This is a genomic window from Bacteroides sp. MSSM.1001136sp1_RTP21357st2_D2_RTP21359_211015, assembly GCF_040913205.1.
Classification (GTDB): domain Bacteria; phylum Bacteroidota; class Bacteroidia; order Bacteroidales; family Bacteroidaceae; genus Bacteroides; species Bacteroides ovatus.
Map to the genome: position 1 here is coordinate 1 of NZ_JBDFVF010000021.1, position 115,343 is coordinate 115,343.

Sequence of the window (115,343 nt, forward strand, 5' to 3'; positions counted from 1 at the left end):
TTGTTTATAATATACTTCACCGATCTGTCTGTATAAAAGCCCTTTGTAATAAGATTCATCGGTATCTGTCAGTTTCTTTTCTATTTTGAGAAAAAGACGTAATGCTCCCGGTTTATCACCTGTGCGTAATTTAATTCTTCCCCAATAATATAGAGTTTTACACTGGTGACGTAAATCTTTGGGGTAATGTTTATAATATTGCCAAGCCTGGCGGATCAATGAATCGTCAGTAACTTTCATTTGTTTTTTTTCCAAAGCTTCGGAATAGAGCAATGCATATCTGGCCTGTTCAGCCCGGTTGCCTTCTGGTTTGAGTTTTTGTAGTATTGCTAATGCACTATCCGGGTTGTTCTGCATTAGCTTTTCAGCCTCACTAAGGCGAGGGGTCTGTTCCCTGTTATAACAACCTGTAAAATAGAGAATAGCTGATAGTCCAATTATAATCTTACATTTCATATTGCGAATATAATAATGTGTTTTATTTTTTGCATGGGCGATTAGGAATATTTTACCAATATAAATTATTCTTTAACTTATATGATTATCGCTCGCTATTTATATATATTTTTTATTGGGCCTAACAATATATAATTGCTTATTAGCATATTATATAATATGTATAATCGTAATAGTACAAAATAGCAGTAAGTTATTGCTATTCAGAGTAAAAGTATCAGTTCACTCGTTGTTGTTAAAAAATAAACTTGACTACCCTAAAGGTGTAAGTGTAAGTGCTTTTTTGAATTTTATCAAGGGTGTTAGATATGTGTTAGATTATTAATTGAACCATTTTTGCAAACTACTGATTATAAGTAAAATAAAAATCAATGTATTAGATTTATTCTTTTGTCCTACAACTAAAAAGCTCTGCAATCTTTTTACTTTTGCATTCGAAAAAAATAAAACAATAGATTATGAAGAAAATTGCTATTTTATTAGTTTTTACTTTGGGAACATTTATTGTAAATGCCCAATCAGTTGTAGAAGGAACAAAGTTTATGGACAATTGGTCTGTAGGAGTGAATGCAGGAGCAGTTACCCCTCTCACTCACGCCTCTTTCTTTAAAGGGATGCGTCCCGGTTTCGGAGTTGGAATATCCAAACAATTAACTCCTAGTTTTCGGTTTGGAATTTCAGGGAATGGGATATATCAATACAACTCCGAGTAAAACAGCTTTTGATGTTTTAGATGTCAGCTTGTTAAGTAAAATTAACTTAATAAATCTATTTGCAAGCTATCGGGGCAAACCTCGTTTGTTTGAGATAGAAGCTATTGCCGGAATGGGGTGGTTGCATTATTATGTAAATGGTAAAGGAGATGACAATTCATGGTCTACCCGTCTCGGATTGAATCTTAATTTCAACCTCGGTGAAACAAAAGCATGGACATTGGGAATTAAGCCCGCTATCGTATATGATATGCAAGGTGATTTTAATCAGGCAAAGAGTTGTTTCAATGCAAACAATGCAACATTTGAACTGACTGCCGGATTGACTTATCACTTCAAGATGAGTACTGGGAATCATTACTTTACTAAAGTAAAAGTCTACAATCAGAGCGAAATTGATGATTTGAATGTTGCTATTAATGCACTTCGCGAACAGGTGGGCAGTCGTGACAGAGAACTAAACAATGCTAACCAAAGAATTAGCGGTTTGCATAAAGAGTTGGAAGAATGTCGTACAAAGGTCGTTCCCATTGAAACAGTAGTCAAGACTGCCCGCGTTCCGGAATCTATCATTACTTTCAGACAAGGTCGCTCATCAGTGGATGCATCACAGCTACCGAATGTGGAACGTGTAGCCTCCTACATGAAGAAATATCCCGATTCAAAAGTCATTATTAAAGGGTACGCTTCTCCAGAAGGCAATGTTGAGATCAACGCAAAAATTGCTACCGCACGTGCAGAAGCTGTAAAAACAATCCTTGTTAATAAATACAAGATTAATACGTCTCGTATTACTGCCGAAGATCAGGGAGTAGGTGACATGTTTACCGAACCGGATTGGAACCGTGTAAGTGTATGTACTATCGAAGATTGATGTAATAAGAATATTTGGAGTTGTTGAAGGTAAATAAAAAAGGAAGCCCGAAATCTGAGGGCACTGAAAAAGTTCTTTTTCTCCGTTAGCTCCTCTTCTTATGAATTGGCTCCAAAGTTGCATGGCGTATGATAAATTTCATTTGCATGCAACTTTTCCTTATATTGGTAGTGAGTAATCGTCTATTGGTATACATGCACGCTGGCAACGACACTCTCAAAGGAGACTTTGAAAGAATGCAACTTCAGTCCGCTTTTCCCATCTGCTCCGACTACGGCTCGGAGGCTATCGTCCTTCTGATCTTTGACCAAAAGAACTTCTTGGTCTTTGATTTTTTTGCTCATATTACTATGTATTTAATGACGTCAGTAGCGGTTTACAGACAAAAGTAAACAAAAAAAAGTGAGTGCTAGAGATTGTAAATAAGTGAGTATTTGTAGCTTTGATATGATTAGGAGTAGCATATTGAAAGTTATAAATTTCATTTGCTGAATTACCATAAATGGGGAATGGTAAGTAAAAAAATCATCATTTTAAGGTATTGCAACCGAAAAAATATGTGACTAATTTTGCGTTATAAAATAAAGAATTATGTTCTGACCTATGCAAACAACGAAGGATTATATACGTAAGCTATTGCTGGAAACAGCGCAGAAAGCTTTTTTCGAAAAGGGCTTCAAGTCGGTGTCTATGCGTGAGATTTCTAAGTTGTCGGGCATTGGTCTGAGCAATATATACAATTACTATCCCTGTAAGGACGATTTACTGGTTGATGTGTTGCGTCCTCTTTTGGCTGCTATGTACAGGATGCTGGAAGATCACAACCGACCGGAGAATTTCTCCCTTGACATATTTATCTCAGATGAATATCATCGTGCATCTTTGCAGGAGCTTATGGGCATTATAACTCGTTACCGAAGTGAATTAAATTTGCTGTTTTTCTCTACGCAGCATTCTCGCCTCAAAGATTATTTGGAAGAGTGGATTGAGAAGAGTGCCACAATAGGGATGGAATATATGGAAAAGATGAGAAGACTCCATCCGGAACTACATACCGATATTTCTCCGTTCTTCATGCACTTCACCTGCTCTTGGTGGATTAATATGATGAAAGAGGTGGTGCAACATAAGGAACTTTCCTGCGAAGAGATAGAGTGTTTCATCAGTGAGTATATTCGCTTTAGCACGGGAGGATGGAAGAAACTCATGAATGTAAAGAATGAAAGATGAAGGCAGAACTATTGAAACATCCTGTCTGTCAAGAGATAACTAATCAAAACATCCGTTTCTCGTCTTGTCTGCAATGCAAGCCTTGCGGAAATGATTGTACGATTGTAAACAATCGAATCTCTTTTGTATTTGATTCCGAGACAATAGGCATCAGCTACCTTCTGCTCGACTCCACACCTATAGCCTGCATGGACAGATGCTGCAATCTTGTCAGGCAGCGTTTCGTTTGATGCAGGAGTTGGAACGCCGAGTCATTCCAGAAGAATCACTAAATAATAATCAGCATATGAGTATCATCAACATCATCAGCAACGACGAATTAACACTCGTACAAGGAGTCAACGGGCTTTTCTTCTGCGAGGAGTCATGGGTTACGCAAAGCAGGGCAGTCTCCCGTATCGGAAAGGTTTTGCCCAAAGAAATTATTGGGACGAAAGATCAAAGTACCAACATCGTACATCCGCAGACTGACCGAACTAAACTTAGTTGCCAAAAGCATGAAACGTCTTATTTCTAAATCTAACTGTTTCTCCTACCGAGCGAGCCGCCTGCAAAGAGCGGCTCGCTTTGCTTCTGAACAAAACAAACTTTTGTTCTCTTTTGACGCACTAACTTCCAATCCATCATAGCCATGTCTCAACCAGTACTTATAGCATTTTTCCTAACATCGTTTGCCGGTATATCCACAGGGATAGGCAGTGCGATTGCATTTTTTGCTAAGCGCACCAATACTTCATTCCTTTCTCTTTCATTGGGATTTTCAACAGCAGTAATGATTTATATGTCTTTCGCCAATCTGTTTGCCTCTTCTTTGCAGACTCTTGCCAATATACATGGCAAGGACGACGGAACTCTTCATTCCACACTTTCTTTTTTCGGGGGAATCGTATTGATTCTACTTATTGATAAGCTAATTCCTCACTACGAAAATCCACACGAAATGCATCGGGTGGAAGAAATGAGCTTAAAGGAAGAACGAAAGACTGAAATAAAGCCTCAATTATTACGCGTCGATGTAGTGACAGCCTTGGTGCTGGCAATACACAATTTCCCGGAAGGTATGGTTACGTTTCTTGCAGCATTGAAGGATATAAACATTGCTATACCTATTGCCTGTGCCATCGCCATACATAATATACCCGAAGGCATTTCCGTCTCCGTTCCGATCTATTATGCTACAGGTAATCGTAAACGGGCCCTTTGGCTTTCATTTCTATCGGGATTGGCCGAGCCGGTAGGAGCCGTCATCGGCTATCTTATCTTGGCACCATTCCTCAATGACCATGTTTTCGGCGTTATTTTCGGGATGATTGCCGGTATCATGGTATTTATCTCGCTTGATGAGTTACTACCCGCTGCCGAAGAATACGGTAAGCACCATCATACTATCTATGGTTTGGTAGCAGGCATGGCGGTTATGGCACTCAACCTGCTGATGTTGTGTTAGCAAGACTAAGTAATATAAAAAACATAAGTAAAAAAAAGAAAGAATATGAACACTTCTCACTCCTGCCGTTGTCACGTGCATGATGCCCACAAAGAGCATTCTTGTGTCCACGCACATTGTCACCATTATCATATGTAGCCCCAAAGTGGAAAGCTATTTCTCGTCACGCTGCTGAATGTGTTGAAATGAATGAACTTACCAATAACAAACGATATGAAAATAGAAAGAATCAATGACTGGTTTGCCCGTCAGGGCAGATGGATGGTACAAAAACGATGGCTTGTACTAAGCTTGTTTATCCTCGTCTTCGCCATAGGATTTACAGGGTTAAGATATTTCAAGGTGAGTGCTTCGTGGGAAAACTACTTCCTCGAAGACGACCCGATGCTTGTCAAGACCAAAGAATTCAAGGATATATTCGGCAATGACAATTTTGCCGCCGTACTGACCCAATGCGACAATTCGTTTATGAAAGAGAACTTAGAGCTCATCCGCGAACTCACGAACGAAATGATGGATAGCATTTCATACGCCGACAAAATCACTTCGCTCACTGACATCGAATTTATGGTAGGGAATGAAGAAGGAATGACTATCGAGCAGATAGTGCCTGACCTTATTCCCACTGATGCGGCAAGTCTGGAAACGATACGTCGCAAAGCCTATATGAAGCCACATATTGCCGAGCGGCTTGTCTCCAAAGATGGTACGCTCTCGTGGATTATTCTCAAGTTGCGTACCTTTCCTAAAGATTCAGTGTGGAATAAAGGTAAGAATGCCGTTTCTCCTGAAGTGCTAACGGGGAATGAGCTGGAGCATATCATCACTAAAGACAAATACCAAAAGCTCCATCCCAAAGGCACAGGCTTGCCCTACGTTACCGCCATGAAGATGAAATGGATTGGCAAAGAGATGCCCCGTGTGATGGGCATTGCCGCACTCGTTTCCATTCTTATTTTGTTACTCATAACACGCTCCCTACGGGGCGTTGTCGTTCCACTTATCACGGCGGCAGGCCCAATTGTGATTGTGTATGGACTGTTGGGATATGTCGGCATGACGATAGACAGCGGTATGATGATGATACCTATGCTGTTGGCGTTTGCCGTCTCGATAGCCTATAACATACATATCTTTTCCTATTTCAAACGGCAATTCCTTCTACACGGAGAACGTCGACGAGCCGTAGAAGAGACCGTGGGTGAAATGGGCTGGCCTGTGTTGTTCAGTGCACTCACCACCTTTGCCGCCCTGCTGTCGTTTCTCGCTATTCCGATGCAGCCCATGCGGTTCATTGGTATCGCTACCTCCTCGTGCGTGATGCTGGCTTTCTTCATTGCCATTACACTGATGCCCGTGCTGTTGAGTTTTGGCAAGAACGGCAAACCTCATCCCAAAGTGCAGGAAACCGGCGGACGGTGGCTCGACCATCAACTGGGGCGTTTGGGAGAAAGCGTACTCCGGCATGGCACATTGATCCTATGGATTGCAGGGCTGCTTACCGCAGCACTCATTTATCAATTCACCAAGATAGAGACCGCCTTTGACATAGAACGCACCATGGGACGTAAAATAGCCTATGTAAACAATCTGCTGGAAGTAGGTGAAAGCGAACTGGGATCCATCTACACCTACGACGTCATGATAGACCTGCCCGAAGACGGCTTGACAAAATCGCCGGCAATGCTTGTACGCTTAGACTCTCTGGCACAAAAGGCCGAAGGCTATAAGCTAACCAAGCGAACGACTACAGTGCTGAATATCCTAAAAGACCTGAATCAAACCCTGCACGAAGGAGATGCGGCTTATTATCGTATTCCGACGAATCCGGAAGAGGTGGCACAACTGCTGCTCCTTTACGAGAATGCAGGCGGTAGCGAAGCGGAATATTGGATCGATTACGACTATCGACGTTTGCGCCTGATGGTGGAGATCAGCAGTTTTGACTCCGGCGAGGTAGAACGAGAGTTGAACGATATTGCAGCCAATGCCGCCAGGCTCTTCCCCGAAGCTTCTGTCACTACAGTGGGTAGTATTCCGCAATTTACCGTGATGATGCAGTACGTGGCTCGCGGGCAGATGGTTTCATTTGCCATCTCTCTCCTTATTATCGGCATCCTAATGATGTTGGTCTTTGGCAGTGTACGCATCGGGCTTATCGGTTTGATACCCAATATCACTCCGGCTTTGGTGGTCGGCGGACTGATGGGATGGCTGGGCTACCCGTTGGATATGATGACCGCAACCATTATGCCGATGATCCTCGGTTTGGCTGTCGACGACACCATTCACTTCATCAACCACGGGCATTTGGAGTTCGACCGTCGAGGTAATTATCGGGATGCCATTCTCCGCTCGTTCCGTACGATCGGGACACCAATCATTCTGACCAGTGTCGTGATATGTGCGAACTTCGCTATTTACATGACTTCCGAAGGCCTCTCTTTTATACACATGGGTCTGCTCTCCGTAGCGGGTATCGTATCGGCACTCGTGGCCGACCTCTGCGTTACACCCGTGTTATTCCAAAAGTTCCGGTTATTCGGGAAAGAGATAGAAACCAATGAAACAATCAATTAATATGAATACATTAAAGAAACTTCAATTTTACATGGGCAAACGCAAGGTGCTTATGCCCATAGCCCTGACACTGTCGGGATTAAGCGGTCTGCTCTCGCTTATGCCATTCATCTTCATTTGGCTTATCGTACGCTCGCTACTATTGACTGGCAGCGTTGCCTCAGGAATCCCTATCAACGTCTATGCATGGTGGGCGGTAGGCACAGCCGTTGCCGGCCTTGTCATTTACTTTGCCGGGCTGATGCTTTTGCACTTAGCGGCGTTCCGGGTAGAAACCAATATGCGACGTACGGCTATGAGAAAAATCATGCAGATGCCGCTTGGCTTCTTCGACCGGAATACCAGCGGACAGATGCGTAAGATTATTGATGAAAATGCTTCTGAAACCCACACGTTTGTCGCACATCTCTTGCCCGACCTGGCGGGGAGTTTTATAGCCCCGCTGTCGGTTATAATATTGATCTTCGTCTTCAACTGGCAACTTGGTCTGGCGTGCCTGATCCCCCTCACGGCGGCTGTCTTCATCATGACACGGATGAATACAACTGCTCAGAAGGCGTTCCAAAATGAATACCTCGGAGCACAAGAGCATATGAGCAGCGAAGCGGTGGAATACGTACGTGGTATTTCGGTGGTGAAAGTGTTCCAGCAAACGATATTCTCTTTCAAACGTTTTTACGACAGCATCATCGCCTACCGGGATTTAGTTACCAAATACACGCTGGGTTGGCAAAAGCCGATGTCACTCTACACGGTGGCCATCAATAGCTTTGCTTTCCTACTTGTCCCCGTAGTCATATTGCTTATCGGCAACAAAAGCGAAAACATTGCCCCCATCATCACCGATATGTTCCTGTATGTGCTGATTACTCCGGTGATAGCAACCAATGTGATGAAAGTGATGTATCTGCAACAAGATATGTTTCTGGCAGATCAAGCCATAAGCCGGGTGGAAAACCTGACGAGTAGCGAACCACTCCCAATAGCCGAAAATCCGGAGAAAATCACCGCTTGCGATGTGACATTCGAGAACGTTTCGTTTGCCTATCCCAATGCCGGTCAAAATGCCGTAGACGGTATCAGCTTCCACCTCCCCGAAGGGAAGACTTTTGCCCTTGTGGGGCAATCGGGAGGAGGGAAGACCACCATTGCCCAACTCATTCCCCGCTTTTGGGACGTATCAGCAGGTAGTGTGACGATTGGCGGAATAAATGTGAAAAACATTGCCAAAGACAACCTGATGAACCACATCGCTTTCGTCTTCCAGAATACAAAACTCTTCAAGACCTCTTTGCTGGAGAACATCAAATACGGTAATCCGGCAGCGAGTGATGAAGCCGTGCAACGTGCCATAGACCTTTCCCAAAGTCGGGAGATCATCGACCGGCTACCCAACGGATTGAACACGAAGATAGGAGTAGATGGAACATTCCTTTCGGGAGGGGAACAGCAACGCATTGTCTTGGCCCGGGCCATCTTGAAAGATGCGCCGATTGTTGTCCTGGACGAAGCAACAGCTTTTGCCGACCCCGAAAACGAACACCTGATACAAAAAGCCCTGCACGAGCTGAGAAAAGGAAAGACAGTGTTGATGATCGCCCATCATCTGACTAGCGTACAGGATGCCGACAAGATACTGGTGATAGCACAAGGCAAGATTGCCGAAGAAGGCACACACAGCGAGTTGATAGCCCGAAACGGCATCTATAACAGCATGTGGAATGAATATCAACGAACCGTGACATGGACGGTATAAACCTCAGGAGACAACATTATGAATATTAGTAAATATTTTCAACACAGATCCACCTTATCGGAAGACGGGGCAAAGACCTTTATAAAAGGGGTTATAGCTTCTCTTTTTCTCAACCTGGCACTGATGCTGCCGGTAATCTTCATCTTTCTGTTCATCACCGATTACCTGCACCCTGTTATCCAAGCCGGGAACAGCACGACGCACGGGCTCTGGTACTACGTGCTGACGGCTCTCTGTTTTATGACGGTACTCTTTGTGATTGCGATGATACAGTACAAGAGCACCTACACGAAAATCTATACCGAGAGTGCCAACCGTCGTATTGGCATTGCCGAGAAGCTGCGTAAATTGCCTTTGGCTTTCTTCGGAGAAAAGAATCTTTCGGATCTCACCGCTACGATGATGGAGGATTGTAACATGTTGGAAACCCTCTTCTCTCACACAGTTCCACAACTCTTCGCCTCTGTCATCAGCATTATCTTGATTGCCACCGGGATGTTCTTCTACAACTGGCAACTGGCCCTTGCTCTCTTTGGGGTCGTACCGGTAGCGACAACGGTCATCTTCTTAGGAAAAAGGCTTATGGATAAAGCTAATAAGGAGTACTATCACGTAAGGCGTGATACGACCGAGCAGATACAGGAAGGGCTTGAAGCGGCGCAGGAGATTAAATCGTACAACGGAGAGGCAGCCTATTGCGACCGTTTAGACAAACAGCTCGAGATATATGAAGCCACTCTGCAGCGAGGCGAATTTCTCGGAGCGGGGCTTGTGGGCAGTGCACAGTCTATCCTGAAACTTGGTTTGGCAAGCGTTATCATTGCGGGAGCTTATTTACTTGGTTTGGGCAGCATCGACATGTTCACTTACTTGGTCTTCCTGCTCGTTGTAGCCAGCATCTACAACCCCATCATGGACGTGTTCAACCATATGGCGACACTGATACTACTCGATGTGCGTATCGACCGCATACGTGAGATGAACGACATGCCCGCACAGCAAGGCGATGAGGATTGCACGGTAGAGGGTTACGACATCTGTTTTGACAAGGTCGATTTTGCTTACGAGACAAGCAAGCAGGTGCTGCGCAACGTCTCTTTCACTGCCAAGCAAGGCAAAGTAACGGCACTTGTGGGACCTTCGGGGGGAGGCAAAAGCACTTCGGCAAAATTAGCTGCCCGCTTTTGGGATATTCATGGCGGAAAGATCACACTTGGCGGACGGGACATCTCAAAAATAGATCCCGAAATGCTCTTGAAAAACTATGCCGTAGTCTTTCAGGACGTGTTGCTTTTCAACGCTTCCGTCATGGACAACATCAAAATCGGGAAGAAAGACGCTACCGAGGAAGAGGTGAAAGCGGTAGCACGTCTTGCCCGTTGCGATGAGTTCATCGCCCGGCTGCCCAACGGTTACGACACCTTGATAGGCGAAAACGGAGAATCGCTATCGGGAGGCGAACGCCAACGCATATCCATTGCCCGTGCGCTTCTCAAAGATGCTCCTGTCATCCTCTTGGACGAAGCAACGGCAAGTCTGGACGTAGAGAACGAAACGTTGATACAGGCCGGTATATCGGAGTTGATCAAGAACAAGACCGTCGTCATCATCGCACACCGTATGCGCACCGTTGCCAACGCTCATCATATCGTGGTGCTGAAAGACGGAACCGTCGCAGAACAAGGAGCACCCGACGAACTGCTTGCCCGAAACGGCGAATTTGCCCGCATGGTAGCACGGCAGAAGGAGACCGGAATATAAATCGAATCAATCAGAATCAATTATAAAGAAAAAGGACAAATGAAGAGATCAATCGCAGTAGTAGCCATGCTTGTGGTGGGGTTCGCTGCCACAACATGCGCACAAACGGGCAGAGAGATTGCCCAAAAGGTAAAAGACCGTCCCGACGGCGATACCCGTCGGTCTGAAATGGTTATGACGTTAATCAACAAACGCGGAGCGGTGCGCGAACGCAAGCTCATTTCCTACTCCATCGATGTGGGCAAAGAAAAGAAAGACCGCAAGAGCATCATGTTCTTCCAATATCCCGGCGATGTAAAGGGGACGGGCTTCTTGACGTGGGATTATGATGAGCTAAACAAGGACGATGACAAATGGCTCTATCTGCCCGCCATAAAGAAAACGCGCCGTATCAGCGGTTCGTCTGCCAAGCAAGACTACTTTATGGGTAGCGACTTTACCTACGACGACATGGGCAGCCGCAACGTGGACGAGGATACGCACACGCTCCTGGGCGAAGAAACCGTCGACGGACAGAAGTGCTGGAAACTGGAATCCTTGCCTAAGGACAAGCGTGATATTTACTCCAGGAAAACGGCCCTGATACGTCAGGACTGTCTGATACCTGTCAGGGTGGAATATTACGACAAGATGGGCAAGCTGCACCGTCGTCTCGAGATGTCGGATATTGCCAAGGTAGAGGGCTTCTGGGTAGCCCGGAAGATGCACATGACCAACGTGCAAACCGAGCATCAGACGGTTCTCGAAATCAAGAATCCGACGTACAACATTCCCATGGAGGAGAGCAAGTTTAACGTGACCACGTTAGAGAAAGGCAGGTTCTGATGAAAGCGTTCAATCGTCTTTCCGCGGGGCTTTGCCTCTCGGTCTTTCTGTTTTGCCCCGTGCATGGAGTTTGGGGACAAGGAGCGGGCGAATCGTCGTGGCAGCTCAAAGGCCTTGTCGACACCTACCACGCCTTCCGCTCCGAAAAGCCGAACGATTGGATGTCTTCCCGTACCCGACTCAGGGGCGAGGTCGGCAAAAACTTCGCAGGCTCTTCGCTCTTCGTCTCGTTCAACGCTACCTACAACGCCTTGCTGAAAGAGCGCACCGGCTTTGAACTGCGGGAAGCATACCTTGACCATCGGCAGGAGCACTGGGGCTTTCGTCTCGGGCGACAACTTGTCATCTGGGGTGCGGCCGACGGCGTACGTATCACCGACCTCGTCTCACCCATGGATATGACCGAGTTCTTGGCGCAAGACTACGACGACATCCGCATGCCCGTCAATGCCCTGCGGTTCTTCGTCTTCAACGACAAGATAAAGCTCGAACTGCTTGCCGTTCCCACTTTCGAAGGATACAAGCTGCCCACCGATGCCGCCAATCCGTGGAGCGTGTTGCCTAAAGAAACACCCCGGTCCCTTGTCTGGGACGCGGAGGGAAGCCGCCCCGAGCTACGCCTCTCCAACGTAGAATACGGGGGCAGGCTCTCTTTCGCCCTGCCGGGGGTAGACTTCTCGCTTGCCGCGCTGCATACGTGGAACAAGATGCCCGTCATCGAGTACAAACCATCGGGCTCCCAACTTACGGTTTCGCCCCGATACTACCGCATGGGATTCGTCGGAGGCGATGTCTCAAAGCCCTTGGGACAGTTCGTGCTGCGCGGCGAAGCGGCCTTCAACCTCGGGAAGCATTTCAGCTACATACAGCAAGCCGCCTCCACCCCTCAAAAAGGATTCAACACCATCAATTGGTTGGTGGGGGCCGACTGGTATGCCCCTCATGAATGGACAGTGATGGCTCAGTTCTCTTCCGAGAGTATTTTCAAGTACGAAAGCTACGTCGCACAGCCCCGCCATAATTCGCTCCTTACGCTCTGCGTGTCGAAGAAGTTACTGGACAGCAACTTACAGCTTTCCGACTTCACCTATTTCGACCTCAACCACAAGGGCTGGTTCAGCCGTTTCACGGCTGACTATGCCCTGAACGACCACATCCACCTCTTGGCAGGCTACGACTGGTTCGGAGGAAGCGAGGGTATGTTCGGCCCGTATAAGCACAATTCGGAAGTATGGGCAAAGGCTAAATACTGCTTTTGAGATCCACACCATTTTAATAACCATAAACAAAATTTGAAAAGATTATGAAGAAGACATACGACAGCAGTTAAAGAGAATGCGGACTTAAGCAATCGGAATCGTTTAAGTTAAACGGTGAAAGACGTTCCAATGGAGCGATCAAAGCCGTTTACTGAAGCTGTTTAAGTAGAACAGCAAAATTATTCAAAGTATAACCATCAAAAACATCAAAAGTCATGTTACTATACAACGTAAAAAAAGAAGAGATGCGCATCGGTAAACACAAGGGCAAAACCATGTATTACGCCTCTCCCATTGCACAAGACAAGATTACCACCAAGCAGCTAGAGGATCGGATTGTCAATGCCACAGCCCTGAGCCGTGCCGACGTGCGGTCAGCCATCACCGCCTTGGCGAAAATCGTACGTGAAGAGATGCTCAGCGGCAGAACCGTTGACCTGGCCAACCTCGGGTCATTTAAGGTTGTATCCAACGGGAAACGCGTGGAAACGGAAAAAGCCGTTACCGCCGAAACTCTCAAAACACCACGCATTCAGTTTTTTCCCAAACTCGAAATGCGCAATCAGGCAAAAAACGTACAGCATGTGGTGATACGTGAAAGCGAGGCCGGATCGGCTAAACCGAGTCCGAATCCCGGAGATTTGCCCGAAGCACCCGATTCTGCTCTTTAATATTCATAACAAGAAACAATGAAGCAGCAAGTATTATTTTTCTTTTTCACGCTGATGCTCACAGGTATCAGCGTGTCCGCCCAAACAGGTGGAGGACGGATTGCAGGCGTGGTCATCGACAATGCAGGCGAAGAACCACTGCCCGGCGCAACCATCTTCATCGAAGAGCTGAAAAAGGGCATTGTGACAGACGGGCATGGCGAGTTCTTACTTTCCGATGTTCCCGCAGCCACTTATACGCTTACTGTAAGGTTTATAGGCTACCACACGCAAACCCGCAAGCTCACGGTGGGTAAAGAGAGAGGGAAAAAAATCATCATCCGCCTGAAAGCCGAAGCAAAATCGTTGGACGAGGTGGTAGTGATGGGTAAGAGCGAAGCCCGTAAGTTACGGGAGCAGGCCATGCCCATATCCGTTATCAGCATGAACCAGATACAAGGAACGGTTAACAATGTACAAGACATTCTGGCAAAAACTGCCGGAATCACCGTGCGTGCCACGGGTGGAACGGGCAGTACCTCTCGCATATCGGTGCGCGGACTGGAAGGCAAACGCATCGGGCTTTTCATTGACGGGAATCCGATGAACGACAATTCCGATTTTATCGACATCAATGATATTCCGGTCGAAATGATCGACCGCATCGAGATATACAAAGGAGTTGTCCCTGCCAAGTTCGGAGGTTCTGCCGTAGGTGGTGCGGTCAATATTGTCACCAAAGAGTATCCGCCTAAATATTTGGACGTGAACTATTCTTACGGCAGTTTCAATACGCACAATGCATCCGTTGTGAGCAAGATGAACATTGCCCCAAAAGGAATCGAGTTCGGGCTGGGAGGTTTTTATACCTATGCCGACAACGACTACAAGATGAAGTCTCCTTTTCAAGAGGGGCTTACTATAACCCGCGATCACGACAAGTTTAAAAAAACAGTCATCGGCGGTAGCTTTAAGGCACGGAAGTGGTGGTTTGACTTGGTGGAGTTTGAACCCGTTTTCATACATACTTACAAAGATATACAGGGGATAGAATCGAACATCCGGCATGCACACAGCCATTCCAACGCCTTTATTTTCGCCAATAAGATGGAGAAAGAAAACTTCCTCTTAGACGGCCTGGACTTGGACTGGCAGCTGGGGTATATCTATACCGACTATCATTTTGCCGATACCGCCTCGCACCGCACACATTGGGATGGAACGCATTATCCGGCAGTTTCCGAATTCGGCGGCGAAATCGGCAAATGGGCTTCATTATTGACGAATGAAAAGCATCAATTGCAGCACAAATTGAATCTCAACTATCTTGTCAATGAGAACCATTCGGTAAACTTCAACTCTTTGCTGAAATACGCTCATGCCAACCCTCGTGATGGGATGAAGGACAAGGTCATAGGTTATCGTACCGACTTTCCAAGCAATATGTTCAGTTGGGTGGCAGGCTTGAATTACGACTATCGCACCTCGAACGATAAGTTCCTTAACTCTTTCAACGTCAAGTATTACTACTACTCGATGAAAACGCGGATGGCAAGTGTCCTGGTAAAGACAGCAGAGGATATAGACACACACAAGAATGATTTCGGCATCAGCAATGCACTTCGCTACCGCATCACACCCAGTCTGATGGCAAAAGCTTCGTTCGGATATGATGTAAGGCTTCCATCGGAAGAGGAACTGTTGGGTGATGGATACGTGATAGCTCCTGCCGGCAATCTCACTCCCGAACGCAATATAAGTGTCAACATAGGAATGTTATTCGATTTAACTGGAAAAGCCTCCTCTAACTTACAGATTGAACTGAACGGATACTATATGCATCTCAAAGACATGATTCGCTTTACGGGCGGATTCTTGCAGTCGCAGTATCAGAACTTCGGCGAGATGCGGACTCTTGGTATGGAAGCAGAGGTGAAAGCCGACATGACACGGTGGCTCTATGGCTATGTGAACGCCACTTACCAAGATCTGCGAGATGTGCGTAAGTATGAACAAAATACAACTGTTGCCAACCCTACCAAAGGTAGCCGTATGCCCAATATACCCTATCTGATGGCAAACGCAGGATTGGAGTTTCACAAAGAAAATCTGTTCGGAGGCAGCGGGATGAATACGCGCATATTCACCGATGCTTCATTTGTGGAAGAATATCTGTACGACTTCGAACAAAGCCAATTCCAGCAGCATCGCATACCTCGAGCCCTCTCGTGCAATATAGGCTTTGAGCAAAGCTTTGGCAATGGGCGCTACTTCATTATGGGAAAAATAAACAACCTGACCGATACAAAAATGATCAGCGAGTTTAACCGTCCTTTACCCGGACGTAGCTTCACTATCAGATTCAGATACGTATTTAAGTAACAAATTAACAATCATTAAACAAAAAAAGAAATGAAAAAGAATGTATTTTTTGTAGCAGCGATATTCGCTGCATTGTGCCTTAACTCATGTGACAAGAATGATCCGGACAATCCTATTGCAGGAGGTTCGGGAAAGATTCTCCTAACAACAGCCCTACCCAATGCAACAGGTATGGATGGAACGGTTTATATGCAACTCATTGATGAGCCTGTATTAGGCAAGACGATGGCTACCAATAACAACAATGGTATAAATGTTCCCTTTGGCAGTTCTTATCCTATGATAATAGGTCAGGAAGTCTATGTCTTCCCAAGCTATCATTTGACAATGGACAAAAACGAACTGATTAAATACCGTCGCACGAATGGAATTTTACAAAGAGAGGGAAGCTTGCAATTGCCTGCCAATAACAGTGCCAACAATCTTGTCAAACTATCTTCCACAAAAGCCTATCTATCGCTTGCCGGACTAGGACTGATTTACATATTTAATCCCGAAACGATGCAGAAGACAGGAGAGATCAACCTGACCTCTTTGGGTATTCAAGATAATAATCCGGACATCGGAATCATGATTGAGCGTGACGGATATGTGTTTGCTGGTCTAAGCCAGATGGTGGGAGGTTGGACAAGCCCTGAGAATTACAAACAAGCAGATGTAGCCGTCATTGACACCAAGACGGACAAGTTGGTCAAGATGATTTCAGAGAAAACCAGTGGTTTTTCTCAAGCCACACGTCCGATCGACCCCAAGTCTTTATTCATGGATGAAAAAGGCGATATATACATTTCTTGTCTCGGGAACTTCGGAATGGTGGCAGGTCATAAGGCCGGCATACTTCGGATTAAGAAAGGAGAAACAGACTTTGATCCAACATACCATTGGACGATAACCGGAGCTTCTATCGAAGGAGAAGAGAAAGTAGCTGGTTTTGCCGCTTCAATTTGTTATGCAGCCAATGGCAAAGCCTACGGATACATTGATATTCCCGGTTATTACAAACCAGGAGAAACGGGACATGGCGCTATAGCGAGCCGAGCTGTAGTCTTTGATTTATACAATCAGAAGATGAAGAAAATAGAAGGATTGGATTTGTCCAATGGCTATGGCGTGTTAGTGTCTAAATATAAAGACGGTTTGGCAATCGCCAATGCTTCAACGACAACAAAAGGCATCTATTATCTCAATCCTCAGACAGATAAGATTAATCCTATTCCTATGATAACCACCATAGGAAATCCCATGGCTATAGAGTGGTTCGGCAACTAAACTTATAACGCGAGTTCGGGATAGCCTCCTTCCAAAAATAAAGAGGGTGTCCGACTGATGAAGTGACCCCAAAAATTTGGACTGGTTAAACACTATCCAGTTATAGAAAGAGTTCGGTATTGTACTGGACTCTTTCCTTTTAACCGGGACTTAATTCTTTTATTATTATAATAATCTATATATCCTTCCAAAGCCTTTGTGAAGTCTTCCGGAGACTCGAACTTTTCAGCGTATAGAAGTTCAGATTTCATAATTCTGAAAAAATTCTCCATCATAGAGTTGTCCAGACAGTTTCCCTTTCTCGACATACTTTGAATTATATGATGCTCTTCAAGCCTTTTCCGATATCCGAAGTGTTGGTATTGCTAACCTTGATCAGAATGAAGTACGAGTCCGTCAAGGTTATCACACTTATCAAATGCTTTATCGAGCATGTCATATACTTGTTCAAGATGAAGTGCACCCTCTTACATTTTATTTTTTTAGGAATATCCCCAAATAACTTGATGTCTGCTTTAACGATAGAACCTGTTAGGTGTTTGCAGCGGACATCACCATAACCCATTGCCATTACCACTACTTCTTGCAGTTGTTGTGAGCCCTCTCTTAAGTTGATGAAAAACTTCCGCTAATTGTTTACCGGAACTTCTTGTGTTTGATAACCAATGAATGAAATGACCAAGGTTTCTTCGGAAGATACATTGGCTAATGCAGTCGGTGATACAACCGTTGCTTGTACCTTTTACGAAGACTGACGCACCGGTAACCAGACCGAAATCATCATTCACGGTACCGGAAATGCTTAGCTAGAAATAGCTTGTGAGCTGATTCTATTTTAAAATATAAATGTTAGTTTTATGTTAGATAATTCCGGATACTTTAATCTTAAGAATTTGATTATAATACATATATAAATTTATTTGTTAGATTTAAAGTTTTTTTTTATAACTGTAAAATACAGATTTAGCCTTATATTTACAATATGATATTATTGATTTTATCTAGTAAAAAAGCTTTTGCATTATAAGGACATTCAATTCTTCTTCCAGAATTGTAGTATATGTTTTATAATCATACCAATAAGATAAAAAAGATAATGGTCAAAATAAAGCTCTCAAAACAAAATACTTGTTGTTCAATTATCTTATAATAGTAAAAATGAATTTGTTGATTCCGCAAAAGAGTTTGTATCAGATGTTGAGGTTTCAACAATATTAAATATTACTTTTATTTATAGTAACTAATTTGCATTAATATGAGAAAGGTATTTATTCTTTTGTTTATTTCTTTAGCATTGTTATCCTGTCAAAAAGAGGAAAACAATAGAAAAACAGAGTATCAAGTATTAACAAGTAAGGACGCATCCAAACCGTTTAGCTGTCTTGGAGAGAAACGTATTATTACGATTACGATTATAAAAAAAACATTAATAGATGATGTTTTAAGTTCAGAGGTTCCGATTATTCCCAGGGATGTTTCGGTAGAATTTGATAAAACTCTTTTTTCTGATATAGAAACAAAAGTGGAGGGCGATCAGGTAGTATTAAATATAACCTCAAATATTAATAAAGAAGATAAAATTTTGAATGCTGATTTACAGATTTCTTACTCTACTATTAATGGCATAAAAGTAGAAAAAATTCCACTAATTATAGATAAAGGAAAGTTGACATTTGTGTATAAAATCCATTCGGAACAGAATCCTTTTATTCTACCAGCTGAAGGTGGTAGATTTGAGTCACCTTTTACTTGTAAAAAACAGACATATTTGAATGGCCAGTTTATAGAGGAAACTTATTCATCATTAAACGGATTGAGATTTAAAACGATAAGTAGTGGTAATGTCTGGTTCCTTACAGTCAGAAAAGACGGAGAAAAAATTGGTTTTTACAAATTTTCTTTTGTGGGAGAAGGACCATATAACCAAAAAACAGATCCAGAGTGCTATTTTAACATATATACCCATGATGCAGATTTAATTACAGATAATCCTACAGAAATATTCAGACAAGATTTTATACAACCCCAGACCCCGGGTGAGGATTATTATAAACCTTCCCGGTCCTCTTATAAACATGGCACTTTTGACTTTTAACGTATTCAGTATTAACCTTAATTATATTAATTATAAAACAGTATACACGTTTGTTGATTTTGACAATTATGTTTTTAACTTCATATTTCGATGACAGAGAAGTAATGAAACAAGAATCTTCGCCACCATCTTTAGTAAAAAAAACTCGGCTTATCGTAACTAGTGTATATTCACTACTTTCTATATACTAATGCACTTCTTAATGTAGGTTATGTAGTAATTCATTATTTGAAAGCTGATAAAATATTTTTTTTTGAATATTTTATCAGCTTTGTATATTGCATAATATGATATAAATGAGATTTATTTTTGCTGCCTCTTGGCACGCAGCATTTCTGCCGCCTTCATTTCCGTCCAACGCTCGAAGTCCTCCACCTCTTTCCTTATTTTCCGTATCAGTTTCCTGTCCCTGTTCCACTCGAAGCAGTTCTCCAGTATGTCAAGCACCTTAGCGTCCATTCCCCCGTCACAGACAGCTTCCCCAACAAAACCCGTTAAATCATTGTGTTAATATATATTTCATGTATCTTTGCGGCATAGATATCTGTTGTGAAACAGGAATCTGCTTATATTATTCTTGCTTGTGACAAGCCGGAATCTTATAACTTAGTACAAAATAAAAAAATAAAAGAGGAGAGCTTCCGTTCTATGGAGCTCCTCTCACTTTTTATCTCTAGTGCCCGACTGCCTTTTATCTTTCTACTTTCCCAAAAGGAGTATCCTTCCCGCCAGCATACAGCACAGCGAAAACAGTATAGCCACTAAATTCTTCTCATTTGTGCAACCCCTTCTGTATTCATCTTCCAACCTTGTATATCGCTACCGAGATAGAAAATGGACAGATGCACAGCTGGTACGTCAATTATCAATACCAATATATACCAGTTCATACGTTCTCCCCAATAAAAAGATCCCCTAATTTATTTCTAGTTCACAGTCCAAATTTATACTTTCCTGTAAAATACAGGATATAGTCAAGTCTTCAAAGTTTTTCCCCTAAAGACACAGAAATATTACAAAAATCAATTATCACATTATATCTTATTTCTGATGATACAAAAGGAGATGGCAATCTATTTTTTAATTCTTTAGATGACATAAAGAATGCCTTTAAAATTAATTATTCAGAATCTAATTTGGGACTTCCTATTTTTTGTAAGGGATATTACAAAAAACAATTCCGTTTTTACTTTAACTATAAGTTCTGGTAGGGACCATCCAAACATGTTACCAGACCAACAAGACCAAGGGGAAGAGTTTAGAAGGATGTATTACAGCTACTAAAGATGATAAATGCCAAAACCAAATTCATTGCAATTGGAATTGGGGTAACAGTTATTTTTTATTTTTAGTTCAATCAAGCCGGGAAGAATGATTAATAATAAAAGAATCAAGTCTTTAAAGGAAGATATCAATAAATAACTCTTGCAACATGCAGTTTCTTTCTGGCTGAATTTGCGACTCTGGAGCTATATTCTGAGGAACGGTTTGGCGGCGGAATATGCCGTTAAACCGTCCGGTTTTCGTTAAACGAAAACACAACTTGCTGTCCCCTCTACGGGGACAACGTTTTTAAGTAGAACTGTAGATTGCCCCGACTGGTGCCTCCCTCCCGATGGCAACCTCTTCCGATTTCGGTCTGCTTCTTCAGGAAAGTTGGCGTTTTTTACCAATATTCCGGAGGCGGAATAGGCTGTGCTTCCTGTAATAGTAGAGCATTCTACGATTATCCGACACATCAGATAGCTTCTTTTTCGTGATAATTGAATATTCAGAGAACTGAATATTTTGATAATCGGATAATCCGAATACTATTATATCTGTAGTCTCTTGGAATGTTACACAGTGACAACTGAATAATTGGCGTTTTGGATATTGGGATAATTGGGTATTTGAATATTGCTATATTCTGATATTTGGATATTCAGATAATGGGTAAACAATTATAAAAGACTACATTTATAAAAAGCTACAATTATAAAAGGCTATTATTATACATTCCCCATCAGAGAGAAAGTTCCTTGAGCCTGCTGCCGTCCAGCCGATGAACGGATACCGTACCGTCACAGTAAATAGCGAATGTAGGCATGTTCCCATCCTTCGGGAAAGTGATGGAGCCGGTATTGCAGACCACTGTATGCTCTTTCCGTTCAAGTTTCCACCGGTGGGTGTGACCATAAAAAAGACAATCGAACCTTCCCTTCGGCAGTCTGTCCTCATTGTAGATATGTCCGTGGGTGAGAAAGAAACGTTTTCCATTATCCACCAACAGGGTGTAATCGGACAGGATGGGAAAGTCCAGCAGCATCTGGTCCACCTCCGAATCACAGTTTCCACGGATGGCGACAATCTCACCGGCCATCGCATTGAGACGTTCTGCGATCCCTTTCGGGTCAAGTCCTTGAGGTATCCCGTTCCGGGGACCATAATTCAGGATATCTCCCAAAATACAAAGCATTCCGCATTGTTGCTCCCGATAAAATGCCAGCACTTGTTCCAGTGCCGGTAACGAGCCATGTATGTCGGACACAATCAGGTATTTCATCATAATCTATTCGTTATCGGTTAAGTTTTCGCAGCACAAAAATAAGCATAATTATCTAATCTCCCTAACCGGGGAAACGATGAGAAAAAAGACAGGTTCCCTGAACTGTAGATTGCTGTATTGCTGTCCTTGTAGATTGCTGCAATGTTATAATCGGATACATAAAATAAGGGTATTTAGCCTTAGCTAAACTAAGCTAACAGTCTGACAATAAGGATTCTAATACTATGATATGTGGGTTTATTATGCTACCTTAGTGGTATAATAATAAAGGATAAAAAGCTATGAACGAACAAGTTAGAAATATCTTAGAACAGAGTACCACCAAGACGAGCAAGATTGAGCAGCTGCTCCGTCTGGGCCTGACGCGCAGGGAAATTGCCGATTTGGTGACACGCGGCAACTATGGTTTTGTATATAATGTTGAGAAGAAAATGCTTGAAAGAGAAGGTGGAGTCTTGCTGAACAGGGCAGCAACCACCCTGATGGATTACACCTTCACCCACAAGTTCGGTATTGAGATTGAAGCCTATAACTGTAATATGGAAAGACTGGCACGCGAATTGAGGGAGGCCGGCATCCATGTTGCCGTTGAGGGTTATAATCACACGACCAGGGATCATTGGAAGCTGGTGACGGACAGCAGCCTGCAGGGAAATAATACTTTCGAGCTGGTCAGCCCGATATTGGTGGGTGAGAATGGCCTGAAAGAGCTGGAAACGGTATGCTGGGTGCTTGACATCTGTAATGCAAAAGTGAATGACAGTTGCGGGTTCCATGTCCATATGGATGCGGCTAGTTTCAATCTGGACACCTGGAAGAATCTGGCTTTGACCTACAAGCATCTCGAACACCTGATTGATGCCTTTATGCCAAGGACACGCCGGAACAATACCTACTGCAAAACCCTCTCCGGTGTTTCCGACGAGAGAATCAAATCGGTAAGGACGATAGACGGCCTGCGGGAGGTCTTTAATAATGACCGGTACCACAAGGTCAATTTTGAGGCTTATTCCAGGCACCGGACCGTTGAGTTCCGCCAGCATTCCGGTACGACTAATTTCACAAAGATGGAGAATTGGATCCGGTTCTTGAACGGATTGATTACCTTTGCGAAAAGATCCAGCCTTCCCAGCCGGATGACACTGGAGGGGTTACCCTTCCTGGACGGGAAACAGAAATTATTTTTTAAACTTAGAACTAAAAAGTTAGCGGTATGATACAGACTTATCATTTGCTGGATGGCGGTCAGATAACCGCCTCCAGCCCGGAAGAGTTCGTCCGGCTGCTCCGTGAGGGGAGCCGGTTCGACTATGATTGCACGGATCAGGAGTATATGGAGAACTTTGCCCGGCGTTACGGGGAGCTGCATGGCGTGTCAGTTGCCACCGATACCCCTGAACATTTCCTGACGGACTTGCAAGCCGCCGGTTATGTCCGGTAACCGGTATCGCTCCTTTATTATTAGTCCCTGCTTCAAAGATGAGGCAGGGATTTTTCTTTTTTCATTGCAACCTTTCCTGTCTGCCTGACGGCATTTCCTCCTGTCAATTCCTGACTATCCATGACTATCCGTGACAGGGTATTTCATCTTTTCCCGGCATTCCTTTCTTTTGCAGTGTAGAACGATATACAATTATAAGCATTACAGTTTTACAGCATTATATTTTTATCTGATTATATAAAGAAAGCGTATGAAAAAAGAACCGTTATTAATTGCCTTTGCCAGCCAGAAAGGAGGAGTCGGAAAGTCTGCCTTCACAGTTCTGGTGGCTAGTATCCTTCACTACCAGAAAGGTCTGAAGGTGGGTGTCGTGGATTGCGACTCCCCCCAGCACAGCATCTCCCGGATGCGTGACCGGGACATAGAAAGCGTGCAGGAAAGTGATTTTCTCAAAGTGGCCCTCTACCGGCAGCATGAACAAATCCGGAAACGTTCCTATCCGGTAATCAAAAGCAATCCGGAGAAAGCTATAGAAGACCTGTACCGCTACATCGAAGAGCAGGATGCCGTCTTTGATGTCGTACTGTTCGACCTTCCGGGAACCCTCCGCAGCGAAGGGGTTGTCCATACCATTTCCGCAATAGATTACATTTTCATCCCCCTAAAGGCAGATAATGTCGTCATGCAGAGTTCCCTCCAGTTTGCCGAGGTGGTGGAGGAAGAACTGATTGCCAGGCACAACTGTAACCTGAAAGGCATCTATCTTTTCTGGAACATGGTCGACAAGCGTGAACGGACAGAAAGCTACGAGTCCTGGAACCGCGTCATACAAAAAGCGGAGTTACGCCTGCTGGAGTCACGGATACCGGATACCAAACGCTATAACAAGGAGCTGAGCTCCCTGAAGAACAGTATCTTCCGTTCCACACTGTTCCCTCCCGACAACCGCCAGATAAAAGGTTCGGGCCTCTGTGAACTGATAGATGAGTTATGTGCCGTAACACATCTGGATACCACCCATACCTTATAATAAGGGGAATTATGGACAGCGGAAAAAAGAGATTTGCCCCCCGGAGCATTGACGAGAAGGCCATATTGGATATTGTCGCCAGGAAAGGGACGATACGACCGGACTCCCCTGCAACGAGTGCATCCCCGAAGCCGGAGGATACGGTAGAGGAGATTGCCGGGAGTAGCGAAGCTCCGGTCTTTACCACCGGGGAAATCGACGCTTACAGGGCGTCCTTCCTGAATACGGTCAGAACCAAATCCCGTAAATCATTGCATATCGATGCCGGCCTGCATCGCCGCATCTCGTCCCTGGTATGGGCGGTAGGACGTGGCGAAGTGACCGTAGCCGGTTTTGTAAACCAGGTGCTGGCACATCATTTCGAAGAGAACGGCGGATTGATAAATGCCGTGCTGGAGAAGTATTACCAATCACTAAAATCATAAGGACATGGAATACCTTTTTATTATCCTGTTCATTTATGCCTCTTACCTGAGTATTGAAAAGTATGTGCATACAGGCAGCATTTTCACATGGAGAGGCAGAAAGGACAGGAAGGAACGTCGGGCTACGCCTGTCACCATCCATCCGGCAGCTTCCTCATCCGAGACGGAAATAATAGGCAAAAGCCGATACCAAATACGACAATCACTGACAATAGATGACAATAGCGGACAGCCTGAATCAGGCATAGAAAAGAGTGATACCTTTACTCCCGAAAAGAAAACAGAGCCGGTTCTCCGAGTGCGCGAACCCCTTGATAAGAATACGAAATTCCCGGAAGTCCCGGCTCCTTTTCAAAAACTGAATTATCCTGAAATTGATTATATGCGGGAGGCCTCTCCTTCTTCCGGTGAAGAAAAAGAGGAGATTCCCGAACGCTACGAGATTACAGGATACGTACAGCGGAGCAATCCCCACCGGGCAACCGGTGTCACCTTTGACGATATGGATATGATTGAGAAAGCAATGGCATCGGACGAACTTACGGAAGCGGAACAGGAACAGGCCCGGCAGACTTTCCAAAAGCTGGAAGGCACGAACATGGAAAGGGTACTGCAGGCGAGCGTCCTGGGAAGCAGCGATAAACTGAAACGCTATATGCGCTTGTATGTGGACCGGGGCGAGCCCCATTTATTGACAGGAAAGAATAGGGACGACATTCTCCGGGAATTTGATATTAGGGAGCATGTGCCCGAATAAATAGAACAAGTAAGGAATATGAGACAGTATTATGATTCCGGTTGATCCGGGTGCAGCGAGTTTTAAAACAGAATGTATAACCTAAAAAGACGAAAAAGCATGAAAGATTTCTTTGACTCCGGTTGATCCGGGCAGGACGAGTTCTTGAGACGTAGTGTATAACCTGTTAGAAAAGAAGATATAGAGATATGAGAGGCTTCTATGATTCCGGTTGATCCTTTCCCTTTACCGGAGCGAACATTAAAAGAGTGATTAACCCCTTAAAAACGGAGGTACCTATGATTGGTTACTATGACTCAGGTTGATTCTAAAAAGACATCGTGGTTGCAAGAGACAAATCCGCAGGAGGGCAACTTCCTGCGGATTGTTTGAAACAAGATTTTTATTCACACTAAAAAATTAGATTGCATATGAAAAGACATTTTAAAAAGACGGTTGCGCTTATCGCATGAATAGCTGTTTCCACCTTGGGTGCCTATGCCGAAGGGGACGGAAGTGCCGGTATAACAAAGGCTACATCCATGCTTACCGGTTATTTTGACCCCGCCACCAAGTTGATATATGCGGCAGGGGCTATTGTGGGGCTGATAGGTGCCATTAAGGTATATTCGAAGTTCAGCAGCGGCGACCCCGACACAGGTAAAACCGCCGGGAGCTGGTTTGGAGCCTGCGTCTTCCTCATCGTCGCGGCGACAGTCCTTCGTTCCTTCTTCCTGTAATATAGCAGACTATGGAATACAATATCAACAAGGGAATCGGCCGCAACGTGGAATTCAACGGCTTGCAGGCACAATACCTGTACTTCTTTGTCGGGGGCTTGCTGGCCATTTTCCTGCTGTTCGTCATCTTCTATATGATAGGTATTGACCGGTGGTTCTGTATCGGTTTCGGTGTCCTCTCCGCTTTCTCTCTGATCTTCGGGGTGTTCTACCTGAACAAGAAGTATGGTCCCAACGGCCTGATGAAGCTGGCCGCAGTCAAGTACCACCCGTCCTATATCATCAATCGCAAACGTATATCTTCCTTATTTAAAAAACGCATTCATGAGAAATATATTAAAAGCCGCAACGCTGGAAAGTAAGTTTCCGATCCTGTCCGTGGAGGAAGGGTGCATTCTCTCCAAAGACGCGGACGTGACCATCGGCTTCAAGGTCTTTCTGCCGGAGCTGTTCACGGTCACTTCCGCAGATTATGTATCCATGCACGGCACATGAACAAAGGCAGTCAAGGTACTGCCGAACTATACGATAGTACACCGCCAGGACTGGTTCCTGAAAGAGAATTACAGGGCCGACACGCATAAAGACGGGATGAGCTTTCTGGATCGTTCTTTCGAGCTGCATTTCAATGAACGGCCTTATTTAAATCATTTTTCTTACCTGTTCATCACTAAGACGACTAGGGAGCGCAGCCGTAGCCGGAGCAATTTCTCCATCCTCTGCCGGGGGAATATCATTCCGAAGGAAGTCCGGGACAAGGATGCGGTCAGCCGCTTTCTGGAGAGTGTCGACCAGTTCGAGCGCATCCTGAATGACTCGGTCTTTATCCGTCTGGAACGGTTGACCACCGATGAGATTGTCGGCACACCGCAACAGGCCGGACTGATCGAGAAATATTTTTCTCTTTCACAACAGGACACGACCACACTGAAGGATATACAGATGAGCGCGTCCAAGATGCGCATCGGGGACAATACGCTCTGCGTGCATACGCTTTCCGACGTGGATGATCTTCCCGGCAGTGTCCAGACGGATACCCGCTATGAGAAATACTCCACCGACCGCAGTGACTGCCGTCTGAGTTTTGCCGCTCCTGTGGGGCTGATGCTCTCCTGTGACCATATCTATAACCAGTTCCTGTTCATTGATGATTCGGCAGAAATCCTGCAACGCTTTGAGAAGACGGCACGTAACATGCACTCGCTTTCCAAGTACAGCCGTGCCAACCAGCTCAACAAGCAGTGGATTGACGCGTATCTGGACGAGGCGCATTCTTTCGGGCTGACCGCCATCCGTTGCCATTGCAATGTCATGGCATGGTCGGACAACCGGGAGAAGCTCAAGGTGATAAAGAACGATACCGGTTCCGCCCTGGCCCTGATGGGATGCAAGCCCCGTTACAATACCATTGACGCGCCTGCCTTGTATTGGGCGGGCATTCCCGGCGGTGAGGGGGATTTCCCTTCGGAGGAGTCCTTTTTTACTTTCATCGAACAGGGAGTCTGCTTTTTCACGGAAGAGACGAACTATGCGGATTCCCTGTCGCCCTTCGGTATCAAAATGGCAGACCGGACAAACGGGAAGCCCCTGCATCTGGATATTTCGGACGAGCCGATGCGTCGCGGTATTACAACCAACCGTAACAAGCTGGTCATCGGGCCATCCGGTTCGGGCAAGTCGTTTTTTATGAACCATCTCGTCAGGCAATATTGGGAACAGGGCACCCACATTATATTGATCGATATAGGTAACAGTTACAAGGGCTTATGCGACCTGATCCATCAGCGTACAAACGGTGAGGACGGTGTGTATTATACCTATAGTGAAAAACGCCCGATAGCTTTTAATCCATTCTTTACCGAGGATAAGGTCTTTGACCTGGAGAAGAAAGAGTCCATTAAAACACTGATCATGTCACTCTGGAAAAGGGATACGGAAGTCATTACCCGTGCCGAGGAAGTAGCCCTTTCAATGGCGGTTAACCTGTTCCTTGAAAAGATAAAGGAGGACAATGAACTGGTTCCTTCTTTTAATACTTTCTACGAGTTCGTACAGGGAGAGTTCCGTGGAATACTGGAGGAGAAGCATTACCGCGAGAAGGATTTCGATCTCACTAACTTTCTGAATGTATTGGCTCCATACTACCGTGGTGGAGAATATGATTATCTGCTGAATTCGGATGAGCAGCTCGACCTGTTGAACAAGCGTTTTGTGGTATTTGAAATTGACGAAATTAAGGAGCACAAAATCCTTTTCCCGGTCGTGACTGTCATCATCATGGAGGCGTTTATTAACAAAATGAGACGTTTGCATGGGGTTCGGAAGATGATAGTTGTGGAAGAAGCTTGGAAGGCTATCGCACGGGAAGGCATGGCCGATTATATAAAGTTTTTGTGTGCGCCCGTAAAGGTTGCATCGTAAATATCTCTTTGGCAAGAGATTAGGAAAGTGTTCTTTGAAAATGACCTATCATCAGCCGACTTATCTGTTTCGGGAAAACTTAACCGAGCAGGGAGTGTAGCATGTCGGAAAAGTCATAAGTCAGTTAGTTACCAAACTGCGACTGAATGGCGAGATGAAAAGATAGATATGAGGATAAAGTCCGAATTGATTGAACGATAGTCCGAATGGTCCCCCTTGAGGCTATGGCGTAAGGTAACTATCAATCGCCATATCGTGATACTACTTCAGTGTATAGGAATGAAGGTAGCAAGAACTTATCACGACACAACCGCAGTAAGCGAGTAAAGGACGGAAGTCGTATCCGACAATCTATCATGCCAACAGTTACGATGTAATAAACGGGGATTACCTATCCCGAAGTGCCGAAAGGCTATTAGGTTCGACCTATGAAAATTCGGAGTGGTAACGGAGCTTCCATAGTAGTTTGAGCAAGGTAACGCCTTGTACATGGCGAAGGGAAGCAGCTAATTATTAATACAATTAACGGAAAATGTGAGAGACATTATGAGAAGTCCAGAAAGAGTATTAAACAGTCTATCAGAACACAGTAAGGATGCAAGCTATAAGTTTGAACGTCTTTACAGAATTTTGTTCAATGAGGAAATGTTCTACGTTGCCTATCAGCGTATCTACGCTAAAGAGGGTAACATGACTAAAGGTTCAGACGGTCAGACCATTGACAACATGAGCCTGAAACGAATTGAAAAGTTGATTGATACGTTAAAAGATGAAACGTACCAGCCCCAACCGTCAAAGAGGGTGTACATACCGAAGAAAAACGGTAAGAAAAGACCTCTTGGCGTGCCGACTTTCAATGACAAGTTGATACAAGAAGTAGTAAGAATGGTACTGGAAGCCATATACGAGGGAAATTTTGAATACACCTCGCATGGTTTCCGTCCCAATCGAAGCTGCCATACTGCATTAACTCATATCCAAAAGGAGTTTAATGGTGCAAAATGGTTTGTGGAGGGAGACATAAAAGGCTTCTTTGATAATATAAACCATGATGTATTGATAAACATTCTCTTGGAGCGTATTGCGGATGAACGCTTCATCCGATTGATACGCAAGTTTATGAAAGCGGGATATATCGAAGACTGGCAATTCCACAATACTTACAGTGGCACACCGCAAGGGGGTATCATCAGCCCGATATTGGCTAATATATACCTTGACAAGCTGGATAAGTATATAAAGGAATACACAGCCAAATTCGACAAAGGGAAGAAACGAAAATTCAGTAGAGAAAGTATGGACTTTGGCAATGCAAGAAAACGTATTGTGCGAAGATTGAAGTTCGTAAAAGACGAAAGGCAAAGGACAAAGCTAATCCTTGAACTGAAAGCAATAGAACAAGGACGGGCTAAATATCCCAACGGCGAAGAAATGGATGCCGATTACAGAAGAATGAAATATGCAAGATATGCAGATGATTTTCTTGTGGGAATTATCGGAAGCAAGCAGGATGCGCAACAGATAAAAGAAGATATTAAAAACTTCCTTGCTGACAGACTGGCATTGGAGCTGTCCGATGAAAAGACACTTGTCACTCACACGGAAAGACCGGCCAAGTTTCTCGGATATGAAATCACTGTAAGAAAGTCCAATGACCAAAGACGGGATAAACGGGGTAGATTGAGAAGAACCTATGGTAAAAGGGTCTGCTTGAATGTCAGTACGGAAACAGTCCGTAAAAAACTTTTCGATTGGGGAGTCTTGGAACTGACAAACCGTAACGGAAAGGAAATATGGAAACCGAAATGTAAATCGGGACTGATATTCAATGACGACCTTGAAATCCTTGATAGTTATAATCGGGAAATCGTGGGGTTCTATAATTACTACTCCATAGCCAACAACTGCGCCCATGCCTTGAATAATTTCAAGTACATCATGGAATACAGCATGTACAAAACGTTTGCAGGCAAATATAAGTGCCGAACACGTAAGGTAAACAAGAAATATCGTAAGAACGGTAGGTTTATCGTAACGCACATGACTAAAACTGGTGTAAAGGAAAGATACTTTTACGACGGTGGCTTCAAACGAAAGAAGCCCACCTATAAATCGGAATGTGACATTATGCCACGAACAATTTATACTGCGGGGCGGACAAGCCTTGTTGAAAGGCTGAAAGCCCGTGAGTGTGAATTATGTGGAGCGACAGACGACCTTGTTATGCACCATGTAAGGAAACTAAAGAACTTGCAGGGAAAGGAAAGCTGGGAACGACACATGATTGCCCGTAAACGCAAGACGATTGCCGTGTGCAGGAGTTGTCACAAGAAGATACATGACGGAAAGATAGACTGAAATTAGTGGAGAGCCGGATACGCTGAGAGGTGTAAGTCCGGTTCGGGGGCGAGCATTTGGAAACCTACCATAGAAATATGATAAGGCGCTGGGTGCTTAGCCTACACAAAACGGTTAGAAAGTACTTCGGTGAGGCTGTGGTTGTCACTCAAGAGTTGGATGATATCGTGTCAAGTCCCATTATCAAGGACACCATCATCAACAATGCCGATTGCAAGATTCTATTGGATCAGCGAAAGTATATCAACAAGTTTGACTCCGTACAGTCCCTGCTCGGACTGACCGACAAAGAAAAAGGACAAATCCTGTCTATCAATCAGGCTAACGATCCGGCAAGGAAGTATAAGGAAGTTTGGATTGGTCTGGGTGGTGTCCAGTCTGCTGTCTATGCAACAGAGACCTCTGTCGAGGAGTATCTCACCTATACCACAGAAGAAACCGAAAAGTTGGAAGTCACACAAATGACCGAGAAGCTGGGCGGTAATATGGAGCAGGCGATCCGCGTATTGGCTAAAGAGAAGAAAAAGAAAAAATAAACGATTAAAATCAAGAAGCAATGAAAAAGAGAATTTTAAGCATGTTGTTTGTCCTGTCGCCCTTTATGGTACCGGCAAGCGTGCAGGCACAATGGGTGGTCAGCGATCCGGGCAACCTCGTCCAGGGTATCGTGAACAGTGTCAATGAAATGGTGGAAACATCTGAAACGGCTCAAAATGCACTTTCCACATGGAAAGAGACCTCAAAGATTTTCGAACAGGGGCGTGAGTATTATGATAAACTGCGTAAGGTGAATGACTTGATCAGCGGCAGTGAGAAAGTAAAAGAGTCCGTCCTGATGCTCAGTGACATTTCTGAAATTTATGTAAACAATTTCGGCAAGATGCTGACCGACAAGAATTTCAGCCAGCGGGAACTGAATGCGATAGCTGCCGGTTATAACACCATCATGAAGAAGAGCAGCCGCAGCATTGCAGAGCTGAAGAATATCATCAACCCCACCGGCATGTCCATGAACGACAAGGAACGCATCGACCTGGTGAACCGGGTATACAGGGAAATGACACATTACAAGGAATTGGCCAACTACTACACCCGCAAGAACCTGCATGTATCCTACCTGCGTGCCAAGGAGAAGAACGAGCAGCAACAGGTATTCGACCTGTACGGCAAGGATGAGCGTTATTGGTAGTCTACAATTTTAAAAGAATCAATTATGGTATTATTATCCATTTCATTTGAAAATATGCACCAGATTCTTCGGAATCTCTATGATACGATGACCAAACTCTGCCACCCGATGATGGACATGGCGATGGCACTCGCTGCATTAGGGGCTTTGTTCTATATCGCTTACCGTGTCTGGCAGTCTCTCTCCCGTGCGGAGCCCATCGATGTCTTTTCGATGTTACGGCCTTTTGTCCTGGGCATGTGTATCCTTTTCTTTGACGTGATGGTGCTGGGAACTCTCAACGGTATCTTTAGCCCCATCGTTCAGGGAACCGGAATGCTGCTCCGTGACCAGACCTTCGACTTGCAGAAGTACCAGCAGGAGAAGGACAAGCTCCGTGCGGACATGATGGCTAAGACGATGATGACCGGACGTGTCTTTGCTTACAATGAGGAGCTGGATGCGGAACTGGATAACATGGGCTGGAGTGAGGAGGAACATACGGCCTTGCAGACCATGTATGAGGTTTCGTATGCCTTCTCCCTGCAAGGTATTGTCCAGATGGTCATGCGCAAATTGCTGGAGATTCTCTTCCAGTCTGCCTCGCTGGTCATCGACACGATCCGTACCTTCTTTTTGATAGTCTTGAGCATTTTGGGGCCGATAGCCTTTGCCCTGAGTGTTTTTGACGGGCTGCAGAACACGCTCATCCAATGGCTGGCACGCTATATCAGTGTCTATCTCTGGCTGCCGGTATCAGACCTATTCGGGGCGATGCTTGCCAAGATACAGACGCTCATCCTGCAGGAAGAGATGAACCTGATGGCCGATCCGATGAGTATCATCGACGTAGACGGTTCCTCGGCCATCTATCTGATATTCATGGTCATCGGCATTATCGGATATTTTTGTGTGCCGACTGTTTCGAACTGGATTGTCCAGGCGGGAGGTATGAGTTCCTATAACCGGAATGTCAACAATACGGCATCCAAGGTGACCAATGTAGCCGGTGCTGCGGCGGGTGCTTCAACGGGAAACGTCGGTGCCGTATTATTGAAAAAGTAGAAATTGAAAAAACATAAAATTATGGAATTTAAAAGTTTAAAAAACATCGAATCCTCGTTCAGGCAGATCCGTCTGTTCACGTTGGTCTTTCTGGGCATTTGCGCCTCGCTGACTACGTATGCCATTTGAAGGTCCTATCTCTTTGCCAACCAGCAACGGGAGAAGGTATATGTATTGGATCAGGGCAAGTCACTCATAGTGGCGTTATCCCAGGATGCGGCATTGAACCGTCCGGTGGAGGCCCGCGAGCATGTGCGCCGCATGCATGAACTGTTCTTTACGCTGGCTCCCGATAAGGCCGCTATCGAATCCAATATCAACCGGGCCATGTATCTGGCGGACAAGAGTCTTTATAGTTATTACCGGGATTGGAACGAGAAAGGCTATTATAACCGTCTGATCAGCGGCAATATCAACCAGACTGTCCTGGTGGACAGCATGCAGTGTGATTTCGATAACTATCCGTACCGGATCACCACCTTTGCCCGGCAGATGATTATCCGAAACAGCAATATCACCGAGCGTTCCCTGGTCACCCGTTGCTTCCTGCAGAGTACGGTCAGGTCGGATAATAATCCGCAAGGCTTCATGGCGGAACGCTTTGAGATTTTGGAAAACAGGGATATAAGGACCGTTGAACGCTAATATAATAAGGTAATGAAAAGCAGGAAGATAAAGACAGAGATCAGCGAAAAGCTAAAGAACGTTTGCGAGGAGCTGTCCGAAAAAGAGCGTAAGGGAGTGCTTGTGGGCATGCTGGCTATCAGTACCGTTCTATGTGCTATCACCGTAACACGCGCTTTCGGGCGTTTTCTCTCCCACGGCACACAAAAGGAGTTGCCGTTTGTCCATCCGGCGGACTCCATCCACCGGGCGGATAAAGACAGTATAATGTATCACCCTAAAACCCACGAGTAATGGAAGATAAAGATTTGGAAAAGCCCGAAGCGGCAGAAGAAACGGCGGTACAGCCGGAAAACGTCAGAGCCTTGAAGGAAGAACCGGAAAAAGAGAAGAAGGTGCTCACACCGGAAGAGATGGAAAAAAGAAGGAAGTTCATTGTGATTCCGGCCTTTGTGCTGGTCTTCCTGGGAGTCATGTACTGAATATTTGCCCCCACCGGCAAGGAAAACGGGACGGAAGCTCCCGGAAATTCAGGATTCAATGTGAACGTGCCGGAGCCTACCACGGCCAAACTGGTTGATAAGAAGACCGCCGCCTATGAGAAGCAGCAGGCGGAAGTGGAGGAAGAAAGCCGGATGAAGTCGCTGGAGCAGCTTGCCGGGACATTGATGAATAATGGAAAATCATCCGATACCGGTGAAAAAGAAAAGGACGGAGACCGGTTGCAACAGTCTGTTAATACCTACGAGCAAATCTCCGGGCAGTTGGATGATTTCTATGAAACTCCCAAAGAGACGGCAAGCGGCGATCTGGAAAGAAAAGTGGACGAACTGAATAAAAAACTGGAAGAGGCGGAAAAGGAAAAGAGCAAGGCGGCTACCCGTGAAGAACTGATGGAGCGTTCCTACAGGATGGCGGCAAAGTATCTGAACCCTGACAAGGATACGGTTCGGGAGAAAGCTGTCGGAGAAGAACCCACGGAAGTTGTTCCGGTTCAGCGGGCGGAGTATCAGACGACTTCCGGCCTTTCACGACCTGTTACGGATTCCGCTTTTATCGCTTCGCTCACTGTCGAGAGGAATTACGGTTTTAATACTGCTGTCGGGAGCAGCTACCAAATGGGGACGAATACCATCGCCGCCTGCATTTCGGAGAACCAGACCATTGAGCAGGGAGGCAGGGTAAGACTCCGGTTGCTGCAACCTCTGCAGGCAGGAAGTATTACCGTTCCGGAGAACAGTCTGGTAACGGGTGCGGCGGTCATACAGGGAGAGCGTCTGGATATCCTGATCAGCAGCATCGAGTATGCCGGAAATATCATCCCCGTGCAGTTGGCGACTTACGATATAGACGGGCAAAAAGGGATTTTCGTTCCCGGATCGGAAACCCGCAATGCGGCAAAGGATGCGGCTGGGACGGTCAGCGAGAGCATGGGAAACAGCGTATCATTCGCACGTTCTGCCGGACAGCAGGTGGTCATGGACCTGACGCGCGGAGTCATGCAGGGCGGCACGCGGTTGATTGCCGGGCGGGTCCGTGCGGTCAAGGTGACGCTGAAAGCCGGATATAAGGTGCTGCTGGTCACAAAGAAACAATAACGGATTATTCACTTTAATAAAAAAGATAAGACAATGAAAATAGTAATAGCATTATTGATGGCTGTACTGGCCTCGGTATCCGGTTTCGCACAGGAAGAAAGACCGGCAAATCCCGTCAGGATTCTGACGGCGGGCCAGCATATCACTCCTTATAAGATAGAGGTCACTTTCGGAAAGACGGTGCATATCCTCTTTCCCACTGAAGTTCGTTACGTGGACCTGGGAAGTAACAATATCATCGCAGGTAAAGCTGACGGGGTCGAGAATGTGGTGCGTGTCAAGGCGGCGGTGAAGGAGTTTCCGGGCGAGACGAACTTCTCCGTGATTACGGGAGACGGTTCTTTCTTTTCTTTCAATGTGGTTTATAAGGAGGAGCCTTCCACGCTGAATATCAATATGGACCAGTGGATGAACCCGGACGAGGGAGAAAAGAAGGGAGGCAGTTCCATCCGTGTCACGGAACTGGGCGAGGAAGATCCGACGGTCATTGCCAGCGTGATGTACACCATCCACCGGCTGGACCGCAGGGACGTGAAGCATATCGGGTGCAGGCAGTTCGGGATGCAGGCTCTTTTGAAGGGCATTTATGTGCATAAGGACCTGATATTCTTCCATGTTTCCCTGACGAACAATTCCAATGTGCCTTTCGATGTGGATTTCGTGCGGTTTAAGATAGTGGATAAGAAGATAGCCAAAAGGACGGCCCGGCAGGAAACTTATATTGAACCGGTACGCACGCTCAATGCCCTGACACGCATCGTGGGAAAGAGCACGGGACGTATCGTGTATGCCTTCCCGAAGATTGTCATTCCTGACGACAAGTTGCTGGAAGTGGAAATTTACGAGAAAGGGGGAGGCCGTCACCAGCGGTTCTATATGGAGAACAGTGATCTGGTGGATGCGCGTATTGTGAATGAATTAATCGGTGAGTAATCATGAAAAGAGTTTTATTTATTATGTTATGCATTTGTCTGCCCTTTGCGGCAGGCGAATGCTTTGCCCAGCGTTACCTGCCGGGACAGAAAGGTATCCAGCTCATGTTAGGCGGTGTGGACGACTTCGGTTCGAATGTGAAGCATCTGCGTGGTAACTTTCAGCTCGGAGTGGCTCTGAGCCGGTATAACCGGAACCATTCCCGCTGGCTGTTCGGGGCGATTATGTGAAGAAGCACTATTCCTACAAGGACATTGCGATTCCCAAAGCGCAGTTTACCGGAGAGGTAGGCTATTTCGTGCCGTTCTTCTCGGACCGTGGCAGGAACGTGTTCTTCTCTGCCGGTCTTTCCGCTCTGGCGGGTTATGAGACGACCAACTGGAACTGCAAGCTGCTCTATGACGGGGCGACTTTAAAGAATGACGGATGCTTCATTTATGGTTTTGCCCCGGCTTTCGAGATGGAGGCGTTCCTTTCCGACAGGCTGGTTTTTCTTTTCAATGTCCGCCAGAGGATATTCTTCGGATCATCCGTGGGGAATTTCCACACGGCGGTAGTTGTCGGTGTCAAGTACATTTTTAATTAGCGGCAATAGTATGGAACAAGGCAATTGGAACGTGGATGAGATGCTTCATTGGCTGGATATGAAAATAAACCGGGAAGACCGGGACATACGTGAACAAAGCAAGAAGATGAATGGGAATTTCCTGCACTTTTTCGAATGGAATGCGGAGAGCCTGTATAAGTCTCATTTTATGTCCGGGTGTTATAAGATACTCCGGCAGGCGGTGGACGGGGCAAAGGACATGGATACGGTTCGGAATATTGTTGAGGACAACATTGCTTACTGTGAGAGCAAACTGTTGAACGGTCAGGTGGATTGTAACAGTTCCAGCCGGACAACGAATGTTGCCCATTTCCTGAAGTTGGAGTGTATGCAGCAGTTGGTTAGGGATTACCGGGAATTCGCGAATATCCTTGCGCAAACGCCTCCCGAAGAGAATTTGCAACAGACGGCTAATAAAACAGAAAAGAAGAGAGAAGAGCCGCCTGAAAGAAAGATAAAAACGGGCATCAGGCGTTAGCCGACAACGGACTCAATCAAGTAAATTATTCATTTAGTAATACGTAAAATCATGAAGATGAAATTAATAATAAGTGGTATCATGCTCACATTGCTTTGCCTGCTGGGTGGCTGTGATGATAAATTGGAAGTACAGCAGGCTTATGATTTCTCGCTAACGTCCTGGTATCTCCAGAAGACCATTTCCCCGGATGAAACCGTGGAGATTCGTCTGACACTCAATCGTAGCGGAAACTATGAGGAAGCCGGCTATCAAATCGGTTATATACAGATGGAGGGCAGCGGCGAGGTGTACGACAAGAAGAAGGTCTATCTGGTGAACCGGGAGATGCAACCGTTGGATTCGATAGCGGAGTTGGATGACAGCGATCCCTGCCGCCAGGTATTCACGCTCTTCTATCATAACCGAAGCAGCAAGAATGCGGAGATTAAATTCGTGATAGCGGATAATTTCCATCAGGAAAGAGAACTGGATATATCCTTTCAGAGCAAAACTGAAACGGACATGGAACTATAAATCGGACAACAATGGATAAAAGTGATTTAAGGATCGAACAATTGCAGCAATATCTTGACAAGAAGAAAGGGGTTGTGGAAAGCGATATAAAAGAGTATAACCAGCAACTGGGAAAAAACTATCTTCATTTCTTTGACTGGCATGCCGATGACTTGTATAAGGCCTGTTATATGGATAAGAATTATAAGGCCATTCAGGAGGCGATTGATGCCGCTGAAACGCCGAAGGATATTGAAGGGATTTTGAAGCGTTATACCCTGTATATAGAAGATGATCTCCTGAACGGTCCGCTTGTCAAGAAAAGTACCAGCCCGATGTCGAATATGGCCCATTCCCTGGAGATAGAATGCAAACAGAAATTGCTGAAGGACCTCCGGTATTTAAACAGGCTTCTTCAGAGTGAGACTGTAAGTGAAAGGATAAGGCCGCAAGAAGCACCCCGACAAGAGATTGTGCCTGTGAAAGAAAAGAAGAAAACGGGACCACGGTTGAGATAGTATCAATTGAAAGCAATAAAAAAGCTACTGAATTTTTGTTTCAGTAGCTTTTTTATTTATCCCAGTCTTATATTCCGGCTATACCAGATAAGCCTCAAAAAGATAATGTATGAATAACCGACCCTTTTCCGTCCAAACGGTCAACATGGCCGTGCCGGTTTCTCCTGTGCGGCTTTCCCATACATGGGTCCGGGTTGCCGTATAGCCTTGATTCTGATAAGGAGCTTTGAGCAGCCATTGACCGGATTGACGGAACTGGATGCCTGCCCATCGAAGCCGTTTGTTCAGCATACCGGCAGTCATTCCCAATTCTTTCGCTATCTGTGTGGTCGTGTAGGTGCTTTGGGATTGGAGGACTTTGTCATAATACTGAACTTTTGGGGCCTGTAGCTTGAGTTTCAGGATAGCATAGTTGTTCTCCTTCTCCAATGCTGAAATACGGCTGTCTCGCTCTTTTATACGGTTCTGTGCGAGCAATATGGCACGCGCAAGTAGTTCATTATCCGTTTCGCCATTCTTCTTAAGAAGATAGCCACCGTTCTTTAGTGTTTCGGGAACCAGTTCATCAAATATCCAGCTTTCGAATTTCTCAGCGGAAGGCAGCTTGCTACCGGCAATCAGCCGGTATACGTTCCCTTCGCTGATGTACTTGATTTTCTGGACGGCACTGCGTGTAGGGGTGTCGTAAACCACGACGCCCATTGGTTTACAATGTCTTACGACGGCATCTCTCGGATTGGAGTAGCCAAGTGCGGCGGCAACATCTGAGGCGCAGAACCATATTTTCCCGTCAATTTCCAGTGTCCGGATGCGTCCGAACTCAGGATGTTCAAATATTGATACTTTATTCATGACTGTTTAATTTATAGGTTTCTTCTATTGCTTTAAATATCTCGTAGACTACCTGGGGGACGATAGCGTTCCCGTATCCTTTAATGGATGCCTGTCTTCACCGAGAAAAGGAGATACCGTCCAGTCGGGGGGGAAGCCCATCATCTCGGCTACAAACAGGGGATTCAGCTGGAAACTCTTTCCAGTCCGGGCGAAGAAATCGGGCAGGCTGTTCTTTTCCGGTATCCGGCCTCTCTTCTCCAGACTTTCCGGGCTTGCCGCGCCCTTCCAGTCCCTCGCTGTCGGAGTGGGCAGAAGCTCCGCCATCCTCCCAAGCCCTACACTCCAGACATGGCCTTTCTGATTGATCTTTCTCACCTTTCCTTTCGGTGTCACTATGATCTTGTCGTTTTTCCCCATTACCGCACCCACACCGGCATCGCTGGCTACCGGGGTGGGCAGCAGCATCCCGTAAAAGTCCAGAAAGTCGCTCAATCCGTTGGGTTTCTTCTCCCCTTTGAGCTGGCTGTGCAGGGATGGAGCATGGGCCTGTTTCCATTTGTGAACCCTTTCCGGATGGTGTATCTCCGTAGCCAATGGAGTGGGAAGGAGTATTTCATGGATCATCTCCGGCAATCCCTGCTGGCGGCTGTTCGGTCCCCTGCGCTTGTAATCCTGGGCTGTCACGGTGGGCAATAAACCATACCCGGTCCCGGCGGTGGGGAGCTCCGACGGCACAAGCCGGTATAAGTACCGGCTGGACGGAATATCCTTCACGTTCAAGATCACGGCAAATGGTTTCAACAACATATTGCTGCCGTCTTTTAAATACAGGCTCACTCTCTCCGAATAGAGTGGACTGACTTCCCACTTCAGTCTCCTGGCCGGGCTGTACCATCGTGAGGATGCCAGCAACGTTCTCACCAATGACCCAATCGGGCCTGATCTCATGTATGGCCCTGAGCATATGAGGCCAGAGGTAACGGTTATCATCCGCTCCTTTTCTTTGGCCTGCGACAGAGAATGGTTGACAAGGAAAACCTCCTGTAAGGACATTGATTTTTCCTCTCCATTCTCTGAAATCTGTCGTTGCGACATCTGTATAACTTTTTGCATCTTTAAACCAGTAATTTAAAATGGTATTACAAAAATCGTCTATCTCACAATGGAAGGCATTCTGCCATCCCATTCATTCGGCAGCCAGGTCTGGGGCGCCGAATCCACTAAACAGAGAAGCGTGTACCAGACGCTTCCGCTGTTTCTTGTCTTGCTCTTCTTCTTTCATTGTTTATTCATTATTTAGAGGTTCGAGATTCATTACTTTTTTGTCGATCTTACGATAGACACTCCCCATCTCCAGCATATTCTCCAATCGGAGCAGGTCCGTGATTTCATAGACGGTCATCCCTTTCTGTGTCGTGAAGCGGATATATCCTTTCTGTCGCTGTATCTCCACTTCCTCGGGAGTCATGTGCAGGACTTCACAGATTTCCTGCAAGGTCAGGGTCAGGCTTACTTCCTTAACTGTGTAGATGTAGGTCAGGATGTTCAGCATCTGAAGACATTTGCGGTGTGATTTGACAAGTGATGCGAATTTGTTTCGTTCTATGACGATTACTTTAGCTTGATTTTCCATGTGAATTTTTATTTATGAGTTAATAGAATCGGATATGAAATCTTCGTTTAGACATTCTTCTCTCAGGAATTTATATACGTCAGAAGCCCAGAAGTAAATCTTGCCGCTGAGTTTGAAAAATGGGAGTTTGCCGGAATTACGCCAGCGGATCAGTGTCCGGTCGCATACTTTCAGCATCAGGCGCATATCCCGGCTGTCCAGCATTTGCTTGCCGTTGAAACTGGTTACTGCTTCCAGAGCCGTTTCCAGCTTGGCAATCAGTTTTCGTTGTTCCTCAAAGTTTTCCTTTATCATTGCTTTGAGTATCTCAATATCATTTCTGTTCTCTTCCATAAAATATTCCTTTGTTCCAATGGGTTATTTTTCTTTCTTCGGTTGCAAAGTTTTCAAAATTGGGCATGAAAAAATAGGGCTGACGGTAACCGCCAGCCCCATATTTTCTTTGTAACTTACTTAGTATCAATGTCGATTTACAGAATGCTTTTTTTCTTCCTTTAAGGTAGAAAGAAAAATAGCAGTAGTTACCATTCTTTTCAAAAAGATATTTATAGGTAAACAATATAATGAAGGGCACCCCAAAAATCAGATTTTACTCTTCTCAGAACTATCAGTAGAGGGGTAATTTTCTATAAAAAGTTTTTTAGTACCCTCCAATTAATACCAAGCCTTCTAATAAATTCAGATTAACTTGTAACCGTCAAAAACATTAATTACATTTGTGTTAGAGTAATACTTGAAATTGTACAGAGCAACAGAATATGTAGCTGGATTGCGCTACTACAATACTGTTTCTGCCAGTTTTAAAGCAGTAAAATGATTTTTCCTTTGTTTTAAACTAAAAATTATGACGAAACAAGAACTGTTAATTGGGAAGCATCCAGATAATTCACATCCTTATGGGAAATGGCTTGCTGCAAATGATTTGCCAGATTCCTATATGAAATGCCACAGGGAACTTACTGAAATTACAGCTGTAGATGATGAGTTAATAGAATGGATGGCAAAAAAAATAATTAATCACCATTATACTCAGTTTAGAATATCTAGGTTAAAAGAAAAATATAAAAGTTTAGGCTTTGCTAAATATGCAGAGCAGCATAGAAAATTACCTATTACGGATAAGGTGAAAAAAGGTAATGCTACGGAAATATTACTTACTGATTATATTCAAGCATCACAAAAAAAAGAATTTATCAAGGTATATAAATTGAAATATAATCCAAATGTTGATCAAGCCATTAAAGGAGATGACACTTTGATGGTTGATTTATTTGAAGAAAATGGTAATGAGAAAATCAAAATTTATTTGGGAGAATCGAAATTTCGCACTACTCCTCAAAAGAATGTAGTTGAAGATATTACCAAATCTTTAAACAAAGATACTTTGCCTTTATCGTACACTTTCTTAGTAGAAGAAATAGCAAAATCAGATGAATTACTTGCTCGAAAGCTGGATGATTATATAGTGCAAGATATAAAAGATAGAGGCGACCTTATTTATGTTGGTTTGTTACTAAGTAATACCAAGACTTCAGAAACAGTTGAAAAACATTTGAATAGTGATAATTCAAATTTGGTTTTCATTTCTATTGGAATTGGTCAGCCAGAAGAGTTTATTAAATCCATATTTGAAAAAGCAGAAGAACTAATATCTAACCCTGATTTATTATGAATATAGAGCATGTTGAAAAAAGCTACCAAGAATTAGAATCAGATTCTACTTTGCAAAACTTAATAGCTCAAGCTAACGCTAGATATATCCTATATAATACGGAAGAATCTAAAGAAAATTTTCCTCGATATACAATTAAAGATGAGCAGCTAAATATCTTAGCTTTCAAATATCTAAATATTGGATGTAATTATTTTAGTGAACATAATTATCTAAAAGCATCTCATTCTCTAGAAAAAGGAGCTTTAATACTTGAGTATATACACGGTTCTATTCATATTCAGACAAAAAATAAGAAACTATTTTGTCTAATCTCCGCTCTTTCTTATTACGTTTGTTTTCAATACTCTAAGGCATTTATACTTATAGGCAAACTTGAGAGTGATACAATGATTTCAAGTTTAGTATCTCTATTTCTTAATAGAAAATTTGATCAGTTATTAAGTGAAATCGATAAACTTATTACAAACTCCAGTTATGGGGATGAATATCTGGCTGAACATTTTGAAGAAGATAATGCTACAAAAATTTATGAGATAATTATAGCAAAATCATTAAATTATTATGTGCAATTTTATCAGACAGGAAACAAAGATTTTTTAGAAATTGCAAAAAAGGATCTTGTAAATCTTCAAGAAGTAGCCGCAATGAGAGGTGAACCTGATGTTTGGTGGGTTATTCGATTATTACTTCTCATTATAGATGGATTTAAAGAATCCTCATTATGGTATGTATTAGGAAATTATTTTAATACGGAAGATAAACTTCCGTTAAAGTATATACAATCATTAGTTTATAAAAATGGCAGTATAACAGAATTGTTTCTTACTCAAAGAAACTCTTTACCAAAGGTTTTGAATAATAAGCAGGGGAGTATTGTTAGCATTCCTACAAGTAGTGGAAAAACAAGAATTGGTGAAATTGCGATTTTAAACTGTCTATTAAATGAACCTAAAGCGAAAATTCTTTTTATAGCCCCTTATAGATCACTAGCTTACGAAATAGAAAATTCGTTTGATGAGATTTTTAGCAATCTTGATGTTTCAGTCTCACATCTATATGGTGGAAGTTTATTTAGTAAGCTTGATGAAAGAATTATAGACGAATCATCCGTAATTGTAGCAACACCAGAAAAGGCCAAAGCACTCTTTAGAAGCAATGAGGATATTTTATCATGTATCAAACTTGTAATTATAGATGAAGGACATTTATTGGGAACTGATAAAAGACTCATAGTTAATGAAATGTTTTATGAGGAATTAAAGTATCATGTAAAAGCTAATGGTGGAAGATTCTTGTTATTATCTGCCGTTTTACCCAATGCAGAAGATCTATCTGAATGGCTAACGGATTCTACTGATAATGTTTACAAAGAGAATTGGCGACCTTCTGATGAAAGAATCGGAATAATGGAATGGAATGGAGTTTCTGTGAATTTAAATTGGAAAAGCACTGATGCAGAAAGAAATTCATTTAATCCTAATTTTATTATGCGACAAAAGTTGCCTAAGAAGCCTAAAGAAAGGATAATGCATTACTTTCCTGAAAATAAGAACCAAGCCATAGCTTCTACTGCATATAAACTAAGGAAGTTTGGTCCTGTTTTAATATTCGTTGGAATCAAGAAATCTGTTTTTGCCATTGCAAGAGAGTATGAAAAATGTATTCAGCCTGAAGAACAGAAGTTTAGATTTAGAAACAAGGCCAATTGGAGAGCCTTTAAACTGGCTTGCATAGAATCTTATGGTGAAGATACGGAATGGGTTAAGTTTGCTAAACAAGGAATTTTCTGTCATAATGCAGATTTGATCTCAGATGTGCGAATTCCCTTAGAAAGATTAATGAGAAGTGAGAAGCCAAGAGTTATTATAGCGACTTCAACATTAGGACAAGGAGTTAATCTTGGAGTTTCTACTGTAATTTTCTCAACTTTGTATCAATCAGGTAATCCTATTACGAAAAGAGATTTTTGGAATATTGCTGGTAGAGCGGGGCATGCTTTTGTAGATCATGAAGGCAAAATTTTAGTTGCTCATGATATAACCAAAAAAGACGAGAATAAAATAAATTGGGAAAGAAAAATGATTTCTGCATATCTTAATAAGAGTAATATAGATAGAGCAGAGAGTGGTTGTTTGGAACTAATAAGGACACTTAAAACAGTGGCTCAACTTAACGGAATAGCATTTGATAACTTAATTAATTTACTTGCTGAAAATCGTATTAATGAAATTGATGAGTCTTTAGATGAAGTTAATGATCTTCTTGATTTGATTGATGACGGATTATTATCATTGCATAATTCGAATAATTTTGAAGGAAACACATTGGAATGGATTGATAGTTATTTTACTAAATCCTTAGCCTATATACAAGCTCAATATTATGAAGATATTACTGGCGATGAAGTTCTCGATTTTATAAAGGCTAGAATTAAAGGTATAACAAAAAAGGTAGGGATAGAAAAAAGTATTTGGGAAAGTATTGTATCTTCTGGTATTCCAATCAATTCAGATTTGCAAATAGATGAGAAGCTTAGCGAGATTATTAGTATTGTTCAAAGCTATATAGTAAGTGATAAAACATTAGAAGAACGCATTTCACTTCTTGAAAATATAGAAGACGTCATTAGAGATGTGAATATATATAAAGAAAAATTTGAAGATAGTGTTGATATAAAAGAGATACGAAAAAAGTGGTTAAGTGGAATATCCATGTCAGATATCGTTCAACATGAAAATGCAGTTAATATAGTAACTCAACATTATTCTTTCAATATGCCTTGGGTTCTCAATGGTATTTCAAAGAAAATGAAGAAACAGAATTTAATTGAAGAAGCGGATACTATCGAAGAATTGGCTATTCTTGTAGAATTAGGATTACCTAACATAAAATCAGTTAAAATCTATCAAGCAGGAATTCGCTCAAGGATTTCTGCCTATGAAATTGCCAACTTATATGATGATGATCTTTGGGAAAAAAGCATTAGAACATATAAACAAGATTTAATAGACCATGCTGATTACTATAAAAACCAAGTATCAGAAAATGCAGCATTATGGATCGATTTATTAGTAAGATTTTCGAAGAGAAAATTTATAAAAATTAAAAAAGTTCCTAACTTCAGATATGGAAAAGTACATAAAAGAACAAAAAGGTTAATGGCAAGAATAATTAATGATAAGCAATATTTAGTTAGTCCGAATTTTAGTGTTATAAATGAAATAGGTGAATCAGATATTGACTTTTCTAAAGTCAGTAATATTAATGGAATTTACTTTGATTATGACGAAGATGATAAACTTTGGAAAATAACTTGCATGAATCCTTATGTGGTATTTACGTAATTACTATATACTTTTGGGAAGAGATGAGAATAAGTATTTAGACATTATTAGTTGTTAATTTATCGCTATAAGGCCTATTCTTGAAGCATTAAACAACCAATTACAAACTAAAATAAGTTTTGATTAACTTGTAACTATTAACAACATTGACTATCTTTGTCGTAGAGAGATATTTGAAATTATGCAGAGCAATGCAATGTGTAGCTGGACTTCCACTACTATATCGTTACTTGCATCTTTATAAAAACACTTTTAATCGCTGATTTATAAAAGATTAAAACGAACTACACTCTTTTAATATATGAAACAAAGTGTTTCAAACCTATAAACAAAGAGTTTCAAGCGTATGAAACAAATTGAAACTGCCGTTAACCAAAAATCAGGTTACTTATTATAGGATTAAGAAGTCAAAACAGTCAACCTAAATCCGGACGAGACAATATAATATTCTAAAAGATTAGCAATTATTTCCATATCGAATAAAAGCAGTACATCATCAAAAATCGCCGGAACAGATCAATGATCTGCCCGGCGATTTCTCATCTTAAACCAATCTCCACTTACTATATATCAATCAACGATTCGGGTGAATGTCCAACTTCACCGGTTTAATCATATTTTCAGGTTTTAAGATAGTATCCAAGTCTTCTTTGGAAAGAATGTTATGTTCCAAAACAAGTTCATAAACTCCCTTCCCGGTTTCCAATGCTTCTTTGGCTATTTTAGTAGAGTTCTTATATCCGATCACCGGATTCAGGGCTGTCACTACTCCAATGCTGTTATGCACATCTCTCCGGCATTTTTCTTCATTAGCCGTAATGCCGTCGATGCATAAGGTGCGCAAAGTGTCGAAACCATTCATCAGTAAATCGGCGGACTCGAAACAGCATTGTGCCATCACCGGCTCCATTGCATTCAGTTCCATTTGAGCTGCTTCACCGCTCATGGCCACACAAAGGTCATTTCCTATTACCTTGTAGGCCACCTGGTTCATCACTTCAGGAATCACCGGATTCACTTTTCCGGGCATGATGGATGAGCCCGGCTGCATTGCCGGCAGATTGATTTCTCCCAATCCACAACGCGGACCGGAAGCCAGCAACCGCAAGTCGTTACATATCTTATTCATTTTAACAGCAATACGCCTCATCACTCCCGAATAACCTACCATGCAGGAAGTGTCCGAAGTAGCTCCCACCAAATCGTCTGCTAGTTTGATATCCAATCCCGTAATCTTGCGCAAAGCGGCAATGCACTTCTCCGCATATTCCGGTTCGGCAGTGATTCCTGTTCCAATGGCTGTTGCTCCCATATTGACTGCCAGAAAATCCTGTGCAGCAAAATCAAGGTTCTTTATTTCATGTGACAAAATACTTGCAAAGCCATTAAAGGTTTGCCCAAGAGTCATCGGTACGGCATCTTCCAATTGGGTACGCCCCATTTTGATGACATGTGCAAACTCATTCGCTTTCTTCCGGAAAGACTCGATCAGAACCTCCAAATGCTTAACCAATTTCAAATGAGTATAATACAGTCCAATGTGAATGGCTGTAGGATAAGCATCGTTGGTAGATTGTGAACGGTTGACGTGATCGTTAGGCGAACAGAATTGATATTCTCCCCGCTGATGCCCCATCAGTTCCAATGCCCGGTTGGCAATCACTTCATTGGCATTCATGTTGGTGGTCGTACCGGCTCCTCCCTGAATCATATCTACGGGGAACTGCTCGTGATGCTTTCCTTCGAGTATTTCTTTACAGGCTCTCAAGATAGCATCCGCTTGTTCTTCAGTTAATAAGTCCAGTTCACGGTTGGCAACGGTGGCTCCCATCTTCGTAATGGCCAATGCCTGAATGAACAAAGGATATTCATTCAAATGAAACTTGCTGATGCGAAAGTTTTCAATGCCACGGAGTGTCTGTACTCCATAGAGTGCACTTTCCGGCACTTCACGACTACCTATCAGGTCACTCTCTGTACGAGTTTTTTTTGATAAATTTTGTTCCATATCGGTTGTTTTATAGTAATAACGTTTTCGTTAGTTCTTATAATAACCAACCAGCGATGGTATTGTTTTAATAAATATGCAAAAACTATTCAATGACTTTTTTGTTGTAAATAGAAGAAAAAGAAAATACAAAGAGAAGAATCGCTTATCTTTGTATTTGAACTTAAAACAGCAATCTATGATATTACAATTAGCATTTGTTCTGACAGCCATTATTATTGGCGCACGCCTGGGAGGTATCGGACTTGGCGTAATGGGAGGCGTAGGCTTGGCAATACTCACGTTCGTTTTTGGTTTACAACCCACTGCGCCTCCCATCGACGTTATGTTAATGATTGCCGCCGTAATCTCTGCCGCTTCCTGCATGCAGGCAGCCGGAGGTTTGGACTACATGGTGAAACTGGCAGAACATTTGCTTCGTAAAAATCCTTCACACGTCACTCTGCTTAGTCCGCTGGTGACTTACCTCTTTACTTTTGTAGCCGGAACCGGACACGTGGCTTATTCCGTACTGCCGGTAATTGCAGAGGTTGCCACCGAAACAAAAATCCGTCCGGAACGTCCGTTGGGCATTGCCGTCATCGCTTCCCAGCAGGCCATTACGGCAAGTCCGATCTCTGCCGCTACCGTGGCACTTCTCGGACTTTTAGCCGGATTCGACATTACCCTGTTCGACATTCTCAAAATTACGATTCCCGCCACCATCATCGGAGTGTTGGTAGGCGCTTTGTTTTCCATGAGAATCGGTAAGGAACTGGTGGAAGATCCCGAATATCAGAAGAGATTGAAAGAAGGTTTATTCAACAATAAAAAGGTGGAGATTAAAAGTGTCAAGAACAAACGTTCGGCAATGATTTCCGTTATCATCTTTATATTGGCAACTGCTTTTATCGTGCTTTTCGGTTCTTTTGAAGGAATGCGCCCCAGTTTCCTGATTGATGGGGAAATTGTCACCTTGGGAATGTCTTCCATCATCGAAATCGTGATGTTGTCGGCTGCCGCAATTATCCTGTTAGTAACGAAGACGGACGGGATCAAGGCAACGCAAGGTTCTGTATTTCCGGCAGGTATGCAGGCGGTGATTGCCATCTTCGGTATTGCCTGGATGGGAGATACCTTTCTTCAGGGAAATATGGGACAGTTGACTCTCTCTATCCAGGGAATTGTGCAACAAATGCCGTGGCTGTTCGGTGTCGCCCTGTTTGTGATGTCTATCCTGCTATATAGCCAGGCTGCCACTGTACGGGCACTCGTCCCTTTGGGCATTGCGTTGGGGATTTCTCCTTATATGCTGATCGCTTTATTCCCGGCCGTGAACGGATATTTCTTTATTCCGAATTATCCTACCGTGGTGGCTGCGATTAATTTCGACCGTACCGGGACAACAAAAATCGGCAAATATGTGTTGAATCATTCGTTCATGATGCCCGGTCTGGTATCGACCGTTGTGGCTATTGCACTAGGTTTGCTTTTTATACAAATATTCTAATAGATCATATTATTAACCTAAACATCATTCAGTTATGAAACAATTCAAAAGCTTTGGACTGGTAGTAGTCACACTACTATTTTCTGCAACAATGGCATTTGCCGCAAAACCGAACATTCATATCCTTGCCACCGGAGGAACGATTGCAGGCACAGGAAGTTCAGCTACCGGAACCAGCTACACAGCAGGACAAGTTGCCATCGGCACACTACTCGATGCCGTGCCCGAAATTAAGGACATCGCCAACGTGACCGGAGAACAGATTGTCAAAATCGGTTCGCAGGACATGAACGACCAGGTTTGGCTGACGCTTGCAAAAAAAATAAATGAACTATTGAAACGCCCGGACATCGACGGCATCGTGATTACTCACGGAACCGATACGATGGAAGAAACGGCCTATTTCCTGAACCTGACCGTTAAAAGTGACAAACCGGTGGTACTGGTAGGTGCCATGCGTCCGTCTACGGCTCTAAGTGCCGACGGCCCGTTGAATCTTTATAACGCCGTAGTTACCGCCGCCGCAAAAGAATCCAAAGACAAAGGAGTACTGGTTGCCATGAACGGACTGATCCTTGGAGCACAGAGTACGGTTAAAATGAACACGGTCGACGTGCAAACTTTCCAAGCTCCCAACTCCGGCGCGCTAGGTTATGTGTTGAACGGAAAAGTATTCTATAATCAGGTGACGCTAAAAAAACATACCACCCAATCCGTTTTCGATGTCACTCATCTGAACGCACTTCCTAAAGTAGGTATCGTATACAGCTATTCCAACATCGAAGCAGATATGGTCACTCCGATGCTCAACAACGGCTATAAAGGCATTATCCATGCAGGAGTAGGAAATGGAAATATCCATCAGAATATCTTCCCGGTATTGACAGACGCCCGTCAGAAAGGAATCCTTGTGGTCCGTTCTTCCCGTGTCCCGACAGGTCCTACCACGCTGGATGCAGAGGTAGACGACGCCAAATATCAGTTTGTGGCTTCACAGGAACTGAATCCGCAGAAATCACGCGTTTTGTTAATGCTTGCACTAACCAAAACAACTGACTGGAAACAAATTCAGCAATATTTTAACGAATACTAAAAGCCTGACCTACTTATGAAAAAATGGATATTTATGTTGCTCCTCGCGGGCAGCATACAGGGAGTATATGCTCAAAAAACGGAGAAGAAGGATAAATTCAACCCGAACACTCCCCTGTTTGAAGAACTGACAGACGTGAAAAAGAAGACAGATAAGTTCAATCTTTATCTGAATATGCAAGGAAGCTTTGACGCTCATTTCCAAAATGGTTTTCAGGAAGGTGACTTCAATATGCACCAGCTCCGCATCGAAGCCAAAGGAAATATCAACAACTGGCTTTCTTACCGCTATCGCCAACGCCTCAACCGCTCGAACGACGCAAACGGCATGATTGACAATCTGCCTACTTCCATCGACTATGCCGGAATCGGTATCAAACTGAATGACCAGTTCAGCCTCTTCGCAGGAAAGCAATGTGCCGCATACGGTGGTATCGAGTTCGACCTCAACCCGATCGACATCTATCAGTACAGCGATATGATCGACTATATGAGTAACTTTATGACCGGACTGAATGTAGGTTATAACATTACTCCCAAACAGCAACTTAACCTGCAAATACTGAACAGCCGCAACAGTTCGTTCGACAGCACTTACGGAATTACGGAAGATGCCGAAGGAAATCTTCCCGATCTGAAATCCGGCAAAATGCCGCTGGTTTATACTTTGAACTGGAATGGTAATTTCAATAACGTATTCAAGACCCGTTGGTCGGCTTCTGTCATGAACGAGGCCAAAAGTCACAATATGTATTATTATGCTTTAGGTAACGAATTGAATCTCGGCAAATGGAATGCTTTTGTCGATTTCATGTATTCAAAAGAGGACATTGACCGCAAAGGTATTATTACCAGTATCGTAGGCCGTCCGGGCGGGCATAACGCTTTTGATGCTAACTATCTTTCGGTTGTTGCCAAATGTAATTACCGCTTTCTTCCGAAATGGAATGTTTTTGTGAAGGGTATGTACGAGACGGCTTCCGTAGGCAAGGCGTCCGAGGGAATAGAGAAGGGAAATTACCGTACTTCCTGGGGATATCTGGGCGGTATCGAATATTACCCGATGGAAACCAATCTGCACTTCTTTGTTACCTACGTGGGACGTTCGTATGATTTCACTTCCCGCGCCAAGGTGCTGGGACAGGAGAATTATAGTACTAACCGTATTTCTGTAGGATTTATCTGGCAGATGCCTGTATTCTAATTCTAAAGCAAGAAACCGGGCTGACAATAAAAAAATACCCGATAGCTTCTTACAACAGTTATCGGGTATTCTTATATGTTCGGTCTTTTTAAATCAGAACCCAGGTATCTGCTCCGGCCCATTCAGGCATATGCACAGCATCCCCACTGGGGAAAGACAGTCTATTCAACTGCTTCACGGAAGCACAGATAAGCCGTCTCATCAATTCTGGCAAGAGAGACTGACATTCTTTTGTGTCAGCCCATTGCTTCAAATGTGTTGATGTGATGAATTCCATAGATTACCTATATTGAGACTAGATATTGATGAACAAATATACAACTTCTTTTTGACCCAATACACAAAACATTGAAAAGATGTCGCAAATTTTTCTCAACATACTCGACAAAAGAGATTGGAACAACAGCGTTGACCAAATTCAAAAACTCACCGAAAGCCCCATAAAATCAACTAGGGAATATCCGTTTACGCTTTCATGGTCTCACTATTTGATATTAATGCGCATTGAATCTGATGAAGAACGCAGATTTTACGAAATTGAGTCTCAGAAACAAAATTGGAGTGTACGTCAATTGCAGCGGCAATATAATTCAAGCCTGTATGAGCGTTTGGCTCTCAGCAAAGACAAAGATTCAGTCTTGCGTTTAGCACAAGAGGGGCAAACGATCAATAAACCAGATGACATCATAAAGAATCCTTTAACGCTTTTTAGTAATCATTGTTCTATAATATATACAAAGAACTATGGACAATTTGTAATGTTCTAAATTATATCGAACTCACGTTAGTTTAGATGCGGGAGATTCAAAAACGCTGCAAATTCGAGGGGCGAAAGTGACTGGTTTATGTGCAATTACGATTTTCCCGGAGTCAAGAATATAAAACGAATGGATAAAAAATATTACTACGGTATACTTCTTGCATTTTTAAACTTCATCTACCCTCCCATCATTTTTCCCATCATGAAAAGACTTGTTATTTATAATCTTTTGGCAACATTCCGAACTTCTCTTTAAAACATTTTGCAAAATGGGAAGAAGAAGCAAAGCCTAACCGTTCTGCTGCCTCAGCTATGCGAACACCATTTGCAATTAATTCAGCTGCTTTGTTTAAGCGGAAGTTCTTCACATAGTTATTAGGAGGCATACCAAACAAACCTTTCATCTTCCGGTAAAGATTAGAATGACTCATATTCATTTGATCTGCCAATATATCAATTGAATAATTTTCATTAATAACCTGCTCCGATAAAATTGCATTGATCTTGTCTATAAATTCTACATCTTTTTGAGAAATAGCAAAATCCGAAAGTGAAGAAGATGAACCAATTGTGATGTCCGTCATCTGTTTATGAAACGCCAATCGCAGTTTTAATAAATTCTCGATCTGTTTATAGAGCTGCTTAACAGAAAACGGTTTCTCAAGATATACATCAGCACCACTTTCAAGTCCTTCCACTTTAGATTCCAATGTCGTTTTTGCAGTCAGCAAAATAACAGGAATATGAGAATAAGCCATATCGGATTTTACATGATTACAAAGTTCAAGTCCATCCATTTCAGGCATCATAACATCACTGACAATAACATCCACACTCTGGCGTGTGAGTATTTCCAATGCTTCTTTTCCATTACCGGCACGTATCACCCTAAACCAAGTACTTAAAGCTTCCCGAGTTAGATTTAACAATTCAAGATTATCCTCCACCAATAAAACAGTGAATCTCCTATTAGCAAATTCAGAAACAGAAGTCACCTCTTCTCCAACATCTACAGCATCCGTTTCAGTCAATTCATCAGATACATCTTCTGTTTCTACAGTTCCCAATGGTAAAGATAATACAAATGAAGCACCGCCCTCGGAACTATTTTCCAGAAACAAACTTCCATGATGGGCTTCTGCCAAAGACCTTGCAAATGCCAAACCAATCCCAGTACCCTTAGATGATGCCACAGGATCATCAGGCAATTGATAAAAAGCTTGAAATATTTTATCGCGTTGGTCCTCCGGAATACCGGGACCATCATCAGTGACCTCTATCCTCACCTCGTCATCTACTGATAATACCTTCAATTCAATTCTGGATTTCGCATATTTCATCGCATTCCCTATCAAATTTACCAGAATCTTACTCATCTTTTCCGAATCAATCATCATGTTAATCTCTTCATGAGGCAAACAAAGATGTAATGTCAGTCCTCTCAACTCCGCAGAACCGCAGAATTGATTAAAAATATCACTGACCAATGCATTAACATTGCATTTCTTCAAATTCAACTGCAAAGCACTACTTTCCAACTTCTGAAAATCAAGTAACTGATTGATGATTCCCAATAGATAATCTACATTCTTTTCTATTACAGAAATATACTTATTCTCTTTCCCTTTGATTTCCTCTTCTCTCAATTTCTCCAACGGCAAACGAATCAAACTTAGCGGAGTTCGTATTTCATGTACCAAATTAATAAAGAAATTGATTTTCGATTTATACATTTCTTTTTCTTTGGTAGTCTGATACTCCTCCATCCGACGTTTATACTTACGCCTGACATACAAATTCCAACGCCAACCAAGAAATACGATAGCAGCAAGTAACAACAATGCATATACCACATAAGCAATAGTAGTCCGCCACCAGGGAGGAGTAACCACAATCCATAAAGAAATTGCCTTTTCAGTCCAATAATGGTCATTATTTGAACCACGAACCAAAAACTCATATTCTCCCGGAGGAAGGTTGGTATAGGAAGCTGTATTATTAGAAGAGTTGTTAATCCATTCCTTATCTACTCCGTTCAAGATATACGCATAACGATTTCTAAGAGGATCTTCATAGCTAAGTATCGCAAAACGAATTGTAAAACTGTTATTCTCATAAGGTAATTTTATTTTATCAACAGTATAAAAAGGCTTATCCAACCGGAGCAACCGCCTCACTTCCCGCTCATTATTCAAATTAGGGAAACTGATATTTATAACATAAACAGGAGGAAGATAGGTGTTATCTGTAAATTCTTTCGGTTCAAAAACATTAAATCCGTTCACTCCTCCAAAATACATCTTTCCAGTCGATGAAGCTAATGAAGATTGCGCTGTGAACTGATTCCCCTGCAAACCGTCATTTATAGTAAAAAGACAGTTCTTATTCTTATCTGCAGGATTAAACTGATATAACCCGGAATTACAGGAAATCCAAAAGTTGCCGGCCAGATCCTGCTCTATCGAATAAATAACCTTATCCGGTAACCATATATTTTCCGGATCAAAATCAACAAAAGTTTCTGTTTCTTTGGAAAAAGAGCATAATCCTCCACCATTGGTCCCAAACCACATCGTACCTTTCCTATCTTCAAATAATGTTATCACGGAGTTACTCGTAATAGTAGTCAGGTCCTCCCGGATATGTTCAAAATGTTTCCACTCTTCACCAACTGTATTATAACAGAAAACGCCGCGATTTGAAGTCGCAATCCAAAGATTATTGTACATATCCTCATAGATGTCAGTTACAGAAGCCATAGCACCGACATTTATCACAGTTATAAAATTATCCGATTGTGGATTATAACGACATAATCCCCAGCTTGTTCCGACAAAGATTTCTCCTTTACGATCTTTAAAAAGGCTTAATACATCATTACTGCAAAGTGTATTCGGAATATCACGGGAATAAGTATAACTTTTAATATTCCCTGTCTTCAGATTTAACACATGCAATCCTTCAGCATAAGTTCCTACCCAAAGATTATCGCCCTCCAACAACAAACTACGTATATCGTATTTTATATTTGATTTCTTCAAAAAATACTCATGAAAAGAATGAGTTTGTGAATTGAAAAACCACAATCCATTCCGGGTTCCCACCCAAACATTCTTCTCCCGATCTTCACAGAAAGGTCCTATCTCCTTATCTGCTTTTTCCATCCCCGTCAAAGACAGAGAATAAGTAGAAAAACGCTTCGACTGTTTAGACATGTAATTTATTCCACCGGAATTAGTCATTACCCAAAGTGTACCTTCATTATCCCGCATCATCGCGTGTACAGTCGGATCGCTCAAAGCCCATAAACCAAACGGAGAGTCTCCCCTACGAAATGTCTTACGCTCACGGTCAAATAAATAAATGCCATTGTCTGTACCAACCAGCATTTCTTTCCCGTTATAGTCCATCAGACAAAGAATAGAACTGAAACTCTCTGCAGACGTATTATATATTTTTAATTCCTGACTTCCTTCCTGATAGCACCCTAACGAATTCGTCCCCACACCGCACCAAATTTCATGATCAATACTATGGAGACAGTTAATCCTCTGATTGCCAATATTCAATTCGAATGAAACCGGATAACTTTGCAGAAAAGTTCCTTGTTCATCAAAGCACAATAATCCCTCCTGCATAGAAGAGACATAGACAAGAGAATCCGTACCTTGGCAAATATCCCAGGCAAAAAAAGTCCGGATACTATTTTGAGTCAGAACGTCTTTTACCGGATCATAAATAAAGATGCCTTGTCCCAAAGTAGCTATCCAAATCAAACCATTTTTAGTTTTTACGATTTTCTTGACTTCGCAACTAATGAATACTCCATATTTAGTTGTCTTATCAAAATACAAGAAATGATCGTCAGAGCGATCATAAATGTATAGCCCGGAACTTGTTCCTATCCAAAGGTCTTCACCCTCTTCCATCAAAGAACCGACAAAGTTGTTCCCTAAAGAATATTTGTCATTTAGAACATTCCGATAAATTTTATTTCCGCTACCATAATAGCAGTTCAACCCATTACTCGTACCTATCCATAAAAAGCCATAACTATCTTGAATTGCACACCAAGTTGTGTTATGAGACAATCCGTTTTCTACTTGATATTTCTTAAAAGAAAACTCTGCAGATGCCATTAATGGCTCAATACAAAAAATAATAAGACTGATAAATGCTATTATTGCTTTTTTCATATTATATACCCATGTCGATTCAGCGAGTCAAATATAGCTATTTTAGTAACCCAAGCCAAATCTCAAAATTATTTTCACTTGGAGAATAGATAAAAACAACACAGATAACGTCTATTGATCTCATCGACGTTATCTGTGTGCCAAACAATACATTTACCTCATTGTCTTCAGACAATTAATCGTGTAATCCCTTTTTTCTCAAATAATCCAGCATGAACCCCGGACGATCAGTCTGGAGAATCCGTGCCCCCAGCTCTTCAATCAGATATCCATAGTTTCCATCCGGATCTTTTAAAGCCTGATCGTCTTCATGCCCTCCCGCAAGAGAAGCCCACAACGTATTGTACCAAATCCGACTCTTTCCCAGAATAATCGATTTCACTTTTCGAGGCAAAGGACTGGAAGAATCCGAATAAACCAATTCGAAGGCAGCAGGATGCAGCTGTGTCATATAGTCCCTGACCTTCTTTTCGCCATCCTTTCCGTCAAGTCCTATCACCGGTATGTAAATCACTTTATCCAGATAATCTCCAAACTCACTTTTGACAGTTTCCACCGGCTGGCCTCCTTTCATTATCACCAAACTGGCAGTTCCGGTTTTCTCGAGCACAGCGTATACCTCGTCAAACACAGAATACGCCTTATCCAAGTTAAACATAATCTGACCTTTGCCTGCCAACAATGCCTCTTCCAATGTTGGAACAATATGTTCTGTCAGATTTCCATCCTTATCTTTCAGTTTCAACTTCTTGATTTCTGCCAATGTATAATCCTTAATCAATCCTTTACCATTGGTTGTCCGGTCTACACGGTCATCGTGCATCAATATTAATTGTCCGTCTTTAGTCTTGTGAATATCAATCTCCACAATATCCACTCCCATTTGTATGGCACTATCAATTGCCGCTACGGAATTTTCCGGTGCACTCCGCCAGTTCCCCCGGTGTGCCACGACTAACACCTGATCGAACTTCGGATCTAAAAATGCCTTACGGATCATTTCTCCCCGTTGCGCAAACAATATAAGAGGTTGCAAACAACAGAATATCCCTAACCATATCAGTTTGTAGTTTTTCATTGTCATTCGTTTAAATAAATTGTATCATTATTCTTGATAAGCTCCCGGCCACATCGCATTTTTATCACGCGGATTCCCCAACTGGTCAGTGGAAAAAGCATCCATCTCATCCAACCATTTTCCAAACTCCTCACCTAAATTCTGGAAAGGACAACTATCCGGTTTAAAGCCGGTTGTGATCGCATTCTTAACAGCGTCGGCAGCAGTCCGGGTAAACTCATTCACATTCCCGTCCCAAGTATAGACAGAACGATTGGCATCCCATACGACATTTAAAGAGCTAATCGTACTGTTATACTTATCAAACTCTGATGTTGTAAACTTGTTGGTTGATGCAGGCATGATCGTACCGCCCATCAGATTATACCCTTTGGATGTCAAATGGCGAGTATCATCACCGGACATTTCAACAACCGGATTAGCTGCATTTTTATTCAGGATGATATTATTCATCAAGAATGATTGCCGGGCCGGCCAGGATTCACAACGAATAACAGCCCCGCTATTTTGAGCACCATCCTCGATAATGGTAGAGTTTACAATCAACATACTCCCCGCGCCGTTAATGGTTCCATCTCTACCACTATTATTGGTAACAGTTGTATTATTCATACATAAATGACCGTTTGACATTTGAATAGCATAACCGAACTGTCCGCCTTCATTGCCTGTAATGGAGCAATTATTCATAAAAAGAATACTCCCACTGTCATTGACACGAATTGCGCCTCCACGCGAAGATGCCTTGTTGTTTCTCAACTGCACATGATTTAGTTTGGCTGTCCCCTTATACATGAATATACCGGAACCACCAGCCTCACCTGAACCATTTACTCCCGCATTATAGCACTTTTCAATGATACAATGATTCAACTGTAATGTTGCATTGCCACTGCTACCATTCGCAATCAGGAATCCACCACTATAGCCATTTATTTTCTCATTGGGATGATAACCGCAAGAGAACGTACAACCTTCAAATGTAATATCTATCTGGTTTCCTAATGTAAACAAGGAATAATCACCCGCATCCGCAATGCCGTTATTATTTGCATCTCCTGTGAAAGTAGTCAGATACCGGACAGGATCACGCTTGCTTAAATCCTTCCGGGTACTTTGAGGATCATATCCACACACAACCTTTATTTCGACTTGTTTACTATATCCGCTATACTCTATTTTCAGACCGGCTTCCTGATCTGCTATCAAATAGGTACCGCCTGCCACATAGATATTCTTACCATCCAATTTCTTAGCATTCGCAGTCGTGATCGCACTGTTAGTGTTAGTTCTCAATAGATTGCGTAACCCGTCTACTCCCATTGCATTATCCCAATCCATACCGGTAGCATTCCCTGTAGCATGCTCTTTCACATAATAAGCGTCCAATTGCAATTCCGTTGCATCTCCCCCATTGATTGTACCAGTCTCCCATGGAGTGACAATCGGTTCACTCAATCTAATGACCGAACCTTCTACTTTCAAAGTAAATTCATAACAAAATCCGGCCTTTATTGCAGGAATGCCCGGCAATACCAGATCTTCCCCCTTGTAATTTAAAGAAACGAAAGTACTATTAGGATTTGCAGTTCCCGGAGCTACGATCGCCGTATATTTACATCCGCTTTGTCCGGCTTTCCCTCCTTCAGGAATGGTGACATACGGTGAAACAAGTGCAGTTCCCGATGAAACATTTCCGTCCGTATATCCCTGATAGGAACCGATTTTAACTCCTAGAGCTTTACTTTGTGAGTCTATATCGTCCAATGTCATGATAACTTTCGCCATTCTCCGGTTCATATTCAGATGAAGGACACCTGATCCCTCATTTATAGCATCTTCTACTGTGCAAGTCATGTAGTCTGCGCTCGCCAGATTTTCCAAACTCTGCTGATTAATAGGAAGAGAGAAGTTGGCTACGCTTGTTCCTTCAGTCACCGGATAAAAGGCAGAATAAGTAACAGGTTCATTTCCCCACCTAAGATAATAGTTATCCGTAGGAGCCCATTGCCCTCCAGACAACATATAAGTCACACTACCATCTTCGCAACTCAACAGAATCTGGTCTCCATTATTAAATTGCATTTGCTGTTCATTTGTTCCTGTAGGATTACTACGGGTATATGCAGCATCAATAACAGCATTGATCTTGATTGCACCGGAGTCTTCATTGAACACGGCTATCTCTTTATCCGTATCACAAGCTGCCATACCCGTTAATATACATGCAGCCAATATATGTTTAGTAATTTTCATAACTCATCTCCTCCTTTTTATTTCTGATAGATAATCTGACCGGTTGCCCGATATTTCATTTGCATGGTAGCCAACCGTGCCGTTTCATTTACATTCAGTGTCAGCGTATGCTCTACTCCCTTTTGCAACTCAATGGGCTCTTCGGCAGTCCATATATACAATTTTCCGTCATAACTGAAATTGACAGAAAAGCCTTCTATTATTGTTTGCGGGAGAAGAATACATTCATACCCATCCGTACCCTTATAAGGGGCGATAGTTGTAGCTACAGCATCTTCCCGTGGAATGACTACCGGTTCCGGCACTGACAAATCACAAATACCACCCACTATTGTACCATTTACAGCCATATCGCCCAATTTACTGATCGCCGCATCTTCCATACCATTATTTACCGTCACTTTTATAATCAGCTTGCTCATGGCATGATCCAAAGTAACTTTCAATCTACCATCTGCGGTGAGATCCTGTTTCGGATCAACCATTGATTTAGTCAACAGGAAATCAGAAGCAATCACATTTTCTTCAGTAGTTTGGTTGCTTTGTATGTTGATAGCTAACGGAGTGTCTAAACTAGCTTCCGAAATGTAAGGAGCATACGCCACTACTGTTACCGGAGTTCTTGCATTATCCCAAAGCATTTGTTGCCCGTCCGCCGTATTCCAGTCATTATTAGATTTTACCATTTGCGAATTATAATCATAAGCAATGTTTCCACTGTTATGAATGATCAGTCCAAAACTCTCCAGATTACTTGCATCATATCCGGCACGCGACACAGGAGCCTTCACTTCTGTTACAACACGGATTATATGATCTTCGGGAAAGTTGCCGGTCGGCTGCGTCCCGTCTTCAATGTTTGAACAGCCTGTCAGACTAATGACCAAAGCGGTCATTATATAAAATTTGTTTTTCATATCACAATTACTTTTTAAAGATTCAGTTGGACAATACAGCATCATAAGCTCCCATTTGCATCTTATCAGGATTGCGTGTCACGCCACGCTGATCCAATCCGAAAGCATCTTCACCCATCCATTCCACGAATACCTCACCTAAATTAACCATAGGAGAAGCAGCAGGATTGAAACTTTTCACAGCATTGATTACAGCTTGTTTGGTAGCATAACCACCCACCTGTCCGATCTGGTCAATATTCCACTTATAAACACCCTCTTCCGTCAGGTTGCCATTCACAAGGGTAGGATAAGCAGTATCAGAAACGCCCATTGTGAAATTATTAACTCGCTGATACAAGTTATATCCCATGGAGTAAGCTTCTTTATTCGCTCCGTTCAAAATGAAGCTTGGAGCGGTAGAATTCTCGGAAATCAACAGGTTATTAATAAACTTAGTATCACCATCAATAGAGGTTTCACATCGAAAGGCGCCATACTCCTGATCAATATCATGCCCTACAATCGTACTATTAGCGAGCATGAAACTACCTCCCCCGTTTAAAGCAGCACCTTTTCCCGGATTTCCGACAATGGTTGTGTTATTCATACAAATATGTCCCGATGATATCTGAATACCGACCCCAAAAAGTTCTCTTACTGAATTGCCAGTTATCAGGCAATTATTCATAAACACAACAGCCTTATTGCTGTTACACCGTATTGCTCCGCCACGGCTATCCGCCGCATTATCCAGGAACTTCACATTGTTCAGTTTCGAGCTCCCGGAAGCAATAAGAATAGCTGTACCTCCCGCTACTCCTCCTTGCCCGTTGACAGCTTCCGTTTTACAATCCCTGATAATACAATCCGTTAATTCGACAGAGGTGCTATTGACGTTACCATTGATATAAATTCCGCTACCACACTCGTTAGACTTGGCATCATTATTAGAAAGGTACCCATATTGAAAAGTAACTCCTTCAATCCCAATAATCCCTCCTTTCACCAACAATAGTCCGCAATCACCGGAATCAGCCTGATTATTACCGTTTACATCTCCGCTGATCACTGTCTTATACGTATCAATACGACGATTAGTCAGATCTGTCCCTTCGCTCAACAAACTATATCCTCCTTTGATCGCTTTAATGTCTTTGCGGATAATCACCCCGAGTCCTCCGGTCTCGGACATCACATATTTTCCCTGGCTCATGTAAATAGTACTCTTGGACAGATCGATAGATCCACTCAATAATTTGCGAAAACCAGCTACATCCATTGCCTGATCCCATGAAGTACCATCCATGTCCCCTTCACCGAATTGAGTTACAAAATAACTTTCCAGTCCTTTTTGCAAGACAACTTCTTCATCCAGATCATCATCATAATCAGTAATCATCGGAGGATCAACCATCTCATAATCTTCCTGACACGCCTGGCTCACTAAAATAGTGAAGGCCAGAAGCCCAATCTTTGATATTGTGAGCAACTTATTTTTCATTTTTCTTCATTTTAAACTTGTACACTAAATTGAAATAATTACAGTTCACCGCTTAACGGGCAATATCCGGATAACCGGGATTCTGTTTCAGATATTCATTCTGCTCCAATTGGGTCTGTGAAAACGGGAACAATTCATAATGAGTATCTGCATCCCGTTTCTTGTCCCACCATGCATCCTGAAATCTTCCGAAGCGGATCAAATCCGTACGACGACGGCTCTCCGCAAGAAATTCCCGCCCCCATTCATCAAGCATTTCTTTTAGATCAAGTACCACGTTACCTTCCGGCTGATAAGCGATATCTGCAGTAAAGTTTTCATAGTTGCGTTTACGCACGCTGTTCAACAGCTTGCCGGCCTCGCCTGCCTGTCCGAGACGAAGAAGGCATTCCGCCTGCGAATAAATAATCTCCGCCAAACGGATTTCCGTATAATCCGACTCTATAAAATATCCTCCATCAAACGGATAGAAAGGATACTTCACACAGTAAAGCCCCGAGTTGAAATCTCCGTTTCCCAGTTTAGACTCCTGATAATTCGGGTTGGCAATATAACCGGATTCTGCGTTACCTTCAAAACGTCCCACTTGATCAAGTAGGTAAAGGACATATTGATTATCCGGATTCTTGGCATATCCCCCACTAATACTGGAATTAGCTATTTTCCCTTCCATGAAGAACATACCTTCCCGTGTATTATTACTCGTATTTACATATTGTTTATAACGTTTATCGCCCGCATACTTGGCGAATTTCTGCGTAACCATGCCCAATTCATAATCAAACAATGCACGTGGTTGCTGGTTATTATAACTTGGCGAAAGTGCATATTTGGGATTTCGGCTGCCATCTCCTTCAATTTTCAGGTATTTCTCACAACCATAAGGAAGGGCCCGCCCGTAAACTGTTCTCTTATCATTTTTCAGATGCCAGCTAGTCAGTCCATAAGAACCGGGAAAACCGAGGATTACTTCATTACACATTTCATTATTCCAGTCAAAAGGTTCGTACCAGTTATCAGCGATTGCATAATAGCCGAATTCTCCTCCGGTAATACGCTCACACATATCAATACATTCCTGCCATTTAGGCTGTCCAATCCACTTTTCCGCATTTAAATAAAGACGTACCAGCAATGCAGCAGCCCCCGCTTTAGTAAATTGTCCTTGTTGACCGCCATTACCAGATTGTCCGATTTTGGAAGGTAAAGCTACCAGACAGACATCTCTCAACTCACTTTCGATAAAATCAAACATAACCTGTGGAGATACCTGCTTCCGGTTTTCCGGCTGTTCATTGACCGCTTGGTCAGAAGTCGTAGTTAAGATACAATTACGGTAACTATTAAGCAGGCGAAGATAACAGTAAGCTCTCATACAACGTAGTTGCGCTTTAAAACTATCAAACTCACTGTCACTTAAATTAAATTTAGAAGGATTCAATTGAGACAAATCATCCAACACCAGATTGCATTGACCGATACCGCCATACATGCCTTCCCACTCGTTTGTCCAGTCTTCCTGATTAATGTCATCGTATTGATGATAATGATATTTTTCCCATTTACCGCCATCATACCACCAAGTTCCCCGAGTAGGCGTTATCAACTGATCCCCTGTCAGTTCTTCGTGTTCATGACGTCTGACAATGGATTCATAGATATGCTCAAACGGACGAAAAACGGCGTTGATAACATCCTGTTTGGTATTATAATAGTTTTGAGACATGACCTGATCATACACCGTTTCCGACAGATCTGTACAGGATGGCAAACTAATGACTGTACCTGCCATTATCCCTAATCCAATGATATATTTTGTTATTTTCATAATCGTCTTTTATTAGAAACTTACTTGTAATCCTAAAATAAACTGAAAAGCAGACGGATAATAGTTATATCCTCCTCCGAAAGTACCCGGTGTCAGTCCGTTCACTTCGTAGGTAGAAGGATCTACACCGGTAAACTTCGTAAACGTATAAAGATTGTTGGCCGTACCGAACAAACGTATCTTTTCAATATATTTCTTATTCAGGTTCATGGTATATCCTAAAGTGACGTTGTCTATCTTCAGATAATCACCCGGTTCAATGAAGTAGTCGGTAATCACATTCTTACCTGTCGTGATATGTGCATTCTTCGAATAAGCGGTCGTCAACTGGTTGGTAGTCATGCTCTGCAATCCGAAATAGAAATCATGCACGTTGAATATGTCAAACCCGGCAGCACCACGGAGGGCAACAGACAAATCAAAGTTCTTATAAGTGAAGTTATGCGTCATAGAGCCGGTGAATTTCGGCAAACCGTTTCCGGTCACAGACTTATCCTCTTCCGTACCTTGGGCTACAGGAATCACATTCCCCTTTTTATCATAAATCAGCCAGTCACCTTTTTTATCCACTCCTGCATAACGATATGTAAAGTAGTTACCAATACGTTCCCCCTCTTCAATCCGCTGCAAATATCCCGGATTATTCGGATTCGCCATGCTACAGGTAGAGTAATATTTTTGTCCTTTATATATATCGTTGGAAAAACTGACAAACTTATTGTTATTAGTAGCCCCCACTAATGTGAAACTATAAGTGAAATCCTTTGTCCGGACAGCATTTACTGTAACATCAAGTTCGAAACCGGTATTACGCAATGTACCTACATTGGTATAGATGGTGGAGAACAAGTTAGGTGGTACCGGTACAGAATAATCTCCGAGCAAATCACTTTGTTTACGATGGAAATAGTTAAATGAACCGGTCACTTTGTGTGAGAAGAGTGAGAAGTCCAAACCCACATTCTGATTATGTCCTTTCTCCCAGCGCAATTCCGAGTTCGTATTTTTGCTCGGTCCCCATACATGAAAACGGTTACCATTGTATTGATACCAACCGAAAGCCCGGTAAGTAGCCAGAGAATTATAATTTCCTATTTCCTGATTACCTGTCACCCCATAGTCATAACGTACTTTCAAGTCATCAATCCATGAAAGTCCTTTCATAAACTTCTCATCCGAGATACGCCAACCGACAGATACAGCCGGGAAATTGCCCCATTTATGATTCTCGCCAAAGCGGGAAGACCCTTCGTGGCGTAAAGAAAAAGTAAACAGGTAGCGCTCTTTCCAATCATAATTAACACGTCCGAAGAAGCTGATTAACTTATGGTCATTCTTATAGGAGCCCATCATTGTTTTTCCATCTTTTGCCGCTTCCAGCCCGGAACCCAGATTATTATACGTCAATCCATCCGAAGAGAAATTCCAGTTTTCAGCAGACATTCCGGAATTTACACCATAATTATAGCTATACCCCACCATTGCACGGATCTGATGATTCTTGATACGTGTAGAGAAATTTGTTACCCATTCCAGATTGTTAGTCGTACTTTTGTCGAAGTCACGGCTGGCTTTTCCGGTGACACCATCATTTACGTTAGAACCATAAGTAGACGGTGTAAACCATCCGTTAAATTTATCAACTTGATATTGAGAAATAGTGACCTGCGACTTCAATACCATGTCCGGATTCTTCGGATTAAACAGAGGCAGCAGATTAACGGCAGCCGTAGCATTCCATTCCAGCAACTTAATTTCCGTACCATTCTCTTCTTCATTCAATTGCTCTACGATATTAGAACCTTCCGTTCCACTGGGAAAACGATAGTACCCATTAGCCGATTCCGAATCATAAATAGGCATTGTCGGATTGTTTTTAATAGCATTGCTATATACATTGGCTGATTTGTTCCGGTCGATAACACGAGGAGTTATATTAGCAGAAAACGTGAATAGCCCGTCTTTGGTTGTATGGTTAATATTGGCACGTGCTCCATATTCACGACGGTCGGAACGCAAATCAATACCACGGGCATTACGATAGTCGGCGGTCACCCGATAGTTGGTTCTCGCATTACCGCCGGAAAATGTCAATGTATGCATGTGAGTCACCCCCAATTGAGTAACGGCATCAAACCAGTCTGAATCAGCTCCCATATCGGAAAGCGGATTAGACACTGTGCGATAAGCACGGTATTCTTCCGCATTCATGATGTCGAGTTCTTTTTTAGCTTTATTAAAAGTAACGGAAGTACTATAGGTTGTATGAACCTGTCCATCTTTGGTCCCTTTCTTTAGATTAATCAGGATAACCCCGTTACTACCCCGCGTACCATAGATCGCAGAAGCAGCACCGTCTTTCAATACATCAATCGATTCAATATCGGCAGGGTTAATATTCGTCATATCACCTCCCGGCACTCCGTCTACCACAATTAACGGTCCTAAACCTGCATTACGGGAAGAGACACCACGAATCTGAATACTTCCTTGATTGTTCGGATCGGCCAGAGCTGTGTTAGAAACCGAAACGCTGGAAACTTTCCCCTGCAAAAGCATGGAGGCATCGAGGCTGGATATCTGATTCAGATCTTTCGCACCTATATGCGAAATAGCCGAAGTCATTTCTTTCCGTTTCATCGTACCGTAACCCACCACTACCACTTCATTCAAAGCGGTCGATTCTTCTTTCAATACGATCTTCAATAACTGGCCGTTTTTAACAGCCACTTCTTGTGTTTCATAACCGATATAAGACACTTTCAGGTGTCCATTCTTAGGTACGTTCACCAGAAATTTACCGTCTATATCTGTAATAGTACCCTGCTTCGATTCTACGACTACTACGGAAGCGCCAATAACTGGTTCGCCCTTTTCGTCCGTCACCGTACCTGACACCTTACTTTCCTGCTGAACTTCCAAAGAAGCTCCCTTTACCTGTATACCGGAAAACAGTATCAGCAGTATACCTAACAGACAGGTACACGTTTTGAAATGAATATTCTTCATAAATAAATGATTTTATGTTAGATGATAAAGTTAACGCAATCCTCTTGCTTGTAAAGCGGAGATTAATACTTCCGGTGCATCTGTCTGTATCATACGTACTTCAGGATAAATCTGAAGAAGCTCATCCAGATAAGTCGTATTTATATCATATTCAGGTATCAATCCGGATAATACATGAAGCATATTGACTGTAGGAATCATTCCCTCACTGACGGCAGTTCCTATAGGAGTACTTTGCCCGTCGGGAGCATAAGAATATTGCACGAAGTAATTGCCCGGAAGCCCAACCAGAGGTTTGTAAGCGCTTTGTGCCCATGTGTACACGTGTGCCTTTTTAGAAATAGACAACACTTCTTCTGCTTTCTGGCTACTGTTACAATAGAAAAAGACTTGTTCCATCATATCCAGTTCCTTGACAACATTCATCACTTCTTGGGTAGAGGCTGTACGTGGAGAATAATCCAGATTGAAATATATTTTTCCACGCCCTGCTTTCAGAAACTCTTCCAATGTGGGCATCTTCTCATCGGTCACCCTTCCATTCCGGTCCAACAGATTATATTGCTGAATTTCAGCATAAGTCATTTTCGTAATATCCCCTGTGCCGTTAGTCGTAGCATTGATTGTCTGGTCATGGCACACCATAACTACTCCATCGCTTGTGAGATGAGTGTCACATTCAATCACATCCGCTCCTGCATTGATGGCAGCTTCTACAGCAGATACCGAATTTTCGGGAATAGTCTTGTCTGTTGTATGAGAGCGATGCGTCATAGCCCATACCATTTTGTTATCTGCATCCCTGAATTGCTTCATGGCTTCTGTCAGCGCCAATAGGTCGTAAATACGGATCCTTTTCTGTACTACGCGCTCACCCGCTGTCACTAACATCGTGTAGTCACCACTTTGTGTATAAGCATGAGTGATAGGCGTAGCAGCTTTCCCTTCCTTGACCGTTCCGTCACCAAAGTCGACAGTAATGTCAGTATTACTATCGATATTGTTAAACACCACTTCCACTACCTCTTTCAGCATAGCACGGGTGCTCGTTTGCAGATAAGGATTCTTTTTTACGGGATCATCATCTGAACATGCCATAAAACTAATTCCGCATAAAACAATTAAACTGTATGCATATTTTATAGCCAGTAATTTTAAAATTCTTCTCTTTATAAGAAGAAAGGACAATAGATTTTCATTTCTCATTGCGCGTTTTACATTAGTTGATTTATTTAATAGATTACGTTGCAAACATAAGTAATACGCACTAAAAAAAAGGAAAAAAAACATTCAATAAAAGATGAGAATTTTTCTTTTCGTGAAAAAGAAGACCATTTGAATAAGAAAAGAAAGAAACGGGCTCTTTTTGAATAAAACGGGCGTATTGCAAAAAGTACGCCCCCTATTTTCATTTGCGTTCAGGAGTGCCTGACGGTTTGCGAAGCGGGAATCCTTCTTTCTGCGGAATTCCTAAAACAGGGATTCCTTCCTTATCCCACTCTATTTTCTGCATACGCGGCGTCCGGCTATCCAAAACAAGCATATCATACAAACTCTTGCGGGCGTGATAAAGCATATACCATTCCTTACCGTCAGGTGAAGGAATAAAACAGATACTACCGGGTCCATATACATGATTTTCCGGTGCTTGCTTAAACACAGGCTCCGGTGCCTTTTTCCAAGAAGCCGGATTCAGCAGATCGCTGTCAGTATCGGCAGTCAGCAGTCCTACACAGTAGTAAGGAGTCCAATTACCACTTGCCGAATAATAAATCAATAACTTATCTTTCTTCAAAGAATAGAAGAATTGCGGTGCTTCATTGACACGAATCGGATAGGCAGTTTTATTACCATCTATACTGATCCACTGACATTCCCATTCATATTCTGGTTCGGAAATCAAAATACGGTCAGAAGCCAGTGTCCATGGGTTCTCCATTTCGGCAATATAAATACATTGATTTTCCTGATAAACTCTACGTTTCTGCCATCCACACCAGATTAAATAACGCTTTCCTCCATGTTCAAAAGTACTGGCATGAATTGCCCAATTATTATCTTCATCAGTTGATATTCTTCCCTTCATGACAAATTCCCCTTTCATCGGGTCAGCAGACTCATTCTCAAGCACATAAATCTGACGATTATCAATATTTCCATCATCCGCACAACAATAAATATACCATTTATTATTAATGTAATGTATTTCAGGTCCCCAAAGATGAAATGCGTTTGACGAATTTTGAGGTACCCACACATCTTTCTGGGATGCTTCCGCCAACCGGGTTATATCATCTGTTGCCCATAAAGTGATGCGGTCGCTCATACTTTGGGTATAATAATATATTCCGTTATGGAATACCGCCCATGGGTCTCCTCCTCTTGACAAAAGCGGATTCGTATAAACAGGTACGGAATCGAGGTCTACCCGCTCATGTGTTTTTTTATTCTGACCGGATGAGCAACCCACTAAAAGAATAAGGAGAAAATACAATAAAATTCGCATAGTAATACTTATAATATATATAAATAATAGCCTGTTAAATGACCAATTAAGAAATTCAAGACAGATACAACGAAAATGGGACGGCAATATATAACAAAAGTGTTGAACCTGCAAACAAAGAAAGTGAAAAAACAAATCAAAACAGCCCTTTACAAGCAGCAATATATGAAATAATTATTTTTCCGGCAATTTGGTTGATTCTCGCTATTTATTGGCAAATAATCAACCTTTATTTCATTGATTTTTCATCATTTTTGCGGCATAACTTTAATATTTATAGACATGAATTCCAAAATAGTATTCTTTTTCATGATTATGTGTTGCTATTCAGTAACCTTATTTGCTCAAACAAATACGGGCAAAAAACAAACAAGTACTAATCCGGTTTTTGACGGTTGGTATGCAGATCCCGAAGGAGTCGTTTTCGGTGATAAATACTGGATTTATCCGACTTATTCAGCTCCTTTCGAACAACAATTGTACATGGATGCCTTTTCTTCCCCGGATTTGGTACACTGGAGAAAACATCCGAAGGTCCTTTCTGTCGAAAATATCAGCTGGTTAAGGAATGCTTTATGGGCACCTGCCGTGATAGAAGCAAATGGGAAATATTATTTCTATTTTGGAGCAAACAATATATATCATGAGAGTGAAGTGGGAGGTATAGGTGTGGCTGTAGCCGATCGTCCGGAAGGTCCTTTCAAGGATGCGCTCGGAAAGCCGCTGATTGGCAAGATCGTGAACGGAGCGCAACCTATTGACCAGTTTGTTTTCAAGGACGATGACGGTCAGTATTATATGTATTACGGCGGTTGGGGACATTGCAATATGGTGAAGATGGGACCTGATCTAATCAGTATCGTACCTTTTGAAGACGGAACGACTTATAAAGAAGTGACTCCGGAAAATTATATAGAAGGACCTTTTATGCTTAAACACAATGGCAAATATTATTTCATGTGGTCAGAAGGTGACTGGACAGGGCCCGATTATTGTGTAGCGTATGCCATTGCAGATTCGCCTTTTGGTCCGTTCAAAAGAGTCGGAAAGATTCTGGAGCAGAACAGTAAAATAGCTAATGGTGCCGGACATCATTCCATTATCAAAGGTCCGGGAAAGGATGAATGGTATATTGTCTATCATCGCCGCCCTTTGGGTGAAACCGATGGGAACTACCGCATTACTTGCATTGACCGAATGTATTTTAATAAAAACGGTACTATCAAACCTGTAAAAATGACCTCCGGCGGAATAAAAGCCAGACCATTGCGCTAACCAGTTATTTATTATAGCGATGAAACTTAAAATAATATCCATGAAGAAATTCTTGTTGGTTTTAGCTTTATTGTTTCCATTGGCATCCTTTTCCCAGTCTCCGGTCGATAAGTCTTTTCCTCCGGAAGAGTTGTTTGCTTTGGGTTCTTATTATTACCCCGAGCAATGGGATTCCTCCCAATGGGAACGTGATCTGAAAAGAATGGCGGAGATAGGAATCAAGTTCACCTATTTTGCAGAGTTCGCCTGGGCCATGATGGAGCCGGAAGAAGGAAAGTATGATTTTGAGTGGCTGGACCGTGCCGTCTCTCCGGTGACCGGACATAATCATTGATCGGCAGTGCACGCCTCGAACCTGCAGGAGTAGTGGTATGGAAAGAAAAATCAGACAACAAATATAAATAACCCAATAACAAGAAAAATGAAGATAAGAAATCTTATATCTTGCGCCCTTTTCGGGCTTATTCTTTTTGCCTGCTCACCTTCTGGGGAAGGAGAAGATAGGGAAATGGACCGTTTTATTACCGACTTAATGGACCGGATGACTCTCCGTGAGAAACTCGGACAACTGAACCTGCCTTCGGGCGGTGATCTCGTGACAGGTTCGGTGATGAACGGTGAACTTAGCGATATGATTCGCAAACAGGAAATAGGCGGCTTCTTCAATGTCAAGGGCATTCAGAAAATCAATGTCCTACAGCACCTTGCGGTAGAAGAAAGCCGATTGAAAATACCTCTACTTGTAGGTGCAGACGTTATCCACGGCTACGAAACTATTTTCCCGATCCCATTGGCACTTTCCTGTAGTTGGGATACGCTGGCCGTCGAACGTATGGCACGTATCTCCGCTATTGAGGCCAGCGCAGACGGTATTAACTGGACATTCAGCCCGATGGTCGATATTTGTCGTGACGCCCGTTGGGGACGTATCGCAGAAGGAAGTGGAGAAGATCCTTACCTGGGTTCTTTAATGGCAAAAGCGTATGTGCGTGGTTATCAGGGAAACAATATGCAAGGCAACGATGAGATTCTTGCCTGTGTGAAACATTTCGCACTTTATGGGGCGTCCGAATCGGGACGTGATTACAATACAGTGGATATGAGCCGACTACGTATGTATAACGAATATCTGGCTCCTTATAAAGCTGCCGTTGACGCCGGTGCAGGCAGTGTCATGAGCTCTTTTAATATCGTTGACGGTATTCCCGCCACAGCCAACAAATGGTTACTGACCGACCTGCTCCGGAATGAATGGGGCTTCGGAGGACTATTGGTAACAGATTACAATTCGATAGCCGAAATGTCCTCCCATGGTGTCGCCCCTCTGAAGGAAGCCTCCATTCGCGCTTTACAGGCAGGAACGGATATGGATATGGTTTCATGCGGGTTTCTCAATACATTGGAGGAATCCCTGAAAGAAAAGAAGATAACGGAAAAGCAGATTAATACGGCTTGTCGCCGTGTATTGGAAACCAAATATAAACTGGGACTGTTCTCCAATCCGTATAAATATTGCGATGCCCTGCGTGCCAAAGAAAAACTTTATACGCCTGAACACCGTTCTGCAGCACGTGCGATTGCGGCTGAAACATTTGTTCTATTAAAGAATGACAACAAGCTGCTTCCACTTGAGCAAAAAGGCAGGATTGCCCTGATCGGTCCGATGGCGGACGCACGTAATAATATGTGCGGTATGTGGAGCATGACATGTACACCGTCCCGCCACAGAACATTGTTGGAAGGAATCCGTGCGGCAGCGGGTGACAAGGCTGAAATTCTATATGCAAAAGGCAGCAACATATATTATGATACGGAAACAGAAAAAGCTGCTACGGGTATTCGCCCGCTGGAACGTAGAGATAACCGACAACTGTTGGACGAGGCTTTACGCGTGGCTTCCCGTTCAGACGTCATTGTTGCCGCTTTGGGTGAATGTGCGGAAATGAGCGGTGAATCGGCTTCACGCACCGGCCTCGAGATACCCGATACACAACAAGATTTATTGAAGGCTTTAGTGAAAACGGGCAAACCTGTCGTACTTCTTCTGTTCACAGGACGTCCTCTGGTCTTGAATTGGGAGGATGCGAATGTTCATTCCATATTGAATGTCTGGTTTGGCGGTAGCGAAACAGGAGACGCGGTTGCCGATGTATTGTTTGGCAAAGTCACTCCAAGCGGCAAACTGACAACTACCTTCCCACGTTCAGTGGGACAGCTGCCGCTATTCTACAATCATTTGAATACAGGTCGTCCTGATCCCGACAATCATGTGTTCAACCGTTATGCCGGCAATTATCTGGATGAGAGTAATGAACCTCTGTATCCGTTTGGATATGGTTTGAGTTATACGGACTTTGTTTATGGTGGATTGCAAATTAGCTCGGAAACCTTGCCTAAGAATGGTGAGTTGACTGTATCTGTCACTGTAACCAACAAAGGAAACTATGATGGTTATGAAACGGTACAACTGTACCTTCGTGATATTTACGCGGAGGTCGCCCGTCCAATGAAAGAGTTGAAAGGTTTTGAACGCATTTTCCTGAAAAGCGGGGAAAGTCGTGATGTTAAGTTTGTTATTACGAAAGATGACTTGAAATTCTATAATTCCGAATTACACTATGTTTACGAACCCGGAGAATTTGATGTTATGGTAGGGCCGAACTCCCGTGATGTACAAACTAAAAGTTTCCAAGCAGAATAAAGTAACACCTGATAAAAGTTGTATTGTAGGGAGTACTTATTATAATCGCACGAGCTTGCACTCATGACATAGTACAAGCCGAAGATATTGTTGCCGACACTATGATTTTGTTATGAGGAAAGTTCTGCAACTCGGAAGAAATCAGCGCGACGTTACCTTTAAATGAAATCAAGGTGTACCTTCTACTTTAATGAACAGATTAAATTATTCACTATTTAAAATAAAAAAAAATATGCATTATTTAAGAACACTGACTTATTTATGGAGTTTACTTACTCTTCTTTTAATGGTTGCTATCACAACAATCTGCTCCTGTGTCTCTACACCCCAAAGAAGCGGACAGTTGAAAGAACAAGATGAATATGATGTGGCAGCTTATATTTGGCCGTCGTGTCACAATGATCCGATGGGACGCGACACACTGTGGAGTGAAGGTACAGGCGAATGGGAAATTATCAAAAAAGGTAATCCCCGTTTCGAAGGACACTATCAGCCAAAGGTTCCTTTGTGGGGATACGAAATGGACGATGACACGCAGGTGATGGAGAAATGGATTGACGTGGCAACCGCTCACGGCATCAATACGTTTATCTTCGATTGGTACTGGTTCAACGGACAGCCTTTTTTAGAAAGCACCGTAAACAATGGATTTCTGAAAGCCAAGAATAATAAAAAAATGAAGTTTTACCTGATGTGGGCCAACCATAACGTGGCACACAACTATTGGAATGTACACCGTTACAAGGACAACAACTCGCGTCTGTGGACCGGTGTGGTAGACTGGGCCAACTTTAAAATCATTGTAGAACGAGTGATACGCCAATACTTTCACAAGCCCAACTATTACAAGATAGACAATTGTCCGGTATTTTCCATATTTGGTTTTCATGAACTGTTGGAAAGTTTCGGTAATGCAGACGGTGTGAAGAAGGCTATGGATTATTTCCGTAGCGAAGTGAAAAAGGCAGGATTCCCTGATTTGCACTTGCAACTCATCGGTGACGGGTCTCCCACCGACAAGTTTATAGAACTTGTTGTAAAGGCAGAAGTAAACAGTGTGACAAAATACAATTGGGGATGGCCATACGAAGAAGATTATCTGGCATGGGGTACAAAAGCCATGCAACGTCGCGATCAATGGACAGCGAAACTGGATTCATTGGGTGTGCCATTCTTCCCAAATGCATCAATAGGATGGGATGACACCCCGCGTTTCCCGAATAAAACAGCCAAAGAAGTGGTTCATTACAATGACTCGCCAGAAAGTTTTGCTGCTTTCTTGCAGAAGACGAAAGAATATGTAGACCAACGCCCCGACCGCCCCAAACTGATTACAATCAACTCGTGGAATGAATGGGTGGAAGGAAGTTATCTCTTGCCCGATATGAAGCATGGTTATGGTTACTTGAATGCCGTAAAACGGGTAATAAATGGTGAATATGATTACAAGCCCTAAAAATGCGAATTACTAAATAATGGAAAAATTGATGCTGTATAAAAAATGTCAGATAATAGTACTCATTCCTATTTTTCTATTCCATGTTGTCACATCATCTGCTCAACAACGTGATAGCCATGTACGGGAGTATCTTTCTCCGATACGCATTGTTTGGCAACAGGAGAGTCAACTAATACAAGGAGCAGAATATTTACTCCGATCAGGGCATGGACAAGCAAATCTTGTGAATAATGAACTCTGTAAACTTTCGAGTACCGGGCAGCAACATCCTGCTATTCTTTTCGATTTCGGAAAGGAATTGCAAGGCGGCTTACAAATTGTCACCGGTATGCCAGCCTCACATGCTCCTGTTACTATTCGTGTTCGCTTAGGAGAGTCGGTAAGCGAAGCTATGTGTGACATAGACGAAGTGAATGGAGCGACAAACGATCATGCTATGCGTGATTTTGTTATTAGTGTACCTTGGCTTGGGGTCTTGGAAGTCGGGAATTCCGGTTTCCGGTTTGCCCGGATTGACCTTTTGGACGATTCTGCAGAATTGCACCTCAAAGAGATACGGGCTATTTCTATTTTTCAAGATATCCCTTACAAAGGTTCGTTCCGATGTAATGACGAACGCTTGAATCAGATATGGCAAACTGGAGCTTATACGGTGCATTTGAATATGCAAGATTATATCTGGGATGGGATAAAACGTGACCGCTTGGTTTGGATTAGAGACTTGCATCCCGAAGTGATGACAGTCAATACGGTTTTTGGGTATAATGAAGTGATCCCCAAAAGCCTCGACTTGATCCGTGACTCTACACCACTTCCCCAATGGATGACAATGTGTACGTATTCTCTTTGGTGGATATTGATTCAGAGAGACTGGTATCTTTATCAAGGCAACTTGGATTATTTGAAAGAACAAAAAGGCCATCTATGTGACTTGTTGCAACTTATAATGACGAGAATTGGAGAAGACGGACTTGAAAAATTCAATGATAATGAAGGTCGCTTTCTTGATTGGCCTTCATGTGAGAATCCACTTTATACAAAAAGTTTCCATTAGTAAACATAGAAAACACGTAATTTGCTATTATGATAATTATTAACAAAAGGAATCTGTTTTTCCTAATTTCCGTCTGGCTGTTGTCTACACTTCTGTCGGCACAAAATGTCACCATATCCACTCCCCATACACAGTTGCTTCTCTCGGTACCAAACGGCGGTACACCGGAACAACTGTATTACGGCTCACGCACCTCCGATGCGGATATCCGAAGCATTTGTGAAACAGCACGCAGAAGAAATGCTTATCCCGTCTATGGAATGGGGTATCCATGCGAAACGGCATTGTCTGTCCGCCATGCCGACGGCAACCTGACACTTCAAATGGCAGTCATAGGCGTAAAAGAAACACGCCTTACAAAAGAAAATGCCACTTTGACGGTGATAGAACTGAAAGACAAAGTGTATCCTTTCTTCGTCAACATCTGCTACAAAGCATGGCAGGATGCAGATGTCATCGAGACATGGACTGAAATCCGTCACGAAGAGAAGAAGCCTGTCCAACTTCAGCAGTTTGCTTCTGCCTACTTGCCTGTCCGCCGCGGCAATGTCTGGCTGTCACATCTTTCCGGTGCCTGGGCAAACGAAGGACAACTCTGCCAGGAAGCGTTGCAACCGGGTATGAAAGTCATCAAAAACACGGACGGGGTACGCAACTCCCAATCGGCACATGCAGAAGTGATGTTCTCGCTCGACGGCAAACCGCAGGAGAACACGGGACGCGTCATCGGCGCAGCGCTTTGCTACAGCGGCAACTACAAACTGCGTATTGACACGCAAGAAGACGACTGGCACCATTTCCTCGCCGGCATCAACGAAGAAAACTCCTGGTACAACCTGAAAAAAGAAGAAGTGTTCCGCACCCCCGCATTGGCACTAACCTACAGCGATGAAGGGATGAGCGGATGCAGCCGGAAATTCCACCAATGGGCACGCCTGCATAAACTCGCCAACGGGAACACTCCCCGCAAAATTCTGCTGAACAGTTGGGAAGGCGTCTATTTCGACATCAACGAACAGGGCATGGACCAGATGATGGGTGATATCGCTGCCATGGGAGGCGAACTGTTTGTAATGGACGACGGTTGGTTCGGCGACAAATATCCGCGCAAAAACGACTCTTATGCCTTAGGCGACTGGACCGTAGACAAGACCAAACTCCCCGGCGGACTGCAATCATTACTTGACAACGCCCGGAAACACGGCATACGGTTCGGCATCTGGCTGGAACCGGAAATGGCTAATACCAAAAGCGAACTGTACGAAAAGCACCCCGAATGGATTATCAAGGCACCCGAACGGGAAGTGGTATGCGCCCGCGGCGGCACACAAGTCGTGCTCGACCTCTCCAACCCGCAAGTGCAGGATTTTATCGTACAGACGGTGGACGAACTGATGAATTCCTATCCCGACATTGATTATATCAAGTGGGACGCCAATATGTCCATCATCACCCAAGGTTCGCAATACCTGACCAAAGACAATCAAAGCCACCTGAACATCGAATACCACCGGGGTTTTGAGAACGTGTGCCGACGCATTCGCGCCAGCTATCCGCAACTGACGATACAAGCTTGCGCCAGCGGCGGCGGACGTGTCAACTACGGTGTACTGCCCTACTTCGACGAATTCTGGACAAGCGACAATACGGATGCACTTCAGCGTATCTACATCCAATGGGGCACTTCCTATTTCTTCCCCGCCATCGGCATGGGGGCGCATATCAGCGCAAGCCCCAACCATCAGACATCGCGTTCCGTTCCGTTGAAGTTCCGTATTGATGTAGCGATGAGCGGACGATTAGGTATGGAAATACAGCCCAAGAATATGACGGAAGAGGAAAAGGCATTGTGCAGAAACGCTATTGCCGAATACAAGACGATACGTCCCGTCGTACAGTTCGGAGATATTTACCGTTTACTTTCTCCGTATGACAAACAGGGCGCAGCTTCGCTGATGTATGTATCGCCAGAAAAGGACAAAGCCGTATTCTACTGGTGGAAAACGGAACATTTCTGCAACCGGCACTTGCCACGGGTGAAGATGGCAGGACTTGCTCCAGACAAATATTATAAGGTGCATGAGCTGAACCGCATCGACACTGAACCTTTGAAATTTGAAGGTAAAAGTTTCAGCGGTGCATATCTGAATGACAACGGACTGGAAATTCCCTCTACCCACAGAGTGGAACCTTCGAAACAAAACGAATATGCCAGCCGCGTGCTTTATCTGGAAGAAGTAACTCCCTCATTTTCCGACAACCGGATAGAACAACGCCCTCCGTTACGTGTTCTTTGCTTAGGCAACTCTATCACCCGCCACGAATATAAAGCGGACATCGAATGGTTCTCCGAATGGGGCATGGCAGCATCCAAAGAAGAAAACGACTATTGCCATCAATTGGAGAAGATGCTCTCGCAAAACCGTCCCGGCACAGTGGTTACCCCGCTGAACATCGCTTATTGGGAACGTAACCTGAATTGCAATATCGACTCGCTGATTGGCACTCATGTTACGGACAAGGATGTGATTGTTATCCGCTTGGGAGAAAACGTACAAGATAAGGAAGCATTCAAATCAGGTATCCTCCGATTGGTGGAATATTGCAAGCGGAAAGCAGACAAAGTAGTCATCACCGGTTGTTTCTGGAAGGATGAGGAAAAAGAACGTGCCATCATCAACGCTGCGCATATGCATGGACTCACTTTCATTCCGATTGACTGGATAGACCGCTTGTATGATTCACGTCCGAAAGTCGGAGACACTCTTTATGACATACACGGAAAGCCATATACTGTAACCAAGGATTTCATCATCGCACATCCCGACGACGAAGGCATGAAGAAGATAGCGGAAGCAATATATAGGGTTCTCTAATGCCCCCGGTGCTTCATTCTTCCATTATTTACAACTGTATAGTTTCCAATTAATGAGAAACTACAGTTGTATGAATAAAGAATTTCAGTTTAAACCCAAAATGGAGAGAACGCCTTGGCTTACCTCCAGAAGAGTCATGGAAAAACGTTCTGGAAAAACTCGCTCCTCTCCCCATGGAAAAAGGAGTATATGTGACTTATGAAGGAATACCTGAAATGTGGAAAAAATAGTCAGTTGCCCGTCATTGATAAACCTCACATCAATGGCGGGTTTCCTTTCAAAGAAACAGTATGCAGCGATAGCCGACAAGGAATTTGCAATAAAAAAGGAGAAAAGACTTACCAAGTCTTAGAATTCCTTTTACCAATATTCTTGAGGAGAAACAAAGATATGGAACTTTAGACAAATAAACTACACCATCAAAGAGTATAAAACACCAGTGCGACAAACAAATTTCTATTGTTTATCGCACTGATATTTAACTATTTAGCTTATCTGTGGATGTTAGTACTCCTCCTCGTTGAAGAAGAAATCCTCCTTACTAGGATAATCCGGCCAAATATCTTCGATACTCTCATAGATTTCGCCCTCATCTTCCATCTCTTGGAGGTTCTCAATAACTTCAAGAGGAGCACCCGAACGCATGGCATAATCAATCAATTCATCCTTGGTTGCCGGCCAGGGAGCATCTTCAAGTTTTGATGCTAATTCCAATGTCCAATACATAATCTTGAGTATTTAAAATGAATACTAAATTTGTCTCGTTTTCTATTTTTCGGCAAAAGTATAATAAAATCTATCATTTCCAACTATTATCCCAAAATATTTCATTATTTTGTTCATCAAAATTAATTTTTCGGGATAATACAAACAAATAATCTGATAATCTGTTGACAAAAGCTAATACTTCGGGAGAAATTGTACAAGTTTCGGACAAAGCCAGAATGCGTCTTTCAGCTCTCCGGCAAATCGTGCGGCAAACATGGCAAACGGCTGCTCCACGACTTCCGCCGGGAATGATGAAAGCACAAAGTTCGGGTAATTGCTCGTCCAGCTTATCAATCTCCCGCTCGATACTTTCCACATGTTCGGGGGTAATGATACTGGCGGGTTTCAGTTGCATTTTCTCCTGGTCGGTGGCCAGGTGTGAACCGATGGCGAATAACTTATGTTGAATACTCAAGATAAAATCCCGGTCGGACTCCTCCTGCAGATAAGTGTGCAGCCATCCCAGGTGAGAATTTAATTCATCCACCGTTCCGTAAGCTTCCAGGCGGATATGAGTCTTTGGAACGCGACTTCCGCCGACAAGACTGGTAGTTCCTTTGTCTCCGGTCTTTGTATATACAAGGCTCTTTTTCATAACTTTCTTTTTTACTATTATAGATGGTAAACGTACAAAGGTTCTTAGAAGTTGATGATATACTGCTGTTTTATCTTCGTTTTATCAAAAAATAGCAAACCGACATCATACAGGTCGAAAGTTATTCCGACCCTTTCGTCAGCCTGCCACTTTTTCCAAAGCACTTTCATCTCTTTGGAATAGCAGATACCATGGACTACAAATACACTTTTAAGGGTAGTACGGTGTACGCAAACCCGAAATACTTCTTCCAATAAGTCCGGATTTTGGTAATCGTTCAGATACAAAAAGTCGACTGAAGTGTCTGCATCCAGAAACAGTTCCGACAAGTCGGAAGCAAAGAGATAGGAAGCCGATGGTTTAGCGGACTGTAAGTAGAGGGTTGTGGAGGAAGGACGCCCAACTTCTATAATCGTATCAGGCTGTACTCTGTTCACCAACCGGAACAGGAAACGGTTTACCTTTTGAGAACCTTTAGTCCACCCACGCTCTCTTATCATCTTTTTCTGTTCTTTTTTCAAAGAAGAATAGGCATAGTAAGGCATCTTCTCATAAATCACATCGGTAATCAGACTAAAAGCAAAAGGGGAATGTACGCCATATCCGCAACGATAACGAAAGCGGGAAAGCCAGATAAAAGGTCTTTTTATACAGAGTAGAAGATTCATAAAACAATCATTCGTATTTTTATTCTCCCGACAAAGATATATTTTTTTATTGAAAAAGGGTCGGTTCCCATAAAGAACCGACCCTCATACTCATTTATTCCAAGTTACTACTGTAGTCTGAATGATACCGGTACAGTAAATTTCACTCGAACTTTCTTACCATTTTGCATTCCGGGAGTCCATTTCGGCATAGAACTTATCACGCGGATAGCTTCTTTATCCAAATAAGGATCAACCCCTCGCACAACTTCAGGATTGGAAATCGTTCCGTCTTTGTCTACAACAAACTGAACAATGACTTTTCCTTGCGAACCAGTTTCCTGCGAAATCGTCGGATATTTGATATTACTACTTAAATATTTCATTAAAGCAGCTGTACCTCCAATAAACTCCGGCATGACTTCAACACTTACGTGAATAACGTCTTCAACTACCGTTTCTGTTTCTACCACTGGGGGTATCCAAATAACGTTTTGAACTGCATTCATATCCTCTGACACTGTAGAAACGTTATCCGTCACCTCCGTATTGTTTTCCACTATTTCGAACAATTCTGTTACCTTAGTTTCGGGAGGAGGAGGCGGTTCCAGTTTCTCTTCAGGGAATGTGATTGGAACTAGCTCTGTTACAAAGATGGATTCATCATCTGGTGATAGTGCTGCAACTCTGACATCATGTTGTGTCCATTCGAACGAAACGAACATGAAGGCTAGCGCAACAACCAAACCCATCAACAACCAAGAACCCCGTTGATTCTCAATTGCAGCCTTTTTTGATTTCTTGGCTTCCATAAAAAATGTGTTTAAGTAATTAATAATAGAAAATATATAGTATATATACTACTTTTCGTTTTTCCTCTTAAGCATTACTTAAAGTGCTCTCTCGCTGCTATAAATATAATCGTTTTATGGATAGGTTGTTACAACGTCTCTTGTTTATTTTATTCTTTTCTCTTCTTTTGGATAAAATTTATGAATAATTCGGCTCCAGTGAGTTTAGTATGAGTAAACGTTTCTATACCACTATTTTTCATATCTCAATATTGAACATAAATTGTACTAAGAACAGTATGACCGGACGCCTGCAATGAATCTCCAGAATAGGTCAGATGCATAGAGATTCCGTTATAATCAATTTTCACCGGATAAGACACCTGCTGCCGGTCTATTGGAATGAGTACATCGAGTATACCTTCATCGTTCGTTTTGACTTTCAGAAAGCCAAAGTCGAATGTTACACCTATGAGTTGCTTTTCCGTTTCATTATCTACAATACAGTATCGAATATGCCCAAACGTTTCAGGATTCCGTTGAATAGGCAATGCTATCTTTGAAGTAATAGATACGATTGTGTCCAACACATAGCAACCATAAGCCTTTGCAACAATTCTCATATTCTGTCCTTTATACTTTCCCGGAATGTTGGGAAACAAAACAGCATTATCCAAATCTTTTAGAACCACTGTGCGTAGATCATTTTCACCTAGAAACAGATACAGACTGTCTGTTTCATCGGCACTAAGTGGGAGAGCCTTGAAAGGTGTTTGTGATAATTGCACTGCTAAATCGAAAGGACGTGAATGAATTGCGTTCACTGCCAGTCCGATGATAATGGAAAGGACAACAATCATCAAAGCGACCAGCTTAACGAGAAAATGCTTTCGACGGTTCCATAATACGCCAAAGTCCACATCAAGCATTCTTGCCACAAGACGGATAAATGCTTGATGGAAACGTATCGCATGGAATCTTGAATTTTCCGCCTGCACATCAATCCCCAAAAGTTCCAATCCACCTAACGTCAGTTGAGCATGAAAACATTCCCGATCTTTGGAATGAGGAATACCGTCAATGATAAAAGGTATAATCTCTCTTTCGCGTCCCTTCGAGCGGAAGTAGGCAATCTCCTCCCCTACATATTTCGATTGTGCCGAATTCGGCGAACAAATGACAATCAGATATTTCGATTCGTCCAATTTATGATGCAGTTCGTCACTAAGTACACCACTCGTCAGTTCATCAGCATCACGAAAGACTTTAAACCGTTTAGGTGCCTCCGGCTTCATTTTCTGAATCATTGTCGGCAAATTGTACGATTCTAATAAAAACTGTAATCGCTTCGCCGCCTTAATGTCCGTATGACGATAGCTAATAAAAGCAAAAAAATTGTGTGCCATTTTTCCTCTTTCTTATATAGGACCAACATTTATTACTGTACAAAGGATTGCTTGGCCTGAAGAGAAGTAACATATTTAATCCATTCCAAAGTCTCCTTCGTCGAATTATCTTCTTCACCCAAAGTGCTCCTGTATATAGCTAACGCTTTTTCGAGGAACATCAATGCTTTAGAATTATTACCTAAAAATGCATACATCATCCCTATATTGCCATAGCATCCAGCTACATCAAGATAATTTTTGTCATAAACAGGTAACCAGATTTTCAATGCTTTTTCAAAATATATCAAGGCTTCAGGATACTCTTTTTGATAAAAGTACATTTTCCCAATCCTATTATAACTGGCAGCTATAGTCGGATTATTCTCTCCGTAAACAGATAATTCAACATTCAAAGCCTCTTTAAAACACTCCAAAGCTTTAGAATAGTCACCTTTCTCATAATATATTTCACCCGCACCATTATAGAAGGTAATTTGATCACTGATCTGTTGAGTCTGACGCTTAGTAGCATCACTTATCAGCTGTAATGTTTGCCGAATGGAACAATCATTTTCGTCTAATATTTTTCGATCGATTGCCAATGATTTCTCTAAAAACAGCAACGACTTTGCATAATATTTTCGATTATAATATATCACTCCTATATTATAATAGGCCGATGCAGCCAAAGGGAGATTCACACCATTGACTAACAATCCTTCCAAAGCTTTTTCATTATATTCCAGAGCCTTATCGTAGTTTTCTTGAGAATAATATACCTGTCCTATATTATAATATTGGGTAGCTACTTGAGGATGGTCCTCTCTATATAATGATAAGTCTATTTTCAAGCTTTTTTCATAATATTCCAAGGCTTTGCTTTTATTTCCCTGGTCAGAATATAGATTTCCTATATTATTATAAGTGGTAGAGACGTCAGGTGATATTTCTCCATAAGACAATTGGATTTCTAAAGCCTTTTTATAATATGTCAAGGCGTTGACATAGTCACCCTGATCCTGATATATCCCTCCTATATTACTGTAACAGACAGCTACACCAAGATCATTCTCGCCATTAACAGACAAGCTGATATTCAAGGCTTTCTCATAATACTCTTTAGCTCTGGAAATATCACCTTGTACTTGATATATCCCTCCCATATTATTATAATAGACAGCTACACCAGAATCATTCTCCCCATAAACAGACAACCTGATATTCAAGGCTTTCTCATAATATTCTTTGGCTTTGGAAATATCGCCTTGTACTTGATATATCCCTCCCATATTATTATAACTATCAGCTTTGTCCAAATCATTTTTTGCAATGCCCAATGCGGATAAAAAATAATTCATAGCCCGACTGTAATCAGCCATGTATTGATCTTCAAACATTCCTGCAGTATTCAAATATTTGCAATTTGTTGGAGCAGCTTTCGTGAGAATCTCATAATAATGCGAAACCGAATCATTCAAATGCTGCATCTTGAATGATTCGATAGCAATCTCCATTTTCTCAAACCATTGACTGCGTTGTTGTATCAATCGTTGTTGTTCTGACAGTCCTCTAGCTAATTCAAGCTTGGCTTGTTCTACTTTTGCATCCGCATTCCGTTGCTGTTGTTCAATCACCTTCCAGGCTTCCTCGGCTCCACCAGGCATAGACTCGCGTATCAAGTCGTTAAGTGCCTTCCATTCTCCGTTTTTTTTCAGTTCATAGATTTTCAGTTCCAAAGAGTCCAAGCTCTGATAATCGGTCAGTGCCAGCTCTTCAGCTAATTCCTTGATAACCTCATCTATCTTATCCTCATTGTTGATGTAGTCAAGATAAAGTTTGCGGATGCTGTCACACTCCACTTTCAGACGTGCATAATGCACATCCGACTCGCTCAATTCTCCAAGACGCTTATTCAGTTCATTGCGTAGTTTACGTAAAGATAACGACTGCTCTTCATACTTTTCTTTCAGTAATTCATATTGCTTCTTATACTCCGTCTCCTTTTCTTCTGGTGTTATCAACGAGACTTCCAAGTCATTGGCAGATACAAATAGTCGTTTACCTTTCGATGGCGAAGCCAACATATACTTGGAACCTTGTGGCATACGCACGGCTGTCAGTGTATAACTACCGGCCTTATCCGTGACCTTCACCTCCAACGAAAATCGTCCGTTCTTATCGCTTGCCTTATTAGCTTGCCCCGACACAACAACTTGTACACCCTGCACCGGAATGAAAGGATCTGAAACCGAACGGGTTATCTTGCGGACTACCCCCTTCTGGGTATGAACCTGTGCTGTAACTCCCAATACCATGAAGACGGCAAAAAGGAATACTGTTATCAAACGTAATCTACTCATGTCATTTTCATTAAAACTATAGAATTATCTATAATCTTACCCTTATTATTTTTATAGTCCTTTCTACAATGCCTTTCCACATTCCGAACAAAACTTTGCACCTTTGATATTCCGATATCCGCAGTTCGTACAAAACACCATCCCGCCAGTATTTGAAGCCGAGATTGTAGAAGAACTTTGATTTCTTATCATCACTTCTGCTATTTCGAGTGCCTTATCATCAAGCTTGGACTGTTGCACCATCCCCCAAATTTGCGTGATAAGTACCGGCCAGAAGAATAGCATAGAAATGATAGTAGGAATAGCTTGTTGCCCAAAAATCCCTATCCCAGCTTCAAACGCTATTGCACTGTCTTTAGGTATCAAGCTGACTTTTAATGCAGACTTCAAACCAAGTACGGCTTTAAACAAATTACCTTTGGATATAGAAATATCAACACCACCACTTAATAAATTATCTATTTGTACCTCAAACTGTTCTGCCATAAATTCTGTTCTTATCTGTTCGGCAATGGCAGGAATCAAGGAAGGATTACCCGGAAGTATTTTTTTTGTTGCAAATGTTCCCATAATTCTATTTTTTAAAAGTGTAATGACTGTAATGCATGATATTGGCTCGTTGTAAATAACACACCGGTTTCAACAAGCAATTCCTTAATCTCACACTGTTGTTCTTCCGTATAGTTCTTTTCCATAGACTTCAATATAGAAATAATTCTTTCAGACTGTTCCTTGACCTCCTGTTCAGTAACTATACCATCTTCCATAATCTTCTTGAATGTGGGCTGGTTCATGACCGCCTCATCTAAATTCAACATTCCCTGTTCATTAAAAAACATAAGCTATTATATTTAAAGTTTATTTCCACAATGTTTGCAATAAGTCCAGCCATCCGCTATCGGTTGCTTGCAATTCAGGCATATCTTGCCTGATTTCTCTGTCGAAAGATGATCGACGATAGTCTTATATTGGGAACTTTTCCCCCATTTCAAGATCTCCTTAACCCGCACGGCCGAAAACGGATGATTCTGATTCATTATAGCTGCGACTTGCAATGTCTTATTCCATAATCCGTCATTACGGATAGCTTCATATTGGTCTGCCTGCTTAGCCCACTCCACCAGATCGATATTCTTTGTTATAGAAGACGGACCTCCAGATAGACGAGCCATCGTGCTTGCCACTATGGCTGGAGTAGTCACAATACTGGCAGCTCTGTCACAAGACAACTCACTTTTACGTTCCCAATACAAAATCGCATATTGGATGGGGACTCCCAAACTTCCCAAAACGCCAAGTGAATCCAAACCATCCATCACATAATGAGCTATGGAATGATATAAGACATGATGACAAAGAATATGCCCGCATTCATGGGCAATCACTGCATCCAGTTCCTCTTCTGTCATCATATCAACCAAGCCGGAAGTGATAGTTATAAAAATCTTTGTATCGCCAAAGGTCCATGCGTTAGGATTAGGGTCCATAGAGAGATAGAATTCCGGTTGTTCAATCCCCAACTTCTTACAAATCGGTGGCAGACGATTATACAATTTAGGCAATTGATTCGGTGATAAACGAATTGCAGATGCCATATTAACGCCATATTGCAGTTGTTCCAATCCCATTGACATCAATTTTTTCACTAGGGTCGGGAATCCGGGAATACTTTCCAGCTGCCTCAATGCAGCTGCATCCTCCGGATGAATAAAATCTGTTGCTTTAATCATGGTTATCAATATTAATATCTATTGTTTTTATGACCTTCATTACAAAACACATCAAGTTCAGTCTTTTCATATCACTGGTATACGCAACAAACTCCTCGTAAGCACCACAGGTTAAAATCCTGATATACAATAAACCGGAAACATAAAAAGAATTATGCGAATAAATTCTTCATTTATCTGACAAAATAAGAAAGCAGCACGATAATCAGTATTAGCTTTTAACAGATACAAATATCATGCTGCTAAAATGTTGTCCTTGTGCAGTCCTTTCATTGGCGATTTCAGAGACCTGGACAAACATATTCTCCATATTCTAGTTCACCGCATCATCGTTACAAGTCTCAAATATAACGAATAATATAGCAGGCAAAAAATTACAAAAGTCCCAATCATGTCTAAACAGACCAAAAACAGAACTATTGATGCGAAAAACATGTCTATCATGACATTTTTTATTTTGCAAATCACAACAACAAAAAGATAGTATTCATTACAAATACATTATTTATATCTTTCATCTTTCACCGAAAGTCATAAATCCTTTTGTTTATCGCACTTTCAAACCATTGACAGTTCTTTTTCAATCTATCACCCAATCTTTCATCTTTCACCACTTATCACATTCAAAGGAACAGCGTTCTCTTTCCTGAACTATTAATAGATAAGTTCCTTTCCATTAAATATAAACTTCCTTTTCATTAATAGATAACCTATTCCTCACCTGATTCAAACTATAAATGCAAGTTCCGTTTTTATAAATGAAACTTGCGTTTATAAAAACAGAACTTGCATTTATATAATCAAAGCTTTCATTTATAGATTGCAAACAGCCAAAAGGAACTTCTCTATTAGACGAAAGAAACTTTGCATAGGAAAGAAAGGAAGTTTTCTATTAATAGCCAATGTAAGAGACAGTACATAAGAAGGTTCCAACAAAGAGAAGATGATATATTTGGAGAGTCCGATAATAAAGCATACCTTTACTCGCCTTTTAAAGAAAGAAACATAAACAATAAACACATCTATCATGAAACTTACTTTGATGCGAGACAACGGAGAGACGACAACCATGCGAACGTTGGACATCAACACACAAATTGAAACGATGAAGCATGAAACGAAAGCCCAGCCAGTCAGCAACCTACGCACGAGCATCCGTTACGCATCACCGGACAGCAAACTGGACGACGTCAAGAAATTGGCCAAAGTTGTCCCGGCTGCCACTTTTCGTAAAACAGTCAATGGTATACAAATGACCGGATATAACGGCATCATACAAATAGAAGTGAATCATCTCGCCAACCGGATGGAAGTAAACCGGGTGAAGCAGGAAGCGGCTGAACTTTCACATACATTCGCAGCCTTTATGGGTTCCGGAGGACATTCCGTGAAAATATGGATACGATTCACACGTCCCGACAAGTCACTTCCTCAAAAACGGGAAGAAGCGGAAATATTTCAGGCAAATGCCTACAGAAAAGCGGTCAGCCTATACCAGCCCGCCCTTTCCTATGCTATCGAGCTGAAGAATCCTGCCCTGGAACAGTTCTGCCGACAGACTTATGACCCGGAACTTTATTACAACCCTGAATCTACCGTGATTTATATGCGGCAGCCATTGGAAATGCCTTCGGAAACAACTTACAAGGAAGCTGTGCAAGCAGAAGCATCTCCATTCAAACGGTTGATTCCGGGATATGACAGTTTCGACACATTATCCGCTCTCTTCGAAGCTGCTTTAAACAAGGCATATCAATCACTAAGCGAATTACAGCCAAGAATCCATATTCATTCCGATGAAGACCTGAAGCCTTTGCTGGTTCAGGTAGCAAAGAACTGTTTTCAGGCAGGAATACCGGAAGAAGAGACGATCCGTTGGTCTACCGCTCATTTCTATACAAAGAATAAAGAATTCCTGATCCGGCAAACCATACAGAATGTATATACGTGCGAAAAAGGTTTCGGAAAGAAATCTCCCTTATCAGCAGAACAGGAACTGGAATTTCGGACGGAAGAATTCATGCAACGCCGATATGAATTTCGCTACAATACGATGACGACAGTTACGGAATACCGCGAACGAAACACGTTTTGTTTCTGTTTCCGCCCCATCAGTAACCGCACACGGAACAGCATCGCAATGAACGCACGTCTGGAAGGGCTTAACCTATGGGACAGAGACGTCGTCCGGTATCTGGACTCCGACCGTATCCCTATTTTTAATCCTATTGAAGATTTCCTTTTCGGGTTGGACATCCGTTGGGACGGGCGTGACCGGATTCGGGAACTGGCAACCCGGGTTCCTTGCAACAATACCCACTGGCCTGACTTGTTTTACCGCTGGTTTCTGAATATGGTAGCCCACTGGCGTCAGACAGACCGGAAATACGCCAATTGTACTGTACCGTTACTGGTCGGTCCACAGGCATACCGAAAATCCACTTTTTGCCGAAGTCTGCTTCCACCTGAATTACAGGCTTATTATACCGACCGCATTGATTTCAGCAATAAGCGGGATGCCGAACTGTCTCTAAATAGGTTCGCACTCATCAATATGGATGAATTTGACCAGAACCGAGTGAGCCAGCAGGCATTTCTGAAACATATTCTTCAAAAACCGGTTGTCAACGTCCGGCGTCCGCATGGCACCGCTACTCAAGAGATGCGCCGATATGCATCTTTCATTGGGACAAGCAATCACAAGGACCTACTGACTGATACTTCCGGCAGCCGACGCTATATCGTAATTAATGTGACCGGTCCCATCGACTGCTCCCCCATTGATTATGAGCAGCTTTATGCACAAGCCATGCACGACTTATATAGAGGAGAGCGATATTGGTTCAACACGGAAGATGAGCATGTCATGACGGAGAATAATCAGGAATTTCAAGTCATGCCGGTTGCCGAACAGTTGTTTCACGAATATTTCCGAGGGGCAAAAGAAGGAGAAGAATGCGAGCAACTCCTTGCCATTGAAATACTGCAACAGCTACAACATGACAGTAAGATTCATGTATCTATCTGCAGTATTGTCCAGTTCGGAAGAATATTGCAAAAGAACAAAATACCTTCTTTGCATACGAAACGCGGTAATTTCTACAAAGTAATAAGAATCAAGCCGGGAAGAGGATAAGTTTGCAATAAAAAATATCCGGTGAAAGATGACAGATCGGTGACAGATCATTTTACATCTATCACCAACGTACAACTACCATAGACAGGGAGTTTCAGCAGAAGGTGAAAGATTGAAAGATAAAAGCATGAAGAAAAGCTTTAGTGGAGGTAGTATAGATATAAGACGAAACATCATCTAACAAATTTTCGTTCTACTTAAATTGAAAAATAGACTCATTTAAATGGAGCCTGCATTCAACTTTAGTAGAACGAAAATAGTCATGTAGATTAAATAAATTATTTATGAAAGAACCGAAAATAAGTATAGCGTCATAACAGATTATCTTTTACGATTCTCTGTTTGACAGGTTTAGATTAAACGAATAGTACTTATTTTGCTTTTTTCTTTTTCTTCGCGTTATCCTTCTTACGCATATCCTGGTATTTCTTATATTGTTCATCGGTCAGAATGCTTTTTATTTTAGCATCTATTTCCTGCCTTTTCTTTTGCATTTCTTCCCGCGTAGGTCTTTCATTCGATTTATTTTTCGCAGGTCTCATTTCTTCCATTGCAGCTTTGAAATCTTTGGCCTGCTTTTCATTCAAGCCCAGATCGACAACAATCTGTTCCATACGTTTCTCTCTATCAGCCTTTCCATTCTGACGATTTTGAGCCATACATACAGTTGAGCCAATCAATAACGCAACTGCCAAACTTAAAATTTGCTTTCTCATCATTTTAATTCTCATATTAAATAAGTTATGTATGTTAGACCTCACAAATGGGTGAAAGTTAATTCGATAATGAGGCTAAAAACTGTTTTTTCACATTATTTATCAAAGGGCAGCTAGTATCACATCGAAAAACGAATAAACGTTTTCTTATCCGATAAAAAAACAGCAATATCCAGTTTATCGGTTTAGAAATATTATTTCTATATTTGCAGGAAACATATCAAAAGCTTGACATACCCTTATGCAAACCTATTACAAAACCGATTAATAATTAAAACGATGAGAACACTTTTCTTTATTCTGCCATTTATCTTTATCACTACGGGATGTATTAAACAGAATACAGAAAAAAGTGATATTTTGACAACAGAGGATATAGCCAAATTTGACAGTTTATTTAATGCCTGGGAAAAAGAAATACACAACAATCCCAAAGCACAATTAAGTTCAAGTACCCGTGCTTACACCATTTTACCCCAATTCAAAGAGCTAAAAGCTATGGGTAAGAAAATTATCCCATGTATCATAGAACAGTTTGAAAAGGACAATAACACTTTTTTTGCTTTACCTCTTTATGACGAATTACAAGATAATGACAGCCTAAAATCTCACAGAGAAACAAGCGAACAAGATAAAGTGAGCGAGATCGTGCAGAAATTCAGAGAACAGGAAAAAAGAAAGATGTGGGAAGAAGCTAATAGATACAAGACGTCTATAACCGACACTACTTTCCTGAAGACAAGAGGGACGATGTCGTATGCTGCAATAGATTTATTCACGGGACGAGGTTTCAATAAAGATTACGCATTTAATCAGGTTGTCTATTTGAAAGCCTTACAAAGAGCCCAGAAACATCTGTCTGTCGTAAATGGTCAGTTGGCATGCGACTTAAAGTCAGGTACAGAAATATATATTTCCGAAGATTTATACCTATTTATCACCGGTCTTTTTAAGGATTGGAATACGTGGCTGGAATCGGGAAAATATGAGATAATAAAAGACGAACAAGGGCTTTATACAGTGTTACCTAAGAAAACCAACCAATCATCGCAAACGAACTCCGTCATATTGCGACCTATTCCCCGTGACATTCCGACTGGAGAGAACATAAGTCCCGCTTCGCTTTCTATAGAAACAGAACACGATCATTATCCGCTATCAACTACAGAAGTAAAAATAACCATCACCAACCACTCTCACTATGAATACGAGTGCGGAGAAAAGTACAGCCTTGCTTACTATAACAAAAGTAAACGGCAATGGGAAACATTGCCGACCGATCCTGTCGTTAATGATATACTGTGGATTTTCCCACCGGAGCACCCCAGTCACCAACAGACAATCAAACTCTATACATCAGAATCCCCCAACCATCCAGGGAAATACCGTATCTACAAATCATTCAACAGAGGCACCAAAGTGGCTTATGGAGAATTTGAATTACTACCTTAATGTGAATTTCCAACAACAAGCACACTCCAGATCAGTAACATTCGGATAACAGCTAATCATTTCAGTAACGATTCTTTCGTCTATGACGCGTGCAAATCCATCATGCCCGAATTTCGGTATGACCAACGAGTTACGAGGAGTAGAAAAAAAAACGGAGAGAGTTTTTCAACTTTCTCCGTTTCAGTACCCAGACCCGCATTTGAAAATATGAATAAGAATAAATGGGAACAAAATCAATTTAATAAGAATGTTACGGTAATATATTTAATGTTAGGCAATTATGAAAAGTATTGAAGATGGATAAATTTGATAGCATTGAAATTATTTCGGGATGATTGGGAACAATTTGGGAACAAATTACTATCTTTGCAATGTTCAATCCAGAAATAAAATTGAAGCCCATGAAAGTGACTGCATTCATACGGAAAACTGCCAAGAAGAACGATGTTGACACTAAGGCCACCATTTATTTCCGTTTGCGTGACGGAAAGAAGGATATCAAGGCTGCGAGTGAATTATCCATTTGTCCCAATCACTGGAGTGCGGAACGACAGGGATATAAAGACCGTGTCGCCTTGGTAAGCGAAGAAGAGAAGATGGACTTTAACCATAAAGTGCAAACGTTGACCCGCATGATTGAAAAAGAATATCGTGAGGATGCAGACAGTGAATGGCTCGGAGAAATAATAGACAAATTCCATCATCCCGAGAAATACAAGACGGAAGAAGAGCTTGCAGCAGAAAACCCACCGACATTTGCTGAATTGTTTGATGAATTTCTGGAGAAGCATAATTTGTCGGAAGTTAGAAAAAAGAATTTCCGTGTGGTAAAAAGGGCACTCATGCGCTACGAACTGTTTGTAAGACAGACAAGACGAGGAATGAAACATTTTGCCCTTGACATCGACAGCGTTACAAAAGACACGCTGGCCGACATTTGGGACTTCATGGAGAACGAATACATATACGCAGAAGAATATCCCGAAATTTACGCGACCATCCCTGAAAAGCGTACTCCACAACCCAGAGGCAAGAACACTCTCATAGACAGTTTCTCGCGCATACGAACCTTTTTTATATGGTGCTATAATCAAGGGAAAACGACAAACCGTCCGTTTGACAAGTTCCCTTTGGAAGAATGTCTTTACGGCACACCCATTTACATTACGCTTCAAGAGCGCAACCAACTGTTTGAAGCCGACTTGTCAGCCCGTCCGCAACTGGCCATACAGCGTGATATTTTTGTATTTCAAACGGTTGTTGGCTGTCGTGTGGGCGACCTCTACAAACTCACGAAGAAAAACATCGTAAACGGAGCGTTGGAATACGTACAGGAAAAGACGCGCAGCCATAACCCTCGGACAATAAGGGTGCCGCTAAACGACATCGCCCAAACCATACTTGAACGTTATAAGGATTATAACGGGGAAACATTACTCCCATTCATATCGGAGCAGAAATACAATCAGGCTATCAAGGAGGCATTTAGGTTGGCTGGACTTGACAGGGTGGTCACCGTACTGAATCCTCTCACACGTGAGCCGGAACAAAAGTATCTGTATGAGGTCGCAACCACGCATACCGCCCGAAAGACGTTTATCGGCAATATGTATAAAAAGGTGAAAGACCCCGACCTTGTTTCATCGGTTTCGGGACACAAGGAGGGAAGCAAGGCTTTTCGCAGGTACAGGGAGATAGACGAGGACATGAAGAAAGAACTCGTGCATTTGTTGGACTGAAAAAGGACTGGTTATGGCACAGCAGGATTTTGAACGATTCAAGAAAGAAATAAAGGATTGGCTCGACAGCCATCCAAAAGAATACGACACTTTTGTTGCTGAAGTAAATGATAAATCAGCTTCAGGTTTACACAAGATATACAAGTTGGGGTGCAAACTCGCCCCACAGATGATGCGTAAGTACAAATCAGAGTGTCATGGCGACCTTGCCAATGAAAATCTCCTGCAAAGCTATTCGGCTGATTCTGATGCGGCACAGTTATTGGTAGAAGAGTTCCACAATGTAAAGCGCAATTCGATTGTCCCGGCAATGCTTGCTTGGCTCTATTACGGGAAATGTTATGAAACGATGGTAACTCAGTTGGAAACAGAAGCCAACAACCCCTCAAATAGCTTCTTTGAAAAGAAAGTAGCAGCCATTATGGTAAAGTTGGTTATCAAAAGCAGCATTCGGAACAACCTACGGACAAAAGAAGAATGGCAGAATTTTTATAGAGAGAAGAAATCTATTGAGGAAAATCGTATCTTAGAGGCAAGTATTGAAGAGCTAACATCGGATGAAAGCTCCATTAAAGAAGAGGAACAGCAAAAGGAGAAACAGCCGATGCAAACATTGAAAGACTATCTTCAAGGAAATCAAGAAAGAGTTTTGGAACTGATTAAGCAGAGAGTTGCAACACAGCATACAGGGGCAGATTTAGCACGGCTTTATTTTGCCCTTCAAGAAGAAGAGCTATTGAATGGATGCGATGTTACGACATTCCATAGGCTGCTTGCCCAAGAAATGCCGAACTGCGACTTGAAAACAGTGCGCAACTTGCAGGTGTCTGTCAAGAAGCTAAACGACAGCACAAACAAAGGGAAAATAAAAGACTGTGGCATTGAAAGGTCGTTCATCAATGAATGGAGGGCTTATCTCACAGACAACAAATAGTTGAACATATAACTAATTTTGAAATATGGATAAAGACATCATAGCCCAAGAAATAAATGACGAATATCTGAAAGGCCATATATACTATGTCAGGGGAACTCGTGTAATGGTAGATACTGACTTAGCTAAAATCTATGGTTACAGCACCAAAGATTTCAATCGCCAAGTGAAGAATAACATTGAGAAGTTTGAACAGGACTTCATGTTCCAGTTGACCGATGAAGAGTGTGAAATCTTGAGGTGCAAAAATTCCACCTCAAGTTGGGGCGGTCGCCGATACAACCCATACGTTTTCACCGAACAAGGTATCTATATGCTCATGACCGTCTTGAAAGGCGAGCTTGCGACAAAACAAAGCAAGGCACTTATTCGCATCTTCAAGCAAATGAAAGACTACATTGTCGATAACCAGCCATTGTTAGGGCAAAGGGAATACCTGCAATTGTCCTTACAGACCACAAAAAACACGCAAGACTTGCTGGATTTGCGAAATTCTTTGTCTGCGGTGGATGACAAGGTTGCCAGCATAATTGACACATTGGGCAATGTCGTAACCAAATCGGAATTGGCGAACGTCATGCTTGATTTCAGCAATCCTTCCGTTAGAAGAGGTTGGCTGATACTCAACGGTCATCCCGTGGAATCGGATTTGGCATACCAACAAATTTATGGTACAGCCAAGAGAACCATATTCGTTGTGGATAACTACATTGGGTTGAAGACATTGGTTCTTTTGAAAGATGTTCCTGCCAATGTGAATATAACGATATTCTCCGACAATATCGGCAACCGCTTGCATAAAACGGAGTTCGATGATTTCTGTCGGGAATATCCCAATGTTACTATCTCATTGCATACTTCGGGCGGCATATTCCATGACAGGTATATCGTCATTGATTACAATACTGCTGATGAACAGATTTATCATTGCGGTGCATCATCCAAAGATGGAGGAAATAAAGTTACGACCATTACAGCCGTAACTGATGGTGGAATTTATCATCCGGTGATAGACCGACTTATTCAAAACCCTGCATTAACTTTGAAGTAAATCCAAGTCAAGATAGACGAAATTGGCTTGTTTCGTATTTCGTTTCTTTCGTTTATCATTTCGGCGAAAACAACGAAATGCAAATTATTGAATTACAACAAATTCCATTTATATTTTTGCGCCATCGTTCCAATATCGGAGCGGTGGCGCAATCATTTATAATGCTGTCGGAATGGTTGTGCCGGGCTAATGGCAGCACTTACAGATTATGACAGATTTAATGCAAATCATCTCCAACGGAGCAGCCAACATTAAGTTGGAGATTACAGGTGAAGACCTGCACAATTTCTCAAACGAGCTTATCAACCGTGCAGTGAACGAGGTGGCGGTTGCTCTTAAAGCAACCAGTGAGGATAGGTTGTTGACACGTGAGGAAGTAAAAGAAATGTGTGGCGTTTGCGACACCACCTTATGGCTTTGGAACAAGCGCAATTACTTGAGAACCGTCAAGGTCGGAAACAAAGTGAGATACCGCTACTCTGATGTTAGGCGAATCTTAGGTGAAACAAGTAAAAAACCAAGCAATGGAAAACTATGAGGACAAATCAATACCACACGAGTACGAAAATATTGAGCACATTGAAGAAGAATATGTACGTGTCGGGACAACCTTGTTTCGCATTCTCAATCAACCGATGATGAATGGCTCGTTCCGTAAAATGCGTGTGGAATGGAAAATGAGCGTGTTCCGACAGGATCACGGCAAGGACGAGGTGGCACGCATACCGAAATATGACGGATTCTGCACCATACCCAGCCACACGGACTATCAGCATAACGTGAATAACTTTTATAATCTCTACGAACCGATAACACATGTGCCAACGGAAGGTGGCTTTCACCATATTTCTTCTTTGGTGGAGCATATCTTTGGTGAGCAATATGAGTTGGGAATGGACTATCTCCAACTGCTATACCTGAAACCGACGCAAAAGTTGCCGATACTTCTCTTGGTGTCGGAAGAACGGAACACAGGAAAGAGTACGTTCTTGAACTTTCTGAAAGCATTGTTTCAAGAAAACGTCACGTTCAATACAAACGAGGATTTCCGCAGTCAGTTCAATGCAGACTGGGCGGGCAAGCTGATGATTGTGGTGGATGAAGTGCTTCTCAACCGCCGTGAAGACAGTGAACGGTTGAAGAACCTTAGTACGGCACACTCTTACAAAATGGAATCCAAGGGGAAAGACCGTTACGAGGTGCAGTTCTTCGCCAAATTCGTATTGTGTTCCAATAACGAGAACTTCCCTGTGTACATTGAGCCGGAGGAAACACGCTATTGGGTGAGAAAGGTCAGCAGACTTGAAAAGGACGATACATCATTCTTGCAGAAACTGAAAGACGAGATACCTGCTTTTCTATACCACTTGCAACATCGGGACTTGACCACCAAAGAAAAAAGCCGTATGTGGTTTGCGCCGTCACTCATCCGCACGGCAGCTTTGGAGAAAATCATCCGCTGCAACCGCAGCCGCATTGAGCTTGATATGGCAGAGCTGTTGCTTGACATCATGGACAACATGCAGGTGGATGTGGTGGATTTCTGCATCAACGACCTGTTGGCGTTGTTCAACTATTCGATGGTAAGAGTGGAGCGCCATCAGGTAAGGAATGTCCTGCAACAATGTTGGAAACTGGAGCCTGCGCCTAATGCGTTATCTTATTCTACCTATCAAATATCTGTGTTGCCGGGACAGAAATATTCTGCTTCGCCCAAAAAGGTAGGACGCTTTTACACCGTTACCCGTGAAAAATTGAAGGACTACCGTTGAATTTGTTGAAAGTGATGAATAACAAGAGATAGCTAGCAAATAAGCACTTTATAAGTCAACTACATCTTCAACAAAGCTCAACAAAGGATATTGCTGGCCAAAAGAAAAAATTTTTCTTTTCCCTTTTGTCGGTAGTTTCTCAACAAAGTCAACAAAATCAACGAGAAAAAACAATCATAAGACTCCTAAAATAACAATCATATTATGAAGAAAGAAGATTTGATACCCATTATCGCACGCCAAGACCCATTATTGGCTAATGCGGTCAGTCACATGATTGACTATATCCAAGACCGATGGGCAGCACCGTACCCGACCAAAGAACAGACGGAAGCGGTGAACGCCTATCTTCGTTCCATCCGTGCTGACGCTGGCGGTACGTTGAGCGAAACTGATATTGACTACCGCAGGATTGCCTCGCAGAAGATAACCATCAACGCCATCCGAGTGCTTGACCATGACCAACTGGACAGGATGCAGGATGTGCTGAACCACATAGCGGCAGACAGGGAGTATTATATGCCCGAACAGAGGCAAGGCATGGGCTGGTAACTGCCCATTGTAACCCCATAACATCATAGACCATGTACAACAAGGGACAAACGATACACTACTGCACCATCCTTTCGGATGAGCAATGGGATTTTGTTTTGGAGGGCAGGTTTTCCGTCCAAAGGCAAAGATGCCTGCACAGGCTGATGACCCATGCCGTGCGGACAAGGACGGTCTGCAATATCAAGGGTATAGAAATGACTTTGGAGGTGGGAGAAGTCGCAGCTTCCGATGTGGAACTTGCGGAATACTTGGGATGCAACCGAAAGACGGTCGGCAAGCTCATTGACAGCTTTAACAGGCTCGGTTTGCTGACCACCCGAACCAACAACCGCACTTCGATACACACCCTGCATTTCCTTACAGGCTGGTATGTCGGTGGTGTCCTACTGACCAATCCTCATTATGTCAAGCCATCGGTAACTACTAAGGGGCAGAGGGACGGCAAACGGACACCTCCATGCAATGATACAGTTTCGGATGAAAGGCAATGCGCCGCGTCGGATGGTTGCCAAATCCAAGGGCAAGAAACGGACAGCATGGAAAGCGAAACAGCCACCCTTTCTTTTCCCCTTTGTTCGTCTGAAATTTCCGACCATTCCGCTGACGGGCAGGACAGCAATGGCAACATAGAGCATTTCCAAATCATAGACAAAAAGAATGCAATAGCCAACGGAAGCCGCGCAGAGAGCCACAGAGAGGCGCAGGACGGCACGATTGACGGCATGGACGATACCGACACAGGCACGGTGAGCTAAGCGGCACAAAAGAGGGATTTCAGCGTTACTCCGTTGTCGTGGCTTGGCTGACTGGGCTTGCCCAGATATAGCCCACTATAACTTCTCCGCTTCGCTCCCGAAGTTGTGGGCTCTCCCGAGGGGCTTATGGCTCTGCCCTAAGAACCCGGCAAGGACTTTCAGCCCTATGCAACCCGACCAAAGAGTGACCCTCTCTTTGGAAACTCCGCTTAGTGGTTTCCACCCCTAAGAACCTGGAGCAGGAAGTGACACTCTCCCTGCACCCTCCGATTAGGACGCAGCCCTAATAACCCATCAATGAAACTAAAATACAGACAAACCTCATGGCACAGAAGACATCCATCAACATAAAGCCGTGCAACATCGGCAGCAGCGAGGCGCACAACAAACGGACAGCGGAATACCTCGTCAACATCCGCAAGGAAAAGTTCTACATCCGCACCGACCTAATGGCAGGAAATGAGACGTGGGTATCACCTGATTTCGGTGAAGCCACGTTGACCGACCGCTACAATCAGATAGCCGCAATGGTCAAGGAAAAGACGGGTCGGGCGATGCAGACCAAAGACCGTGAGCGAGTGAACAAAAAGACGGGAAAGGTGACCATAGTTCGTGGTAGCACGCCACTGAAAGAGGGAGTGGTTGTCATCAATAAAGACACCACAATGGAACAGTTGCAGGGCTTTTGCACAGTTTGCAACGAGAGGTGGGGTATCACTGCCCTGCAAATCTTCATCCACCGTGACGAGGGGCATTACGGAACGCCCGGCGACAATGCCACGTGGAAGCCCAATCTCCATGCCCATATCGTCTGGGATTGGATGAACCACGAAACGGGCAAGTCCTGCAAGCTGGACGAGAAAGCCATGAGCGATATGCAGACACTTTTGGCTGAGTGTCTGGAAATGGAAAGGGGCAGCTCAAAGGAGGTCACGGGAAAGGAACATTTGGAACGTGCCGACTTCATACTTGCCAAACAGAAACAGGAAGCGGAACAAGCCATTGCAGCCAAAGAACAGGCGGAGGAGGCTCACCGCAATATGGAGAAAGAAAACAAGAAATTGGAGCAAGTCAACCTCTCCCTTGGCGTGGAACTTGCCGGACTTAGACGGAAAAAGGCAGCGGCGGACAAGGAGAATACCGACAGCATAAAGTCTGGATTAGCCAACTTCTTCGGCAAAGGTAAGTATGCGGCTATCGAAAAAGAGAATGAAACGCTCCGTGCCGAGAACGAAAGGATAAAGCAGTCTTTTCCCATTGTCGTAAAGAACAAGGTTGATGAACTGACAAGAGCCTTGGTTGCCAAGAAGCAGGAAGCCGAAGCCCAGCGTGACAGGGCATTGGTGCTAAGCCGCTCACTTACTACGGAACGGGACAAGGTGGTAAAACTTCTTCAAGAGCAGAAAGACGGTGAACAACGCCGCATAAGCCAAGCTGTCCTTACCGCCACAACGGAGAAAGATAAGACCATCCGTTTGCTGCAAAGTGCATTGAAAGCAAGCCGATATGTCTTGACCACATTGGCGGACTTGCTTTATAAGGCAAGCGAAGTTTTCAGGCAAGCCATAGATGCTATTATCCATTTCGGGACAGAGCGGCACAAGTCTTTCTTTACCCCGTCCGAAGCAGCTGATATCAAAAGCGTTATGCAGGAATATGGAGATACTGCCGAACAGAAAAAAGCGGTCGGTGCATGGCTCTGTGATTATGCGGAAAGCCGAAAACCATTTGACGAAATAAAACATAGCCAAACACTCAAAGAGGTTGGCGATGTTGCTAATGGTGCTTATGACTGTAAAATTTACAAAAGGATGAAAGGTGTTCAACGATAATCAAGGCATTATAGGAATTAAATAATATTCATTCTCAACGCGATTTCCACGGCCGATGCGGTATTTGCGACTTTCAATGTAGCCAAAATATCCTGCCGATGACGATTTACGGTATGAACCGATATATTGAGATTATCGGCAATCTGCTTGCTTGACACTCCCTTGGCTATTAACGACAGAACTTCAAGTTGCCGTTGGCTAAGAATTTTCCGGTCACTTGCTTCATATTTTTCTCGCCCGACCACCTCTCCTGTCAGTACATTAAAGATGATTCCGTCTTGTCGGTCATAAGAGACGGGATATGGAATGTATGTACACAAACCGAGCAGGACGCTCCCATCGGAGCTATAACCGAAATATCTCGTTGTATGCAACATTTTCACCCTCTCGTTACTTTCTTTTTTGTAAAAACTTAGAATACATGAAGCTGAGAAACAGGCTTTTTCTTTGACAGGCAGTTCTTTTATGAAGTTGAAGAAACGTAGTTCGAGTACATGACGTTCAATAAGTTCGTTTTCATCGGTTTGGCTGAATATGCTGTTCTCAAAGGCCGTATTATGGTCAATCGTATATTGAGGGAGATTCATTGTAGTTTGTCCGAATCTGCCAGCGTAAATGTGGCATTCGTTGTTTTTGAAATCAGACACTACAGCTATACCTTCGGTGGCAAGGGCAAAACCTTTCGCACGTGCCCTTGTCTGGGCAAGTAACAGGTCTGTATTCTCAATGCCTTCAAACGGTTGTTCGGTCAACAGCGATTTCAGTTCATTCTCTTGCTCTATCATGCCCCTAATTGGTTATTTTTCACCATTGTAGGTTTTTGCCTTTTTACCTAACTTTGCCGGCAAAATTATAAATAATAAATGAAATAAGATGAAAAAGACAGTTTTATTCAGCGCATTCCTTATAGGGTGTATTACATTAGTTGCTTGTCAGCAAAAGAACTCGCCCAAATTGGAGGAGGCAAATTTGACAGATAACGCAACCTCAACAAGTAGCCAGATGGCAGAATGTGAAATAAAGGTGGGTGATGTTACTTTTACCCGCTCCATCAATGGCGCGGACACATGTGTTAGCTTGTTGGCCGATAGGGCGCTGGAGTTCCGTTGCAGGGAAGGACTTGATTTCTTCTGCGACCCTAACGAGGGCAAGCTGTCAAACAACACGCTTCCCGTGTTGTTGATTCCGACAGACAATACCAAGCCATTTACCCTGACAGCCAAGGTCACCCCGGAATTCACAGCCGAGGGGCTTTACAATGCCGCCGACCTCTTTGTGTATGTCAACGATACACTTTGGCAGAAACTTGCTTTTGAACAGGACGAATATGGCAACCACCGCATTGTATCGGTACGGACACAAGGCACGTCCGATGATAACAACCATGACCGGATAGACGCAAAGTCGGTCTATATGAAAATATCTTCCGACACTCGGACTATAGCCAGCTATTATTCATTGGACAAAAAAGAGTGGCACATGGTGCGTCTGTACCGCAACTACTACCCCGATAGTATCTATCTCGGCATTAGCAGCCAGTGTCCGCAACGTGGCGGATGCACAAGCCGTATCGAAGACGTGACATTAAGCCATGACAATGTGGGAGACTTCCGCATGGGAGAATAACTTACCCAAAATAGATAATTAAAAATGAGTAAACGCATATTGATTTTAACCGGCAGTCCACGTAGAGACGGTAACAGCGACCTCATGGCTGAAGCCTTTGCACGTGGTGCGTCAGAAGTTGGAAACCGAGTGATGCGGTTTGAGGCTGCACATAAACATATTCAAGGTTGCCGGGCTTGTGACCAATGTTTCAGCAAGGATAACAAAGCCTGTATTTTTGACGATGACTTCAATGAGTTGGCTTCCTTAATGGCAGAAAGTGATGCAATTGTATTCTGCACCCCTTTGTATTGGTACACATTCCCTTCTCAGATAAAAGCTGTCATAGACAAGTTCTATTCCTTTATCATAGGCAAGAAGGATGTGCCTATCAAGGAATGTATGCTTATCTCATGCGGTGAACTGGATGATCCTCACGTATTTGACGGCATAGTGCGTTCTTTTGAACTCATTGCGCAAGACAGAGGGTGGAAAAACAGAGGTCACTATTTTGTGAATAACGTCAGCGAGAAAGGCGCGATTTCACATACAAAGCATCTTCAAAAGATTTACGATATAGGAAAAGAATTTTGATTCTTAAATTTACATCGTTCGGAGCAATCCACAATTTTATGGCGACCTTAATGCGGTGTAAAATTAACAAGTAATTTTCATGATGAAGTGGAAAATCGTCTTGGCAGCGTTGCTTTTTATTACGATGTCGTTGGGAACACATGCCGAAAACCTGTTTGTCTCATTATTGGGAAAGAGCGAGGAGGAAGTTAACGAACGGATTGAGAAAATATGGGAACATTTCTTCACCCCGGCAGATTTAAGCTGCTATGAAGCAGGCGATGAAAAATCGGTCTACTATGAAGGCCCGGATGGCACAGCCTTTATCTTGGATACAGGAAACAATGACGTGCGCACCGAAGGAATGTCGTATGGCATGATGATTTGCGTACAGTTGGATCACCGTGAACAGTTCGATAAACTTTGGAAGTGGGCGAAACGATACATGGCCTTTTCATCCGATTCCGCATGGGATGGCTATTTCTGTTGGCAGTGCAAGTCAGACGGCACCAAGATTGGAGGGAGCAATGCTTCGGACGGTGAGTTGTATTTTGTCACTGCCTTATTCCTTGCTTCTGAACGTTGGGACGAACCCCATTACAGTGACGAAGCCAACAAAATATTGGCAAAAGTCATGAATAAGAATGGCATAGAGAGTGGAGTTTACAATCTTTTTGACAGCGACAGCAGGTTGGTTACTTTTGTTCCCACTCGGACGGGGCATGGTTTTACCGACCCCTCCTACCAGCTTCCCGCTTTCATTTACAAATGGGCACGCACGGCGACCGCCAACCGTCCGTTCTGGAAAAAGGCTGCAACAGCAGCCCGCCAGCATCTCATCGCATCAGCAAACCCCATCACTGGTCTATATCCCGATTATAGCCAGTTTGACGGAAAAGCCTATGCCTGGCCTAATGCCACTTATGACACATCCTTATATATGTACGATGCCATCCGCTGCCCAATGAACGTAGGCATGGATTACTATCTTTGTGGGAAGGACAGGCGAAACCAAGAGACCGTTATGGGCCATCTGCTTGCGTTCTTCAAAAAAGATGGATTCAAGCACGGCCATTTCTCTCTAGATGGTTCAAGGGCTTTCGGACAATACTCTTGCGGCATGGCCGGTGCTAATGCTGTTGGCGCAATAACCCTTGCCCACTCAAATGTGCCGGAACAGCGCAAACTAGCTCGTGAATACGTTAAACGCCTGTGGGACGTACAACCTCCAACAGGCAAATTTCGCTATTATGAAGGTTTGGTGTATTTCCTTTCCATGCTGCACGTGTCCGGACACTTCTCGCTGGACTTCTAATCTAAAACGGACGATGAAAGCTTGTTGTATGAACAAAAAGCAATTCACAATATAAGCTGAAGATGCTTCAAAAACTATGCTGCCCATAGGTCAATCAGTACCTATGGGCTTTATAAAATCCGTTGACTCATATATAGTTTAACAGGTTTATTTAATAGCATTCAAAAGGGTCAGCGGATTTTCCCGGTTGGCGAATGCTCCTCTCAACCATATTGTGTAGCCAGTCTGAACATGAAGAATCGCACATCGCATACACCTCGAAGCTGGCTTCGGAATGCCTTGATTTTAGCATTGAATGATTCTGCCGAGGCATTGGTCAACCGGTCCTCGAAGTAATTTACAATGGTAGTGCTATGGTTCATGAATGTTTCCAGAACGCAGTTGAATTCAGGCGAGTCAAAGCTTTCCACGTCGTTGTACCACCTTGCCAACAGCAATCTGGCCGCATCCGGAGTAATCTTCTTGTTGTATATATCTGTAAGCCGCATGCTCAGCTCGTAGGCCTGTTGAAGACGAGGAAATCTTTCAAACAGGATTGCCGCACGGGCGGTCTGCTGTTCGTTCCATTTACTTCTGTTTTTCAGTATGATATGCTTGCTCCGGGCCATAATCTGCGGCATCGTCTCTCCGTTGGCCATGCTTTCCGGCTCCCATTTCCCGATCAGCTCTTTTTCAAGCCTTGTCTTTGCCTGTTTCCTCTTCTGTCTGTGTTCACTGATGGCCTTGTTCTCGGCATCAAGCACCTCCCAGCGGTAGCGTATCCTCAGTTGGTCGACGGCTTCCGAGATAAGTTGCTGCACATGGAAGCGGTCGTTGATCAGCTTCGCCCCGGGGAATACACTTCTGACTGTCAGCATCATGGCAGAGGACATGTCGGTCGTGACTGTCTTCACGGCGATGCGCCCTTTATACGGCAGACGGCGCAACACCGCGCTGACTGTGTCGGAGGCGACACCACGCACCATGGCAACGAGTGCTCCCTTGCGCCCTTTGGCTGCCTTGTTGGTCAGGATGGTATAGACATCCCCGTTGCTGAGGCTCGTCTCGTCAAGTGAAAGGTTTTCTCCCAGATTTTCCGGGAACAGGGTGTATTCCTCCGCATGGTCAAGCTGATCCCACTGACGGTAACCGCTGATTTTCTCCTTGTACTGCTTGCGTAGTGTCTGGCCGTTAAGTCCGTAGCGTCCGGCAAGGACGCTGATGCTGACCGGTGTGGTCTCAATCTCCCGCTTTTAAAAAAGCCACGAACTCCGCGTTGAGCCGTGTGCCGTCAAATTCTGAAACATCCCAGTCGTAGCTGAAGAGCTCGCCGCTGGCCTTGTCGAGCCATTTATGTTTGCGTGCATGAAGATACGTCGCTCTGCCCCTTATCGGGAAATCCCGTATCGTATGGTAATCTCCAAATCCATAGGATATTATGCCTTTATTATACTTGTCTTCAAGCATCTGCTCTTTCTTCTCGTCAAGCCAGATATCAAAACGGCTGTCTGTTTTCTCGAATTTTACAACATCGAAGTTGTCTATCAGCACATCCGGAAGGATGGCGCGTAACAATTGTTCCGGTTTCATGATGCGAAGTTACACAATATGGTTGAGAGGGGCATTCGCCAACCGGGAAAATCCGCTGACCCATTCAAAAGCATTTAATATATTGATTAGAAGGCTGTACGGGAACAAATTGGGAACAATGGGGATAGAATAAAATTGGCTAAGCGTTGGTTTTCAACTACTTAGCCAATTTGTTTGTACCCAGACCCGGGGTCGAACCGGGATGGAAGTGAATCCACTGGTGTTTGAGACCAGCGCGTCTACCGATTCCGCCATCTGGGCGCATACTTGATTTCTCAATTGCGGTGCAAAGATACGACATTATTTTGAATCCACAATAGTTTGGCAAAAAAAAGGAGAAAAAAATAATAAAACATATCTTAAACACTTCTCTATTCAGAGAATAAACCGTACATTAGCAGAAACTTTAAAATAGAGTCACTATCATGACAAACCAGGATAATTATTGCGTGATTATGGGTGGCGGCATTGGAAGCCGCTTCTGGCCGTTTAGCCGCAAAACATTGCCCAAACAATTCTTAGATTTCTTCGGAACGGGGCGTTCACTTTTACAGCAAACTTTTGACCGGTTCCAAAAGGTTATTCCAACAGAAAACATTTTCATCGTTACCAATGCAATGTATGCAGACTTAGTGAAGGAACAATTACCTGAAGTGAGCGAAAACCAAATTCTGCTGGAACCTGCAAGACGAAACACTGCTCCATGTATAGCATGGGCTTCTTACCACATCCGGGCACTGAATCCAAACGCCAATATCGTAGTTGCACCTTCAGACCATTTAATTTTAAAAGAGGATGAGTTTCTTGCCGCTATCGAAAAAGGACTTGATTTTGTTTCACGCTCTGAAAAACTACTAACATTAGGTATTAAACCCAATCGTCCGGAAACAGGATATGGATATATACAAATAGATGAACCCGCAGGAGGAAACTTCTATAAAGTAAAAACATTCACTGAAAAACCTGAATTAGAATTAGCTAAAGTATTCGTAGAAAGCGGAGAATTTTACTGGAATTCCGGCCTGTTTATGTGGAATGTAAATACAATCATCAAAGCAAGTGAAGACTTGTTGCCTGAATTAGCTTCCAAACTGGCACCGGGAAAAGATATTTATGCCACCGATAAGGAAAAAGCATTTATTGAAGAAAATTTCCCCGCATGTCCTAATGTATCCATCGACTTCGGTATTATGGAAAAAGCGGATAACGTGTATGTATCGTTAGGAGATTTTGGCTGGTCTGACCTTGGAACCTGGGGATCACTTTATGACTTATCGGAAAGAGACCCGGAAGGCAATGTTACTCTGAAATGCCATTCGCTTATTTATAATAGTAAAGATAATATGGTAGTACTTCCCAAAGGAAAACTGGCCGTAATTGATGGATTGGAAGGATTTCTAATAGCAGAATCCGACAATGTTCTTTTAATCTGCCGCAAAGATGAAGAACATGCCATCCGTAAATATGTGAATGATGCCCAAATGCAACTGGGTGACGATTTCATTTAGCAGCGTATAATACTTAGCTGCTACAACAAAAGCCGGATAAGACAATAATATAAATAATGAACGGTGAACTCTCTGCAAACAATCATGCAGTTCGTTCACCGTTCATCGTTTATTATATCGAAAAACTTTGTGTGTCCTTAAACAATCACAGGCCTTAGATAATTTCTATTCCCTGCTCTTTACAAAGCTGTAATCCCAGATCCTTCAATCTGAACTTCTGAATCTTTCCACTACCTGTCATCGGGAATTCATTCACAAAGAAGATATATTTCGGAATCTTATAACGGGATATCTTATTTCTACAAAAATCACGAACATCAGCTTCCTGCATTTTCACACCTTCCTGCAAGATAATAAATGCTCCGACCGCCTCACCGTATTTCTTAGAAGGAATACCTGCCACCTGAACATCTTTCACTCCATCAAGTTTATAAAGAAACTCCTCTATTTCGCGCGGATAAATATTCTCGCCACCCCGGATTATCATATCTTTGATACGTCCGGTAATCCGGTAATTTCCATCTTCATCCTTGATACCTAAATCACCGGAATGCAAGAAATTGTTTTCATCAAGCACTTCTGCTGTTGCTTCCGGATTTTTATAATATCCTTTCATGGTGTTATATCCACGGTTGCACATCTCACCTTGTACGCCAACCGGACATTCTTCACCAGTTTCCGGGTCGATCACTTTTACTTCCGTAAATTCAAAATCACGTCCTACCGTATTACAACGTACATCAAACGGATCATCAATACGAGAAGCTGTCATACCCGGTGCAGTCTCTGTCAGTCCATACACACTGGTCACCTTCATATACATTTTCTCCTCCACTTGCTTCATCAGTTCAACAGGACATAGAGAACCTGCCATAATACCTGTACGAAGACAAGACATATCAAAGAGATCAAACATCGGATGATGCAACTCGGCAATAAACATAGTCGGTACGCCATAAAGAGCCGTGCAACGTTCTTTATGAATGGAAGCCAATACAATCAGCGGATCGAAACGTTCCACCATTACTTGCGTACAACCATGAGTCAGACAGTTCATGGTGGCCAATACCACTCCGAAACAATGGAATAACGGAACACAGCAGCAAAGTTTATCATCCGCCGTGAACTTCATGTGTTCACCAGTCAGAAATCCATTATTGGCAATATTATAATGTGTCAGCATTACTCCCTTCGGAAAACCGGTAGTTCCCGATGTATATTGCATATTCACCACATCGTGACAATCCACCTTGCTTTTGAGTTCGCTCAAACAGTCATCTTCCACATTATTTCCCAATAACAGAATCTCCGCTGTATTATACATACCACGATGTTTCTCCTGTCCTACATACACTACATTTCTCATGTACGGAAAACGTTCACTCTTCAAATGTCCGCGTTCACAGGTTTTCAATTCGGGAAGCATTGTATAGGTCATCTGCACAAAGTCACTGTCCTTCTCGCCATTCACGATACAAAGCGTATGCATATCCGAGTTCTGGCAAAGATACTCCAACTCCGATTGTTTATAGTTCGTATTTACAGTAACATATACCGCACCGATCTTCGCACAAGCATACAACAATGTCAACCAATCGGGAACATTAGCCGCCCAGATACCCACATGGGTACCACGTTCCACCCCAATGGCGATAAGCCCTTTCGCCATATCATCCACACGACGGTTCAACTGACTCCAGGTAAAACGGAGATTGCGGTCGGAATAAACGATATATTCCTTATCGGGAGTCTCTTCAGCCCAGTGCTCGAGCCACTGCCCCAAAGTACGATCAAATAATTGCATGTAATTATACTTAAGTCTTGGTTCCTATTATTTCATTAAATTGGCGTGTAAACTACTGCCAGGATTTTTGCAGCCTGCCCCTCGTAAGCATGTACATGATGAGGAACAATGGAATCATAATAAATGCTATCACCCTCTTCCAGCAAATAGGTATTCTTGCCGTAGCTGATTTCCATGATACCTTCCATAACCATGATAAATTCTTCCCCTTCATGAGAAGAAAGCACGAAGTCGGTATCTTCCGTTGGCATCACATCAATAATAAACGGCTCCATGTGACGATCCGCCTTTGACTTGGACAACGAGTGATATTCCATGTGTTTGCGAGAATGAATCGCGTTATTGGAGAAACTAATCGCATCTTTGGCTTCTTTCTTACGACAAACCACCGGTCCTACTTCATCCTGATCGTCAAGGAAAGTCCCCAGACGTACTCCCAATACACGCGCAATTTTAATTAGCGGTGCAAGAGAAGGTATATCAATGTTATTCTCAATACGTTCAACCTGTTCGATAGCCAAACCCGAACGTTGTGCCAACTCTTCTATGCTTATTGATTTATCTTCGCGGAGGGCTTTAATTTTTTCGCCAACAATCTTACTTGTATCCATTTTGAAAGCATTTTAGTTATCAAAGGTGATAAATTATAATAATTAAGCTGCAAAAATAACAAAATCTTTAGATGAACACAATTATAACCGAAGAAAATACGACTATCAGGAAGAAAAAGAAGAAACTAAAAAAAGCCGCTCCTCTATAAATGAGGAACGGCTTTAAATCTTTTCGCGACAAGTAGATTACTTACGCAAACCGAGCTCTTTAACAATAGCACGATATCTTTCGATATCTCTTGCTTTCAGGTAATCAAGTAAGCGACGACGCTTACCTACCAACATTGTTAACGCTCTTTCAGTACTATAATCTTTTCTGTTGAGCTTCATGTGCTCAGTCAGGTGAGAAATACGGTAGGAAAACAATGCCACTTGGGCCTCAGCTGAGCCGGTGTCAGTGTTAGACTTTCCGTACTTTCCGAAGATTTCTTGCTTTTTAGCAGCGTCTAAATACATAATTCTTAGAATTTTAATTGATAAATTATTCTTTTGAGCGTGCAAAGATAGGCATTATCTTTATATCACACAACGATTTACAAGAAAAAATTGCTATCATTGCGCATATTTCTAATCCTATTTTCGTACCTTTGCAGCCAAATAATAGGTATTATATGCAAAATATTCGAAACATTGCAATCATTGCCCATGTTGACCATGGGAAAACAACGCTGGTTGACAAGATGCTATTGGCCGGAAATTTATTCCGCAGCAACCAAAATAGTGGTGAACTTATCCTGGATAACAACGATTTGGAACGTGAACGTGGTATAACGATTCTCTCCAAAAATGTATCCATCAATTACAACGGTACAAAGATTAATATTATTGATACTCCGGGACACAGCGACTTCGGTGGTGAGGTAGAACGTGTATTGAATATGGCCGACGGTTGTATTCTGTTGGTAGACGCCTTTGAAGGTCCGATGCCCCAGACTCGTTTCGTACTGCAAAAGGCACTGGAAATCGGTTTGAAACCTATCGTGGTAGTTAATAAGGTAGATAAACCTAACTGCCGTCCGGAAGAAGTTTACGAAATGGTTTTCGATTTGATGTTCAGCCTGAATGCAACGGAGGACCAACTGGACTTCCCCGTAATCTACGGTTCCGCCAAGAACAACTGGATGAGCACCGACTGGAAGCAACAGACTGACAGTATTACTCCGCTACTGGATTGTATCATCGAAAATATTCCGGCACCCAAACAATTGGAAGGTACTCCCCAGATGTTGATTACTTCTCTGGATTATTCTTCTTATACCGGTCGTATCGCTGTAGGCCGCGTACATCGCGGTACATTAAAAGAAGGTATGAATATAACGCTTGCGAAACGTAACGGTGATATGCTCAAGAGCAAAATCAAAGAGCTCCATGTTTTCGAAGGTTTAGGCCGCGTGAAAACAAACGAAGTTTCTTCCGGTGACATCTGCGCACTGGTAGGTATCGACGGTTTCGAAATTGGAGATACTGTTTGTGATTTCGAGAATCCGGAAGCATTGCCGCCAATCGCAATCGACGAACCGACCATGAGTATGCTGTTTGCTATCAACGATTCTCCTTTCTTCGGTAAGGATGGTAAGTTTGTGACTTCACGTCACATCCACGACCGTCTGATGAAGGAACTCGACAAGAACCTGGCCCTCCGCGTAAGAAAGAGTGAAGAAGACGGTAAATGGATTGTTTCCGGCCGTGGTGTACTCCACCTTTCTGTATTGATTGAAACAATGCGCCGCGAGGGATATGAATTGCAGGTAGGTCAGCCACAGGTTATCTTCAGAGAAATCGACGGTGTGAAATGCGAACCGATTGAAGAGTTGACCATCAACGTACCGGAAGAATATTCCAGCAAGATTATTGATATGGTTACCCGCCGTAAAGGTGAAATGGTAAAGATGGAAAATACAGGCGAACGCATCAATCTTGAATTCAATATGCCTTCACGCGGTATCATCGGTCTGCGTACCAATGTACTGACGGCCTCTGCCGGTGAAGCCATTATGGCACACCGTTTCAAAGAATATCAGCCGCACAAAGGAGAAATTGAACGTCGTACCAATGGTTCTATGATTGCTATGGAAAGCGGAACAGCTTTTGCTTACGCCATCGACAAATTACAGGATCGCGGTAAGTTCTTTATTTTCCCGCAGGACGAAGTATATGCAGGACAGGTAGTAGGCGAGCACTCTCACGACAACGACTTGGTTATCAACGTAACCAAATCGAAGAAGCTGACGAATATGCGTGCTTCCGGTTCGGATGACAAAGTACGTCTGATTCCGCCTATCCAGTTCTCACTTGAAGAAGCACTGGAATATATTAAGGAAGACGAATATGTAGAAGTTACTCCAAAGGCAATGCGTATGCGTAAAGTGATTTTGGACGAAATCGAACGTAAACGTGCCAACAAGAACTAACCATTCTTTCATTATATTATAATAGAAATCCCGGTGAAACGCTGTGTTTTACCGGGATTTTATTTTTTTCTGCAGTATGGCACGTATTACTAATACAACAACAATCCTACCACACCCGCCAGACAAATCAACAGGATAGGGTGAAGATTCCATTTCCATGTAACCAAAAAGGCTGCCGCAAAAATACCGATACTTTTATAGTCCATAAAATTTTCTCTATTCATCATAAGTAATGCAGCCGAAGCAATCAGAGCAACCGACATAGGTAGCAGTCCGGACATAGCCGCCTTAATATACTTGTTATCCTTACACTTCGCAAAGAAATAAGAAATGAGCAACACCAGAATAAAAGAAGGTAAACAAACCGCTACCGTAGCTAGCACCGCTCCCCACACGCTTTGCGTTACCGCATACCCTACATAAGTAGCACTATTGATACCAATCGGCCCCGGAGTCATTTGCGAAATCGCCACCACATCCGTAAACTGTTGGGGAGTCAGCCAATGATGAAGATCCACTATTTCATGTTGAATCAGGGAAAGCATCGCATATCCACCCCCAAAACCGAACATACCTATTTTAAGATACACCCAAAGTAATTGCCAATATATCATACCTGTTTATTCGCTATTTTTTCTTTCAACCATAATGTATATACCAATCCCCCTATAATTCCGGCCACCACAATATAAATAGGTGATAAGCCGAACTGCCAGATCAACACGGTAGCTATGGCAGGAGCAACCAACTGAAAATACTTCAGTTTCAAAGCTCTAACAGCAGAAATGCAAGGAAACAGAATCAATGCTACCACGGCAGGACGTATTCCATTAAAGATACGAATCATCACTTCATTATCCTGAAACTGTGCAAAAAACATGGCTATCAGCATCATGATAACGAAAGAGGGAAGAATCGTAGCCAATGCACACACCAGGCTACCACCCACCTTATACAACTTATATCCTACAAAAATAGAAATATTCACTGCAAACACACCCGGAAGCGACTGCGTCAAAGCAAACATCTCCATAAATTCTTCTTTATTCATCCATTGCTTGTTAACAATCTCCCGTTCAATCAACGGAATCATGGCATAACCGCCACCAATAGTAAACATTCCAATCTTCGCAAATGTCACGAATAATTTTAAATACTCCAGTACCATCCTTTCTTTCTAATTTTCCGACATTTTGTGTTTATTTTTTAATGAGCCCTTTAGCTGCATCATATCCAATCTGATAACTGCGTCCTTTCACAGTTTTAAAGGAGATAGTCTGATCCGCATACTTTATGACACAGTCGCCTCCTGCATTAGAGCGTACAACAGCTTCTTTCAATTGATGATTCTCCCAGATCACATCCACCTCAAAATTTCCTTTTGCACAGATACCACTGATAGAACCGTCTTTCCATGCATCCGGCAAAGCCGGTAATAATTGAATAAAGCCCATGTGACTTTGGAGCAGCATTTCGGTGATTCCCGCTGTCCCACCAAAGTTCCCATCAATTTGGAAAGGCGGATGCGTATCCCACAAATTATCCATGGTTCCGTTCTTCAATAAATTGCCGAATAAAGTATAAGCATGATTACCATCCTGCAAACGCGCCCACTGATTCAACTTCCAGCCCATACTCCAACCGGTAGCACCATCACCACGATGCACCAGTACTACTTTAGCGGCTTTCGCCAGTTCAGGAGTGGTGACCGGAGAAACCGTATGCCCCGGATGCAGTCCGAACAAATGATTCACATGCCGATGCTCATCTTTCGGATCATCAATATCTACCGACCATTCCATCAACTGACCATAACGACCTATTTGATAGGGAACGAGATTGGCAAGCACATGCTCCCATTGCTTACGTTCTTTCTTATCTACACCCAACACTTTGCTTGCTTCAATCGCATCCATCAGAATTTCACGCACTACGGCATGCACAAAAGTAGCTCCCTGATCGATAGGACCATGCTCGGGCGAAGTGGACGGAGCAGCCGTATAGGTTCCATCCGGCTTATGCCACAGGTAATCGACTGCAAAATCCGCACTACTCTTAATTAGTTCATAGCCGGTTTCTTTCAGAAATTTCAAGTCTCTTGTATAGTCGTAATACTCCCATATATGAGTAGCCAGCCAGGGACCTGCCATCGGATTGAAGTTCCACGACATATCCTGACTTTCCAACGGAGTGGTAAAGCCGAAAATATTGCCGGAGATAGATGCCGTCCATCCTCTTGCTCCGAAATAAGCTTGTGCAGTCTTCTCCCCCGGTTTCACCAGTGTACGGATAAAGTCAATCAACGGAAGCACGCACTCATTCAAGTTGGTAGAACAAGCAGGCCAATAATTCATCTGGATATTGATGTTATTATGATAATCCACACGCCACGGTCCATCGACATTATTGTGCCAAATCCCCTGTAGATTAGCAGGCATATTGCCCGGACGGGAACTGGCAATCAGAAGATAACGTCCAAATTGATAATACAACTCTTCCAGATAATAATCCGGCTGTCCTTTCCGATAATTTTTCAGACGTTGGGAAGTAGGCAGATTCACTCCTTT

The 115,343-nt window shown here is 42.9% G+C and carries 96 protein-coding genes, 1 tRNA gene and 8 pseudogenes (1 of these 105 running past the window's edge); 63 read left to right on the top strand and 42 right to left on the bottom strand.

Annotated elements, in window-relative coordinates:
• A pseudogene (locus AB5217_RS14200) lies at positions 1 to 456 on the bottom strand (hypothetical protein); the annotation flags it as partial.
• A 458-nt stretch (positions 457 to 914) separates the two neighbouring features.
• On the opposite strand from AB5217_RS14200, the pseudogene AB5217_RS14205 reads away from it, so the two are divergent.
• From AB5217_RS14205 to AB5217_RS14265, 13 genes and pseudogenes are all read left to right on the top strand, one after another.
• Positions 915 to 2,043 (top strand): annotated as a pseudogene (locus AB5217_RS14205) (OmpA family protein).
• A gap of 603 nt (positions 2,044 to 2,646) precedes the next feature.
• Entirely contained in the window at positions 2,647 to 3,273 is a 627-nt protein-coding gene (locus AB5217_RS14210; protein ID WP_004309917.1) for a TetR/AcrR family transcriptional regulator, read from the top strand.
• Positions 3,270 to 3,503 carry a hypothetical protein gene (locus AB5217_RS14215; protein ID WP_004318707.1) on the top strand — a complete coding sequence of 78 codons (234 nt, stop codon included), beginning with the start codon at positions 3,270 to 3,272 and terminating at the stop codon, positions 3,501 to 3,503. The genes AB5217_RS14210 and AB5217_RS14215 overlap by 4 nt, the downstream gene beginning before the upstream one ends.
• Positions 3,504 to 3,559: 56 nt before the next feature.
• A complete protein-coding gene (locus AB5217_RS14220; protein ID WP_004309916.1) occupies positions 3,560 to 3,790 on the top strand; it encodes a hypothetical protein in 231 nt (76 codons plus the stop codon).
• Positions 3,791 to 3,904: 114 nt separating this feature from the next.
• Positions 3,905 to 4,720, top strand: coding sequence for a zinc transporter ZupT (gene zupT / locus AB5217_RS14225; protein ID WP_032837563.1), 816 nt, complete (start codon positions 3,905 to 3,907; stop codon positions 4,718 to 4,720).
• A 213-nt stretch (positions 4,721 to 4,933) separates the two neighbouring features.
• Complete coding sequence (locus AB5217_RS14230; protein WP_032844416.1) at positions 4,934 to 7,300, top strand: efflux RND transporter permease subunit; 2,367 nt, start codon at positions 4,934 to 4,936, stop codon at positions 7,298 to 7,300.
• 1 nt (position 7,301) lies between these two features.
• Positions 7,302 to 9,056: an ABC transporter ATP-binding protein gene (locus AB5217_RS14235; RefSeq protein WP_004309913.1), complete on the top strand. Its 1,755-nt coding sequence runs from the start codon at positions 7,302 to 7,304 to the stop codon at positions 9,054 to 9,056.
• A gap of 18 nt (positions 9,057 to 9,074) precedes the next feature.
• The gene (locus AB5217_RS14240; protein ID WP_368112761.1) at positions 9,075 to 10,817 is read left to right on the top strand and encodes an ABC transporter ATP-binding protein; all 1,743 of its coding nucleotides are present in this window, start codon (positions 9,075 to 9,077) and stop codon (positions 10,815 to 10,817) included.
• 39 nt (positions 10,818 to 10,856) lie between these two features.
• Positions 10,857 to 11,642, top strand: a complete 786-nt coding sequence (locus AB5217_RS14245; RefSeq protein WP_004309911.1) for an outer membrane lipoprotein-sorting protein — start codon at positions 10,857 to 10,859, stop codon at positions 11,640 to 11,642.
• Positions 11,642 to 12,901, top strand: a complete 1,260-nt coding sequence (locus AB5217_RS14250) for a DUF1302 family protein (RefSeq protein WP_004309910.1) — start codon at positions 11,642 to 11,644, stop codon at positions 12,899 to 12,901. Before AB5217_RS14245 ends, AB5217_RS14250 begins: the two co-directional genes overlap by 1 nt.
• A gap of 215 nt (positions 12,902 to 13,116) precedes the next feature.
• Complete coding sequence (locus tag AB5217_RS14255) at positions 13,117 to 13,572, top strand: HU family DNA-binding protein (protein ID WP_004318713.1); 456 nt, start codon at positions 13,117 to 13,119, stop codon at positions 13,570 to 13,572.
• 18 nt (positions 13,573 to 13,590) lie between these two features.
• On the top strand, positions 13,591 to 15,933 hold the full coding sequence (locus tag AB5217_RS14260; protein WP_032844417.1) for a TonB-dependent receptor: 2,343 nt from the start codon (positions 13,591 to 13,593) through the stop codon (positions 15,931 to 15,933).
• A 30-nt stretch (positions 15,934 to 15,963) separates the two neighbouring features.
• Positions 15,964 to 17,202, top strand: a complete 1,239-nt coding sequence (locus AB5217_RS14265; RefSeq protein ID WP_004309907.1) for a DUF5074 domain-containing protein — start codon at positions 15,964 to 15,966, stop codon at positions 17,200 to 17,202.
• Between the two features lie 92 nt (positions 17,203 to 17,294).
• Here the strand turns inward: AB5217_RS14265 and AB5217_RS14270 are convergent, their stop codons facing one another.
• Positions 17,295 to 17,510, bottom strand: coding sequence for an IS3 family transposase (locus AB5217_RS14270; RefSeq protein WP_004312979.1), 216 nt, complete (start codon positions 17,508 to 17,510; stop codon positions 17,295 to 17,297).
• Between the two features lie 947 nt (positions 17,511 to 18,457).
• Between AB5217_RS14270 and AB5217_RS14275 the strand changes: the two genes are divergently transcribed.
• Positions 18,458 to 19,297: a hypothetical protein gene (locus AB5217_RS14275; protein WP_004309905.1), complete on the top strand. Its 840-nt coding sequence runs from the start codon at positions 18,458 to 18,460 to the stop codon at positions 19,295 to 19,297.
• Between the two features lie 303 nt (positions 19,298 to 19,600).
• On the opposite strand, the gene AB5217_RS14280 is transcribed toward AB5217_RS14275, so the two are convergent.
• Both AB5217_RS14280 and yfcE read right to left on the bottom strand, forming a co-directional pair.
• Positions 19,601 to 19,756 (bottom strand): hypothetical protein, encoded by a 156-nt coding sequence (locus tag AB5217_RS14280; protein WP_004309904.1) that lies wholly within the window; start codon positions 19,754 to 19,756, stop codon positions 19,601 to 19,603.
• Positions 19,757 to 21,302: 1,546 nt separating this feature from the next.
• Positions 21,303 to 21,842 carry a phosphodiesterase gene (yfcE, locus tag AB5217_RS14285; protein ID WP_175353462.1) on the bottom strand — a complete coding sequence of 180 codons (540 nt, stop codon included), beginning with the start codon at positions 21,840 to 21,842 and terminating at the stop codon, positions 21,303 to 21,305.
• Between the two features lie 284 nt (positions 21,843 to 22,126).
• Here yfcE and AB5217_RS14290 point away from each other — a divergent pair, with 284 nt between their 5' ends.
• The 22 genes and pseudogenes from AB5217_RS14290 (at position 22,127) to AB5217_RS14395 (ending at position 38,482) form a co-directional block, all read left to right on the top strand.
• Positions 22,127 to 23,062 (top strand): amidoligase family protein, encoded by a 936-nt coding sequence (locus tag AB5217_RS14290; protein WP_008643627.1) that lies wholly within the window; start codon positions 22,127 to 22,129, stop codon positions 23,060 to 23,062.
• Complete coding sequence (locus tag AB5217_RS14295) at positions 23,059 to 23,286, top strand: hypothetical protein (RefSeq protein WP_008643628.1); 228 nt, start codon at positions 23,059 to 23,061, stop codon at positions 23,284 to 23,286. Before AB5217_RS14290 ends, AB5217_RS14295 begins: the two co-directional genes overlap by 4 nt.
• Before the next feature lie 250 nt (positions 23,287 to 23,536).
• The gene (locus AB5217_RS14300; protein WP_032846780.1) at positions 23,537 to 24,316 is read left to right on the top strand and encodes a ParA family protein; all 780 of its coding nucleotides are present in this window, start codon (positions 23,537 to 23,539) and stop codon (positions 24,314 to 24,316) included.
• A gap of 11 nt (positions 24,317 to 24,327) precedes the next feature.
• Entirely contained in the window at positions 24,328 to 24,741 is a 414-nt protein-coding gene (locus AB5217_RS14305) for a DUF3408 domain-containing protein (protein WP_032846782.1), read from the top strand.
• A 4-nt stretch (positions 24,742 to 24,745) separates the two neighbouring features.
• Positions 24,746 to 25,498 (top strand): hypothetical protein, encoded by a 753-nt coding sequence (locus AB5217_RS14310; RefSeq protein WP_008643639.1) that lies wholly within the window; start codon positions 24,746 to 24,748, stop codon positions 25,496 to 25,498.
• A 452-nt stretch (positions 25,499 to 25,950) separates the two neighbouring features.
• Entirely contained in the window at positions 25,951 to 26,217 is a 267-nt protein-coding gene (locus AB5217_RS14315) for a DUF4134 domain-containing protein (RefSeq protein ID WP_085931613.1), read from the top strand.
• An 11-nt stretch (positions 26,218 to 26,228) separates the two neighbouring features.
• The gene (locus AB5217_RS14320) at positions 26,229 to 26,579 is read left to right on the top strand and encodes a DUF4133 domain-containing protein (protein WP_008643641.1); all 351 of its coding nucleotides are present in this window, start codon (positions 26,229 to 26,231) and stop codon (positions 26,577 to 26,579) included.
• A complete protein-coding gene (locus AB5217_RS14325; protein ID WP_005680104.1) occupies positions 26,542 to 26,712 on the top strand; it encodes a DUF3875 domain-containing protein in 171 nt (56 codons plus the stop codon). Before AB5217_RS14320 ends, AB5217_RS14325 begins: the two co-directional genes overlap by 38 nt.
• A 57-nt stretch (positions 26,713 to 26,769) precedes the next feature.
• Positions 26,770 to 28,638: a TraG family conjugative transposon ATPase gene (locus AB5217_RS14330; protein WP_309568871.1), complete on the top strand. Its 1,869-nt coding sequence runs from the start codon at positions 26,770 to 26,772 to the stop codon at positions 28,636 to 28,638.
• A gap of 546 nt (positions 28,639 to 29,184) precedes the next feature.
• Positions 29,185 to 30,996 (top strand): reverse transcriptase/maturase family protein, encoded by a 1,812-nt coding sequence (locus tag AB5217_RS14335; protein ID WP_004318718.1) that lies wholly within the window; start codon positions 29,185 to 29,187, stop codon positions 30,994 to 30,996.
• Between the two features lie 92 nt (positions 30,997 to 31,088).
• Positions 31,089 to 31,532 (top strand): conjugal transfer protein TraG, encoded by a 444-nt coding sequence (locus AB5217_RS14340; RefSeq protein ID WP_255344453.1) that lies wholly within the window; start codon positions 31,089 to 31,091, stop codon positions 31,530 to 31,532.
• 20 nt (positions 31,533 to 31,552) lie between these two features.
• On the top strand, positions 31,553 to 32,185 hold the full coding sequence (locus AB5217_RS14345; protein ID WP_005680097.1) for a DUF4141 domain-containing protein: 633 nt from the start codon (positions 31,553 to 31,555) through the stop codon (positions 32,183 to 32,185).
• Positions 32,186 to 32,209: 24 nt separating this feature from the next.
• Complete coding sequence (gene traJ, locus AB5217_RS14350) at positions 32,210 to 33,229, top strand: conjugative transposon protein TraJ (RefSeq protein WP_008644756.1); 1,020 nt, start codon at positions 32,210 to 32,212, stop codon at positions 33,227 to 33,229.
• 21 nt (positions 33,230 to 33,250) lie between these two features.
• Positions 33,251 to 33,874: pseudogene (gene traK, locus AB5217_RS14355) on the top strand (conjugative transposon protein TraK).
• Positions 33,875 to 33,886: 12 nt separating this feature from the next.
• On the top strand, positions 33,887 to 34,147 hold the full coding sequence (locus AB5217_RS14360) for a hypothetical protein (protein WP_005680094.1): 261 nt from the start codon (positions 33,887 to 33,889) through the stop codon (positions 34,145 to 34,147).
• Positions 34,147 to 34,335 carry a hypothetical protein gene (locus tag AB5217_RS14365; protein WP_005680093.1) on the top strand — a complete coding sequence of 63 codons (189 nt, stop codon included), beginning with the start codon at positions 34,147 to 34,149 and terminating at the stop codon, positions 34,333 to 34,335. Before AB5217_RS14360 ends, AB5217_RS14365 begins: the two co-directional genes overlap by 1 nt.
• Positions 34,336 to 35,451, top strand: a complete 1,116-nt coding sequence (traM, locus tag AB5217_RS14370; protein ID WP_074706886.1) for a conjugative transposon protein TraM — start codon at positions 34,336 to 34,338, stop codon at positions 35,449 to 35,451. It begins immediately after the preceding gene.
• A 33-nt stretch (positions 35,452 to 35,484) separates the two neighbouring features.
• Positions 35,485 to 36,384 carry a conjugative transposon protein TraN gene (gene traN / locus AB5217_RS14375; protein WP_005680091.1) on the top strand — a complete coding sequence of 300 codons (900 nt, stop codon included), beginning with the start codon at positions 35,485 to 35,487 and terminating at the stop codon, positions 36,382 to 36,384.
• A gap of 2 nt (positions 36,385 to 36,386) precedes the next feature.
• Positions 36,387 to 36,970: pseudogene (locus AB5217_RS14380) on the top strand (conjugal transfer protein TraO).
• A gap of 10 nt (positions 36,971 to 36,980) precedes the next feature.
• Complete coding sequence (locus AB5217_RS14385; protein WP_005680089.1) at positions 36,981 to 37,469, top strand: hypothetical protein; 489 nt, start codon at positions 36,981 to 36,983, stop codon at positions 37,467 to 37,469.
• Between the two features lie 51 nt (positions 37,470 to 37,520).
• Complete coding sequence (locus tag AB5217_RS14390; protein ID WP_005680087.1) at positions 37,521 to 37,985, top strand: TraQ conjugal transfer family protein; 465 nt, start codon at positions 37,521 to 37,523, stop codon at positions 37,983 to 37,985.
• Between the two features lie 11 nt (positions 37,986 to 37,996).
• On the top strand, positions 37,997 to 38,482 hold the full coding sequence (locus AB5217_RS14395; protein ID WP_005680086.1) for a hypothetical protein: 486 nt from the start codon (positions 37,997 to 37,999) through the stop codon (positions 38,480 to 38,482).
• Positions 38,483 to 38,560: 78 nt separating this feature from the next.
• On the opposite strand, the gene AB5217_RS14400 is transcribed toward AB5217_RS14395, so the two are convergent.
• The 5 genes from AB5217_RS14400 to AB5217_RS14420 form a co-directional block, all read right to left on the bottom strand.
• Positions 38,561 to 39,334 carry a phage antirepressor KilAC domain-containing protein gene (locus AB5217_RS14400; RefSeq protein ID WP_004308051.1) on the bottom strand — a complete coding sequence of 258 codons (774 nt, stop codon included), beginning with the start codon at positions 39,332 to 39,334 and terminating at the stop codon, positions 38,561 to 38,563.
• Between the two features lie 48 nt (positions 39,335 to 39,382).
• A complete protein-coding gene (locus tag AB5217_RS14405; RefSeq protein WP_232289480.1) occupies positions 39,383 to 39,940 on the bottom strand; it encodes a hypothetical protein in 558 nt (185 codons plus the stop codon).
• Positions 39,930 to 40,502 (bottom strand): DNA cytosine methyltransferase, encoded by a 573-nt coding sequence (locus AB5217_RS14410; protein ID WP_225739788.1) that lies wholly within the window; start codon positions 40,500 to 40,502, stop codon positions 39,930 to 39,932. Before AB5217_RS14410 ends, AB5217_RS14405 begins: the two co-directional genes overlap by 11 nt.
• 99 nt (positions 40,503 to 40,601) lie before the next feature.
• Positions 40,602 to 40,949 (bottom strand): hypothetical protein, encoded by a 348-nt coding sequence (locus AB5217_RS14415; RefSeq protein ID WP_005680084.1) that lies wholly within the window; start codon positions 40,947 to 40,949, stop codon positions 40,602 to 40,604.
• 12 nt (positions 40,950 to 40,961) lie between these two features.
• Entirely contained in the window at positions 40,962 to 41,282 is a 321-nt protein-coding gene (locus tag AB5217_RS14420) for a helix-turn-helix domain-containing protein (protein WP_005680083.1), read from the bottom strand.
• Positions 41,283 to 41,793: 511 nt separating this feature from the next.
• Here AB5217_RS14420 and AB5217_RS14425 point away from each other — a divergent pair.
• Positions 41,794 to 42,621, top strand: coding sequence for a Hachiman antiphage defense system protein HamA (locus AB5217_RS14425; RefSeq protein ID WP_008644752.1), 828 nt, complete (start codon positions 41,794 to 41,796; stop codon positions 42,619 to 42,621).
• Positions 42,618 to 45,968, top strand: coding sequence for a DEAD/DEAH box helicase (locus AB5217_RS14430; RefSeq protein WP_042994547.1), 3,351 nt, complete (start codon positions 42,618 to 42,620; stop codon positions 45,966 to 45,968). Before AB5217_RS14425 ends, AB5217_RS14430 begins: the two co-directional genes overlap by 4 nt.
• A gap of 574 nt (positions 45,969 to 46,542) precedes the next feature.
• Here the strand turns inward: AB5217_RS14430 and AB5217_RS14435 are convergent.
• Positions 46,543 to 47,976, bottom strand: a complete 1,434-nt coding sequence (locus AB5217_RS14435) for an aspartate ammonia-lyase (protein ID WP_008776919.1) — start codon at positions 47,974 to 47,976, stop codon at positions 46,543 to 46,545.
• A gap of 178 nt (positions 47,977 to 48,154) precedes the next feature.
• On the opposite strand from AB5217_RS14435, the gene AB5217_RS14440 reads away from it, so the two are divergent.
• From AB5217_RS14440 to AB5217_RS14450, 3 genes are read left to right on the top strand one after another with little or no spacing between them, the layout of a single operon-like run.
• On the top strand, positions 48,155 to 49,465 hold the full coding sequence (locus tag AB5217_RS14440; RefSeq protein WP_004302365.1) for an anaerobic C4-dicarboxylate transporter family protein: 1,311 nt from the start codon (positions 48,155 to 48,157) through the stop codon (positions 49,463 to 49,465).
• Between the two features lie 34 nt (positions 49,466 to 49,499).
• Positions 49,500 to 50,558, top strand: coding sequence for an L-asparaginase 2 (gene ansB, locus AB5217_RS14445; RefSeq protein ID WP_368112760.1), 1,059 nt, complete (start codon positions 49,500 to 49,502; stop codon positions 50,556 to 50,558).
• A 15-nt stretch (positions 50,559 to 50,573) separates the two neighbouring features.
• A complete protein-coding gene (locus AB5217_RS14450) occupies positions 50,574 to 51,761 on the top strand; it encodes a porin (RefSeq protein WP_118419411.1) in 1,188 nt (395 codons plus the stop codon).
• Between the two features lie 88 nt (positions 51,762 to 51,849).
• On the opposite strand, the gene AB5217_RS14455 is transcribed toward AB5217_RS14450, so the two are convergent.
• On the bottom strand, positions 51,850 to 52,038 hold the full coding sequence (locus tag AB5217_RS14455) for a hypothetical protein (protein ID WP_008645720.1): 189 nt from the start codon (positions 52,036 to 52,038) through the stop codon (positions 51,850 to 51,852).
• 79 nt (positions 52,039 to 52,117) lie between these two features.
• Here AB5217_RS14455 and AB5217_RS14460 point away from each other — a divergent pair.
• Positions 52,118 to 52,468 (top strand): annotated as a pseudogene (locus AB5217_RS14460) (DUF1016 N-terminal domain-containing protein); the annotation flags it as partial.
• Between the two features lie 268 nt (positions 52,469 to 52,736).
• Here the strand turns inward: AB5217_RS14460 and AB5217_RS14465 are convergent.
• From AB5217_RS14465 to AB5217_RS14505, 9 genes are all read right to left on the bottom strand, one after another.
• Positions 52,737 to 56,717, bottom strand: coding sequence for a two-component regulator propeller domain-containing protein (locus AB5217_RS14465; protein ID WP_004313437.1), 3,981 nt, complete (start codon positions 56,715 to 56,717; stop codon positions 52,737 to 52,739).
• A gap of 175 nt (positions 56,718 to 56,892) precedes the next feature.
• Complete coding sequence (locus AB5217_RS14470) at positions 56,893 to 57,795, bottom strand: glycerophosphodiester phosphodiesterase family protein (RefSeq protein ID WP_195436381.1); 903 nt, start codon at positions 57,793 to 57,795, stop codon at positions 56,893 to 56,895.
• A gap of 27 nt (positions 57,796 to 57,822) precedes the next feature.
• The gene (locus AB5217_RS14475; RefSeq protein ID WP_015531731.1) at positions 57,823 to 60,051 is read right to left on the bottom strand and encodes a fimbrillin family protein; all 2,229 of its coding nucleotides are present in this window, start codon (positions 60,049 to 60,051) and stop codon (positions 57,823 to 57,825) included.
• 17 nt (positions 60,052 to 60,068) lie between these two features.
• Positions 60,069 to 60,968 carry a fimbrillin family protein gene (locus AB5217_RS14480; protein ID WP_118419392.1) on the bottom strand — a complete coding sequence of 300 codons (900 nt, stop codon included), beginning with the start codon at positions 60,966 to 60,968 and terminating at the stop codon, positions 60,069 to 60,071.
• 22 nt (positions 60,969 to 60,990) lie between these two features.
• Positions 60,991 to 62,451: a right-handed parallel beta-helix repeat-containing protein gene (locus AB5217_RS14485; protein ID WP_004322305.1), complete on the bottom strand. Its 1,461-nt coding sequence runs from the start codon at positions 62,449 to 62,451 to the stop codon at positions 60,991 to 60,993.
• Between the two features lie 52 nt (positions 62,452 to 62,503).
• Positions 62,504 to 64,279, bottom strand: coding sequence for a RagB/SusD family nutrient uptake outer membrane protein (locus AB5217_RS14490; RefSeq protein WP_004316159.1), 1,776 nt, complete (start codon positions 64,277 to 64,279; stop codon positions 62,504 to 62,506).
• Positions 64,280 to 64,291: 12 nt separating this feature from the next.
• The gene (locus AB5217_RS14495) at positions 64,292 to 67,288 is read right to left on the bottom strand and encodes a SusC/RagA family TonB-linked outer membrane protein (protein ID WP_004316158.1); all 2,997 of its coding nucleotides are present in this window, start codon (positions 67,286 to 67,288) and stop codon (positions 64,292 to 64,294) included.
• A gap of 30 nt (positions 67,289 to 67,318) precedes the next feature.
• On the bottom strand, positions 67,319 to 68,494 hold the full coding sequence (locus tag AB5217_RS14500; protein WP_008642680.1) for a glycerophosphodiester phosphodiesterase family protein: 1,176 nt from the start codon (positions 68,492 to 68,494) through the stop codon (positions 67,319 to 67,321).
• A gap of 202 nt (positions 68,495 to 68,696) precedes the next feature.
• Positions 68,697 to 69,794 (bottom strand): family 43 glycosylhydrolase, encoded by a 1,098-nt coding sequence (locus tag AB5217_RS14505; protein ID WP_004316154.1) that lies wholly within the window; start codon positions 69,792 to 69,794, stop codon positions 68,697 to 68,699.
• A gap of 282 nt (positions 69,795 to 70,076) precedes the next feature.
• On the opposite strand from AB5217_RS14505, the gene AB5217_RS14510 reads away from it, so the two are divergent.
• The 6 genes and pseudogenes from AB5217_RS14510 (at position 70,077) to AB5217_RS14535 (ending at position 79,159) form a co-directional block, all read left to right on the top strand.
• On the top strand, positions 70,077 to 71,069 hold the full coding sequence (locus tag AB5217_RS14510) for a glycoside hydrolase family 43 protein (RefSeq protein WP_368112759.1): 993 nt from the start codon (positions 70,077 to 70,079) through the stop codon (positions 71,067 to 71,069).
• 40 nt (positions 71,070 to 71,109) lie between these two features.
• A pseudogene (locus AB5217_RS14515) lies at positions 71,110 to 71,379 on the top strand (beta-galactosidase); the annotation flags it as partial.
• A 111-nt stretch (positions 71,380 to 71,490) separates the two neighbouring features.
• The gene (bglX, locus tag AB5217_RS14520; protein WP_368112758.1) at positions 71,491 to 73,770 is read left to right on the top strand and encodes a beta-glucosidase BglX; all 2,280 of its coding nucleotides are present in this window, start codon (positions 71,491 to 71,493) and stop codon (positions 73,768 to 73,770) included.
• A 232-nt stretch (positions 73,771 to 74,002) separates the two neighbouring features.
• Entirely contained in the window at positions 74,003 to 75,226 is a 1,224-nt protein-coding gene (locus AB5217_RS14525) for a glycoside hydrolase family 99-like domain-containing protein (protein WP_134993558.1), read from the top strand.
• A gap of 19 nt (positions 75,227 to 75,245) precedes the next feature.
• Positions 75,246 to 76,256: pseudogene (locus tag AB5217_RS14530) on the top strand (glycoside hydrolase family 78); the annotation flags it as partial.
• Positions 76,257 to 76,312: 56 nt separating this feature from the next.
• Positions 76,313 to 79,159 carry an alpha-galactosidase gene (locus tag AB5217_RS14535; protein WP_008642671.1) on the top strand — a complete coding sequence of 949 codons (2,847 nt, stop codon included), beginning with the start codon at positions 76,313 to 76,315 and terminating at the stop codon, positions 79,157 to 79,159.
• 222 nt (positions 79,160 to 79,381) lie between these two features.
• Here the strand turns inward: AB5217_RS14535 and AB5217_RS14540 are convergent.
• The 10 genes and pseudogenes from AB5217_RS14540 to AB5217_RS14585 all read right to left on the bottom strand — a co-directional run.
• Positions 79,382 to 79,492, bottom strand: a pseudogene (locus AB5217_RS14540) (IS982 family transposase); the annotation flags it as partial.
• A gap of 171 nt (positions 79,493 to 79,663) precedes the next feature.
• The gene (locus AB5217_RS14545; RefSeq protein WP_002558131.1) at positions 79,664 to 79,885 is read right to left on the bottom strand and encodes a DUF2795 domain-containing protein; all 222 of its coding nucleotides are present in this window, start codon (positions 79,883 to 79,885) and stop codon (positions 79,664 to 79,666) included.
• Between the two features lie 73 nt (positions 79,886 to 79,958).
• Entirely contained in the window at positions 79,959 to 80,522 is a 564-nt protein-coding gene (locus AB5217_RS14550; RefSeq protein WP_008642670.1) for a cob(I)yrinic acid a,c-diamide adenosyltransferase, read from the bottom strand.
• A gap of 44 nt (positions 80,523 to 80,566) precedes the next feature.
• Positions 80,567 to 81,190 carry a hypothetical protein gene (locus tag AB5217_RS14555; protein WP_368112757.1) on the bottom strand — a complete coding sequence of 208 codons (624 nt, stop codon included), beginning with the start codon at positions 81,188 to 81,190 and terminating at the stop codon, positions 80,567 to 80,569.
• 107 nt (positions 81,191 to 81,297) lie between these two features.
• Complete coding sequence (locus AB5217_RS14560) at positions 81,298 to 81,981, bottom strand: energy transducer TonB (protein WP_368112756.1); 684 nt, start codon at positions 81,979 to 81,981, stop codon at positions 81,298 to 81,300.
• Between the two features lie 245 nt (positions 81,982 to 82,226).
• Positions 82,227 to 83,366, bottom strand: coding sequence for a toll/interleukin-1 receptor domain-containing protein (locus tag AB5217_RS14565; RefSeq protein WP_368112755.1), 1,140 nt, complete (start codon positions 83,364 to 83,366; stop codon positions 82,227 to 82,229).
• Between the two features lie 32 nt (positions 83,367 to 83,398).
• Positions 83,399 to 85,708 carry a tetratricopeptide repeat protein gene (locus AB5217_RS14570; protein WP_368112754.1) on the bottom strand — a complete coding sequence of 770 codons (2,310 nt, stop codon included), beginning with the start codon at positions 85,706 to 85,708 and terminating at the stop codon, positions 83,399 to 83,401.
• Between the two features lie 63 nt (positions 85,709 to 85,771).
• Positions 85,772 to 86,278 carry a zinc ribbon domain-containing protein gene (locus AB5217_RS14575; RefSeq protein ID WP_368112753.1) on the bottom strand — a complete coding sequence of 169 codons (507 nt, stop codon included), beginning with the start codon at positions 86,276 to 86,278 and terminating at the stop codon, positions 85,772 to 85,774.
• Between the two features lie 11 nt (positions 86,279 to 86,289).
• Positions 86,290 to 86,547 carry a hypothetical protein gene (locus AB5217_RS14580; protein ID WP_368112752.1) on the bottom strand — a complete coding sequence of 86 codons (258 nt, stop codon included), beginning with the start codon at positions 86,545 to 86,547 and terminating at the stop codon, positions 86,290 to 86,292.
• A 12-nt stretch (positions 86,548 to 86,559) separates the two neighbouring features.
• Positions 86,560 to 87,438: a M48 family metallopeptidase gene (locus tag AB5217_RS14585; RefSeq protein WP_004296404.1), complete on the bottom strand. Its 879-nt coding sequence runs from the start codon at positions 87,436 to 87,438 to the stop codon at positions 86,560 to 86,562.
• 1,027 nt (positions 87,439 to 88,465) lie between these two features.
• Here AB5217_RS14585 and AB5217_RS14590 point away from each other — a divergent pair.
• Complete coding sequence (locus AB5217_RS14590) at positions 88,466 to 90,574, top strand: BT4734/BF3469 family protein (protein ID WP_368112751.1); 2,109 nt, start codon at positions 88,466 to 88,468, stop codon at positions 90,572 to 90,574.
• Positions 90,575 to 90,945: 371 nt separating this feature from the next.
• On the opposite strand, the gene AB5217_RS14595 is transcribed toward AB5217_RS14590, so the two are convergent.
• Positions 90,946 to 91,290: a hypothetical protein gene (locus AB5217_RS14595; protein WP_128131180.1), complete on the bottom strand. Its 345-nt coding sequence runs from the start codon at positions 91,288 to 91,290 to the stop codon at positions 90,946 to 90,948.
• A 279-nt stretch (positions 91,291 to 91,569) separates the two neighbouring features.
• Here AB5217_RS14595 and AB5217_RS14600 point away from each other — a divergent pair, with 279 nt between their 5' ends.
• On the top strand, positions 91,570 to 92,742 hold the full coding sequence (locus AB5217_RS14600; protein WP_128131174.1) for an immunoglobulin-like domain-containing protein: 1,173 nt from the start codon (positions 91,570 to 91,572) through the stop codon (positions 92,740 to 92,742).
• Here the strand turns inward: AB5217_RS14600 and AB5217_RS14605 are convergent.
• Positions 92,734 to 92,868, bottom strand: coding sequence for a DUF6125 family protein (locus AB5217_RS14605; protein ID WP_224440842.1), 135 nt, complete (start codon positions 92,866 to 92,868; stop codon positions 92,734 to 92,736). The two genes, AB5217_RS14600 and AB5217_RS14605, sit on opposite strands and share 9 nt — an antisense overlap.
• Before the next feature lie 275 nt (positions 92,869 to 93,143).
• On the opposite strand from AB5217_RS14605, the gene AB5217_RS14610 reads away from it, so the two are divergent.
• From AB5217_RS14610 to AB5217_RS14645, 8 genes are all read left to right on the top strand, one after another.
• A complete protein-coding gene (locus tag AB5217_RS14610; RefSeq protein ID WP_254029203.1) occupies positions 93,144 to 94,481 on the top strand; it encodes a site-specific integrase in 1,338 nt (445 codons plus the stop codon).
• A gap of 13 nt (positions 94,482 to 94,494) precedes the next feature.
• Positions 94,495 to 95,415 carry a DUF6043 family protein gene (locus AB5217_RS14615; RefSeq protein ID WP_254029204.1) on the top strand — a complete coding sequence of 307 codons (921 nt, stop codon included), beginning with the start codon at positions 94,495 to 94,497 and terminating at the stop codon, positions 95,413 to 95,415.
• 25 nt (positions 95,416 to 95,440) lie between these two features.
• On the top strand, positions 95,441 to 96,466 hold the full coding sequence (locus AB5217_RS14620; RefSeq protein ID WP_172177401.1) for an ORF6N domain-containing protein: 1,026 nt from the start codon (positions 95,441 to 95,443) through the stop codon (positions 96,464 to 96,466).
• A gap of 208 nt (positions 96,467 to 96,674) precedes the next feature.
• Positions 96,675 to 97,004, top strand: coding sequence for a helix-turn-helix transcriptional regulator (locus AB5217_RS14625; protein WP_254029205.1), 330 nt, complete (start codon positions 96,675 to 96,677; stop codon positions 97,002 to 97,004).
• Positions 96,991 to 98,238 carry a primase-helicase family protein gene (locus tag AB5217_RS14630; protein ID WP_368112750.1) on the top strand — a complete coding sequence of 416 codons (1,248 nt, stop codon included), beginning with the start codon at positions 96,991 to 96,993 and terminating at the stop codon, positions 98,236 to 98,238. The genes AB5217_RS14625 and AB5217_RS14630 overlap by 14 nt, the downstream gene beginning before the upstream one ends.
• Positions 98,239 to 98,442: 204 nt before the next feature.
• Positions 98,443 to 98,790, top strand: coding sequence for a hypothetical protein (locus tag AB5217_RS14635; protein ID WP_254029206.1), 348 nt, complete (start codon positions 98,443 to 98,445; stop codon positions 98,788 to 98,790).
• A gap of 32 nt (positions 98,791 to 98,822) precedes the next feature.
• A complete protein-coding gene (locus tag AB5217_RS14640; protein ID WP_368112749.1) occupies positions 98,823 to 99,548 on the top strand; it encodes a hypothetical protein in 726 nt (241 codons plus the stop codon).
• Between the two features lie 323 nt (positions 99,549 to 99,871).
• Complete coding sequence (locus tag AB5217_RS14645; RefSeq protein WP_368112748.1) at positions 99,872 to 101,380, top strand: mobilization protein; 1,509 nt, start codon at positions 99,872 to 99,874, stop codon at positions 101,378 to 101,380.
• A 17-nt stretch (positions 101,381 to 101,397) separates the two neighbouring features.
• On the opposite strand, the gene AB5217_RS14650 is transcribed toward AB5217_RS14645, so the two are convergent.
• A complete protein-coding gene (locus AB5217_RS14650; RefSeq protein WP_254029209.1) occupies positions 101,398 to 102,165 on the bottom strand; it encodes a response regulator transcription factor in 768 nt (255 codons plus the stop codon).
• A gap of 88 nt (positions 102,166 to 102,253) precedes the next feature.
• On the opposite strand from AB5217_RS14650, the gene AB5217_RS14655 reads away from it, so the two are divergent.
• From AB5217_RS14655 to AB5217_RS14665, 3 genes are all read left to right on the top strand, one after another.
• A complete protein-coding gene (locus AB5217_RS14655; RefSeq protein WP_254029210.1) occupies positions 102,254 to 103,006 on the top strand; it encodes a DUF1349 domain-containing protein in 753 nt (250 codons plus the stop codon).
• Between the two features lie 24 nt (positions 103,007 to 103,030).
• A complete protein-coding gene (locus AB5217_RS14660; RefSeq protein WP_254029211.1) occupies positions 103,031 to 103,579 on the top strand; it encodes a flavodoxin family protein in 549 nt (182 codons plus the stop codon).
• 79 nt (positions 103,580 to 103,658) lie between these two features.
• On the top strand, positions 103,659 to 104,873 hold the full coding sequence (locus tag AB5217_RS14665; RefSeq protein ID WP_368112747.1) for a glycosyl hydrolase family 8: 1,215 nt from the start codon (positions 103,659 to 103,661) through the stop codon (positions 104,871 to 104,873).
• Positions 104,874 to 105,076: 203 nt separating this feature from the next.
• On the opposite strand, the gene AB5217_RS14670 is transcribed toward AB5217_RS14665, so the two are convergent.
• From AB5217_RS14670 to AB5217_RS14680, 3 genes are all read right to left on the bottom strand, one after another.
• Positions 105,077 to 106,096 (bottom strand): transposase, encoded by a 1,020-nt coding sequence (locus AB5217_RS14670; protein ID WP_368112762.1) that lies wholly within the window; start codon positions 106,094 to 106,096, stop codon positions 105,077 to 105,079.
• Entirely contained in the window at positions 106,092 to 106,442 is a 351-nt protein-coding gene (locus tag AB5217_RS14675) for a transposase family protein (protein WP_368112746.1), read from the bottom strand. The genes AB5217_RS14670 and AB5217_RS14675 overlap by 5 nt, the downstream gene beginning before the upstream one ends.
• Positions 106,443 to 106,619: 177 nt before the next feature.
• Positions 106,620 to 106,703, bottom strand: a tRNA-Leu gene (locus AB5217_RS14680).
• 164 nt (positions 106,704 to 106,867) lie between these two features.
• On the opposite strand from AB5217_RS14680, the gene AB5217_RS14685 reads away from it, so the two are divergent.
• Positions 106,868 to 107,950: a mannose-1-phosphate guanylyltransferase gene (locus tag AB5217_RS14685; RefSeq protein WP_004296398.1), complete on the top strand. Its 1,083-nt coding sequence runs from the start codon at positions 106,868 to 106,870 to the stop codon at positions 107,948 to 107,950.
• 154 nt (positions 107,951 to 108,104) lie between these two features.
• Here the strand turns inward: AB5217_RS14685 and AB5217_RS14690 are convergent, their stop codons facing one another.
• The 3 genes from AB5217_RS14690 to rpsO form a co-directional block, all read right to left on the bottom strand.
• A complete protein-coding gene (locus AB5217_RS14690) occupies positions 108,105 to 109,754 on the bottom strand; it encodes an AMP-binding protein (RefSeq protein WP_004296397.1) in 1,650 nt (549 codons plus the stop codon).
• Positions 109,755 to 109,789: 35 nt separating this feature from the next.
• The gene (locus AB5217_RS14695) at positions 109,790 to 110,365 is read right to left on the bottom strand and encodes a helix-turn-helix domain-containing protein (RefSeq protein WP_004296396.1); all 576 of its coding nucleotides are present in this window, start codon (positions 110,363 to 110,365) and stop codon (positions 109,790 to 109,792) included.
• 186 nt (positions 110,366 to 110,551) lie between these two features.
• On the bottom strand, positions 110,552 to 110,821 hold the full coding sequence (gene rpsO / locus AB5217_RS14700) for a 30S ribosomal protein S15 (RefSeq protein WP_004296393.1): 270 nt from the start codon (positions 110,819 to 110,821) through the stop codon (positions 110,552 to 110,554).
• A gap of 155 nt (positions 110,822 to 110,976) precedes the next feature.
• Between rpsO and typA the strand changes: the two genes are divergently transcribed.
• Positions 110,977 to 112,776, top strand: a complete 1,800-nt coding sequence (gene typA, locus AB5217_RS14705; protein WP_004302390.1) for a translational GTPase TypA — start codon at positions 110,977 to 110,979, stop codon at positions 112,774 to 112,776.
• Positions 112,777 to 112,865: 89 nt separating this feature from the next.
• Here the strand turns inward: typA and AB5217_RS14710 are convergent, their stop codons facing one another.
• The 3 genes in view from AB5217_RS14710 to AB5217_RS14720 are tightly spaced (at most 31 nt apart) and all read right to left on the bottom strand, a layout consistent with a single transcriptional unit that may run on beyond the window.
• Positions 112,866 to 113,390, bottom strand: a complete 525-nt coding sequence (locus AB5217_RS14710; RefSeq protein ID WP_368112745.1) for a chromate transporter — start codon at positions 113,388 to 113,390, stop codon at positions 112,866 to 112,868.
• Positions 113,387 to 113,944, bottom strand: coding sequence for a chromate transporter (locus AB5217_RS14715; protein WP_004296411.1), 558 nt, complete (start codon positions 113,942 to 113,944; stop codon positions 113,387 to 113,389). The genes AB5217_RS14710 and AB5217_RS14715 overlap by 4 nt, the downstream gene beginning before the upstream one ends.
• A 31-nt stretch (positions 113,945 to 113,975) precedes the next feature.
• Positions 113,976 to 115,343, bottom strand: partial view of a glycosyl hydrolase family 95 catalytic domain-containing protein gene (locus AB5217_RS14720; protein WP_008776967.1) — the 3' portion only. 1,122 nt of this gene lie beyond the right edge of the window; the window shows 1,368 of its 2,490 coding nt (coding positions 1,123-2,490); its start codon lies beyond the right edge, outside the window; it ends in the stop codon at positions 113,976 to 113,978.

Excerpts from the sequence above, each read along its gene's own strand:
- AB5217_RS14210 (WP_004309917.1), top strand. The coding sequence starts at position 2,647 with ATGCAAACAACGAAGGATTATATACGTAAGCTATTGCTGGAAACAGCG.
- AB5217_RS14215 (WP_004318707.1), top strand. The coding sequence starts at position 3,270 with ATGAAGGCAGAACTATTGAAACATCCTGTCTGTCAAGAGATAACTAAT.
- AB5217_RS14220 (WP_004309916.1), top strand. The coding sequence starts at position 3,560 with ATGAGTATCATCAACATCATCAGCAACGACGAATTAACACTCGTACAA.
- zupT (WP_032837563.1), top strand. The coding sequence starts at position 3,905 with ATGTCTCAACCAGTACTTATAGCATTTTTCCTAACATCGTTTGCCGGT.
- AB5217_RS14230 (WP_032844416.1), top strand. The coding sequence starts at position 4,934 with ATGAAAATAGAAAGAATCAATGACTGGTTTGCCCGTCAGGGCAGATGG.
- AB5217_RS14235 (WP_004309913.1), top strand. The coding sequence starts at position 7,302 with ATGAATACATTAAAGAAACTTCAATTTTACATGGGCAAACGCAAGGTG.
- AB5217_RS14240 (WP_368112761.1), top strand. The coding sequence starts at position 9,075 with ATGAATATTAGTAAATATTTTCAACACAGATCCACCTTATCGGAAGAC.
- AB5217_RS14245 (WP_004309911.1), top strand. The coding sequence starts at position 10,857 with ATGAAGAGATCAATCGCAGTAGTAGCCATGCTTGTGGTGGGGTTCGCT.
- AB5217_RS14250 (WP_004309910.1), top strand. The coding sequence starts at position 11,642 with ATGAAAGCGTTCAATCGTCTTTCCGCGGGGCTTTGCCTCTCGGTCTTT.
- AB5217_RS14255 (WP_004318713.1), top strand. The coding sequence starts at position 13,117 with ATGTTACTATACAACGTAAAAAAAGAAGAGATGCGCATCGGTAAACAC.
- AB5217_RS14260 (WP_032844417.1), top strand. The coding sequence starts at position 13,591 with ATGAAGCAGCAAGTATTATTTTTCTTTTTCACGCTGATGCTCACAGGT.
- AB5217_RS14265 (WP_004309907.1), top strand. The coding sequence starts at position 15,964 with ATGAAAAAGAATGTATTTTTTGTAGCAGCGATATTCGCTGCATTGTGC.
- AB5217_RS14270 (WP_004312979.1), bottom strand. The coding sequence starts at position 17,510 with ATGTCGAGAAAGGGAAACTGTCTGGACAACTCTATGATGGAGAATTTT.
- AB5217_RS14275 (WP_004309905.1), top strand. The coding sequence starts at position 18,458 with ATGAGAAAGGTATTTATTCTTTTGTTTATTTCTTTAGCATTGTTATCC.
- AB5217_RS14280 (WP_004309904.1), bottom strand. The coding sequence starts at position 19,756 with ATGGACGCTAAGGTGCTTGACATACTGGAGAACTGCTTCGAGTGGAAC.
- yfcE (WP_175353462.1), bottom strand. The coding sequence starts at position 21,842 with ATGAAATACCTGATTGTGTCCGACATACATGGCTCGTTACCGGCACTG.
- AB5217_RS14290 (WP_008643627.1), top strand. The coding sequence starts at position 22,127 with ATGAACGAACAAGTTAGAAATATCTTAGAACAGAGTACCACCAAGACG.
- AB5217_RS14295 (WP_008643628.1), top strand. The coding sequence starts at position 23,059 with ATGATACAGACTTATCATTTGCTGGATGGCGGTCAGATAACCGCCTCC.
- AB5217_RS14300 (WP_032846780.1), top strand. The coding sequence starts at position 23,537 with ATGAAAAAAGAACCGTTATTAATTGCCTTTGCCAGCCAGAAAGGAGGA.
- AB5217_RS14305 (WP_032846782.1), top strand. The coding sequence starts at position 24,328 with ATGGACAGCGGAAAAAAGAGATTTGCCCCCCGGAGCATTGACGAGAAG.
- AB5217_RS14310 (WP_008643639.1), top strand. The coding sequence starts at position 24,746 with ATGGAATACCTTTTTATTATCCTGTTCATTTATGCCTCTTACCTGAGT.
- AB5217_RS14320 (WP_008643641.1), top strand. The coding sequence starts at position 26,229 with ATGGAATACAATATCAACAAGGGAATCGGCCGCAACGTGGAATTCAAC.
- AB5217_RS14325 (WP_005680104.1), top strand. The coding sequence starts at position 26,542 with ATGAGAAATATATTAAAAGCCGCAACGCTGGAAAGTAAGTTTCCGATC.
- AB5217_RS14335 (WP_004318718.1), top strand. The coding sequence starts at position 29,185 with ATGAGAAGTCCAGAAAGAGTATTAAACAGTCTATCAGAACACAGTAAG.
- AB5217_RS14345 (WP_005680097.1), top strand. The coding sequence starts at position 31,553 with ATGAAAAAGAGAATTTTAAGCATGTTGTTTGTCCTGTCGCCCTTTATG.
- traJ (WP_008644756.1), top strand. The coding sequence starts at position 32,210 with ATGGTATTATTATCCATTTCATTTGAAAATATGCACCAGATTCTTCGG.
- AB5217_RS14360 (WP_005680094.1), top strand. The coding sequence starts at position 33,887 with ATGAAAAGCAGGAAGATAAAGACAGAGATCAGCGAAAAGCTAAAGAAC.
- AB5217_RS14365 (WP_005680093.1), top strand. The coding sequence starts at position 34,147 with ATGGAAGATAAAGATTTGGAAAAGCCCGAAGCGGCAGAAGAAACGGCG.
- traN (WP_005680091.1), top strand. The coding sequence starts at position 35,485 with ATGAAAATAGTAATAGCATTATTGATGGCTGTACTGGCCTCGGTATCC.
- AB5217_RS14385 (WP_005680089.1), top strand. The coding sequence starts at position 36,981 with ATGGAACAAGGCAATTGGAACGTGGATGAGATGCTTCATTGGCTGGAT.
- AB5217_RS14390 (WP_005680087.1), top strand. The coding sequence starts at position 37,521 with ATGAAGATGAAATTAATAATAAGTGGTATCATGCTCACATTGCTTTGC.
- AB5217_RS14395 (WP_005680086.1), top strand. The coding sequence starts at position 37,997 with ATGGATAAAAGTGATTTAAGGATCGAACAATTGCAGCAATATCTTGAC.
- AB5217_RS14400 (WP_004308051.1), bottom strand. The coding sequence starts at position 39,334 with ATGAATAAAGTATCAATATTTGAACATCCTGAGTTCGGACGCATCCGG.
- AB5217_RS14405 (WP_232289480.1), bottom strand. The coding sequence starts at position 39,940 with ATGATCCATGAAATACTCCTTCCCACTCCATTGGCTACGGAGATACAC.
- AB5217_RS14410 (WP_225739788.1), bottom strand. The coding sequence starts at position 40,502 with ATGGGATGGCAGAATGCCTTCCATTGTGAGATAGACGATTTTTGTAAT.
- AB5217_RS14415 (WP_005680084.1), bottom strand. The coding sequence starts at position 40,949 with ATGGAAAATCAAGCTAAAGTAATCGTCATAGAACGAAACAAATTCGCA.
- AB5217_RS14420 (WP_005680083.1), bottom strand. The coding sequence starts at position 41,282 with ATGGAAGAGAACAGAAATGATATTGAGATACTCAAAGCAATGATAAAG.
- AB5217_RS14425 (WP_008644752.1), top strand. The coding sequence starts at position 41,794 with ATGACGAAACAAGAACTGTTAATTGGGAAGCATCCAGATAATTCACAT.
- AB5217_RS14430 (WP_042994547.1), top strand. The coding sequence starts at position 42,618 with ATGAATATAGAGCATGTTGAAAAAAGCTACCAAGAATTAGAATCAGAT.
- AB5217_RS14435 (WP_008776919.1), bottom strand. The coding sequence starts at position 47,976 with ATGGAACAAAATTTATCAAAAAAAACTCGTACAGAGAGTGACCTGATA.
- AB5217_RS14440 (WP_004302365.1), top strand. The coding sequence starts at position 48,155 with ATGATATTACAATTAGCATTTGTTCTGACAGCCATTATTATTGGCGCA.
- ansB (WP_368112760.1), top strand. The coding sequence starts at position 49,500 with ATGAAACAATTCAAAAGCTTTGGACTGGTAGTAGTCACACTACTATTT.
- AB5217_RS14450 (WP_118419411.1), top strand. The coding sequence starts at position 50,574 with ATGAAAAAATGGATATTTATGTTGCTCCTCGCGGGCAGCATACAGGGA.
- AB5217_RS14455 (WP_008645720.1), bottom strand. The coding sequence starts at position 52,038 with ATGGAATTCATCACATCAACACATTTGAAGCAATGGGCTGACACAAAA.
- AB5217_RS14465 (WP_004313437.1), bottom strand. The coding sequence starts at position 56,717 with ATGAAAAAAGCAATAATAGCATTTATCAGTCTTATTATTTTTTGTATT.
- AB5217_RS14470 (WP_195436381.1), bottom strand. The coding sequence starts at position 57,795 with ATGAAAAACTACAAACTGATATGGTTAGGGATATTCTGTTGTTTGCAA.
- AB5217_RS14475 (WP_015531731.1), bottom strand. The coding sequence starts at position 60,051 with ATGAAAATTACTAAACATATATTGGCTGCATGTATATTAACGGGTATG.
- AB5217_RS14480 (WP_118419392.1), bottom strand. The coding sequence starts at position 60,968 with ATGAAAAACAAATTTTATATAATGACCGCTTTGGTCATTAGTCTGACA.
- AB5217_RS14485 (WP_004322305.1), bottom strand. The coding sequence starts at position 62,451 with ATGAAAAATAAGTTGCTCACAATATCAAAGATTGGGCTTCTGGCCTTC.
- AB5217_RS14490 (WP_004316159.1), bottom strand. The coding sequence starts at position 64,279 with ATGAAAATAACAAAATATATCATTGGATTAGGGATAATGGCAGGTACA.
- AB5217_RS14495 (WP_004316158.1), bottom strand. The coding sequence starts at position 67,288 with ATGAAGAATATTCATTTCAAAACGTGTACCTGTCTGTTAGGTATACTG.
- AB5217_RS14500 (WP_008642680.1), bottom strand. The coding sequence starts at position 68,494 with ATGAGAAATGAAAATCTATTGTCCTTTCTTCTTATAAAGAGAAGAATT.
- AB5217_RS14505 (WP_004316154.1), bottom strand. The coding sequence starts at position 69,794 with ATGCGAATTTTATTGTATTTTCTCCTTATTCTTTTAGTGGGTTGCTCA.
- AB5217_RS14510 (WP_368112759.1), top strand. The coding sequence starts at position 70,077 with ATGAATTCCAAAATAGTATTCTTTTTCATGATTATGTGTTGCTATTCA.
- bglX (WP_368112758.1), top strand. The coding sequence starts at position 71,491 with ATGAAGATAAGAAATCTTATATCTTGCGCCCTTTTCGGGCTTATTCTT.
- AB5217_RS14525 (WP_134993558.1), top strand. The coding sequence starts at position 74,003 with ATGCATTATTTAAGAACACTGACTTATTTATGGAGTTTACTTACTCTT.
- AB5217_RS14535 (WP_008642671.1), top strand. The coding sequence starts at position 76,313 with ATGATAATTATTAACAAAAGGAATCTGTTTTTCCTAATTTCCGTCTGG.
- AB5217_RS14545 (WP_002558131.1), bottom strand. The coding sequence starts at position 79,885 with ATGTATTGGACATTGGAATTAGCATCAAAACTTGAAGATGCTCCCTGG.
- AB5217_RS14550 (WP_008642670.1), bottom strand. The coding sequence starts at position 80,522 with ATGAAAAAGAGCCTTGTATATACAAAGACCGGAGACAAAGGAACTACC.
- AB5217_RS14555 (WP_368112757.1), bottom strand. The coding sequence starts at position 81,190 with ATGAATCTTCTACTCTGTATAAAAAGACCTTTTATCTGGCTTTCCCGC.
- AB5217_RS14560 (WP_368112756.1), bottom strand. The coding sequence starts at position 81,981 with ATGGAAGCCAAGAAATCAAAAAAGGCTGCAATTGAGAATCAACGGGGT.
- AB5217_RS14565 (WP_368112755.1), bottom strand. The coding sequence starts at position 83,366 with ATGGCACACAATTTTTTTGCTTTTATTAGCTATCGTCATACGGACATT.
- AB5217_RS14570 (WP_368112754.1), bottom strand. The coding sequence starts at position 85,708 with ATGAGTAGATTACGTTTGATAACAGTATTCCTTTTTGCCGTCTTCATG.
- AB5217_RS14575 (WP_368112753.1), bottom strand. The coding sequence starts at position 86,278 with ATGGGAACATTTGCAACAAAAAAAATACTTCCGGGTAATCCTTCCTTG.
- AB5217_RS14580 (WP_368112752.1), bottom strand. The coding sequence starts at position 86,547 with ATGTTTTTTAATGAACAGGGAATGTTGAATTTAGATGAGGCGGTCATG.
- AB5217_RS14585 (WP_004296404.1), bottom strand. The coding sequence starts at position 87,438 with ATGATTAAAGCAACAGATTTTATTCATCCGGAGGATGCAGCTGCATTG.
- AB5217_RS14590 (WP_368112751.1), top strand. The coding sequence starts at position 88,466 with ATGAAACTTACTTTGATGCGAGACAACGGAGAGACGACAACCATGCGA.
- AB5217_RS14595 (WP_128131180.1), bottom strand. The coding sequence starts at position 91,290 with ATGAGAAAGCAAATTTTAAGTTTGGCAGTTGCGTTATTGATTGGCTCA.
- AB5217_RS14600 (WP_128131174.1), top strand. The coding sequence starts at position 91,570 with ATGAGAACACTTTTCTTTATTCTGCCATTTATCTTTATCACTACGGGA.
- AB5217_RS14610 (WP_254029203.1), top strand. The coding sequence starts at position 93,144 with ATGAAAGTGACTGCATTCATACGGAAAACTGCCAAGAAGAACGATGTT.
- AB5217_RS14615 (WP_254029204.1), top strand. The coding sequence starts at position 94,495 with ATGGCACAGCAGGATTTTGAACGATTCAAGAAAGAAATAAAGGATTGG.
- AB5217_RS14620 (WP_172177401.1), top strand. The coding sequence starts at position 95,441 with ATGGATAAAGACATCATAGCCCAAGAAATAAATGACGAATATCTGAAA.
- AB5217_RS14625 (WP_254029205.1), top strand. The coding sequence starts at position 96,675 with ATGACAGATTTAATGCAAATCATCTCCAACGGAGCAGCCAACATTAAG.
- AB5217_RS14630 (WP_368112750.1), top strand. The coding sequence starts at position 96,991 with ATGGAAAACTATGAGGACAAATCAATACCACACGAGTACGAAAATATT.
- AB5217_RS14635 (WP_254029206.1), top strand. The coding sequence starts at position 98,443 with ATGAAGAAAGAAGATTTGATACCCATTATCGCACGCCAAGACCCATTA.
- AB5217_RS14640 (WP_368112749.1), top strand. The coding sequence starts at position 98,823 with ATGTACAACAAGGGACAAACGATACACTACTGCACCATCCTTTCGGAT.
- AB5217_RS14645 (WP_368112748.1), top strand. The coding sequence starts at position 99,872 with ATGGCACAGAAGACATCCATCAACATAAAGCCGTGCAACATCGGCAGC.
- AB5217_RS14650 (WP_254029209.1), bottom strand. The coding sequence starts at position 102,165 with ATGATAGAGCAAGAGAATGAACTGAAATCGCTGTTGACCGAACAACCG.
- AB5217_RS14655 (WP_254029210.1), top strand. The coding sequence starts at position 102,254 with ATGAAAAAGACAGTTTTATTCAGCGCATTCCTTATAGGGTGTATTACA.
- AB5217_RS14660 (WP_254029211.1), top strand. The coding sequence starts at position 103,031 with ATGAGTAAACGCATATTGATTTTAACCGGCAGTCCACGTAGAGACGGT.
- AB5217_RS14665 (WP_368112747.1), top strand. The coding sequence starts at position 103,659 with ATGATGAAGTGGAAAATCGTCTTGGCAGCGTTGCTTTTTATTACGATG.
- AB5217_RS14675 (WP_368112746.1), bottom strand. The coding sequence starts at position 106,442 with ATGAAACCGGAACAATTGTTACGCGCCATCCTTCCGGATGTGCTGATA.
- AB5217_RS14685 (WP_004296398.1), top strand. The coding sequence starts at position 106,868 with ATGACAAACCAGGATAATTATTGCGTGATTATGGGTGGCGGCATTGGA.
- AB5217_RS14690 (WP_004296397.1), bottom strand. The coding sequence starts at position 109,754 with ATGCAATTATTTGATCGTACTTTGGGGCAGTGGCTCGAGCACTGGGCT.
- AB5217_RS14695 (WP_004296396.1), bottom strand. The coding sequence starts at position 110,365 with ATGGATACAAGTAAGATTGTTGGCGAAAAAATTAAAGCCCTCCGCGAA.
- rpsO (WP_004296393.1), bottom strand. The coding sequence starts at position 110,821 with ATGTATTTAGACGCTGCTAAAAAGCAAGAAATCTTCGGAAAGTACGGA.
- typA (WP_004302390.1), top strand. The coding sequence starts at position 110,977 with ATGCAAAATATTCGAAACATTGCAATCATTGCCCATGTTGACCATGGG.
- AB5217_RS14710 (WP_368112745.1), bottom strand. The coding sequence starts at position 113,390 with ATGATATATTGGCAATTACTTTGGGTGTATCTTAAAATAGGTATGTTC.
- AB5217_RS14715 (WP_004296411.1), bottom strand. The coding sequence starts at position 113,944 with ATGGTACTGGAGTATTTAAAATTATTCGTGACATTTGCGAAGATTGGA.